This is a genomic window from Pseudomonas fluorescens NCIMB 11764 (genome assembly GCF_000293885.2).
In the GTDB taxonomy this organism is placed as follows: Bacteria; Pseudomonadota; Gammaproteobacteria; order Pseudomonadales; family Pseudomonadaceae; genus Aquipseudomonas; species Aquipseudomonas fluorescens_B.
The window spans coordinates 6,416,715-6,530,559 of the sequence record NZ_CP010945.1; the positions used below are offsets into that span (position 1 = coordinate 6,416,715).

108 protein-coding genes, 4 tRNA genes, 2 pseudogenes and 1 riboswitch (2 of these 115 only partly in view) are annotated in these 113,845 nt (G+C 59.2%); of the genes and pseudogenes, 47 read left to right on the top strand and 67 right to left on the bottom strand.

The features are described from left to right. On the top strand, positions 1–53 hold the final stretch of the coding sequence (locus B723_RS29170) for a SprT family zinc-dependent metalloprotease (RefSeq protein WP_017340185.1). It extends 442 nt beyond the left edge of the window; 53 of the gene's 495 nt are visible here — the last part of the coding sequence; the start codon falls outside the window, past its left edge; it ends in the stop codon at positions 51–53. A 111-nt stretch (positions 54–164) separates the two neighbouring features. On the opposite strand, the gene B723_RS29175 is transcribed toward B723_RS29170, so the two are convergent. Continuing rightward, positions 165–1,346 (bottom strand): CaiB/BaiF CoA transferase family protein, encoded by a 1,182-nt coding sequence (locus B723_RS29175; protein WP_017340186.1) that lies wholly within the window; start codon positions 1,344–1,346, stop codon positions 165–167. A gap of 145 nt (positions 1,347–1,491) precedes the next feature. After that, on the bottom strand, positions 1,492–2,826 hold the full coding sequence (locus B723_RS29180; RefSeq protein WP_017340187.1) for a dicarboxylate/amino acid:cation symporter: 1,335 nt from the start codon (positions 2,824–2,826) through the stop codon (positions 1,492–1,494). Between the two features lie 337 nt (positions 2,827–3,163). On the opposite strand from B723_RS29180, the gene B723_RS29185 reads away from it, so the two are divergent. Beyond that, complete coding sequence (locus B723_RS29185) at positions 3,164–4,162, top strand: AraC family transcriptional regulator (protein WP_017340188.1); 999 nt, start codon at positions 3,164–3,166, stop codon at positions 4,160–4,162. Positions 4,163–4,237: 75 nt separating this feature from the next. Here B723_RS29185 and B723_RS29190 read toward each other — a convergent pair whose 3' ends face one another. The 3 genes from B723_RS29190 to B723_RS29200 all read right to left on the bottom strand — a co-directional run bounded on the left by B723_RS29190 (position 4,238) and on the right by B723_RS29200 (position 6,986). After that, positions 4,238–5,584: an ATP-binding protein gene (locus B723_RS29190; RefSeq protein ID WP_017340189.1), complete on the bottom strand. Its 1,347-nt coding sequence runs from the start codon at positions 5,582–5,584 to the stop codon at positions 4,238–4,240. After that, positions 5,581–6,258, bottom strand: coding sequence for a response regulator (locus B723_RS29195; RefSeq protein ID WP_017340190.1), 678 nt, complete (start codon positions 6,256–6,258; stop codon positions 5,581–5,583). The genes B723_RS29190 and B723_RS29195 overlap by 4 nt, the downstream gene beginning before the upstream one ends. Positions 6,259–6,383: 125 nt before the next feature. Beyond that, a complete protein-coding gene (locus B723_RS29200) occupies positions 6,384–6,986 on the bottom strand; it encodes a membrane protein (protein ID WP_017340191.1) in 603 nt (200 codons plus the stop codon). Positions 6,987–7,131: 145 nt separating this feature from the next. On the opposite strand from B723_RS29200, the gene B723_RS29205 reads away from it, so the two are divergent. Then, positions 7,132–7,923 (top strand): dienelactone hydrolase family protein, encoded by a 792-nt coding sequence (locus tag B723_RS29205; RefSeq protein ID WP_017340192.1) that lies wholly within the window; start codon positions 7,132–7,134, stop codon positions 7,921–7,923. 193 nt (positions 7,924–8,116) lie between these two features. Next, positions 8,117–8,842 (top strand): 4'-phosphopantetheinyl transferase family protein, encoded by a 726-nt coding sequence (locus tag B723_RS29210; RefSeq protein WP_017340193.1) that lies wholly within the window; start codon positions 8,117–8,119, stop codon positions 8,840–8,842. A 21-nt stretch (positions 8,843–8,863) separates the two neighbouring features. Here B723_RS29210 and B723_RS29215 read toward each other — a convergent pair whose 3' ends face one another. Together B723_RS29215 and B723_RS29220 are read right to left on the bottom strand one after the other, a co-directional pair. Next, on the bottom strand, positions 8,864–10,474 hold the full coding sequence (locus B723_RS29215; protein ID WP_017340194.1) for an ATP-binding protein: 1,611 nt from the start codon (positions 10,472–10,474) through the stop codon (positions 8,864–8,866). Then, a complete protein-coding gene (locus B723_RS29220; RefSeq protein WP_017340195.1) occupies positions 10,471–11,193 on the bottom strand; it encodes a response regulator in 723 nt (240 codons plus the stop codon). The genes B723_RS29215 and B723_RS29220 overlap by 4 nt, the downstream gene beginning before the upstream one ends. A 737-nt stretch (positions 11,194–11,930) precedes the next feature. Between B723_RS29220 and B723_RS29225 the strand changes: the two genes are divergently transcribed. Continuing rightward, positions 11,931–14,825 carry a ribonucleoside-diphosphate reductase subunit alpha gene (locus B723_RS29225; RefSeq protein ID WP_017340196.1) on the top strand — a complete coding sequence of 965 codons (2,895 nt, stop codon included), beginning with the start codon at positions 11,931–11,933 and terminating at the stop codon, positions 14,823–14,825. Between the two features lie 234 nt (positions 14,826–15,059). On the opposite strand, the gene flgE is transcribed toward B723_RS29225, so the two are convergent. The 6 genes from flgE to B723_RS29255 all read right to left on the bottom strand — a co-directional run bounded on the left by flgE (position 15,060) and on the right by B723_RS29255 (position 20,195). Then, positions 15,060–16,385: a flagellar hook protein FlgE gene (gene flgE, locus B723_RS29230; protein ID WP_017340197.1), complete on the bottom strand. Its 1,326-nt coding sequence runs from the start codon at positions 16,383–16,385 to the stop codon at positions 15,060–15,062. Between the two features lie 31 nt (positions 16,386–16,416). Further along, complete coding sequence (gene flgD / locus B723_RS29235) at positions 16,417–17,151, bottom strand: flagellar hook assembly protein FlgD (RefSeq protein ID WP_017340198.1); 735 nt, start codon at positions 17,149–17,151, stop codon at positions 16,417–16,419. A gap of 15 nt (positions 17,152–17,166) precedes the next feature. Beyond that, entirely contained in the window at positions 17,167–17,610 is a 444-nt protein-coding gene (flgC, locus tag B723_RS29240; protein ID WP_007937507.1) for a flagellar basal body rod protein FlgC, read from the bottom strand. A 3-nt stretch (positions 17,611–17,613) separates the two neighbouring features. Next, on the bottom strand, positions 17,614–18,021 hold the full coding sequence (gene flgB / locus B723_RS29245; RefSeq protein ID WP_017340199.1) for a flagellar basal body rod protein FlgB: 408 nt from the start codon (positions 18,019–18,021) through the stop codon (positions 17,614–17,616). 367 nt (positions 18,022–18,388) lie between these two features. Continuing rightward, complete coding sequence (cheR, locus tag B723_RS29250) at positions 18,389–19,216, bottom strand: protein-glutamate O-methyltransferase CheR (RefSeq protein WP_017340200.1); 828 nt, start codon at positions 19,214–19,216, stop codon at positions 18,389–18,391. A 46-nt stretch (positions 19,217–19,262) separates the two neighbouring features. After that, a complete protein-coding gene (locus tag B723_RS29255) occupies positions 19,263–20,195 on the bottom strand; it encodes a chemotaxis protein CheV (RefSeq protein ID WP_010457160.1) in 933 nt (310 codons plus the stop codon). Between the two features lie 81 nt (positions 20,196–20,276). Here B723_RS29255 and flgA point away from each other — a divergent pair, with 81 nt between their 5' ends. The 4 genes from flgA to B723_RS29275 all read left to right on the top strand — a co-directional run bounded on the left by flgA (position 20,277) and on the right by B723_RS29275 (position 22,885). Beyond that, positions 20,277–21,038, top strand: coding sequence for a flagellar basal body P-ring formation chaperone FlgA (gene flgA, locus B723_RS29260; protein WP_031319070.1), 762 nt, complete (start codon positions 20,277–20,279; stop codon positions 21,036–21,038). Between the two features lie 165 nt (positions 21,039–21,203). Next, positions 21,204–21,530, top strand: coding sequence for a flagellar biosynthesis anti-sigma factor FlgM (gene flgM / locus B723_RS29265; protein WP_017340202.1), 327 nt, complete (start codon positions 21,204–21,206; stop codon positions 21,528–21,530). A 48-nt stretch (positions 21,531–21,578) separates the two neighbouring features. After that, the gene (locus B723_RS29270; RefSeq protein WP_017340203.1) at positions 21,579–22,046 is read left to right on the top strand and encodes a flagella synthesis protein FlgN; all 468 of its coding nucleotides are present in this window, start codon (positions 21,579–21,581) and stop codon (positions 22,044–22,046) included. 92 nt (positions 22,047–22,138) lie between these two features. Then, positions 22,139–22,885, top strand: a complete 747-nt coding sequence (locus tag B723_RS29275) for a flagellar brake protein (protein ID WP_017340204.1) — start codon at positions 22,139–22,141, stop codon at positions 22,883–22,885. Between the two features lie 65 nt (positions 22,886–22,950). Here B723_RS29275 and B723_RS29280 read toward each other — a convergent pair whose 3' ends face one another. The 4 genes from B723_RS29280 to B723_RS29295 all read right to left on the bottom strand — a co-directional run bounded on the left by B723_RS29280 (position 22,951) and on the right by B723_RS29295 (position 28,144). Then, complete coding sequence (locus B723_RS29280; protein WP_017340205.1) at positions 22,951–24,327, bottom strand: MFS transporter; 1,377 nt, start codon at positions 24,325–24,327, stop codon at positions 22,951–22,953. Between the two features lie 70 nt (positions 24,328–24,397). After that, a complete protein-coding gene (locus tag B723_RS29285; protein WP_193393036.1) occupies positions 24,398–25,639 on the bottom strand; it encodes a glutamine synthetase family protein in 1,242 nt (413 codons plus the stop codon). A 211-nt stretch (positions 25,640–25,850) separates the two neighbouring features. Continuing rightward, positions 25,851–26,543: a sensor histidine kinase gene (locus tag B723_RS29290; RefSeq protein ID WP_017340207.1), complete on the bottom strand. Its 693-nt coding sequence runs from the start codon at positions 26,541–26,543 to the stop codon at positions 25,851–25,853. Further along, positions 26,540–28,144, bottom strand: coding sequence for a tetratricopeptide repeat-containing response regulator (locus B723_RS29295; RefSeq protein ID WP_017340208.1), 1,605 nt, complete (start codon positions 28,142–28,144; stop codon positions 26,540–26,542). The genes B723_RS29290 and B723_RS29295 overlap by 4 nt, the downstream gene beginning before the upstream one ends. Before the next feature lie 241 nt (positions 28,145–28,385). On the opposite strand from B723_RS29295, the gene B723_RS29300 reads away from it, so the two are divergent. Continuing rightward, positions 28,386–32,519, top strand: coding sequence for a CheR family methyltransferase (locus B723_RS29300; protein WP_017340209.1), 4,134 nt, complete (start codon positions 28,386–28,388; stop codon positions 32,517–32,519). 7 nt (positions 32,520–32,526) lie between these two features. Here B723_RS29300 and B723_RS29305 read toward each other — a convergent pair whose 3' ends face one another. Together B723_RS29305 and B723_RS29310 are read right to left on the bottom strand one after the other, a co-directional pair. Then, positions 32,527–33,066 carry a hypothetical protein gene (locus B723_RS29305; RefSeq protein WP_017340210.1) on the bottom strand — a complete coding sequence of 180 codons (540 nt, stop codon included), beginning with the start codon at positions 33,064–33,066 and terminating at the stop codon, positions 32,527–32,529. Positions 33,067–33,214: 148 nt separating this feature from the next. Continuing rightward, a tRNA-Arg gene (locus B723_RS29310) sits at positions 33,215–33,291 on the bottom strand. 293 nt (positions 33,292–33,584) lie between these two features. On the opposite strand from B723_RS29310, the gene B723_RS29315 reads away from it, so the two are divergent. The 3 genes from B723_RS29315 to B723_RS29325 all read left to right on the top strand — a co-directional run bounded on the left by B723_RS29315 (position 33,585) and on the right by B723_RS29325 (position 34,896). Further along, positions 33,585–33,818: a hypothetical protein gene (locus tag B723_RS29315; protein WP_017340211.1), complete on the top strand. Its 234-nt coding sequence runs from the start codon at positions 33,585–33,587 to the stop codon at positions 33,816–33,818. Between the two features lie 23 nt (positions 33,819–33,841). Then, positions 33,842–34,021: a PA3371 family protein gene (locus B723_RS29320; RefSeq protein WP_017340212.1), complete on the top strand. Its 180-nt coding sequence runs from the start codon at positions 33,842–33,844 to the stop codon at positions 34,019–34,021. Between the two features lie 548 nt (positions 34,022–34,569). After that, positions 34,570–34,896 (top strand): Arc family DNA-binding protein, encoded by a 327-nt coding sequence (locus B723_RS29325; RefSeq protein ID WP_003178899.1) that lies wholly within the window; start codon positions 34,570–34,572, stop codon positions 34,894–34,896. A gap of 98 nt (positions 34,897–34,994) precedes the next feature. On the opposite strand, the gene mgtE is transcribed toward B723_RS29325, so the two are convergent. Then, the gene (mgtE, locus tag B723_RS29330) at positions 34,995–36,437 is read right to left on the bottom strand and encodes a magnesium transporter (protein WP_017340213.1); all 1,443 of its coding nucleotides are present in this window, start codon (positions 36,435–36,437) and stop codon (positions 34,995–34,997) included. Positions 36,438–36,757: 320 nt separating this feature from the next. Here mgtE and B723_RS29335 point away from each other — a divergent pair, with 320 nt between their 5' ends. Beyond that, complete coding sequence (locus tag B723_RS29335) at positions 36,758–37,276, top strand: hypothetical protein (protein ID WP_017340214.1); 519 nt, start codon at positions 36,758–36,760, stop codon at positions 37,274–37,276. 19 nt (positions 37,277–37,295) lie between these two features. Here B723_RS29335 and B723_RS29340 read toward each other — a convergent pair. From B723_RS29340 to ltaE, 7 genes are all read right to left on the bottom strand, one after another. Further along, a tRNA-Arg gene (locus tag B723_RS29340) sits at positions 37,296–37,372 on the bottom strand. Between the two features lie 72 nt (positions 37,373–37,444). After that, positions 37,445–37,521, bottom strand: a tRNA-Arg gene (locus tag B723_RS29345). Between the two features lie 107 nt (positions 37,522–37,628). Then, positions 37,629–37,719, bottom strand: a tRNA-Ser gene (locus B723_RS29350). Positions 37,720–37,781: 62 nt separating this feature from the next. Continuing rightward, a complete protein-coding gene (csrA, locus tag B723_RS29355) occupies positions 37,782–37,970 on the bottom strand; it encodes a carbon storage regulator CsrA (protein ID WP_002554426.1) in 189 nt (62 codons plus the stop codon). A gap of 186 nt (positions 37,971–38,156) precedes the next feature. Further along, the gene (locus B723_RS29360) at positions 38,157–39,398 is read right to left on the bottom strand and encodes an aspartate kinase (protein WP_031319071.1); all 1,242 of its coding nucleotides are present in this window, start codon (positions 39,396–39,398) and stop codon (positions 38,157–38,159) included. A 91-nt stretch (positions 39,399–39,489) separates the two neighbouring features. After that, positions 39,490–42,114 (bottom strand): alanine--tRNA ligase, encoded by a 2,625-nt coding sequence (gene alaS, locus B723_RS29365; protein WP_017340216.1) that lies wholly within the window; start codon positions 42,112–42,114, stop codon positions 39,490–39,492. Positions 42,115–42,260: 146 nt separating this feature from the next. Then, complete coding sequence (gene ltaE, locus B723_RS29370; protein ID WP_017340217.1) at positions 42,261–43,265, bottom strand: low-specificity L-threonine aldolase; 1,005 nt, start codon at positions 43,263–43,265, stop codon at positions 42,261–42,263. Positions 43,266–43,462: 197 nt separating this feature from the next. Continuing rightward, positions 43,463–43,633, top strand: a riboswitch (FMN riboswitch). A gap of 102 nt (positions 43,634–43,735) precedes the next feature. Here ltaE and B723_RS29375 point away from each other — a divergent pair. Further along, positions 43,736–44,245, top strand: a complete 510-nt coding sequence (locus B723_RS29375; protein WP_017340218.1) for a 6,7-dimethyl-8-ribityllumazine synthase — start codon at positions 43,736–43,738, stop codon at positions 44,243–44,245. Between the two features lie 121 nt (positions 44,246–44,366). Here the strand turns inward: B723_RS29375 and astE are convergent, their stop codons facing one another. The 7 genes from astE to B723_RS29410 all read right to left on the bottom strand — a co-directional run bounded on the left by astE (position 44,367) and on the right by B723_RS29410 (position 52,226). Continuing rightward, positions 44,367–45,377: a succinylglutamate desuccinylase gene (astE, locus tag B723_RS29380; RefSeq protein WP_017340219.1), complete on the bottom strand. Its 1,011-nt coding sequence runs from the start codon at positions 45,375–45,377 to the stop codon at positions 44,367–44,369. A 12-nt stretch (positions 45,378–45,389) separates the two neighbouring features. Next, entirely contained in the window at positions 45,390–45,677 is a 288-nt protein-coding gene (locus B723_RS29385; RefSeq protein ID WP_010457234.1) for a hypothetical protein, read from the bottom strand. Positions 45,678–45,697: 20 nt separating this feature from the next. After that, on the bottom strand, positions 45,698–47,044 hold the full coding sequence (gene astB / locus B723_RS29390; RefSeq protein WP_017340220.1) for an N-succinylarginine dihydrolase: 1,347 nt from the start codon (positions 47,042–47,044) through the stop codon (positions 45,698–45,700). Between the two features lie 161 nt (positions 47,045–47,205). Beyond that, complete coding sequence (gene astD, locus B723_RS29395; protein WP_193393037.1) at positions 47,206–48,675, bottom strand: succinylglutamate-semialdehyde dehydrogenase; 1,470 nt, start codon at positions 48,673–48,675, stop codon at positions 47,206–47,208. Next, positions 48,672–49,697, bottom strand: a complete 1,026-nt coding sequence (gene astA, locus B723_RS29400) for an arginine N-succinyltransferase (RefSeq protein ID WP_017340222.1) — start codon at positions 49,695–49,697, stop codon at positions 48,672–48,674. Before astA ends, astD begins: the two co-directional genes overlap by 4 nt. 59 nt (positions 49,698–49,756) lie before the next feature. Continuing rightward, positions 49,757–50,776, bottom strand: a complete 1,020-nt coding sequence (gene aruF, locus B723_RS29405; protein WP_017340223.1) for an arginine/ornithine succinyltransferase subunit alpha — start codon at positions 50,774–50,776, stop codon at positions 49,757–49,759. A gap of 229 nt (positions 50,777–51,005) precedes the next feature. Continuing rightward, on the bottom strand, positions 51,006–52,226 hold the full coding sequence (locus B723_RS29410; protein WP_017340224.1) for an aspartate aminotransferase family protein: 1,221 nt from the start codon (positions 52,224–52,226) through the stop codon (positions 51,006–51,008). A gap of 287 nt (positions 52,227–52,513) precedes the next feature. Between B723_RS29410 and B723_RS29415 the strand changes: the two genes are divergently transcribed. Beyond that, complete coding sequence (locus B723_RS29415; RefSeq protein ID WP_017340225.1) at positions 52,514–57,229, top strand: dermonecrotic toxin domain-containing protein; 4,716 nt, start codon at positions 52,514–52,516, stop codon at positions 57,227–57,229. Between the two features lie 8 nt (positions 57,230–57,237). Here B723_RS29415 and argR read toward each other — a convergent pair whose 3' ends face one another. From argR to acs, 7 genes are all read right to left on the bottom strand, one after another. Further along, positions 57,238–58,218 (bottom strand): transcriptional regulator ArgR, encoded by a 981-nt coding sequence (gene argR, locus B723_RS29420; RefSeq protein ID WP_017340226.1) that lies wholly within the window; start codon positions 58,216–58,218, stop codon positions 57,238–57,240. A 245-nt stretch (positions 58,219–58,463) separates the two neighbouring features. Then, the gene (locus B723_RS29425) at positions 58,464–59,228 is read right to left on the bottom strand and encodes an ABC transporter ATP-binding protein (RefSeq protein WP_008154324.1); all 765 of its coding nucleotides are present in this window, start codon (positions 59,226–59,228) and stop codon (positions 58,464–58,466) included. Between the two features lie 27 nt (positions 59,229–59,255). Continuing rightward, the gene (locus B723_RS29430; RefSeq protein WP_017340227.1) at positions 59,256–60,368 is read right to left on the bottom strand and encodes a M14 family metallopeptidase; all 1,113 of its coding nucleotides are present in this window, start codon (positions 60,366–60,368) and stop codon (positions 59,256–59,258) included. Position 60,369: 1 nt separating this feature from the next. Next, on the bottom strand, positions 60,370–61,068 hold the full coding sequence (locus tag B723_RS29435; protein ID WP_017340228.1) for an ABC transporter permease: 699 nt from the start codon (positions 61,066–61,068) through the stop codon (positions 60,370–60,372). After that, positions 61,065–61,754 carry an ABC transporter permease gene (locus tag B723_RS29440; RefSeq protein ID WP_017340229.1) on the bottom strand — a complete coding sequence of 230 codons (690 nt, stop codon included), beginning with the start codon at positions 61,752–61,754 and terminating at the stop codon, positions 61,065–61,067. The genes B723_RS29435 and B723_RS29440 overlap by 4 nt, the downstream gene beginning before the upstream one ends. 91 nt (positions 61,755–61,845) lie before the next feature. Further along, positions 61,846–62,619: an ABC transporter substrate-binding protein gene (locus B723_RS29445; RefSeq protein ID WP_010457256.1), complete on the bottom strand. Its 774-nt coding sequence runs from the start codon at positions 62,617–62,619 to the stop codon at positions 61,846–61,848. A gap of 698 nt (positions 62,620–63,317) precedes the next feature. Beyond that, the gene (acs, locus tag B723_RS29450; protein ID WP_017340230.1) at positions 63,318–65,273 is read right to left on the bottom strand and encodes an acetate--CoA ligase; all 1,956 of its coding nucleotides are present in this window, start codon (positions 65,271–65,273) and stop codon (positions 63,318–63,320) included. A gap of 455 nt (positions 65,274–65,728) precedes the next feature. Between acs and B723_RS29455 the strand changes: the two genes are divergently transcribed. From B723_RS29455 to B723_RS29470, 4 genes are all read left to right on the top strand, one after another. Continuing rightward, complete coding sequence (locus B723_RS29455) at positions 65,729–65,992, top strand: DUF2790 domain-containing protein (RefSeq protein ID WP_017340231.1); 264 nt, start codon at positions 65,729–65,731, stop codon at positions 65,990–65,992. Between the two features lie 187 nt (positions 65,993–66,179). Next, positions 66,180–66,650: a hypothetical protein gene (locus tag B723_RS29460; protein WP_052909719.1), complete on the top strand. Its 471-nt coding sequence runs from the start codon at positions 66,180–66,182 to the stop codon at positions 66,648–66,650. 515 nt (positions 66,651–67,165) lie between these two features. Further along, positions 67,166–68,416: a ribonucleotide-diphosphate reductase subunit beta gene (locus B723_RS29465; protein ID WP_017340233.1), complete on the top strand. Its 1,251-nt coding sequence runs from the start codon at positions 67,166–67,168 to the stop codon at positions 68,414–68,416. 407 nt (positions 68,417–68,823) lie between these two features. Then, a complete protein-coding gene (locus B723_RS29470; protein ID WP_017340234.1) occupies positions 68,824–69,384 on the top strand; it encodes a BRO-N domain-containing protein in 561 nt (186 codons plus the stop codon). On the opposite strand, the gene B723_RS29475 is transcribed toward B723_RS29470, so the two are convergent. Then, entirely contained in the window at positions 69,350–70,162 is an 813-nt protein-coding gene (locus tag B723_RS29475) for an HNH endonuclease (protein ID WP_017340235.1), read from the bottom strand. The two genes, B723_RS29470 and B723_RS29475, sit on opposite strands and share 35 nt — an antisense overlap. A gap of 258 nt (positions 70,163–70,420) precedes the next feature. Between B723_RS29475 and B723_RS29480 the strand changes: the two genes are divergently transcribed. After that, positions 70,421–71,410, top strand: coding sequence for a hypothetical protein (locus tag B723_RS29480; RefSeq protein ID WP_017340236.1), 990 nt, complete (start codon positions 70,421–70,423; stop codon positions 71,408–71,410). A gap of 6 nt (positions 71,411–71,416) precedes the next feature. Here the strand turns inward: B723_RS29480 and B723_RS29485 are convergent, their stop codons facing one another. Further along, positions 71,417–72,232 carry a sulfite exporter TauE/SafE family protein gene (locus tag B723_RS29485; RefSeq protein ID WP_017340237.1) on the bottom strand — a complete coding sequence of 272 codons (816 nt, stop codon included), beginning with the start codon at positions 72,230–72,232 and terminating at the stop codon, positions 71,417–71,419. A gap of 112 nt (positions 72,233–72,344) precedes the next feature. Here B723_RS29485 and B723_RS29490 point away from each other — a divergent pair, with 112 nt between their 5' ends. The 4 genes and pseudogenes from B723_RS29490 (at position 72,345) to B723_RS29500 (ending at position 73,986) form a co-directional block, all read left to right on the top strand. Continuing rightward, on the top strand, positions 72,345–73,112 hold the full coding sequence (locus B723_RS29490) for an AraC family transcriptional regulator (RefSeq protein WP_017340238.1): 768 nt from the start codon (positions 72,345–72,347) through the stop codon (positions 73,110–73,112). A gap of 83 nt (positions 73,113–73,195) precedes the next feature. Continuing rightward, positions 73,196–73,513, top strand: a complete 318-nt coding sequence (locus B723_RS29495; RefSeq protein WP_017340239.1) for a helix-turn-helix domain-containing protein — start codon at positions 73,196–73,198, stop codon at positions 73,511–73,513. A 30-nt stretch (positions 73,514–73,543) separates the two neighbouring features. Further along, on the top strand, positions 73,544–73,672 hold the full coding sequence (locus B723_RS33275; RefSeq protein ID WP_274521494.1) for a type II toxin-antitoxin system RelE/ParE family toxin: 129 nt from the start codon (positions 73,544–73,546) through the stop codon (positions 73,670–73,672). Then, positions 73,665–73,986, top strand: a pseudogene (locus B723_RS29500) (helix-turn-helix domain-containing protein). The gene B723_RS33275 and the pseudogene B723_RS29500 overlap by 8 nt, the downstream one beginning before the upstream one ends. Positions 73,987–74,018: 32 nt before the next feature. Here the strand turns inward: B723_RS29500 and B723_RS29505 are convergent. Further along, a complete protein-coding gene (locus tag B723_RS29505; protein ID WP_050558262.1) occupies positions 74,019–75,497 on the bottom strand; it encodes an amidase family protein in 1,479 nt (492 codons plus the stop codon). Between the two features lie 136 nt (positions 75,498–75,633). Further along, positions 75,634–76,674: an MBL fold metallo-hydrolase gene (locus tag B723_RS29510; protein WP_017340241.1), complete on the bottom strand. Its 1,041-nt coding sequence runs from the start codon at positions 76,672–76,674 to the stop codon at positions 75,634–75,636. A gap of 213 nt (positions 76,675–76,887) precedes the next feature. Here B723_RS29510 and B723_RS29515 point away from each other — a divergent pair, with 213 nt between their 5' ends. The 3 genes from B723_RS29515 to B723_RS29525 all read left to right on the top strand — a co-directional run bounded on the left by B723_RS29515 (position 76,888) and on the right by B723_RS29525 (position 79,317). Next, entirely contained in the window at positions 76,888–77,496 is a 609-nt protein-coding gene (locus tag B723_RS29515; RefSeq protein ID WP_017340242.1) for a TetR/AcrR family transcriptional regulator, read from the top strand. 157 nt (positions 77,497–77,653) lie between these two features. After that, positions 77,654–78,730, top strand: a complete 1,077-nt coding sequence (locus tag B723_RS29520) for a diguanylate cyclase (protein WP_031319072.1) — start codon at positions 77,654–77,656, stop codon at positions 78,728–78,730. Between the two features lie 68 nt (positions 78,731–78,798). Continuing rightward, the gene (locus B723_RS29525) at positions 78,799–79,317 is read left to right on the top strand and encodes a DUF1003 domain-containing protein (protein WP_017340244.1); all 519 of its coding nucleotides are present in this window, start codon (positions 78,799–78,801) and stop codon (positions 79,315–79,317) included. 6 nt (positions 79,318–79,323) lie between these two features. On the opposite strand, the gene B723_RS29530 is transcribed toward B723_RS29525, so the two are convergent. Then, positions 79,324–80,265, bottom strand: a complete 942-nt coding sequence (locus tag B723_RS29530; protein ID WP_080995171.1) for a LysR family transcriptional regulator — start codon at positions 80,263–80,265, stop codon at positions 79,324–79,326. Positions 80,266–80,280: 15 nt separating this feature from the next. Here B723_RS29530 and B723_RS29535 point away from each other — a divergent pair, with 15 nt between their 5' ends. After that, positions 80,281–80,988, top strand: a complete 708-nt coding sequence (locus tag B723_RS29535; RefSeq protein ID WP_017340246.1) for a CTP synthase C-terminal region-related (seleno)protein — start codon at positions 80,281–80,283, stop codon at positions 80,986–80,988. Next, complete coding sequence (locus B723_RS29540; protein ID WP_017340247.1) at positions 80,985–81,308, top strand: antibiotic biosynthesis monooxygenase family protein; 324 nt, start codon at positions 80,985–80,987, stop codon at positions 81,306–81,308. The genes B723_RS29535 and B723_RS29540 overlap by 4 nt, the downstream gene beginning before the upstream one ends. A 60-nt stretch (positions 81,309–81,368) precedes the next feature. Here the strand turns inward: B723_RS29540 and B723_RS29545 are convergent, their stop codons facing one another. Next, on the bottom strand, positions 81,369–81,695 hold the full coding sequence (locus B723_RS29545; protein ID WP_017340248.1) for a DUF2025 family protein: 327 nt from the start codon (positions 81,693–81,695) through the stop codon (positions 81,369–81,371). A 222-nt stretch (positions 81,696–81,917) separates the two neighbouring features. Between B723_RS29545 and B723_RS29550 the strand changes: the two genes are divergently transcribed. Then, positions 81,918–83,045 (top strand): glycerophosphodiester phosphodiesterase, encoded by a 1,128-nt coding sequence (locus B723_RS29550; RefSeq protein WP_017340249.1) that lies wholly within the window; start codon positions 81,918–81,920, stop codon positions 83,043–83,045. 97 nt (positions 83,046–83,142) lie between these two features. On the opposite strand, the gene B723_RS32675 is transcribed toward B723_RS29550, so the two are convergent. After that, positions 83,143–84,093, bottom strand: coding sequence for an IS481 family transposase (locus B723_RS32675; protein WP_080995117.1), 951 nt, complete (start codon positions 84,091–84,093; stop codon positions 83,143–83,145). A 182-nt stretch (positions 84,094–84,275) separates the two neighbouring features. On the opposite strand from B723_RS32675, the gene B723_RS29560 reads away from it, so the two are divergent. Continuing rightward, a complete protein-coding gene (locus tag B723_RS29560; RefSeq protein ID WP_017340383.1) occupies positions 84,276–84,584 on the top strand; it encodes a PepSY domain-containing protein in 309 nt (102 codons plus the stop codon). Between the two features lie 62 nt (positions 84,585–84,646). Here the strand turns inward: B723_RS29560 and B723_RS29565 are convergent, their stop codons facing one another. Further along, positions 84,647–86,272 (bottom strand): methyl-accepting chemotaxis protein, encoded by a 1,626-nt coding sequence (locus B723_RS29565; RefSeq protein WP_017340384.1) that lies wholly within the window; start codon positions 86,270–86,272, stop codon positions 84,647–84,649. A 275-nt stretch (positions 86,273–86,547) separates the two neighbouring features. Here B723_RS29565 and B723_RS29570 point away from each other — a divergent pair, with 275 nt between their 5' ends. Together B723_RS29570 and B723_RS29575 are read left to right on the top strand one after the other, a co-directional pair. Continuing rightward, on the top strand, positions 86,548–87,570 hold the full coding sequence (locus B723_RS29570) for a transporter (RefSeq protein WP_017340385.1): 1,023 nt from the start codon (positions 86,548–86,550) through the stop codon (positions 87,568–87,570). Positions 87,571–87,868: 298 nt separating this feature from the next. Further along, positions 87,869–89,482: an inorganic phosphate transporter gene (locus B723_RS29575; RefSeq protein WP_017340386.1), complete on the top strand. Its 1,614-nt coding sequence runs from the start codon at positions 87,869–87,871 to the stop codon at positions 89,480–89,482. Positions 89,483–89,492: 10 nt separating this feature from the next. Here B723_RS29575 and B723_RS29580 read toward each other — a convergent pair whose 3' ends face one another. After that, complete coding sequence (locus B723_RS29580) at positions 89,493–90,389, bottom strand: LysR family transcriptional regulator (RefSeq protein WP_017340387.1); 897 nt, start codon at positions 90,387–90,389, stop codon at positions 89,493–89,495. Between the two features lie 121 nt (positions 90,390–90,510). Here B723_RS29580 and B723_RS29585 point away from each other — a divergent pair, with 121 nt between their 5' ends. Continuing rightward, entirely contained in the window at positions 90,511–91,269 is a 759-nt protein-coding gene (locus B723_RS29585) for an SDR family NAD(P)-dependent oxidoreductase (protein ID WP_017340388.1), read from the top strand. Positions 91,270–91,359: 90 nt separating this feature from the next. Here B723_RS29585 and B723_RS29590 read toward each other — a convergent pair whose 3' ends face one another. Next, positions 91,360–91,797, bottom strand: a complete 438-nt coding sequence (locus B723_RS29590; RefSeq protein WP_017340389.1) for a multidrug/biocide efflux PACE transporter — start codon at positions 91,795–91,797, stop codon at positions 91,360–91,362. Positions 91,798–91,886: 89 nt separating this feature from the next. On the opposite strand from B723_RS29590, the gene B723_RS29595 reads away from it, so the two are divergent. After that, positions 91,887–92,741 carry a LysR family transcriptional regulator gene (locus B723_RS29595; protein ID WP_017340390.1) on the top strand — a complete coding sequence of 285 codons (855 nt, stop codon included), beginning with the start codon at positions 91,887–91,889 and terminating at the stop codon, positions 92,739–92,741. Between the two features lie 48 nt (positions 92,742–92,789). On the opposite strand, the gene B723_RS29600 is transcribed toward B723_RS29595, so the two are convergent. From B723_RS29600 to B723_RS29610, 3 genes are all read right to left on the bottom strand, one after another. After that, positions 92,790–94,025, bottom strand: a complete 1,236-nt coding sequence (locus tag B723_RS29600) for an RNA polymerase sigma factor (RefSeq protein ID WP_017340391.1) — start codon at positions 94,023–94,025, stop codon at positions 92,790–92,792. 48 nt (positions 94,026–94,073) lie between these two features. Further along, a complete protein-coding gene (locus B723_RS29605; protein ID WP_017340392.1) occupies positions 94,074–94,418 on the bottom strand; it encodes a YciI family protein in 345 nt (114 codons plus the stop codon). A gap of 66 nt (positions 94,419–94,484) precedes the next feature. Then, complete coding sequence (locus B723_RS29610; RefSeq protein WP_017340393.1) at positions 94,485–94,910, bottom strand: YybH family protein; 426 nt, start codon at positions 94,908–94,910, stop codon at positions 94,485–94,487. Positions 94,911–95,051: 141 nt separating this feature from the next. Here B723_RS29610 and B723_RS29615 point away from each other — a divergent pair, with 141 nt between their 5' ends. Continuing rightward, entirely contained in the window at positions 95,052–95,537 is a 486-nt protein-coding gene (locus B723_RS29615; protein WP_017340394.1) for a GNAT family N-acetyltransferase, read from the top strand. Between the two features lie 7 nt (positions 95,538–95,544). Continuing rightward, positions 95,545–96,150 (top strand): pyridoxamine 5'-phosphate oxidase family protein, encoded by a 606-nt coding sequence (locus B723_RS29620; RefSeq protein ID WP_017340395.1) that lies wholly within the window; start codon positions 95,545–95,547, stop codon positions 96,148–96,150. Between the two features lie 42 nt (positions 96,151–96,192). Here B723_RS29620 and B723_RS29625 read toward each other — a convergent pair whose 3' ends face one another. From B723_RS29625 to B723_RS29635, 3 genes are all read right to left on the bottom strand, one after another. Then, on the bottom strand, positions 96,193–96,681 hold the full coding sequence (locus B723_RS29625) for a GNAT family N-acetyltransferase (RefSeq protein WP_017340396.1): 489 nt from the start codon (positions 96,679–96,681) through the stop codon (positions 96,193–96,195). Between the two features lie 97 nt (positions 96,682–96,778). Further along, positions 96,779–97,264, bottom strand: coding sequence for a GyrI-like domain-containing protein (locus B723_RS29630; protein WP_017340397.1), 486 nt, complete (start codon positions 97,262–97,264; stop codon positions 96,779–96,781). Positions 97,265–97,331: 67 nt separating this feature from the next. Then, positions 97,332–97,994 (bottom strand): LysE family translocator, encoded by a 663-nt coding sequence (locus tag B723_RS29635; protein WP_017340398.1) that lies wholly within the window; start codon positions 97,992–97,994, stop codon positions 97,332–97,334. A 139-nt stretch (positions 97,995–98,133) separates the two neighbouring features. Between B723_RS29635 and alaC the strand changes: the two genes are divergently transcribed. Next, on the top strand, positions 98,134–99,345 hold the full coding sequence (alaC, locus tag B723_RS29640) for an alanine transaminase (protein WP_017340399.1): 1,212 nt from the start codon (positions 98,134–98,136) through the stop codon (positions 99,343–99,345). A 126-nt stretch (positions 99,346–99,471) separates the two neighbouring features. Here the strand turns inward: alaC and B723_RS29645 are convergent, their stop codons facing one another. Both B723_RS29645 and B723_RS29650 read right to left on the bottom strand, forming a co-directional pair. Beyond that, a complete protein-coding gene (locus tag B723_RS29645; protein WP_017340400.1) occupies positions 99,472–100,824 on the bottom strand; it encodes a GntP family permease in 1,353 nt (450 codons plus the stop codon). Between the two features lie 81 nt (positions 100,825–100,905). Beyond that, entirely contained in the window at positions 100,906–101,439 is a 534-nt protein-coding gene (locus B723_RS29650) for a gluconokinase (protein WP_017340401.1), read from the bottom strand. Between B723_RS29650 and B723_RS33280 the strand changes: the two genes are divergently transcribed. The 5 genes from B723_RS33280 to B723_RS29670 all read left to right on the top strand — a co-directional run bounded on the left by B723_RS33280 (position 101,431) and on the right by B723_RS29670 (position 104,824). Further along, positions 101,431–101,658: a hypothetical protein gene (locus B723_RS33280; protein WP_139273093.1), complete on the top strand. Its 228-nt coding sequence runs from the start codon at positions 101,431–101,433 to the stop codon at positions 101,656–101,658. The two genes, B723_RS29650 and B723_RS33280, sit on opposite strands and share 9 nt — an antisense overlap. Beyond that, the gene (locus tag B723_RS29655) at positions 101,655–102,686 is read left to right on the top strand and encodes a LacI family DNA-binding transcriptional regulator (protein WP_017340402.1); all 1,032 of its coding nucleotides are present in this window, start codon (positions 101,655–101,657) and stop codon (positions 102,684–102,686) included. Before B723_RS33280 ends, B723_RS29655 begins: the two co-directional genes overlap by 4 nt. Before the next feature lie 120 nt (positions 102,687–102,806). Further along, positions 102,807–103,295: a hypothetical protein gene (locus B723_RS29660; protein WP_017340403.1), complete on the top strand. Its 489-nt coding sequence runs from the start codon at positions 102,807–102,809 to the stop codon at positions 103,293–103,295. A 169-nt stretch (positions 103,296–103,464) separates the two neighbouring features. Continuing rightward, a complete protein-coding gene (locus B723_RS29665; RefSeq protein ID WP_017340404.1) occupies positions 103,465–104,097 on the top strand; it encodes a glutathione S-transferase family protein in 633 nt (210 codons plus the stop codon). Between the two features lie 178 nt (positions 104,098–104,275). After that, positions 104,276–104,824, top strand: coding sequence for a hypothetical protein (locus tag B723_RS29670; RefSeq protein WP_017340405.1), 549 nt, complete (start codon positions 104,276–104,278; stop codon positions 104,822–104,824). Positions 104,825–105,055: 231 nt separating this feature from the next. Here B723_RS29670 and B723_RS34240 read toward each other — a convergent pair whose 3' ends face one another. The 4 genes and pseudogenes from B723_RS34240 to B723_RS29685 all read right to left on the bottom strand — a co-directional run bounded on the left by B723_RS34240 (position 105,056) and on the right by B723_RS29685 (position 108,422). Next, the gene (locus B723_RS34240; RefSeq protein WP_416740790.1) at positions 105,056–105,595 is read right to left on the bottom strand and encodes a methyl-accepting chemotaxis protein; all 540 of its coding nucleotides are present in this window, start codon (positions 105,593–105,595) and stop codon (positions 105,056–105,058) included. Between the two features lie 3 nt (positions 105,596–105,598). Continuing rightward, positions 105,599–106,375 (bottom strand): annotated as a pseudogene (locus B723_RS34245) (PAS domain-containing protein); the annotation flags it as partial. Positions 106,376–106,780: 405 nt separating this feature from the next. Continuing rightward, the gene (locus B723_RS29680; RefSeq protein ID WP_017340407.1) at positions 106,781–107,431 is read right to left on the bottom strand and encodes a peptidase inhibitor family I36 protein; all 651 of its coding nucleotides are present in this window, start codon (positions 107,429–107,431) and stop codon (positions 106,781–106,783) included. A 118-nt stretch (positions 107,432–107,549) separates the two neighbouring features. Then, positions 107,550–108,422 carry a LysR family transcriptional regulator gene (locus B723_RS29685; protein ID WP_017340408.1) on the bottom strand — a complete coding sequence of 291 codons (873 nt, stop codon included), beginning with the start codon at positions 108,420–108,422 and terminating at the stop codon, positions 107,550–107,552. A gap of 99 nt (positions 108,423–108,521) precedes the next feature. Here B723_RS29685 and gstA point away from each other — a divergent pair, with 99 nt between their 5' ends. Together gstA and B723_RS29695 are read left to right on the top strand one after the other, a co-directional pair. Next, a complete protein-coding gene (gene gstA / locus B723_RS29690) occupies positions 108,522–109,124 on the top strand; it encodes a glutathione transferase GstA (protein WP_017340409.1) in 603 nt (200 codons plus the stop codon). Positions 109,125–109,483: 359 nt separating this feature from the next. Continuing rightward, positions 109,484–109,900, top strand: coding sequence for a GNAT family N-acetyltransferase (locus B723_RS29695; RefSeq protein ID WP_017340410.1), 417 nt, complete (start codon positions 109,484–109,486; stop codon positions 109,898–109,900). Between the two features lie 35 nt (positions 109,901–109,935). Here the strand turns inward: B723_RS29695 and def are convergent, their stop codons facing one another. The 3 genes from def to B723_RS29710 form a co-directional block, all read right to left on the bottom strand. Beyond that, on the bottom strand, positions 109,936–110,475 hold the full coding sequence (def, locus tag B723_RS29700) for a peptide deformylase (protein ID WP_017340411.1): 540 nt from the start codon (positions 110,473–110,475) through the stop codon (positions 109,936–109,938). Further along, positions 110,472–111,428: a YihY/virulence factor BrkB family protein gene (locus tag B723_RS29705; RefSeq protein WP_017340412.1), complete on the bottom strand. Its 957-nt coding sequence runs from the start codon at positions 111,426–111,428 to the stop codon at positions 110,472–110,474. Before B723_RS29705 ends, def begins: the two co-directional genes overlap by 4 nt. A gap of 171 nt (positions 111,429–111,599) precedes the next feature. Continuing rightward, complete coding sequence (locus B723_RS29710) at positions 111,600–111,791, bottom strand: CsbD family protein (RefSeq protein WP_017340413.1); 192 nt, start codon at positions 111,789–111,791, stop codon at positions 111,600–111,602. A gap of 200 nt (positions 111,792–111,991) precedes the next feature. Here B723_RS29710 and B723_RS29715 point away from each other — a divergent pair, with 200 nt between their 5' ends. Beyond that, positions 111,992–112,369, top strand: coding sequence for a hypothetical protein (locus B723_RS29715; RefSeq protein ID WP_017340414.1), 378 nt, complete (start codon positions 111,992–111,994; stop codon positions 112,367–112,369). 209 nt (positions 112,370–112,578) lie between these two features. On the opposite strand, the gene fadD1 is transcribed toward B723_RS29715, so the two are convergent. Beyond that, positions 112,579–113,845, bottom strand: partial view of a long-chain-fatty-acid--CoA ligase FadD1 gene (gene fadD1, locus B723_RS29720; protein WP_017340415.1) — the 3' portion only. Its footprint extends 434 nt past the window's final position; the window shows 1,267 of its 1,701 coding nt (coding positions 435–1,701); its start codon lies beyond the right edge, outside the window; the stop codon is at positions 112,579–112,581.

The window sequence follows — 113,845 nt, forward strand, 5'->3', positions numbered from 1 at the left end:
GCCGCCGATGCCGGAACACGTTGGTGTTCAGTGGAGAGATGCGGGTCGAGTAGTTGGATTTGTGGTGTTTGGGCCGACCTCATCGCCAGCAGGCTGGCTCCCACAGGGAATCATTGATGCGCATTGTGGGAGCCAGCCTGCTGGCGATGGCGGCCTTACAGTCACTAAAGAATCACCTTGGCACGCCGCAACTCGGCAATCCGCTCAGCACCCAACCCCAACTCCCCCAACACCTGATCCGTATGCTGCCCCAGCGCCGCACCCATATGCCGAGGCTCGGGCAACCCGTCCGAAAATTTCAACGGACACGCCATCTGCGCCTGGCTTGTCCCGTCCCCCCGCGGCACCTCGGTCACGACGTCCCGAGCGCTCAACTGCGGATGCCGGACCGCTTCACCCAAGGTCAACACCGGCTCGACGCACGCGTCCATTTCGGAAAACAGCGCACACAACTCGGCAAAATCGTGTTTCTCGAATTCGGTCTTCAGCGCGTCCTTGAGCTTCTTTTGCTGGGCAGGTTGAGGCGACAAGCCCAGGGCCGCCAACTCCTCAAGCCCCAACGCCGTGCACAGCTGTTTCATGAAGGCCGGCTCCAGACTGCCCACCGATAACCAGCGGCCATCCCGCGACCGGTAATAATCGTAAAAGCTGCCGCCATTGAGCATCTGATCTTCCCTGCCCGGCTCCTCGCCGCAGGCCAGATAACCTGCACCGGCCATGGCGTTCAGGCTGAACGCGCAGTCGGTCATGCTCACATCCAGATGTTGCCCCAACCCGCTCTGCTGCCGGGCGATCACCGCTGCCAGCAGGCCTATCACGCCGTGCAACGAGCCACCGGCGACATCCGCCACCTGCATGCCCAAGGGTAACGGACCGTTCTCGACGCGGCCGGTGTAGCTCGCCAGCCCCGACAGCGCCAGGTAATTGATGTCGTGGCCGGCGCGGTCCTTGTAGGGGCCGGTTTGCCCGTAACCGGTGATCGACACGTAGATCAGCTTCGGATTGATCGCCTTCAGCGCTTCATAGCCCAGACCCAGGCGTTCCATGACGCCGGGGCGGAACTGTTCCAGGACGATGTCGTAGTCCTTCAACAACTGCTTGATGATCTCCAGCGCCTCGGGCTGCTTGAGGTCCAGCGCGAGGCTGCGTTTGTTGCGATTGAGGTAGGCGTGACTGGCCGACACGCCCTGGTCATGGGGCGGCAGCACACGCAGCAGGTCCATGCGGGTCGGCGATTCGATGCGCAACACCTCGGCGCCCATGTCGGCCAGTAACAGCGAGGCAAACGGCCCCGGCAGCAGTGTCGAGAAATCCAGAACCTTGAGTGATGCCAGTGGGCCGAGCATGAGCGATCTCCGTGAACGATGCTTCCAGCCTAGGCAGGCAACGCGATTGCAGCAATCACCTGATGTGTCAGCAACTGTGACCGTTACGCTCAAATCGCAGGCATGAAAAAACCCGCCGAAGCGGGTTTCTTCATGACAACGCGTGTTACTTGACGTTGCTTGGGGTTGGGCCTTCGGCCACGCCCAGGTCGTCTTCTTCACGAGTGTCGGAGATACCGCGACCACCGGAAGCCAGCTCTACTTGCAGCTTGTCTTCGTCCAGCTCGTTCACCCACTTGGCCACGACCAGGGTCGCAACAGCGTTACCAACCAGGTTGGTCAGTGCACGGGCTTCGGACATGAAGCGGTCGATACCAAGGATCAGCGCCAGGCCGGCAACCGGCAGGTGGCCAACGGCGGACAGGGTGGCGGCCAGCACGATGAAGCCGCTGCCGGTTACGCCCGCAGCACCTTTGGAGGACAGCAACAGCACCAGCAACAGGGTGATCTGGTGGGTGATGTCCATATGGGTGTCGGTCGCCTGAGCGATGAACACAGCGGCCATGGTCAGGTAGATCGAAGTACCGTCGAGGTTGAACGAATAACCCGTAGGAATCACCAGACCCACAACGGATTTCTGTGCACCCAGGCGTTCCATCTTGATCAGCATGCGTGGCAAAGCCGATTCTGAAGACGAAGTACCCAGCACGATCAGCAGTTCTTCACGGATGTAGCGAATCAATTTGATCACGCTGAAGCCGTGTGCGCGGCAGATGCCGCCCAGTACGACGAGCACGAACAGGACGCAGGTGATGTAGAAGCAGATCATCAGTTGACCAAGCTGTACCAGCGAGCCCACACCGTAAGCACCAATGGTGAAGGCCATGGCACCGAAGGCACCGACCGGCGCGAGCTTCATGATCATGTTGATGATGTTGAACATCACGTGAGCGAAGCGATCGATAAAGTCCAGGACCGGCTTGCCGTATGCACCCAGGCGATGCAGGGCGAAACCGAAGATCACCGAGAACATCAGAACTTGCAGGATATCGCCGTTGGCGAAAGCGCCGACGATGGTGTTCGGGATCACATTGAGGATAAAGGCGACGATGCTCTGGTCTTTACCGGCCGAGATGAAGCCAGCGATTTTGCTGGTGTCCAGAGTCGTTACGTCGATGTGCATGCCGGCGCCCGGTTGCACGACGTTGACCACGACCAGACCGATCAGCAAGGCGATAGTGGAAACGATTTCGAAGTACAACAGCGCATAACCGCCGGTCTTGCCGACCGATTTCATGTTCTGCATGCCGGCGATACCGCTGACGACCGTACAGAAGATGATTGGCGCGATGACCATTTTGATCAGTTTGATGAACCCGTCACCCAGCGGCTTGAGGGCCACACCGGTCTGCGGGTAGAAGTGACCAAGCAGGATGCCGATGGCGATGGCAACGATCACCTGGAAATACAGGGATTTGTACAGTGGCTGACGAGTCGTCATTGCAAAGTTCCTCAAGAGTGTCCCGAGACAACATCCATCTGTTGTCAACGAGCCCTCATTTGCGAACCCTCCTGCACTGGAGGGATTTGTTTTGTCGAGCTGCGCAACGGCAGGCTTCTGCTCGTTGTATCGCAAGTGGCGTGCCACCTTGGCCAAAACAACCGCAAGCCTTTGACATCAGGGGTTACAGGTTCAACGCGTTATAGATTCGCTAAACAACAGTGGCGGATTTCCGCCCATCCGCCCAACCTCGTCCTGCAATTTGGCGGATATCCGCCTTGTCCATTGCCGGACCCGACGACTACCATCCGTCGTTCAATAGACGGACCTGCCTTCTATGCGCGAACGCACCATTGCCAGTCATTTCGCCCGTGCCGCCCTCGGTGGCGCGCGTCGGCTGGGTCATGATTGTTCAAACCTGTTGCAACAACTCGGTATCAGCCCCGAGTTGCTGGAAGAACCGCGTGCGCGCATTGCGCCTGAGCAGTTCACCCGTTTGATCCAGGGATTGTGGCTGGCACTCGACGACGAGTACCTCGGCTTCGGGCCGGTCCCGAGTAAAACCGGCAGTTTCGCGATGATGTGCCATGCGCTGATTCACTGCCGCAATCTCGATAGGGCACTGCATCGCGGCTTACTGTTTTACAGCCTATTCCCCGGTGGTCCACGTCTGGCCCTGACCCGCGAAGACGAAATGATCCGCCTGAGCCTCGACGATTCGCAGTTTTGCGACCCGGACCATTTCCTCACCGAGAGCCAGTTGATGGTCTGGCATCGCCTCGGCAGCTGGCTGATCGGCCAGCGCATCCGGCTGGAGCAGGCGACGTTCAGTTACCCGCGACCCGCGCACGGCGCCGAATACGACTTGCTGTTCCCCTGCCCGATGGAATTTTCGGCGGCGCAGAGCAGCCTGGTATTCCACAGTCGCTACCTGCATATGCCGTTGTTGCAGGACGAGCGCACCCTCAAGCATTTCCTCGAACGCTCACCCGCCGACCTGTTGTCGCGCCCCGACGACGGAGACAGCCTGAGCAGTCAGTTGCGCCGCTTGCTCAGCCGCGACAGCGCTCGCTGGCCGGACCTGGAAACGGTGGCCGCCCATCTGCACATCAGCCCGCAGACGCTGCGTCGGCATTTGCGTGAAGAGGGCTCGAGTTTTCAGGAGTTGAAGGATCAGTTGCGCCGGGACATCGCGATTTATCACTTGGGTCGTGCGGACCTGTCGTTGCAGCAGATCGCCGAGCAGTTGGGGTTTTCCGAGCCTTCGGCGTTTCATCGGGCGTTCAAGAAGTGGACCGGGCTGACACCGGGGGCTTATCGCGCCCAGGAGAGCTGATTTTTTGTAGTGAATTTACGGGCCTCACGCGGGCTTGCCCGCGAAGAGGCCCGAAAGAACACTAATGAATTCAGGTCAAACCACCGGAAAATGAATCCGGAACGCTGCGCCGCCCATGGGTGAATCACCCAGGGTCAACTTGGCGTTGTAGCTCTCGATGATGTCCTTGACCACCGCCAACCCGATCCCCTGCCCCGGATGCTGACGGTCCAGCCGCTCGCCGCGCTGCAGAATCCGCGCACGCTGATCCGGCGGCACACCCGGCCCGTCGTCCTCGACGCACAACTCGATTCCGCTCAAGGTTTCGCGCACGCTGATGCGCACTTCGCCGAGGCACAGGCGATAGGCGTTCTCCAGCAAGTTGCCCAGCATTTCCAGCAAGGCACCCTGCTCGATCGGCACATAGCAGTGTTCCGGAAGATCGAAAGCCACCCGCACGCGCTTGTCGCGGTAGACCTTGTCCAGCGTATCGCAGAGGCTTTGCAGCACCGGCCGCAGCCGCACCTGATGACGCACCAGACCGCTTTTGCGCAGGCTGGCGCGCTGCAACTGATAGCTGATCTGTTGGCTCATACGCTCGATCTGGGTTTGCAGCACCCAGGCCTGATCACGATCCTCCGGGCGCTGCGCCATGTCCTCGCTAACCCCCTGCAACACGGTCAACGGGGTTTTCAGGCTGTGGGCCAGGTCGTCGAGGGAATCGCGATAACGGCTGCGTTGTTCACGCTCGCTGTGCAGCAAGCGGTTGAGGGAGCCGGTCAGGCGCAGCAGTTCCCGCGGGTGCTGTTCGCTGAGGCTTTCGCGGGTGCCGCTTTCGATTTCGTCGAGTTCCTGGCTGAGCCGACGCAGCGCCTGCAAACCCCAGGTCAGGCCGATCCACAGCAAGGCGAGCAGCACCAGCAGCGCGGCGCCGAAGCCGAGGTAAAGATTTTCCCGCAGCCCCTCGAGGGTGACTTCGTACTCGCGCACCGGTTGCAGCGCAACGATGCTGAACGCCGCGCTTTTGCCGCCGAGCAGTTTGACTTCGACGTCATAGACGAAGAATTCCTGACCGTCGGCTTCTCTGATCCTCGCGAACTCGTTACCGCGCCCGTCATAACGCGGTTTGTAATTGATGTTCTCTTCCCGAGTACCCTTCGAGCGCCACACCAGGTGGCCTTCGCGGTCATAGATGTAGCCGAGCAAACGGTTGTCGGTGAGGTTGAAGCGCTCATCGGGCAACTGCGCCGGCATCTGCAGGTGATTGCCCTCGACCCGGGCGGCGGAAATCAGCGTGGTGACGTCCGACGCCAGGCGTTGCTCGATGGAATCCTGCAACGCGAGACTGAACGCGCCCTGCATCGCCGGCAACAACGCCAGCATGAACAACACCGCCAACAGGGTGGCGGCAAGCATCAAACGGACACGAAGAGAACGAATCAAGTGCAGCGCTCATTGAACAGGTAGCCGAGGCCTCGCACGGTGTCGATCGGCTTGAATCCGGCCGGCCCCTCGAGTTTGCGGCGCAGACGGCCGACCAGCACTTCGATCACGTTCGGATCGCGCTCGTCGTCGTCCGGGTAGAGCTGTTCCATCAAGCGGTCCTTGGCCACCACTTGCTGGTGGTGACGCATCAGGTACTCGAGAATCCGGTACTCATACGCGGTCAGCGCCAGCGGCTGTTCGTCGAGGGACGCCTGTTTGCGGTTGAGATCGAGCAGCAACGGCCCGGCGACGATGGTCGACTGGGTGAAGCCGCTGGAGCGGCGCAACAACGCATTCAGGCGCGCATCCAGTTCCTCGAACTGGAACGGCTTGACCACGTAATCGTCGGCACCGGCGGCCAGGCCTTCGACTTTGTCCTGCCAGTTGCCGCGCGCGGTGAGGATCAGGATCGGGAAGGCCTTGCCCCGTGAACGCAATTGGCGGATCAAATCGAGCCCACCCATGCCCGGCAAACCGAGGTCGATCACCGCCAGGTCATGGTTGAACTGCTCGGTCTGGTACAGCGCCTCTTCGGCGTTGGCCACGGACTCGACCACGTGGCCACTGTCCGTCAGGCGGGTTTGCAGGTGATGGCGCAACAGCGCTTCATCTTCGACGACCAGCAGTTTCATGACGCTCTCCTACGCAAATCGATATCTCCAACAGCTGGTTTCGTCAGGCAGTTAAGCCGCGGAATATGTGGGAGCGGGCAAGCCCGCCCCCACATGGATTGCGCTTATCTGACTGGCAATGCCTCTCAGAAAGCGTAGTTGGCGGACAGGTATGTCTGGGCGCTGCTGGTCAGGTCCAGCGAGCCCTGTTTGCTGCCACCGCGCTCGCTCATCTCGGTGCTGGCATTGCTGCGCAGGTAACGGTAACCCAGTTCGACCGAGGTGTTTTGCGAAACCTGTTGCAACACACCCAACTGGCCGCCGACGGCGTAACCGATGTTGCTGTCGCGGCTGAAGCCTGGGGAATCCTGGGTCAGTTTGGTCAGACCGGCCGTGGCGCCGCCAAACAGTTGGGTGCTGCCGCCCACCGGATAGAACAGATCGTAGCTGCCCAGCAGGTTTTCCTGACGCAGTTTAATGCCATTGTGCGAGCCCGACACGTTGTCGTAAGTGGCGTAGTAGCGGCCCTGGCTGTTTTGCTGGCCCAGACGCAATCCCCAGGTATTGTCCTTGCCGATCACGCCGTCGGCGTTCGGGTTGTTGAGGTTGGTGTTCAGGGCGTTGGACTTTTTGACCTTGTCGCTGGTCTGTCCAAAAGTAAGGCTGGCAAAGTTATCGTCCGCCGCGTGGGCGGCTACGCTTGCACCCAAGACGGTGAAAGCCAGAAGCAGTTTCTTGAAGGTAGTCATCGGGAAGTTTCCTCATGCGCTTGTGCTTTTCGGGTATGGCGCAAGGTTACTCACCTGGCCCTGAACTCCCCCTGAACGCACTCTGAACCTGAGCTGAACCGAATCGCACCGGCTGTTTTAACCACTTTCTGCAGGAGATCCGACCATGCGCGTATTCCTCGCTTTGCTGTTACTGGCCTTGAGCGGGCTCAGTCAGGCCGCCATCAAGACTCAGGAGATTCCTTATCAGAGCCCCGACGGCACGAAGCTGATCGGTTATTACGCCTACGACGACGCGATCAAAGGCCCACGCCCGGGCGTGGTGGTGGTGCACGAGTGGTGGGGGCTCAACGACTACACCAAGCGTCGCGCCCGTGATCTGGCCGGTTTGGGTTACAGCGCGCTGGCCATCGACATGTACGGCGACGGCAAGAACACCGAACATCCCAAGGACGCCATGGCGTTCATGCAGGCCGCGTTGAAAGACAGCGCTGCGTCCAGCGCCCGCTTTCAGGCCGGGCTCGATCTGTTGAAGAAACAGGCGCAAACCGACCCGGACAAAGTGGCTGCCATTGGTTATTGCTTTGGCGGCGCGGTGGTACTGAATGCGGCACGTCAAGGCTTGCCACTGGCGGGCGTCGTGAGTTTCCACGGCGCGCTGGCGACAAAAGCGCCGGCGACCCCGGGCAGCGTGAAGGCAAAAATCCTGGTCGAGCACGGGGCGCTGGACAGCATGGTCACGGCGGATAACGTGGCGGCGTTCAAGGCCGAGATGGATAAGGCCGGAGCCGATTACCAATTCGTCAGCCTTGAGGGGGCCAAGCACGGGTTCAGCAACCCGGACGCGGATCGCCTGGGCCATGGCGATCATGGCGGTCCGGATATTGGTTACAACAAGGCCGCGGATGAAAAGTCGTGGGCGGACATGCAGGCGTTCTTCAAGAAGATTTTTAGCTGAACAAAAACCTCTGTGGCGAGGGAGCTTGCTCCCGCTGGGCTGCGTAGCAGCCCCAAACCTGCAATCGCATAACGTCAGACAGACTGTATTTGCTGGTTTACGACTGCTTCGCAGCCGAGCGGGAGCAAGCTCCCTCGCCACAAAAACACCCAACTACTACCCAGTACCCAGCCAACCCGGCAAAATGCCCGACATGAATGCCCTCCCCGCCCTGCCCGCTTGCTGCACCCCGCTCAATACCCATTGGCCGCTGCCGTTTGTGCTGCCAGATACGGTGATGCTCAGCACGCAATTCGACACTTCGCAACTGGCCATCGATGATTTCCAGCGCAGTGCCATCGAGCCACCCGCGACTATCCAGCGCTCAGTCGCCAAGCGTCAGGCAGAATTCCTGGCCGGGCGGATTTGCGCGCGAGCCGCACTGCAACAGCTGGAAGGGCTGAATGTCGTGCCGGCCATTGGTGACGATCGGGCGCCGGTCTGGCCTGCGCACATCAGCGGCTCGATCACCCACACCACCGGCCGGGCGGCGGCGATTGTCGCGCGGAAAACCCATTGGCGCGGCTTGGGCATGGACCTGGAAAACCTGCTCACCCCTGAACGGGCGGAACGCCTGGCCGGGGAGATTCTGACGCCAGCGGAAATACGGCGCATGGCCGCCGGGCCTCGGGATCAACTGGCGATGCTGGTGACACTGACGTTTTCAGTGAAGGAAAGTCTGTTCAAGGCGCTCTACCCGATCGTGCAGCAGCGGTTTTATTTTGAGCATGCCGAAGTGCTGGAGTGGAGCGAGGGCGGTGAGGTGCGGTTGCGGTTGCTGACCGACCTGTCCAGTGAGTGGCGCGACGGTACTGAACTGAATGCGCAGTTTGGCATGATGGATAGGCAGTTGTTGAGTCTGGTCAGTATCAAGGCCTGAGGTTTTTCGGTGTTCGGGATCTCAACGCTTTTCCTGATTGCGCGGCCAACTCAGGCTAAAGCAAGCCCCGCCCAGACTCTTGCTCTTGCTGATCAACGCCCGGCCGTCATGCCAATGGATGATCCGCCGTACGATCGACAAGCCCAACCCATGCCCGCCCGACGCGCGGGTTCTGCTGTCATCCAGTCGCAGGAACGGCGTAAAGATTTTCTCCCACGCCGATTCGGGAACGCCTGGCCCATCGTCTTCTATATCCACCCGGCACCGCTGCTGCCCCACCTGATAACTCACGGTCACCCGCGATTGAGCATGGCGCATGGCGTTGCTCACCAGGTTCTGAATCGCCCGGTGCAAATAGCGAGGCTCGGCTTCGACCCAGGCGTCGTCACAATCGGCCGCCGACAGGCACAACCCGCGCTGCACCGTGACGTCGGCGCGCAGTGGCGCCAACTCTTCGATCACCTGATTGACCAGCGCATCCAGATCGATACGTTGGAAATTCAGCGCCGGCGAACCCTGTTCCAGCCGCGCGTAGGTGAGCATCTCGTCCACCAACCGGTCGAGATCCTCGATGTCGTGGTCCATGCCTTCGCAATATTTCTCCAAAGCCTGGGGGGTAGTGGCCGAGCCGATCATCTCCAGGCCAAACCGCAGGCGCGCCACCGGCGTGCGCAACTCGTGTGACACCGCGCGCACCAGTTCCCGCTGAACCGCCAGCAACTGTTGCAGGTGCTCGGCCATGTCATTGAACGCCGACGCCAGGCGCCCGACCGAATCCGCACCACGGGCCGGCACGCGGGTTTCCAGGCTGCCTTTGGCGATGCGCGTGGCGGCCGCTTCGAGGCCACGCAAACGGCGCTCCAGTTGACGCACCAGTAAATAGACGATCAAACCGATCAGGCTCAAGCCGAGGGCCGCAATCAGCACCAGCCATTCCGGCGGGTAAGGATTCATCTGGTACAGCGGACCGATTTCCAGCACCCACGGGGTGCCGACCATGCCGGCAAACACCCGGATCGAATCACCCTCCTTGCCCAGCGCCATCACCGTATCGCCTTCGGCCACGCGGCGGCTCTGGTCTTCATCCATGTCGGCCTCCCCCACCGTGACCAGCCGCAGATCGAAACCGAAGCCTTTCTCTTCCTTTATCTGCGCCAGGCGCCTGGGCTGCTCGGCCACCGGCACCCGCACCAGCTCATCGGCGAGCAAGTAAATCGTCGCCCGGGCCAGTTGCTCGCTGATCTGCTGCACCTCGCCGGTGAGCACCAACTGTTCCTTGTCGCTGACCAGTCGATATACCTTCGCCGCATGGGGGCCGGTCTGTTCCACCAGCGCCTGGCCGCGCAGCACGCGGGTGCGCTGGGTCAGATCGAGGTCAGTCTGGGCGAAGGTTTTCAGCGCCAGGGGAATACCCAGCAGCCGCTCCCACACCAGCAAGGCACGATGACGCTGGGTTTCGTTCATGGGTTGCAGGTTGTCGGCCATCAACGAGAACGTGCCGTGGGCCAGGCGCTCTCGGTATTGCTCGCTGCGCACCTGGTTGAGCAGGTGCAAGGCCAGCACGCCGAGCACCGCCACCAGAATCAGCGCCGCGCACATGCCGCCATAGATGCGCAGGAAGATCGAATTCACAGCGAGGGATCTACGCAGGCTTCAGGCACGAACAGATAACCTTTGCTGCGAATGGTCTTGATCAGCCGGGGATGGTCCGGGTCGTCACCGATCTTCGGCCGGATGCGCGAAATGCGCACATCGATGGAGCGATCCTGGCCGTCGTAGCCGATGCCGCGCAGGGCGGTAAAAATTTCTTCGCGAGACAGGATGCGTCCGGCGTTGGCCACCAGCAGCCACAGCAGATCGAACTCGGCACTGGTCAATTCGATACCGTTGTCATGCAGCCAGGCTTCACGCAGCGCGTTGTCGACCACCAGCGGGCCGAATTGCAGACGTCGTTGTTTTTCCGTGACCGGCTCAGGTGTTTCACTGCGGCGCAGCAACGCCTGGATACGGGCCAGCAGCAAGCGCGGGCGCACCGGTTTGCACACGTAGTCGTCGGCACCCAGGTCGAGACCGAGGATCTGATCGGTGTCATCGGTGCGGGCGGTGAGCATCAGGATCGGGCCGTCGAACTTGTCGCGGACCTTGCGGCAAATGCTCAGGCCGTCTTCGCCCGGCAGCATCAGGTCGAGGATCACCAGGTCCGGTTTCTCCTTGATGATGCGGGCCGCGGCCAAGGCGCCATTGCCCTCGATCGACACGCGCAGGCCGTTGGCTTCCAGGTAATCGCGGGTCAGTTCGGCCAGACGCTGGTCGTCTTCGACAATCAATACCTGCCAGGCTTCTTGCTCCACGGTGACCTCTGCTTGCCAACAACACTTATAAGGAAGGATCCGCCCGTCTTTTTGTAATGATTGGGGAGGATAAGAATGCGTATGTACCGGCCGATTGTATAAACGTCACTCGTCCAGAACACAAGCCGGCAAATGCGTTCGGACACGCCGGTTTTTTGTGATAGGGTTCGCGCCCTTAAAAATCTGATCAGGCGTTTTCGATCATTGAAAACCGGTGAAGAAAGGTCCGATCCCGCAGCGTCGCGGCCTGCACGCCGGTTCCCTGTTTCACACACAATTTACGCACAGGTTTATCCACAGGTAGTACGTTGCAACACCCTCCAAAACGCATTATCTTGTACCCCGGCGCAAAAAAAACCCTACATGTAGGGTTTTACGCCAAAAACCAAACACAAACCGGACACCGATTTCAAGCGCTTTTATTGCCTCTGTCCGGTTGAACCAAACGTATTTTCGAAAGACCAAACCGCGCGTGCGGATGGCTACTGTTTTTGAGCCGAAAACGGCGTTAACGGTACGGGTGTTGCAGTCAATTACTGTCACCCAAAAGGATTCCGGTGTCAGGCTCAAGGCCTGGGACCAAAGACTTCGGCATGGAAGCGGCGCCCCAATAGCCCCCTTCCTGATCTGTCCCGAAGTTGGTATGCCCGGCCCCGCCGGTTGTAGTGCTTCAGGACGGAACGGTGGGCACCGTGATGGTGCCCAAACAAACATAGAGAATGTGGAGACAACCCCCCATGCAAACCGACACAACTCGCGAGAACCCGCAGGGCACCTTGCCGCAGGCCGCTGATTCGACTTCGGATCTGTCCGCCACCGCGCCTGGCCAGCTGCGCGTGATCAAGCGTAACGGCACTGTCGTTCCTTACACCGATGACAAGATCACCGTCGCGATCACCAAAGCGTTTCTCGCAGTTGAGGGCGGCACCGCTGCCGCTTCGTCGCGAATCCATGACACCGTTGCCCGCCTGACCGAACAGGTCACCGCAACCTTCAAGCGTCGCATGCCGTCGGGTGGCACCATCCACATCGAAGAAATCCAGGACCAGGTCGAACTGGCCCTGATGCGTGCCGGCGAGCAGAAAGTGGCCCGCGACTATGTGATCTACCGTGACGGTCGTTCGAAACAACGCGCTGCCCACGCCCCGGCAGAAGAAACGGTCAACGCTCATCCTTCGATCCGCATCACCCGCGCCGATGGCACCTTTGCACCTTTGGACATGGGTCGCCTGAACACCATCGTCACCGAAGCATGCGAAGGCCTGGAAGAAGTCGACGGCGACCTGATCCAGCGCGAAACCCTGAAGAACCTGTACGACGGCGTGGCCCTGACTGACGTCAACACCGCCCTGGTCATGACCGCCCGCACCCTGGTCGAGCGTGAGCCGAACTACTCGTTCGTGACCGCCCGCCTACTGATGGACACCCTGCGTGCCGAAGGCCTGGGCTTCCTGGGCGTCGCCGACAGCGCGACCCACCATGAAATGGTCGACCTGTACGCCAAGGCGCTGCCTGCGTACATCGCCAAGGGTATCGAATTCGAATTGCTGAACCCGGTCCTGGCTACTTTCGACCTGGAAAAACTCGGCAAGGCGATCAACCACGAGCGTGACCAGCAGTTCACTTACCTGGGCCTGCAAACCCTGTACGACCGTTACTTCATCCACAAGGACGGTATCCGCTTCGAACTGCCGCAAATCTTCTTCATGCGCGTGGCCATGGGCCTGGCGATCGAAGAGAAGCAGAAAGAAGACCGTGCGATCGAGTTCTACAACCTGTTGTCGTCCTTCGACTACATGTCCTCGACCCCGACCCTGTTCAACGCCGGCACCCTGCGTCCACAGCTGTCGAGCTGCTACCTGACCACCGTGCCGGATGACCTGTCGGGCATCTACCACGCGATCCACGACAACGCCATGTTGTCGAAATTCGCCGGCGGCCTGGGCAACGACTGGACCCCGGTTCGTGCGCTGGGCTCTTACATCAAGGGCACCAACGGCAAATCCCAGGGCGTCGTGCCGTTCCTGAAAGTAGTGAACGACACCGCCGTTGCCGTCAACCAGGGTGGCAAGCGCAAAGGCGCTGTGTGTGCCTACCTGGAAACCTGGCACATGGACATCGAGGAGTTCATCGAACTCCGCAAGAACACCGGTGATGATCGTCGTCGTACCCACGACATGAACACCGCCAACTGGATCCCTGACCTGTTCATGAAGCGCGTCTTCGATGACGGCAAGTGGACCCTGTTCTCGCCGTCCGAAGTTCCGGACCTGCACGACCTGACCGGCAAGGCTTTCGAAGAGCGTTACGAGTACTACGAAGCCCTGACCGAGTACCCGGGCAAGGTCAAGCTGTTCAAGACCATCCAGGCCAAAGACCTGTGGCGCAAAATGCTCTCCATGCTGTTTGAAACCGGCCACCCATGGCTGACCTTCAAAGACCCGTGCAACCTGCGCAGCCCGCAGCAGCACGTCGGCGTGGTCCACAGCTCGAACCTGTGCACCGAGATCACCTTGAACACCAACAAGGACGAGATCGCCGTTTGCAACCTGGGCTCGATCAACCTGCCGAACCACATCGTCAACGGCAAGCTGGACACCGCCAAGCTGGAACGCACCGTGAACACCGCTGTTCGCATGCTCGATAACGTGATCGACATCAACTACTACTCGGTGCCACAAGCGAAGAATTCCAACTTCAAGCACCGTCCGGTCGGTCTGGGCATCATGGGCTTCCAGGACGCGCTGTACCTGCAGCACATTCCTTACGGTTCCGATGCGGCCGTCGAGTTCGCCGACAAGTCGATGGAAGCGGTCAGCTACTACGCGATCCAGGCGTCCTGCGACCTGGCCGATGAGCGCGGCGCCTACGAGACGTTCCAGGGTTCGCTGTGGTCCAAAGGCATCCTGCCGCTGGATTCGCAACAGATCCTGATCGAGCAGCGTGGCCAGAAGTACATCGATGTTGACCTGAACGAATCCCTGGACTGGGCACCGGTTCGCGCCCGTGTTCAGAAAGGCATTCGTAACTCCAACATCATGGCCATCGCACCGACCGCGACCATCGCCAACATCACCGGCGTATCGCAGTCGATCGAACCGACCTACCAGAACCTCTACGTGAAATCGAACCTGTCGGGCGAATTCACCGTGATCAACCCGTACCTGGTTCGCGACCTGAAGGCTCGCGGTCTGTGGGACGCGGTCATGATCAACGACCTGAAGTACTACGACGGTTCGGTGCAGCAGATCGAGCGCATCCCGCAAGAACTCAAAGAGCTCTACGCGACCGCGTTCGAAGTGGACACCAAGTGGATCGTCGACGCGGCAAGCCGTCGTCAAAAGTGGATCGACCAGGCTCAGTCGTTGAACCTGTACATCGCCGGCGCTTCGGGCAAGAAGCTGGACGTGACCTACCGCATGGCCTGGTACCGTGGTCTGAAAACCACTTACTACCTCCGTGCCCTGGCCGCGACCAGCACCGAGAAGTCGACCATCAACACCGGCAAGCTGAACGCTGTTTCCAGCGGCGGCAACCACGGTGAAGATTCGGTCCTGGCTGCTCCTGCCGGCCCGGCTCCAGTGCCGAAGGCGTGCGCCATCGACGAGCCGGATTGCGAAGCTTGCCAATAAGCCGAGCCGGTAGGCGCTGAAAGGCGCTTACTCAACAACCCCCGATCAGTCCTCTGGATTGGTCGGGGGTTTTCTTTTGCCCATGGAAATGTGGTGGCCGGTCCAACGCCATCGCGGGCAAGCCCGCGAAGAGGCCCGACCTGACAACACAAAATCCTGCACCCGAGACAAACCCCAGCCCAAAAAAAACCCCTCTTGCGAGGGGTTCTTTTTGCAGCAATCAGGCAACCCGCATCAGGTCATCTGAATGATGGTCTGCATGATGGTGCTTTGAGTCGAGATGGTCTTGGCGTTCGCCTGGTAGTTGCTCTGCGCCTTGATCAGGTCGACCAGTTCGCTGGTCAGGTTGACGTTGGACTCTTCCAGAGAGTTGGAGTGGATCTCGCCCAAGGTGCCGGTGTTCGGCGCATCGTAGCCCGGGATACCCGACGCGAAGGTTTCTTTCCAGCTGGTGCCGCCCACTGGCTGCAGACCTTGCTCGTTGGTGAAGCTGGCGAGCGAGATCTGGCCGATCGCCTTGGTCTGGCTGTTGCTGAAGTTGGCCAGCATGATACCGCTGCTGTCGATGGTCAGGTTGGTGATCTGGCCGGTGGCGTAACCGTTCTGCGCAGGAATCGAACGCGCGGTGTCGGCGTTGTACTGTGTGGTTTTGGCCATGGAGACAGTTATACCGGCCGGGTCGGCGGCGGCGCCGTTGGCTGCCCACACGCCGTTGGTCACGGTACCGGGAACCCAGCCAGTGATCTTCAGGTCAGGACTAACGATAGGCAATGGGACGGCAGGGGTAGTCACCGATACCAGGTTGCCCGAGGTGTCGAACACCATGGTCGAAGCGACCGGCAGGTTCAGCGGAACTGCGGTAGGACTAGGGTCTGTACCATTGGGGTTGCGGCCATCGATCAGGGTGTAGGCTTTCCAGGTGTTCGCACCTGTCTTCACCATGAATTGATCCATGATGTGCTCGTTACCCTGAGTATCGTAAACCCGGGTGCTGAATTGCTTGGTGAAGGTCTCTTGCTTGCTCGGGTCGAACGGATTGGCAACCTGGTCGATGTTCGGCTCAGTGGATTTCAGGTTGATCGTCGACGAAACGGTGGTGGTGACTTTCGGTGCCAGGTTTGATGTATCAATGCGCAGGTCAGTCAAAACGCCATTGAGGATCTTGCCATTGGCATCCACGCCATAACCCTGCAAACGCGCAGAACCATCGCTGTTGGTGACGTAACCGTCCTTGTCGACCTTGAACGTACCGGCACGGGTATAGGACAGCGAGCCGTTGTCGCTCAGTACGAAGAAGCCGGAACCGTTGATGCCCATGTCCAGCACGTTGCCGGTGTTGTTGACGTCGCCCTGGGTGAACTGTTGGGAAACGTTGGCCAGGCGCACACCGTTACCGATGACTTTGCTGCCGGAACCCAGCTTGGTGGCCGAGTAAACGTCTTCGAATTCCGCACGGGACGATTTGAAACCGGTGGTCGCGACGTTGGCGATGTTGTTGCCGGTCACGTCCAGTTGTTTGTTGGCTGCATAGAGACCGCTAAGGCCGATATTGAAAGACATATTCCACTCCTTTGTGCCGTGTTAGTCGGCTCTACATACCAATGGTTTGTACTTTGGACAGGGCAACGCTGCCCAGGCCGGCCAGATTGAGCATCAACTCACCGCCGGTCTGGCTGATGGTCACGCTGGTGACAGTGGCCGGCAGGTAAGTGACCAGCGAAGTCGCCTTGCTGTCGTAAGTCGCAGTGGCGGAGAAGGTGTACGTACCCGCCTTGGCCACTTCGCCGGCATCGTTCTTGCCGTCCCAGATGAAGCTGGCGCTGCCCGTTTTCTGACTGCCCAGGTCGATGGTGCGGATCAACTTGCCATCGGCATCGGTGATCTTGACCTTGACCGGATCGGCGGCTGCAGGCACGGCGACTGTGCCGGTGAAGCTCTTGGTGGTGTCGACCACCGCCTTGTCGCCCGGCGCGATGACCGAACGGCCCACCAGCGACGATGCTTGCAACGCCTGGGACGAGCTCAAACTGCCCGCCAGGTTGTTCGCCAGACCACCCACGGTGTCGTTGAGCGTGGTAATGCCTTCCAGGCTGCTGAACTGCGCCAGCTGGGCAACGAACTCGCCGTTGTCCTGCGGCTCCAGCGGGTTCTGGTTCTTCAGCTGTGTCACCAGCAGTTGCAGGAACGCGTCCTTGCCCAAGGCCTTTTTGCCGGTCGCGCTGTTCGTCGCGGACGCCAGGCCATCGGCACTGGTGTTGGTCTTGATCGAAGAGTTGGCCAGGATGTCATTGAGGCTAAGGCCGCTGGTGGTATCGGTAACACTCATCTGAGTCGCCCCTTATCACTGACCGAGGGTCAGGACCTTCTGCATCATGGTTTTGGCGGTGTTCATCATTTCGGCATTGGTCTGGAACGAACGGCTCGCGGAAATCATGTCGGCCATTTCTTCCACCACGTTCACATTCGGGTAATAGACGTAGCCCTTGGCGTCAGCCGCCGGATGGTTCGGTTCGTAGCGGGCTTCCAGGTTGCTCTGGTCTTCGACCACGCCCAGCACTTGCACGCCCTGGCCTGCGGCGTCCTGGTTCTGGAACAGCGAATCGCTGCCGCCGCTCTGTCCGCCCTGGAACATGGTGGCGAACACCGGGTGGCGGGCGCGATAGGTCTGGTCGATGCTCGACGAGACGGTTTCGGCGTTGGCGATGTTCGAGGCCACGGTGTTCAAGCGCGTGGTTTGCGCACTCATGCCGCTACCGGCAATGTTGAAAACACTGGATAGAGACATGACTTACTCTCCGCGCAGGGCTGAGATCAGCCCTTTGAATTTGCTGTTGAGCAGGGTGAAGCTGGCCTGGAAGTTGACCGCGTTTTCCGCGTAGTTCGACTGTTCCAGTTGGGCGTCCACGGTGTTCTGGTCGATCGACGGTTGCATCGGCGTGCGATACAGCAGCGACTCGTCGCCATTGCCCAGGCCTTCGGCTTCGATATGACGGTTGTTGGTCATGTTCAAGGCGAAAGTGCCGTTCTTGGTTTTCTCGCTCTGCTCGGCGAGCACTTTCGAGAAGTCCAGATCCCGAGCCTTGTAGTTCGGGGTGTCGGCGTTGGCGATGTTGTTGGCCAGGACTTCGGCACGCTGGGCGCGGAAGCCCAGGGCTTGTTCATGGATACCGAGCGCTTTATCGAAGCTGATGCTCATGTCGGGAAACCTTCGGGTGACCTGATTTTTCGTACGATGGACATAGCAAGCGGCGTGCCAATTTAAAAAAGCCCGTAAACCGGGGCTTTGCGGGCAGGGGCAAGGCGGCAATGCCAGAAAAGCGGCAACGGGTTTCCGCCGCCTGCCGCTTTTCTGCCGCTTATCACCCTCTAAAGAACACCACTATCCCCTGTGGGAGCGAGCCTGCTCGCGATAACGGTGTAACAGAAACATTTATGTTGGCTGACACTACGCCATCGCGAGCAGGCTCGCTCCCACGGGGGATCGTGGCGATGTCAGGGCAATCATCGGGCAAAAAAAAACGGGAGCCCTCTAAGGACTCCCGTTTTTTGATACTGCCAACCCATCACTTCGCCTGGTAAATGATCCCCGGACTGCACTGGACCATCTGGTAATGATCCGGCAAACCGTTCAGCGCTTCGGATGCGCCGAGGAACAGATAACCGCCCGGCTTCAGCGTGCTGTGGATGCGCAACAGGATGTCCTTCTTCACCTCGGCGGAGAAGTAGATCAACACGTTGCGGCAAAACACGATGTCGAACTTGCCGAGGCTCGCGTAGCTGTCCAGCAGGTTGAACGAGCGAAACTCCACCCGGCTCTTGATCGGTGCCTTGATGGCCCAGCGCCCCGGCCCCTTCGGGTCGAAGTAACGCTGCAGGCGCTCGGGCGACAGACCGCGACCGATGGCCAGGCTGTCGTACTCGCCGGTCTTGCAGTTGGTCAGCATGGTGCTGGACAAATCAGTGGCAACGATCTGCACACCCATCTTCAACTGGCCCATGTTGACCCGCTCGAACTCGTCGATGGACATCGACAGCGAATACGGTTCCTGCCCCGACGAGCACGCCGCCGACCAGATCCGCAGACGCTGGCCGGGAGCTGCCTTGATTGCTTCGGGCAGTACCTTGTTCTTCAAGACTTCAAACGGATAGGTGTCACGAAACCACAGGGTTTCGTTGGTCGTCATGGCATCGACCACCAGCTCGCGCAAACCGCTGCGCGGCTGAGTCTGGATGCGCTGGACCAGCTCACCCAGGGACTTGATGCCTTGCTGTTCCATCAGTTTGTTGAGACGGCTCGAGACCAGGTACTGCTTGTTTTCACCGAGCAAAATGCCACAGGCTTTTTCCAGGAAGACCCGGAACTGTTCGAAATCCAAATTACCCGTAGACAATGATGCCGCCTCTTAAATCGTGTTAACCACCAGGGGCAGAAGGCCCCTAGCTGATATCTGCTGCTTTGATCCGGTCGACTACCCGGGATGCCAGGTCATCAGGACGGAATTTGGCCAGGAAGTCATCGGCACCGACTTTCTTGACCATCGCCTGATTGAACACACCCGACAACGAAGTATGCAGGATGATATGAAGCTTTTGCATGCGAGGGTCGTTGCGGATTTCCGCCGTCAGGGTGTACCCGTCCATTTCCGGCATCTCGATGTCGGAAATCATCATCAGGAACTCTTCTTCCGGCTTCTTGCCCTCGTCGACCAGTTTGCGCAGGTAATCCAGCGCTTGCCGTCCGTCGTTCAACGCCACCACTTCGACACCAACCGTCTGCAGGCAACGCGTGACCTGCTTGCGCGCCACCGACGAATCATCGACCGTCAGCACCCGCAGCGACAGCGCCTTGTGCTGGGTCTCGACATCGACCACACCGACAGAAATCGCTTCCGGTGTCGGCGCCACTTCCGCCAGGACCTTCTCGACGTCGATGATTTCGACTAACTGATTGTCGACCCGAGTCACAGCCGTCAGGTAATGATCGCGCCCGGTACCCTTGGGAGGCGGATGAATCTCCTCCCAGTTCATGTTGACGATACGTTCCACCGAGCGCACCAGGAAACCCTGGGTCTTGGTGTTGTACTCCGTGATGATCACGAAGGGATTGCTTTGATCTTTCAGCGCTCCGGAACCGGTCGCCATTGCCAGATCAAGGATCGGAATGGTCGCCCCCCGGATATTTGCCACACCGCACACGACAGGACTGGACTTGGGCATCAGGGTCAGCTTGGGGCATTGCAGCACCTCGCGAACCTTGAACACGTTGATCCCGTACAGCTGCTGGCCGTCGAGACGGAACAACAACAGCTCCAGGCGATTCTGCCCTACCAGTTGCGTGCGCTGGTTTACCGAATCCATTACACCAGCCATGCCCAGACTCCTACACCAACGCTAAGTGTGTTGCGACGCACATTCATCACTAAACGGCACGGCGCTTGCTTTTTAACTCTTATGAACACAGAACCGACATTTTTCCGACGCCTGACATCACCCTTACGCAGACTGCTCTGTGCAATGTCGGCCGTTTGCCTGTTCAACGCTGGCAGCCCTGCCCTTGCTGACGCGGTTACCTTGCCTGACATGCTTATCGGCGTCACCCAGGGCTTTCTTGAATTCACCGTAGAGGACTATCTGGCAACCAGTCAAACGGAAGGTCGCTACGAAATCCAGGTCAACCAGCTCGATCCGCGACTGCGCATGCCCATGTGCGACAAGGAATTGACAGCCAGTCTCGAGAGCCCGGCCAAGCCGCTGGGCCGGGTCACGGTCAAGGTTCGCTGTGAAGGAACCTCCCCCTGGACGGTGTTCGTACCCGCTCAAGTCCGCCTGTTTCGCGATGTCGTGACCACCACCCGCCCGCTGCGCCGCGCCGACATTGTCGAGCCCGCTGACGTGCTCCTGCGTGAACGCGATATCAGCCTGATCAACCAGGGCTACCTGACGACCCTCGACCAGGCGATCGGCCTGCGACTTACCCGACCAATGGTCGCCGACCAGGTGATTACCCTCGTACACCTCGAACAGGCGGAAGTCATTCGCAAGGGCGATCAAGTGGTGATTACCGCCCGCAGTGGCACGCTCAGCGTGCGAATGCCCGGCGAAGCCTTGTCCAATGGCGGTATGAGCGAGCAGATTCGCGTGAAAAACCTCAACTCCAAGCGGGTCATCAAGGCGCAGGTCACCGCGCCGGGCCAGGTGGAAGTGTCTATGTAGGCACCCTGTTCCTGAAGAAGTGGCGTTGCCCGGGACTGTTCCCTAAACTGTGCCGCATGCAGGAGAAGTGCTGGCGCATGCAGGCTCATTGATAAATGGGTCTAAAGTTTTCGCAGGGAGAGCCGAAAACATGGCAAGCGTCCAAATACTCAGAGGTTTTTTACCATGGTCATCGATTTCAGCCGTTTGAACAGCTCCTCGTCACTTACGGGCAGTACACGTACCAGCGTTGCCAAGGAAACCGCCGAAGCCGGCAAATCCGCGCCGCTGAATACCCCGGCCGAACAGGCCAGTACCGTCAAAAGCGGGGAATCGGTACACCTCAGCAATGAGGCTCAACAGTTGCAACAGGTCACTGACAAGCTGCGCGATCAGCCTGCCGTCGACAAAGCCCGCGTGGCCGAGTTGAAAGCAGCGATTGCCGATGGCAGCTACAAAGTCGACAGCAACCGTGTAGCCAGCAAACTGCTCAACTTCGAAGCCCAGCGCTAGGCTACGGCCCGCGCCAGGCTTTTGGACGCTTAAAACCCAAGGCCAGCCATGCACGACACTAACTTACTGCAACTGATCACCGACGACTTTGCTCCAGCGCAACATTTGCTGGAGTTACTGCAAACCGAGTCCATCGCCTTGCACGGTCGTGACATGCCACTGCTCGAAGATATTCTGGCGCAGAAACAGGCATTGATCATTCTGCTCGAACAGCATGGCCGCAAGCGCAGTGAAATCCTCGCCAGCCTCAATCTTCCGCTGAATCGCAACGGTCTGGAGCAACTGGCCAGCCACTCGAGCATCGGCGAAGAGTTGCTGGCGCAGAGCGATGTGCTGACCGACCTTCTGGCTCAATGCCAGGCGGCGAACGCCAATAATGGCCAGTCGATCCTGGTCCAGCAGGCCGCCACGGCCAACCAGCTGAAAATCCTCACCGGCGGCGAACCGCCAGCCCTTTATGATGCCCGCGGATCAACCGCCAAGCTTGCGAAGCCACGCCCGCTCAGTCAGGCTTGAGCCTTCCGATGACCACGCCCTATCAAGACTCGCAACATGCTGGCAATATACTGGCCAGCCGTAGTCATATTTTGTCTGGAGATTGATGAACCGTGTCCAATGCCTTAACCGCGGAAGATGCCCCGCAGCCACCCAAGGTGCTTACCACGCCATTGGAAATCTCCGGCAACCTGCGCCAACTGCAAGAAAGCCATGATCCGCTGATCATCACGTTCCATGAGCGCACTCAGCGCTTTCAGAGCTATCTGGTGGACGTGGACCGCGAAGGTCGCACCATCGCGCTCGACGAAATGATCCCGCGTGACGGCGAACGCTTCATGCTGGCGGGCGAACCGTTCAAGGTCGAAGGCTTCCACGAAGGCGTGCGCATCGCCTGGGAAAGCAACGGTCAACTGACCATCGATGAATCCGGTGACAGTCGCTGCTATCGCGGCCCGCTGCCGGATGAAGTGGTCTATCACCAGCGCCGCAATGCCTTTCGCGCGGCATTGAAGCTGGCCCAATTGGTCAACGTCGATCTGGACGGTGAAAAGCTCAAGGCACCGATCAGCGGCAAGCTGCTGGATATCTCTGCCACCGGCTGCAAGTTGCGCTTCGACGGCGACATTACCGGCAGCCTGCAACTGGGCCAGGTCTACGACCGTTTCTCCGCCGCCCTGCCCTTTGGCAAGATGACGGCACCGGTCGAACTGCGCTACCTGCACTTCGAAGAAAAAATCTCCACCACCTTCGCCGGCATCCGCTTTCACAACATGAGCGGCCTGGTGCAGCGTCAGGTCGAGCGCTTCGTCTATCAGCTCCAGCGCGAAGCTCGACGCTTCGACAAAGACGACATGTAATTCGAAGCGGCATAAAAAACGGGCAGCCCCTTTGCGGTGACTGCCCGTTTTTTTATGCCCGGGTTTTAAGGCCTGGCCTCGGTGAAGCTTTGCTCACGCCCCGTGTCAGGGTCTTCTGGAGACGGTGTGGTGGGTGTCTCAGTCTCAGTCTCCGGCTCAGGGCTCGGCTCAGGATTGACCGGGCTCTGCATCTGGTCCTGCACCACCTGTTCATCGACACGCGGGTCAAGGCAAGCCACCAGCGGCGAACTCGACATGCTGTCCGGCATGGCAACGTGATGCAGCGGCGCATCGTCGACCTGGTGCAGGTTGGTCACCGCTTTCGGGCGGATGCGCCACACCAGCACCAACGCGAAGAAACTGAAGAAGGCATAGAGCATCTGGCTGCCGAACAGCTTCATCAGCACCCCCGCGACCAGCGGCCCGATACTGGCACCGACACCGTAGGTCACCAGCAACATCGCCGTCAGCGACACCCGGCGATCGCCCTCGACGTGGTCATTGGAGAACGCCACCGCCAACGGGTACAGGCAAAACTTCACCAATGCACAGAGAAAGCCGGCGATAAACAGCACCTCCAGCGGCACCTGCTTCATGATCGCCAGCGGCAAGGCGGCAACGGCCAGGAAAAGCGCAAAACAGCGGATCAACAGCGCCCGGTCATAACGGTCGGACAACCAGCCCAACGGCCACTGCACCAGCAGGCCGGCAAAAATGCAGCTACCCATGAACAGACCGACCTGCTCCGTGGACAGCCCTTGCTGCGAGGCATACAGCGGCGCCAGACCGTAGAACGAACCGATGATCAGTCCCGCCCCCAGCACCGTACTCAACGACTGCGGCACGCGCTTGATGAAGAACCGCGGCTCCATCGGCGCCGGGTGCAGAGGCGCCGGGTGAATCCGTCGCGTCAGGGCCACCGGCACCAGGCACAGGGCAAAGCACAGGGCGACCAGCATCAACAGTTCCAGACCGAGCGCCGGGTGCATGACCAGAATCAATTGCCCCAGCACCAACCCCAGGTAGGACGCAATCATGTAGCCGCTGAACACCGTGCCGCGTTGCGAGGCTTCGGCCTGCTCATTGAGCCAGCTTTCGATGACCATGTACTGGCACATCATGCCGAGGCCGACGATGACCCGCAAAAAGATCCAGGCAGGCAGCCAGTCCACCAGGCCATGGCCCAGCACCGCCGCCCCGACAATCCCGGCACAGGCCGAATAGGCGCGGATATGCCCGACCCGGGCAATCAACCGGTGACCGATCTTGCCCCCCAGCACCAGACCAAAATAGTTGGCCGCCATCAACGCACCGACCCACAGGCTGTCGACATGGTCGGCCGCCAGGCGCAAGCCCAGGTAAGTACTCAGCAGGCCCGAGCCGATCAACATCATCAGCGAGGCAAAATACAGCGCTCGAAAGGGTTTCCAGATTTGGCGCATCGGCGTTCCGAGCGGCTCCTTGCGGTGAGAAACGGGCTATCCGAGAAGATAGCCCGAAGACGAAGGTTCGTCAGGCCTGGGCGGCCAGGACACGGCGCTCCCAGGGCGTAATTTCATCAAAGAAGCTGGTCAACTCCAGGGTCTTCGAAGCGACGTAGCCTCCGATGAACTCCTTGCCAAACAGTTCCTTCGCCAATTGGCTACGTTTCAGACGTTCGAGAGCGGCATGCAAGGTACACGGCAACGAAAGATTATCCGGCACCTCGAACTCGCCCTGGATCGCTGCGCTTGGCTCCAGCTCGTTTTCAATGCCGTACAACCCCGCGGCCAGGCTCGCGGCGATCGCCAGATACGGATTTGCATCCGCCCCCGGCAAGCGGTTTTCGACCCGACGAGCGGCCGCCGAGCTGGCCGGAATACGCAAACCGGCCGCGCGATTGTCGTGGGACCAGCAGGCATTGTTGGGTGATGCGAACGGATGACACAAGCGCTGATAGGAATTGACGTTCGGCGCAAACAACGCGGTGAAATCCGCCATGCCGGCCTGCTGGCCGCCGATGAAGTGACGGAAGGTCGCGGTCGGTTCACCGGCCTCGTCGCTGAACACGTTACGTCCGCTGCCGATCTCGACGATGCTCTGGTGAATGTGCATCGAACTGCCCGGCGTGTGCGCCAGCGGCTTGGCCATGCAGACCACGGTCAGGCCGTGCTTGAGCGCAACTTCCTTGAGCAGATGCTTGAACAGGAAGGTCTGGTCGGCCAGCAGCAGCGGATCGCCGTGCAGCAGATTGATCTCGAACTGGCTGACGCCCATCTCGTGCATGAACGTATCGCGCGGCAAACCGAGCGCAGCCATGCATTCGTAGACTTCACTGAAGAACGGTCGCAAGCCGTTATTGGAACTGACGCTGAACGCCGAACAACCGTCCTCGCGCCGACCGTCCAGGCCCAGCGGTGGCTGGAAGGGTTGCGTCGGGTCGGTATTGGGCGCGAAGACAAAGAATTCCAGTTCGGTCGCGACCACGGGCGCCAGACCACGTGCCGCGTAACGGGCGATCACCGCCTTGAGTTGGCCACGGGTCGACAGGCTCGAGCTTTCGCCCGTCAGTTCGTCGGCGTCGCAAATGGCGAGGGCTCGTGGTTGCTGGCTCCACGGCAAGCGGTGAATCTGCGCAGGATCAGGCACCAGCGCCAGGTCGCCATCATCGCTGCCGTAGAAACGTGCTGGCGGATATCCGCCCATGATGCATTGCAGCAGCACACCCCGCGCCATCTGCAACCGCCGTCCTTCGAAAAACCCCTCGGCTGTCATGACCTTGCCACGGGGCACGCCGTTCAGGTCCGGCGTAACACATTCAATCTCATCAATGCCCGTCAGTCGCTGTGCGAGTGAGCGCTGGCCATCGGTTGTCATGACGCAATCCTTTGTTGTTGTGCAAGCCGCGAACGGCGACCGTACAAAATAGGCTCCGCCTGTTCGGAATATCAAGCACCGTACACAAAAATGCCTGCAGGGCGTGCATTCAGGGGAGATAAAGGCTGAACACGCCGCCGCCCAACGGGCCGCCATTGCTGATTTCGGTGCGCCCGCCGATGCCGTTGCGCTGATGCAACGCGGCAATCCGCCCGGCGAAATACAGACCCAGCCCGGTGCTGCCACTGCTGTGGTTGATGCCCTGCACGTAGTCGGCCTGACGCTCGATCATCTGGGCCGGGTAGCCTTCGCCGTCGTCGTTGATCGTCAGCACCAGTTGCCCGGCCTCATCACTGACGCTGATCAACACCGCATGGCGGGCATAACGGATGGCGTTGGTGATGCAATTGCCCAGCACCGACGCAATCAGTTCCCGGTCGAAGAACCCCAGCGGGCTCAGCGGGTCCACTTCGTAAGTCGCCATGATGCCGCGACTGGCGAAAACGTCCTGGTGGCAGGCCAGTTGCGCTTCGATAAAGTCATCGAGCTCGTGATAGGCCGGTTGCAACGGCATCTGATTGACGCCGAGTTTGTATAGCCCCAGCAACTGCACGAGCATGCCGTTGAGGTGGGCGAACTCGAATTCGATCACGCCCTGTTCCGGGGTGTGCCGCGCCGGGTCGGGCAAGCGCGCCAGCCATTGGCTGTGGGCCTGCATCAACATCGCCAGCGAGTTCTTCATGTCGTGCACGGTGGAAGCGATCACCGTGGAGAAATCCAGTGCAGGGTTGTCTTGGTTCATCCGCTGAACGCCTTGATTTTCAGTTTCTGATAACGCGCATACCGCGCGTCAGTGTCAGGCATCAGGCCGACCGTTTTCAGGCAGGCCCGACATTCTTCAAGCTCCGCCGACGGAACGCTGGTGTCGGTGCCGTGCAGCAGCGACTGCGCCATGTTCAGCGCGATACTGATGTTTTTCGGTTGCATCGCCAGGGCTTTGCGGAACGCCGCCCGCGCCTCCACCAGGTTGCCGGTCTTGTACACCCGCACGCCTTGACGGTTGAGCTCCGCCGCATCGTTGCCGGAGTTGAGGATGGTCGGGTCGTCGGTCAGTTTGGCGATGCTTTTCATCACGGTCGGATCGTCGCCGTAGATTTCCACGCAGTTTTTCAGCATCGAGGCGCCGGCATCGGCCTGCCCGAGCATCTGCAACTGCTTGGCCACCAACAGTGCGGCTTCGGCACTCATGAACTGCTCCATGCCATCGAGGCGCAACATCGCTTGCTCGGTGAGCTTTTCCGCGGTTTCGGCGTCGTTGAGCAAGAGACTGGTGGCCTTCATCAACCGCGCACGAATCTGCAGGCCCGGGTCGGAAGGGTTTTCCTTGGCCACGGCGCTCAGCGTGGTGTTGATCTCCAGCCGCGTGCGGGTATCCAGGCCTTTTTCGCTGCCCTTGCTGATCAAGGCGTGTGCCAGGCCGAGGTTGCTTTCAGCGTCCTTGAAGCGTGACTGCGCACCTTGGCTGACCGCCTGCCGATAAGCCTTGGACGCCGTGTCGAAATCTTCGTTGGTCATTGCCAACTTGCCCAGCAACGCCTGGCGACGCACGGCCAGCGGCGATAAGCGAATCGCCTCCTCCAATACTTGCTGCGCGGCCTTGGTGTCGCCTTCGGCGACCAGCACATCCGCCATACCGTCGTACAGCGCCGGCATCATCGGGAACACTTTCAGGGCTTTTTCGTAGACGCCCTTGGCCTGACTGACCTGACCGCGCTTGAACAGCAACTGGCCCAACCCGGCAAACGCCCACGGCAAAGGCCGATCAGCAATGATGCTGTCGTAGAGACGCTCCAGCGCCTCATTCTGATTCAAGTCACGCAGGGCATCGGCGCGGTAGCGCAGGCACAGCGGCGAATAGCGGATGTCCTGTTTGCACAGCGCGATACAGGCATTGAGCACTTCAACCGGCTTGCCGCGATCCAGCGCCTGCAGGATCGGCTTGAGCAGGGTCTTGCGCTGTTCCAGACGCTCAAGGCGCTGGGCCAGGCCCGAGCGGTTGAACGGTTTGGTCAGGTAGGCATCGGGCTCATGCTCCAGGGCGCTGAGCACCATCGCCTGGCTGGTCTCGGCGGTGACCATGACAAACACGGCTTCATGGCTGATCAGCTTCTCGACCATCAGGTCTTCGAGTACCTGCTGACCATTCTTCTTGCCGTCGCCGAGGTGGAAATCCTGCAGGATGAAATCGTAGGACTTCTGCGAACACATGCGCAGCGCCTGCTCGCCGGTGTCGGCGGTATCCACGTCCTTGACGCCCAGCTCACGCAGCATGGAACGGACCGAACTGCGGAAATCGGAGAAATCATCGACGATCAGAAAACGCTTTTGGTGATACGACAGCATCGAAGATTTCCAGGCAATTTTAAGAAGAAGATTATGACTGTCCGGGTTATCGGCCAGCAGGGCCATTCACTTGAAGAAAAGGGAATGCTATTACGCGCCCGGAGTCCAAATCTCAAAGGCTTATGCAGGCGCGCTAAATAATTGAAGGCGATATCGAGAAACGGGATTATCCTGATTTATTGCATAGCGTCAGCCTCCGCTTCGGATCAGGACGCTCCCGTCGTTGGTACAGGCAGAAGTTATGACCACCACCCCCAATCGCCCGGCATCTCATAAAGAGCAAAAGGCCTCGCGTCCCAGCACCCTGGACTTTCCGGTGGTGGGCATTGGCGCGTCGGCGGGCGGTCTGCAAGCTATCAAGTTGTTCTTTGAAAACATGCCGCAGGACAACGGCATGGCGTTCGTGATCATTCTGCATCTGTCCCCCGATCACCAGAGCATCGCTGACCGGATCATCCAGGAATCGACGCGGATGCCAGTCCTGCAGGTCAGCAAAACGGTGTCCATCGAGAAAAACCACGTATACGTCATTTCACCAGCGCAACGCCTGTCGATGAACGACGGTTTACTGGAGGTCAGTGCCTGCGAGACCCGGGAATCGCGTCATGCCTCGATTGACCTGTTCTTCCGCGACCTGGCGAATGTGCACCGGGAACGGGCTTTCTGCGTGGTGCTGTCGGGCACCGGTTCCGACGGTGCTGTCGGCCTGTCGCGGATCAAGGAACAGGGCGGCGTCACGCTGGCCCAGGCGCCGCAAGACGCCGAGTTCGACGGCATGCCCCGCGCCGCCATCGACACCGGGATGGTGGACTTGGTCTTGCCGGTCGTTGAAATGCCGCAAAAGCTGCTGGAGCTGTGGCGCAACTCCCAGGAAATCAGCTTGCCCACCGCCAACGACCCCGAACTTCAGACCATTGCCGCCGTTTCCGAACGTGAAGCGCTGATAGCCGAACAATTGCTGCACGACGTTCTCATCCAGTTGCGCACCGGCACCGGCCATGATTTCAAGCACTACAAACGCGCCACGGTGTTGCGCCGGATCGAGCGGCGGATGCAGGTCACGGCCCAGCCGGACCTGGCGGCCTACTACCGTTACCTGCAAGACAATCCGGAAGAAACCAAGGCCTTGCTCGGCGACATGCTGATCGGCGTGACCAACTTTTTCCGCGACCGGGAAGCCTTCGAAGCGCTGGAGCGCGATGTCGTGCCGCAACTGGTCAGCGCCGCCGTGTCAGCGCACCCCGAAAAAGAAGAAATTCGAGTCTGGTCCGCCGGCTGTTCCACCGGCGAAGAAGCCTACAGCCTGGCCATGTTGCTCAGTGATCAGCTGCAACTCGATGCCAGCGCGGCGTCGATGCAGCTGTTTGCCACCGACATCGATGAACGCGCCATCAGCGTCGGTCGGGCCGGCCTGTACCCGCAAGCGATCGTGACCGACGTGCCGCCAACGCGACTGCGGCATTACTTCCTCAAGGAAGATGACCACTATCGGATCCGCAAGGAAATCCGCGAAAAAGTCCTGTTCGCCAAACACAGCCTGCTGTCCGATCCGCCGTTCTCGCAGATCGACCTGATCGTGTGCCGCAACCTGTTGATCTACCTGGATCGCGAAGTGCAGCGTGAAATCCTGCAGATGTTCCACTTTGCCCTGCGCCCTGGCGGCTTCCTGTTTCTCGGCTCCTCCGAGAGCGCAGATGCCTGCCACGAACTGTTCGCCCCAGTGGACAAGCGTAACCGGATCTTCCGTGCCAAGACTGGCACGGCCAACAGCCGTCGCACCCCGACCATGCCCCGCGGCGGCTACGTGCGAACCAACATTTCCCAACAGCCTGCGCAAAACAGCGTGCAGCGCAAATTGTCTTTCGCTGATATCCATCAACGCGCCTTAGAGCAGTCTGCGCCACCGAGTGTGATCGTCGATGCCAACGCCGACATTCTGCACATGAGCGAAAGTGCCGGGCGTTTCCTGCGGCATGTCGGTGGCGAGCTGTCGCGCAACCTGCTGACGCTGATCCTGCCGGACCTGCGTCTGGAGCTGCGCACCACGCTGTTCCAGGTCCAGCAAAGCGCGCTGCCGGTCAAATCCCGTGAGGTGCCGATCAAGCGTGATGACCGGCGTCACCTGATCAATCTGGTCGCTCATCCCTACAAGGATGAAGGTTCGGACAGCGAGTACGTGCTGGTGATTTTCGAGGAGGTCGAAGTCGACCCTTCCGAGCTGGCAGCGACCACCGTGCTGCAGAACGAAAACCAGGTGCTGTCCAATCTTGAGCGCGAACTGCAGCGCACCAAGCTGCACCTGCAGGACACCATCGAACAGTCGGAAGTCTCCAGCGAAGAGCTCAAGGCGTCCAACGAGGAAATGCAGGCGATCAACGAAGAACTGCGCTCGGCCACCGAAGAACTGGAAACCAGCAAGGAAGAGCTGCAATCGATCAACGAAGAGTTGCTGACGGTCAATTTCGAGCTGAAAACCAAAGTCGAAGAAACCGACAAGATCAACGACTACCTGACCAACCTGATCGCCTCCACCGACATTGCCACGGTGTTTGTCGACCGCGCCATGCGCATCAAGTGGTTCACCCCGCGCGCCACCGACATCTTCAGCATGTTGCCGGTGGACACCGGGCGCTCCCTGCTCGACATCACCCATCGCCTGGATTACGACAACCTGGCCAGTGACGCGACGCAGGTGTTCGAATCGCTAAAAATGATCGAACGCGAAGTCAGCAGTACCGACAACCGCTGGTACATCGCCCGTCTGTTGCCCTACCGCTCCAGCGAAGACCACATCGACGGCACCGTGCTGACCTTCATCGACATCACCAAACGTCGAGCGGCCGAGGAAGAGTTGCGCCAGGGCGAAGAGCGCATGCGCCTGGTCGCCGAAAGCACCCGCGACTACGCGATTATCACCCTCGATGAACAGGGCGTGATCACCAGCTGGAACAAAGGCGCCGAGTTGATTTTCGGCTACAGCAAGGCCGAGGCCGAGGGCGCTTACTACGACTTCATCTTCTCCCCCGAGGACCGCGCGGCGGGCGTGCCGGAAAACGAATTGCTGGCCGTGCGCACCCATGGCCGCAGCGAAGATGAACGTTGGCATCAACACAAGGATGGCAGCCGCTTCTTTTGTAGCGGCGAAGTGACCCTGCTCAGGGGCGACAATCTTCAGGGCTATGTGAAAATTGCCCGTGACCTGACCGGTCACAAACGCCAGCACGAAGCACAAAGCCAGGAATTGGCGGAAACCCGCAACACCAATTACCTCAAGGATGAGTTCTTCGCGGTCATGTCCCACGAACTCAAGCATCCGCTGAACCTGATCCAGCTCAACGCCGAGCTGCTGCGGCGCCTGCCGGTGACCAAGTCACTGGCTCCGGCGGCCAAGGCGGTGAACACCATTTGCGACGCGGTCACCAGCCAGGCGCGGATCATCGACGATCTGCTGGATGTCGCCCGGGTCCGGACCGGCAAGCTCAAGCTGCAACCGGTCGCCGTCGACCTCGCCAGTGTGCTGCGCGATGTCCATACCGTCGTGCTCAATGACCAGCATGACGTCACTGTTGAACTGCTGGTGCCGTCCGACGCGTTAATGGTCCAGGCCGACCCGACGCGCCTTGAACAAATCATCTGGAACCTGGTGAACAACGCCCTGAAATTCACTCCACCCAAGGGCCGCGTGCAACTGATCGCCAGCCAGTCCGGGGACATGGCGCGGCTCGATATCAAAGACAACGGCGCCGGCATCGCCCCGGAAAACCTCGAGCATGTGTTTGACCTGTTCAGCCAGGCTGAAAAACAACACATCACTCACAACCGCGAAGGGCTGGGAATTGGCCTGTCGCTGGTGCGTCAGCTGACCGAGGCGCAACACGGCTCGGTCGAGGTGAGCTCTGGCGGGAGCGGCACAGGCTGTACGTTCACCGTCTACTTGCCCTTGGCCAGGGCCCATGGCGAAGTACAGCCCGCTGCGTGCGCGGAGGATGTTTCCGGAAGACTCAGCGGCTTGACGATCCTGTTGGTGGACGACTCCGCGGACGTGCTGGAAACCCTGAAAATGCTGCTGGAGATGGAAGATGCGCAGGTGATTGCCTTTGACCGGCCGGTGGCAGCGCTGGACGCGGCGAAAAGCACGCGGTTCGACCTGATCATCTCTGACCTCGGCATGCCGGTCATGAACGGGCACGAGCTGATGAGTGCACTGCGTCAGTTGCCGCTCGCGAAGGATGTACCGGCCATTGCCCTGACCGGCTATGGCGCCAACAGCGACATTCAGAAATCGCGGCAATCAGGCTTTGACCAGCACATCGGCAAACCGGTGTCCTACGATGACCTGATCAGCACCATCGAGACGCTCCGACGCCAGCGCTGAGTCGCGTTCAGTTCAGATAGGCGCGCTGCACACAGGCGCGCCGGTCGATCGCCTGCCTGAGCCGTTCCTTGTGATCGGCCCAGACCCCGGGATCGACCTTGTTGGAGCGCATCAATGCGAGCATGGCCTCCTTGGCGGCCAGGTACTCTGACCAGGCATCATCAGACCTGAGCTTCAAGCGCTCACGCTCGGTCATCTCCATCCGGCGCAACGCGATGACCGACTCATCGGTAATCACCGGACTCAACGTCAGCTGCACACGGTGCGGCGCAACGAACGCCTGAGTGTCCGCCACAACCTCCCTCGCCCGCTGGGTGCCCCACTTCAATGCTGCGCAGTAATGCTCACCGACGCAGCGTTCATGATGTTCCTCGCAGATCGGCCAGCCATCAGCGCCATAGATACCTAGAAAAACCTGGGTAACCCCTTCAACACTGACCCGCGCATGCACCTCGATTTGCACGCCATTGCCCAGCACCTCTTCGTGGGTGTGCAGAGGGAGTCTCGTGTTGGTCCATAACCAGAACTGGGCGCCTCTGCGTCGCATCGATTTCGCTCCTTGAGTGGTCTCTGGAGTAAGGCACAGCAACGCGCGCCTTTCCAATGTCGATCGTCGGGTGATTGCCCATGAAAAAGCCCCGCCGGATGCAAGATCCTGGCGGGGCTTTTTTGACAGCCGAAGGGCTGGAATAGGATGGTGTCCCAGGGCAGGTTCGAACTGCCAACCTTCCCCTTAGGAGGGGGATGCTCTATCCAATTGAGCTACTGAGACACAAGTCGTCCGCGAGAAAACGCGGCGCGATGGACGGCGTGCATGTTAACGGGCAGGTCTGCGTTTGTCATGTCGTCCTTAGCGCTTTTTAAGTGTAGGCAGGCGCCCCTTGAACGCGAGGGATTTGTTTACCGTGCAAATTGCATCACCGCAAAAAGCCATCATTGCAAATTGCAATGAAGGAGTCCCTGGCAGATATCCTAATTTATTGTTTTTAAAGGATTTAATAGACGTTAGACTCTTGGCACGTCGGCTGCTTTAGCTGTTCTCAAAGAACAACGGAGGCCAGCCTCATGAACCGTGCCCTTTTACTCTCGAATGCGATCGCTCTGGCGGTCTTGCTGGGTTTTCACTTTTTCCCCGAGAGCAGCGCCGAGATGGTCGCCCAACGCATGCCCCATTACCTTCAAGTGCAAAGGGCGCCGCAATTGGCGGTGCTGAGTGATCAGCATGGCTTTGTCGGTCAGGAAGTGAGCCAGGAGAATATCCTGCTGCCGGCGCAGTCTTCCGAACGCCTGGTATTTTGAACAACCCCCATCAGGAGCACAGCATGTCCAAATCAGCCGCAGGATTTTTCGTCCTTGCCCTACTGAGTGGCATTCTTCATTTGTCACTGGTCCAGGACTCGGTGGTCACCCTGCCCCTGATCGCCTGCGGCGTTTTCAGCACGCTGTTCCTGCTGGCGCTGGTCGCTGGCCGCAAGATCAAGTTTGACCCGGTCTTGCGCTGACTCTCAGCAGATTCAACACAAAGGCCGGCCAGCGCGAAGCCGTCCTTCTTCATCATCCGCCCCCCCTTCGCAACATTAAGCGTGCAGACGCCTTCGAGCTACCTCAATGAGACTGTCCCGGCCGGACCCGTACGGCCCACCAGGTAAATCAGTTTGCCATCCATCCTGAAATAGCCCTCCATGCAGTGGATGCCACTAGTAAATCGGCCATTTGCCACTATCCTGTACAAGGTAAGGAATCGTGATCGACTCCGCATGACATGTACCTTCAGGTGTCTTCGATATTACCTGTCGGGTAACAGGACGCGGCCAGCGATACGGACGGGGCAGACTTTTCAAACCAGTCCGCATTTCTGATAATTGGTGCTGGCATAACGCCGGCATCCAGTTCAATATTTGTCACAGAATTGACGCCAATGAACTGGCTACTTTGAGGCATGATGCGAGCCTCTATCAATTCAGGTTGAACATTTGGCCAGAGTCCTTGTCCTATCAGACATCTGCGGCCAATCCCGAGAACCGCTCCCCTGAACTAACCGGTTAAATATATGCGCCCATTGAAACAGGCAATTTATTCCAGCCGTACGGCTGACAAGTTCGTCGTACGTCTGCCAGACGGAATGCGTGAACGCATTGCCGAGGTGGCTCGCAATCATCATCGCAGCATGAACTCCGAAATCATTGCGCGCCTTGAGCAGAGTCTTATTCAGGAAGGCGCACTGGGCGAAGAGTTGAGCATGCGCCTGGACAGCCCGGAGCTGTCACTGCACGAACGCGAACTGCTGCAACGCTTCCGCCAACTTTCCCATCGTCAGCAAAACGCACTTGTTTCGCTGATTGCCCATGACGCCGAAATGGCCGCAGACGCCTCCTGATTCATCCGAAAGCTCAAGCCAGCTGATTGCTGGCTTTTTTTTGCCTGAAATTCAGGCAAAAAAAACCCGCCGATGGCGGGTTTTTTTACGTCTGGAAATCAGAGCAGGAAGATGGTCGCCAGCCCCAGGAAGATGAAGAAGCCGCCACTGTCGGTCATGGCGGTGATCATCACGCTGGCGCCCATCGCCGGATCGCGCCCCATCTTCGCCAGGGTCATGGGGATCAACACTCCCATCAACGCCGCCAGCAACAGGTTAAGCGTCATGGCGGCGGTCATCACAACGCCAAGTGACCAGCTGCCATACAGCATGTAGGCGACAACACCGATCACCCCGCCCCACACCAGGCCATTGATCAGGCCGACGGCCAACTCTTTGCGCATCAGGCGTGACGTGTTGCCGGTGCTCACCTGGTCCAGCGCCATGGCGCGAACGATCATGGTGATGGTCTGGTTACCCGAGTTACCACCGATGCCCGCCACGATCGGCATCAAAGCCGCCAGCGCCACCAGCTTCTCGATCGAGCCTTCGAACAAACCGATCACGCGGGAGGCAATGAACGCGGTGATAAGGTTCACCGCCAGCCAGGCCCAGCGGTTACGCAGGGATTTCCAGACCGACGCGAAAATATCTTCTTCTTCGCGCAGACCCGCCATGTTGAGAACTTCGTTTTCGCTCTCTTCACGAATCAGGTCGACCATTTCATCGATGGTCAGACGGCCGATCAGCTTGCCGTTCTTGTCGACAACGGGCGCCGAGATCAAGTCGTAACGTTCGAACGCCTGTGCGGCATCGTAGGCATCTTCGTCCGGGTGAAAACTCACCGGATCACTGGCCATGACTTCCGAAACCTGTTTTTCCGGGTCGTTGACCAACAGACGCTTGATTGGCAACACGCCCTTGAGCACGCCGTCGTAATCGACCACAAACAGTTTGTCAGTGTGGCCTGGCAGCTCTTTGAGGCGGCGCAGGTAGCGCAAGACCACTTCGAGACTGACATCCTCACGGATCGTCACCATCTCGAAGTCCATCAGCGCACCGACCTGCTCCTCGTCATAGGACAACGCGGAGCGAACGCGCTCACGCTGCTGACCATCGAGGGTTTCCATCAGCTCGTGGACGACGTCTCGCGGCAGCTCGGAGGCCAGGTCAGCGAGTTCGTCGGCATCCATGTCCCTGGCGGCAGCCAGGAGTTCGTGATCGTCCATGTCGGCGATCAGGGTTTCACGCACCGAGTCGGAAACTTCGAGCAGGATGTCGCCGTCGCGGTCAGCCTTGACCAATTGCCAGAGCGTCAGACGGTCGTCCAGCGGCAAGGCTTCAAGGATGTAGGCGACGTCGGCGGAGTGCAGGTCATCGAGCTTGCGTTGCAGCTCGACGAGGTTTTGCCGGTGGACCAGGTTCTCGACCCGGTCATGATGCGGGCCTTCCTGGCGATGAGTCAGGTCTTCGACCACCCGCTGACGCTGCAACAGCTCAACGACTTGAGCGAGGCGGTCCTGCAGGCTTTCTTGCGTTTTCTTTACTTCAACTTCGGACATAGGCGAACTCCACTCCCAGCAGCGGGGCACGCCGGAAGGATCAATCAGTCAATTCATGATTGGAAAAACGGTTTACTGAGTTACTACTGGGTAAGTCCATGGAGGTATTCCACAAGCCCCGGCGGGGCTGACGGGCGCAATGATACACCGCCCGACGGTTTTAAACGTTAAAAAATCTCGGCTGAAACAAGCGCTTGCGAGACAAACCTGAGCGCCATCCTGATCCATGAAAATGCGACGACTCATTCCGAAAAGAAAACACACCACCACTGAAAAATGTAGCGGCTACCCTTGAGTCAGACCGTCATGGAGGACGTTTGATGCTATTGAGTACACAGTATTTTTTGCTGACCGCCCTGCTCTGCCTGCCGCTCGAGGCATTTGCTGTAACCGTTCACCGATGTGAAGCAGCCAATGGCCGCATTACCTTCACCACATTGGGCTGTGCGACGGATGACAGCCTTTCGCTCCAGGATGTGCGCACCTTTACTCCTGGCAGCACGGTGGCCCTTATGCCGGAAGCGGACACGCGCGAAACATCAGGTATGAAAATCAAAAGGAGGGAGCCGACGGTCGTCGGCCAGACCGAGGATAAATGCGGGAACGTGATTAACGCACGGGAGCGACGGGAAGCGATCATCAATCAACGGGTGGTTGCCGGCATGAGCCAGCAGGATGTCGAAAGCGCACTCGGCAAACCTGACAAGATCACGGTTCGCAATTCGACCACAAGCTACCGTTACGACACCAAGCGGGGCCGCAGTGCTCAGGTCGAGTTCGATGAGAAAGGATGCACCAAGGGAAAAGCCAAATCCCGGACGGCAAAAAGCCCGCGTTAAACGCGGGCTTTTTGGTGTTTGGTGCACTCGACAGGATTCGAACCTGTGACCGCTCGGTTCGTAGCCGAGTACTCTATCCAGCTGAGCTACGAGTGCAATTTGTGTTTTTAGACCAGATCACAACTGGTTGAAGCAGAGTAGCTCACATTACTGCAAACAACTCTTAAATGGTGCACTCGACAGGATTCGAACCTGTGACCGCTCGGTTCGTAGCCGAGTACTCTATCCAGCTGAGCTACGAGTGCATTTGTTGCCGCGCATTATAGGCCGTTGAATCTTTTTGTAAAGCGCTTTTTCTAGTAATTTCAACAACTTACCGAAGAAGCCAGATTACAACGTACTACGCAAATAATGGCGGAGAACGGGGGATTCGAACCCCCGACACCCTTTTGAGGTGTACTCCCTTAGCAGGGGAGCGCCTTCGGCCACTCGGCCAGCTCTCCGCAACACGGGGCGTATATTAACCAGCTTCTTCCCCGTTTGCAAACATAAAAAACGATAAAAATTAATGGCTTGGTTCTTCGTCCTTCTCTTTCTTTATACGCAGGTAAATTTCCTCACGGTGGACCGCAACCTCTTTCGGGGCGTTGACACCGATACGCACTTGATTTCCTTTAACGCCGAGCACGGTCACGGTGATTTCGCCATCACCAATAATCAGGCTTTCTGCGCACCGACGAGTCAGAATCAGCATACCTTTCTCCTCACGCATTTCATTTCAGGGACAACAGTCTGCAAAAAAAAGGCACTCGACCTACAACCTGAGCGGTCGCAGCCCTACATGCCTGAGTATTGACTAGCGCGGGCAAAAGAACAGTTTCGAGCCGCACCATTCAAAAAACAAAAGGGCGCGGTCAGACCGCGCCCTTCAGCAAACGCATCACTCGCCCTGACGGGCCGGAGCGTCCAGTTCGAAAGCCGTGTGCAGAGCGCGCACAGCCAGTTCCAGGTACTTCTCTTCGATCACCACGGAGACTTTGATTTCCGAGGTCGAGATCATCTGGATGTTGATGCTTTCTTTCGCCAGGGATTCGAACATGCGGCTGGCCACGCCTGCGTGGGAGCGCATGCCGACACCGACGATCGAGACCTTGGCGATCTTGATGTCGCCAACCACTTCACGGGCACCGATCTCGCGAGCAGTGTTTTCCAGCACGGTTTGCGCGGCCTGGAAGTCATTGCGGTGCACGGTGAAGGTGAAGTCGGTGGTGTTATCGTGCGCAACGTTCTGCACGATCATGTCGACTTCGATGTTCGCGGCGCTGATCGGGCCGAGAATCTTGAATGCAACGCCCGGGGTGTCTGGCACGCCACGGATGGTCAGCTTGGCTTCATCGCGGTTGAAAGCGATGCCGGAAATGATCGGCTGTTCCATGGTTTCCTCTTCATCAATAGTAATGAGGGTGCCCGGACCCTCCTTGAAGCTGTGCAGTACGCGCAGCGGAACGTTGTACTTGCCGGCGAACTCGACCGCACGGATCTGCAACACCTTGGAACCGAGACTGGCCATTTCCAGCATCTCTTCGAAGGTGATCTTGTCCAGGCGCTGAGCCACGGACACCACACGCGGGTCGGTGGTGTAGACGCCGTCGACATCGGTGTAGATCTGGCATTCGTCAGCCTTCAAGGCCGCCGCCAGCGCCACGCCGGTGGTGTCGGAACCGCCACGACCGAGGGTGGTGATGTTGCCGTGCTCGTCGACGCCCTGGAAACCGGCGACAACCACCACGCGACCTGCTTTCAGATCACCGCGAATCTTCTGGTCATCAATCTGCAAGATACGCGCTTTATTGTGTGCGCTGTCCGTCAGAATCCGCACCTGGTTGCCGGTGTAGGACACCGCTGGCACACCGCGCTTGATCAGCGCCATGGCCAACAGGGCAATCGTCACCTGCTCACCGGTGGAAACGATCACGTCCAGCTCACGCGGAACCGGCTGGCCGTCGCCACTGATTTGCTTGGCCAGATCGATCAGACGGTTGGTTTCGCCGCTCATTGCAGACAGCACAACCACCAGGTCATCGCCGGCATCGCGGAATTTCTTAACCTTGTCGGCGACCTGCTCGATTCTCTCGACAGTGCCGACCGAGGTGCCTCCAAATTTCTGTACGATCAAAGCCATTTCAAAGCCGCCTCTGCCCATGAAGGGCGCCCAAATAATCACTCAAACAGCGTTCCGGCCCACCACTAGACTGCGGGCCGGAGACACTGCCTTATAGACCCTGCTCAACAAATGGAACGGTCAGGGCCAATGCAGCATCCAGTGCGCCAGCGTCAGTACCACCGCCCTGCGCCATGTCTGGACGACCACCGCCCTTCCCGCCCACTGCCGCAGCGGCTTGCTTCATCAAATCACCGGCTTTGAGTTGGCCAGTCAGGTCTTTGGTTACGCCTGCAACCAGAACGACCTTTTCCTCATGGACACTGCCGAGCAGGATCACTGCGCGGCCGAGTTTGTTTTTCAGTTGATCGACCAGCGCCAGCAGCGCCTTGGCATCCTGACCGTCCAGACGCACGGCCAGCACTTTCACACCCTTGACGTCCAGGGCAGAGGCCGACAGATCGTCGCCCGCCGCGCTGGCAGCCTTGGCCTGCAACTGCTCGAGTTGCTTCTCCAGCAGACGGTTGCGCTCCAGCACAGCCGACAGCTTGTCGATCAGGTTGTCGCGGCTGCCCTTGACCAGGTTGGCCGCTTCCTTGAGTTGTTCTTCGGCAGCGTTCAAGTATGCCAGCGCTGCTGCGCCGGTGACCGCTTCGATACGACGCACGCCAGAAGCCACGCCGCCTTCGCTGATGATTTTCAGCAGGCCGATGTCGCCGGTACGGTTGGCGTGGATGCCGCCACACAGCTCAACGGAGAAATCGCCGCCCATGCTCAGCACGCGCACGTTGTCGCCGTATTTCTCGCCGAACAGCGCCATGGCGCCTTTCTTCTTGGCGGTTTCGATGTCGGTTTCTTCGGTTTCAACGGCGGAGTTCTTGCGAATCTCGGCGTTGACGATGTCTTCCAGAGCCTTCAATTGCTCAGGCTTGATGGCTTCGAAGTGGCTGAAGTCGAAGCGCAGGCGCTGACTGTCGACCAACGAGCCTTTCTGCTGAACGTGATCGCCCAGCACTTTACGCAAAGCGGCGTGCAGCAAGTGCGTTGCCGAGTGGTTCAGCGATGTGGCGTGACGCACGTCGGCTTCAACGTGGGTTTCAACCGGAGCACCAATCAACAGGCTGCCCGAGGCCAGTACGCCGTGGTGCAGGAACGCGCCGCCGGTTTTGGTGGTGTCGCGCACGTCGAAACGGCCGTTGCTCGATTGCAGGTAACCGCAATCGCCGATCTGACCACCGGATTCCGCGTAGAAAGGGGTCTGATCGAGAACGACCACGCCCTCTTCGCCTTCGCTCAGAACGTCGACCGACTGCCCGTCTTTATAGAGAGCAACGACTTTCGCCGAACCGCTGGTGGCTTTGTAACCGGTGAATTCGGTGGCCACGTCAACCTTGACCAGGCTGTTGTAGTCCATGCCGAACGAGCTGGCGGAACGCGCACGGACGCGCTGGGCTTCCATTTCGCGCTCGAAGCCTTCTTCGTCGATGGTCAGGCTGCGCTCGCGAGCGATGTCGCCGGTCAGGTCCATCGGGAAACCGTAGGTGTCGTAGAGTTTGAACACCACGTCGCCCGGCACCACGTCGCCTTTGAGTTCGGCCAGATCCTGCTCGAGGATTTTCAGGCCATGCTCCAGGGTCTTGGAGAACTGCTCTTCTTCGGCTTTCAGCACGCGCTCGATGTGAGCCTGCTGGGATTTCAGCTCAGGGAACGCTTCGCCCATTTCGGCGACCAGGGCCGCAACGATCTGGTAGAAGAAGCTGCCCTTGGCGCCCAGCTTGTTGCCGTGACGGCAGGCGCGACGGATGATCCGGCGCAGCACGTAACCGCGGCCTTCGTTGGACGGCAGCACGCCGTCGGCAATCAGGAAACCACAGGAACGAATGTGGTCGGCCACGACTTTCAGGGAAGCCTGTGCGTCGTTGGTGCAACCGATGGCCTTGGCCGATGCGTTCAACAGGCTCTGGAACAGGTCGATTTCATAGTTCGAGTGAACGTGCTGCAGCACGGCACTGATCCGCTCCAGGCCCATGCCGGTGTCGACCGACGGTGCTGGCAGCGGGTGCAACACGCCATCGGCGGTGCGGTTGAACTGCATGAACACGTTGTTCCAGATTTCGATGTAGCGGTCGCCGTCTTCTTCCGGCGAGCCCGGCGGGCCACCCCAGATGTCGGCGCCGTGATCGTAGAAAATCTCAGTGCAAGGGCCGCACGGGCCGGTATCGCCCATGGTCCAGAAGTTGTCGGACGCGTATGGCGCGCCTTTGTTGTCGCCGATGCGAACCATGCGCTCGGCGGGAACACCGATTTCCTTGGTCCAGATGTCGTAGGCCTCGTCATCGCTGGCGTAGACGGTGACCCAGAGCTTTTCTTTCGGCAGGTTCAGCCACTTGTCGGAGGTCAGGAAGTTCCAGGCGTAGGTGATCGCATCGCGCTTGAAGTAATCACCGAAACTGAAGTTACCCAGCATTTCGAAGAAGGTGTGGTGACGGGCGGTATAACCGACGTTTTCCAGGTCGTTGTGCTTGCCGCCGGCGCGCACGCATTTCTGGCTGGAGACGGCGCGGGTGTACGCGCGCTTTTCCTGGCCCAGGAAGCAGTCCTTGAACTGGTTCATCCCCGCGTTAGTGAACAGCAGGGTTGGGTCGTTGCCCGGAATCAAAGAGCTGGAGGCTACACGGGTGTGGCCTTGCTCTTCGAAGAAGCGAAGGAAGGCTTCACGGATTTCTGCGCTTTTCATTAGGTTCTTCCACGGAGGCTGCGGCCAAAGGCCTGTGCGAAACGTCAACAGACGAAGCGACGGCAAAGGGCCGCATTATATCGGCCCTGCGCGCGGGGTACAGCGTGTTTATACGATAGAAACGGTCAATTGGACGGCTAACGCGGTCAGTTGCGCGAAAACTCGACGAATGTCGCGATGACTTGCTCGATTTGCGCACGGCTGACGTCCATGTGCGTGACCATTCTAAGACGACTGGCGGCGCTGAGCTTGATCCCGCGCTCAGCGGCAAAGGCCTTGATCGCTTCGGCCTTGTCGCCCATTTGCACGTAAACCATGTTGGTCTGCACGGGTTCGACGTTGTAACCGGCGTCACGAAGTCCGTCCGCCAGGAATTGCGCGTTGGCATGGTCGTCGGCCAGACGCTGGACATTGTTATCCAGCGCGTACAAACCCGCCGCGGCCAGAAGCCCCGCCTGACGCATCCCGCCGCCGACCATCTTGCGCAGGCGGCGCGCCTTGCCGATCAACTCGACCGAGCCGCACAACACCGAGCCGATCGGCGCGCCCAGGCCTTTGGACAAGCAGACCGACACTGAATCGAAATGCCGGGTGATCTCGCGGGCATCAACGCCCAGTTTCACCGCTGCGTTGTACAGCCGGGCGCCGTCCAGGTGCAGGGCCAGACCGTGTTCACGGGTGAAGCTACGGGCGCGGGCCAGATACTCCAGCGGCAAGACCTTGCCCTGCATGGTGTTTTCCAGCGCCAGCAAGCGGGTACGAGCGAAATGGAAGTCGTCCGGCTTGATCGCTGCGGCGACCTGTTCCAGATCCAGCGAGCCATCGGCCTGCACTTCCAGCGGCTGAGGCTGGATCGAACCGAGCACTGCAGCACCGCCCCCTTCATACTTATAGGTGTGAGCCTGTTGGCCGACGATGTATTCGTCCCCGCGCTCACAGTGCGCCATCAAGCCCAGCAAGTTGCTCATGGTGCCCGTCGGCACGAACAGCGCCGCGGCAAAACCCAACCGATCGGCAAGCTCGGCTTCCAGTCGATTGACCGTCGGATCTTCGCCGTAGACGTCGTCACCGGTGGCCGCCCTGGCCATCGCGTCGAGCATCCCTGGAGTCGGCTGGGTGACGGTGTCGCTGCGAAGATCGATAACGCTCATGAATCTGGCCTCGGTAAGCAGGGGAAAATCCCGTTCAGGGGGGAATTACTGCGGCCTTGACGACGAATAATCAACCCTTGGGCGAGGAAAAGGCCGCTCAAGCGAGTGAAAAAGTTGATAACAATCATCAGATAGCCGCAATGCACAGGGGCGAAATATGTGTTAAAAACGCTGCGCCGCCAGACAATCTGACGGCAAAACGTTCTCAGGGCGGGGTGCAACTCCCCACCGGCGGTAATTGCGCGCAATGCGCATAGCCCGCGAGCGCTTGGCGACAGCACGGCTTTGGCGGTGACTGGCGACAAGGTCAGCAGACCCGGTGTGATCCCGGGGCCGACGGTCATAGTCCGGATGAAGAGAGAACGGGATTGGCGCCAAAGGGCCGTCCGCCGGCATTCGTGCGAGCGTGCGTACCCTTAAATCCCATTCGATTCATATGCCCTGTTTTTTACATAAACAGGAGTCAGAACATGCAACCCACCGCAATCGACAGCAAAAGCAAAAACCATCAGGGCGAGCGCGTTGCGTTCATTCAGGCCTGCTGGCACAAGGAAATCGTCGACCAGAGCCGTAAGGGCTTCGTCGCCGAAATGATTGCCCAGGGTTATCAGGAGTCGGAGATCGATTTCTTCGAAGTCGGCGGCGCCTTTGAAATTCCTTTGCACGCCAAACTGCTGGCCAAATCTGGTCGCTATGCCGGCATTGTTGCCGCTGGCCTGGTGGTCGATGGCGGGATCTATCGTCACGAATTCGTCGCCCAGTCGGTCATCAGCGGGCTGATGCAGGTTCAGCTGGAAACTGAAGTGCCGGTGTTCTCGGTGGTGTTGACCCCGCATCACTTCCACGCCGGTGAGGAACACCAGAAGTTCTTCTTCGATCACTTTGTGCACAAGGGTCAGGAAGCGGCGAAGACGTGTGCGGATACGCTGCAGAAGATGCGAGCCTTGCGTCGCAGTGAACACCGCGCAGTAGCGGTCTAAACACCGGACACAACTGTGGGAGCCAGCCTGCTGGCGATAGCGGTGTATCAGTCGACAACCAGAGTGACTGACACACTGCAATCGCTAGCAGGTTAGCTCCCACATTGGTTCTGCGGTGAATTCAGGCGAGGTTTTCGTCGGAAGTCGGCACGATCAGGATGCCGGCGCGCAGGCCATTTTTCACCTTGGGGTTCGGGAAGATGATCCGGGCGCCCTCTTCCTCGATGATCCAGCGGGTCTGGGCGATGTCTTCGGCCAGCAGATAGCCCACTTCCAGTTCCGAAAAGTTTTCAATGTCCGCTGGCAGGTTCAAGCGGAAGCTGTCGCTGTGCTTGATGATTTCCCGCGCCACACTGAATAACTGCAACCCATCCAGCGCCGCATCGTTCGGTTCCGGCTCGGAGCCTTCGATGATCTGTTTGAGGCGGGTTTCCAGCAATGAGACGTTGACGCCATCGTTCTGCCCGAACGGCCGCGCCTTGCCCAACTCCAGGGTGAAAGACTCGGCGCCGAGCTTGTCGTAGGTGTAGGAACTGAAAACGATGGACGGCTTGTTTTGCAGCAGCACCGCTTCCATACCGGCGGCGCGCAGGCGTGCCAGCTCCTGACGGGAATGCTGGCGACCTTCTTTCCATGGATACAGGGCGAACTGCTCGATTTTCGAGCCACGAATCGCCGTGTGCAGGTCGTAGTGCAGTCGCTCACGATCCGGCAGGCTGAAGAAACTGGCCGCCAGCCGCTCGAGTTCACAGGCGCGCAAAGCCTCGGAGCCACTGGTTTGTTCGTGACGGCCGTTGAACAGCCGGTTGACGTCCTGCTCGATAAAACGCTCGCCTCTGCGAATCGCGTCCGGGTTGCCGAACAGGAACAGAATGCGTGCACGCGGCTTCAAGTCGCCGCGGGCGATGTCATGCAGCAGGCGATCAAGCAACTCGATCGGCGCTGTTTCGTTGCCATGGATCCCGGCTGACAGCAGCAGGTCCAGGCCGTTGTCCCGAGCTTCAGGTGGCCGGACTTCCAGCGCACCTTCGCTCAACCAGCGCATCCGCACGCCTTCGACAGTCAGTTGAGTCTTCTCCGCCGGTTCGCGGCCGGCGAGGGTCAGTTCAAGCAGTTTGCCGAGGGCGAGCATAGAGCGGTTTCCTTAGTGGTCGTGTGCGCAATCCGGGCCGTGCACGTGGTCTTCGTCACCGACTTCAGCCGGTTCCATTTCCAGTTGCAGACTTACCAGATTAGTCGCCAATGGGCGCAGCAGCAGGTTGGCGTATTCAGCGTCACCTTCTTCGACGTCCACGCCGATCAGCAGTTGGCCGCGGCCATCTTGCTGAATCCACAGCTCTTTGCCTTGCCACAGGACCGCGACGCGGGTGCAGGAAGTTTCCAGTTGCGTGCCGTCGGTGTCTTCAAGGATCAGCTGCAGGGTATCGCTCATGTGTTTTACGCTCTCGGCTTTCAATTGATCTGGAATGGATAAACCGCGCCCAGTTTAAGGATTTGCGTCAGTTCATCCAGTGCCGTCCGGCACTCAAGCAGCAATTGCGGGTCCGCGAGATCGTTTTCGGTCATGCGGTCGCGGTAGTGCTTGTCGACCCATTCGGTCAACGTGCCGTACAACGGTGCCGTCATGATAACCCCTGGGTTGACGGCCGCCAGTTCGGTTTCATTCAATGCGACGCGCAGGCGCAGGCACGCGGGGCCACCGCCGTTCTGCATGCTTTGCTTCAAATCAAAAACTTTGACTTCGCGGATCAGGCCGCCAGAGCTGGTCAGGCCTTGCAGGTACTGCCAGACGCGCTCGTTGCCACGGCACTCTTCCGGCACGATCAACAGCATCGAGCCATCAGGACGCGACAGCAGTTGGCTGTTGAACAGGTAGGAACGCACCGCGTCTTCCACGGTGACCGCAGAACGCGGAACGCAGATCGACTGGAAATTCCCGCCGACCTTGGCCAGTTTGCCTTGCAGCTCGGCCAGCATCTGGTCGGTGTCGAGGAACGCGTCCTCGTGATAGAACAGCACTTCGCCGTTACCCACCGCGATCACGTCGTTGTGGAACACGCCCTGATCGATCACCAAAGGGTTCTGCTGCCCGTAGACCACGCCGTCGTCGCTCAAGCCGTGCAGACGGGCAACCGCTTGCGACGCTTCGAGCGTCTGGCGCGCCGGGTACTTCTGCGGCGCTGGATAGCGGGTATCGAACGCACTGCGACCGAACACAAAGAACTCGACGCCGGCTTCACCGTATTCACGGCAGAAACGGGTGTGGTTGGCCGCGCCTTCATCACCGAACTGCGCCACGGCCGGCAACGCGGCGTGGTGAGCGAAGTGTTTCTGGTCCGCGAACATCGCGCCCAGCACGCGGCTGGTGGTCGGGTGTTCGATGCTGCGGTGGTATTTGCAGTTGAGGTTGGCGGCGGTGAAATGCACGCGGCCGTCAGCGGTATCAGCGCTTGGGCTGACGGTGGCGGCGTTGGCCACCCACATGCTCGAGGCCGAGCAACTGGCGACCAGCAACGGCATTGCGTCTTTGGCAGCTCGCTCGATCACTTGCGCGTCGGTGCCGCTGAAGCCCAGGCGACGCAGGGCGGCCACGTCAGGACGCTCTTGTGGCGCCAGCACGCCTTGCTGAAAGCCCATTTCCATCAGCGCTTTCATTTTCGCCAGGCCTTGCAGCGCGGCTTCCTTCGGGTTCGAAGACTGCTGGCTGTTGCTCTGGGACGCTACGTTGCCGTAGGACAGGCCACCGTAGTTATGGGTCGGCCCCACTAGACCGTCAAAATTGACTTCATAGGATTTCATCAGCGAGGCTCCACGAGAATCTGTTGTTATAGGCTTCAGTAACTAAATTTGAGACCGAGGCGCAGCCATCGCCAGCAGGCTGGCTCCCACAGGTTCGGGGGTGTCCACACATTTGGTGTACGACCCAATCACTGTGGGAGCCAGCCTGCTGGCGATGGGCATCACGCCATCTTCACGCCGGGCGTCAGGGCCGCAGGCAACACCAGGCTCGGCGTTTCGAGCGAAGCCACCGGGTACGCGCAGTAATCTGCCGCGTAATAGGCGCTGGCGCGATGGTTGCCCGAGGCGCCGATGCCGCCGAACGGAGCGCTGCTCGCAGCACCGGTCAGCTGTTTGTTCCAGTTGACGATACCGGCACGGCTTTCCAGCCAGAACTGCTGATAACGCGCTTCGGAATCCGACAGCAGACCGGCGGCCAGACCGTATTCGGTGTCGTTCGCTTCAGCGATCGCCGCTTCAAAATCAGCGTAGCGGATCACTTGCAGCAGCGGGCCGAACAGCTCTTCGTCAGGACGATCGGCCACGGCCGATACATCCAGAATGCCAGGGGTCAACAACGCGGCTTGCGCCTGAGGCTGAGTCATTTCCAGCAGCGCCACGGCGCCATTGGCCAGCAGATGCTCTTGGGCATCCATCAGCGCTTTCGCCGCACCGAGAGAAATCACCGAGCCCATGAACGGCGCCGGTTGCTGATCGAAGGCACCGACCTCAATGGTCGAGCAGACCGCCACCAGGCGCGCCAGCAGTGTGTCGCCCCAGGCACCCTGCGGCACCAGCAAGCGGCGCGCACAGGTGCAACGCTGACCGGCGGAGATGAACGCCGACTGGATGATGGTGTAAACGGCAGCATCGAGATCAGCGACCTCATCGACCACCAGCGGGTTATTACCGCCCATCTCCAATGCCAGAATCTTGTCCGGACGACCGGCGAACTGCTGGTGCAGGTGATTGCCGGTGCGGCTCGAACCGGTGAAGAACAGACCGTCGATGCCCGGGTTCGCCGCCAGGGCGATACCGGTTTCGCGAGCGCCTTGCAGCAGGTTCAACACGCCTGCCGGCAGGCCGGCTTCGATCCAGCACTTGACCGTCAATTCGGCGACTTTCGGGGTCAGTTCACTTGGCTTGAACAGCACACTGTTACCGGCCAGCAGCGCCGGTACGATGTGACCGTTGGGCAAGTGACCGGGGAAGTTGTAAGGACCGAACACCGCGACCACGCCATGCGGCTTGTGGCGCAATACGGCGGTGGCGTCGCCCAGCGGGCCGCTCTTCTCGCCGGTGCGTTCACGGTAGCTCTGCACCGAGATCGCGATCTTGTTGACCATGCTGGTCACTTCAGTCGCCGATTCCCACAGCGGTTTACCGGTTTCTTCACCGATGCAGCGCGCCAGTTCGTCAGCGTTGTTTTTCAGCGCGGCGGCAAAAGCCTCCAGCACGGCGATGCGTTCATCCAGGGTGCGACGGGCCCAACCCGGAAACGCCTGACGCGCGGCTTGCACGGCGGACTCAACCTGAGCAGCGGTAGCGCCCTCGCCGGCCCACAGCACTTGCTGGGTCACCGGGTTCAGCGACTGGAAGGCTTCGCCCTGACCGGCCAGCCATTCACCTGCGATGTATAGCGAATTCATTATTTCGACTCCCGAGCAGCAGACAACGGAACGGCGCGAACCTGATCGCCGGCGTTGAGTTGAAGACGTTTGGCGGTCAGCGGATCGACGACCAGCGTGCCGGCGGCGAAGCGTGCTGGCGCGGCAGTGATCCGGCAGTCCTCGCGCTTGCGGTTGTGAATCAGGAACGGCGTGGCGTCGTCACCCGGTGTGCCAATGGCCAACACCAGCGCCTGACTGTCGCGCACCGCGCGGATCTTGCCGGTTTCGCATTCCACCGCCGGGCCGGCGTCGAAGATGTCGACGTAGCCCTGGTAGCTGAAACCTTCGCTCTTGAGCATCGACAGCGCCGGCTCGGTGTCGGGGTGAACCTGACCGATCACGTTGCGCGCATCCGGCGACAGGAAGCAGGTGTACAGCGGGAACTTCGGCATCAGTTCGGCGATGAACGCCTTGTTGCCCACGCCGGTCAGGTAATCGGCCTGGCTGAATTCCATCTTGAAGAAGTGGCGGCCCAGGCTTTCCCAGAACGGCGAACGCCCGGCTTCGTCGGACACGCCGCGCATCTCGGCGATGATCTTGTTGCCGAACAGCTGCGGGAACTCGGCGATGAAGAGCATCCGCGCCTTGGCCAACATGCGACCGTTGAGGCCCGTGCGGTAGTCGGCGTGCAGGAACAACGAGCACAGTTCGGAGTTGCCGGTCAGGTCGTTGGCCAGGAACAGCGTCGGGATCTCGCGATAGATGTTCAGCTCTTGGGACGCGCTGACCGTCAGGCCCACCCGGAAGTTGTACCAGGGCTCACGCAGACCGACGGCGCCGGCAATCGCGGAAATCCCCACCACACGACCGTTGTCATCTTCGAGCACGAACAGGTAGTCCGCATCGCCGCGCCCGGCTTCGCCGCGGAAGGTCTTCTCGGCCCAGCCGACCCGATGGGCCAGACGCTCTTCGTTGGCCGGCAAGGTGGTCAGGCCAGTGCCGGTGCTGCGGGCCAGGTCGATCAGAGCGGGTAAATCGCTGCTGCGTACGGGACGAACGATCATGCTATCTCCTCAAACGGGCCGCCAACGCCACCCGCGAAACTTCGCTGCTTTCTAGGCAATCAAACCGCTACAAGGCGCACGCTGGCACCTTCACCGACGCCCAGGGCTTCGGCTGCTTCCAGGTCCAGGGTCACCGGCTTGCCCGGCGCGTAATCGAGCTCGAGCAACACGGCGCGGTAATCCTGCAACTGCGCATTGGCCACCAGATATTGACGACCGGCGCCTTTGACCGGCTCACCGATTTTCACCGGGACCACACGGCTCTGGGCGATCGAACGGATCCCCGAGACACGTGCATGCAGGGTCGGGCCGCCGTCGAAAATGTCGATGTAGTGATCGGTCTCGAAGCCTTCGCGCATCAGGATGTCGAAAGTGATCTGCGCCCGGGGATGCACCTGGCCCATCGCTTCTTGCGCGGAGTCCGGCAGCAACGGCACGTAGATCGGGTAATGCGGCATCAGCTCGGCGAGGAAGGTCCGGCTCTTCAGACCGCACAGACGCTCGGCTTCAGCGTAGTTGAGGTCGAAGAAGTTACGGCCGATGGCATCCCAGAACGGTGAGTCGCCGTTTTCGTCGCTGTAACCGACGATCTCGGTCACCACGGAATCGGCAAAGCGCTCCGGATGGCTGGCCACGAACAGCAAGCGACCACGGGAGTTGAGCTCGGCCCACGGCGAACCCACCAACTCGCGCTGCACGTAGAAACTGGTCAGCAAACTGTTGCCGGTCAGGTCGTGGCACTGGGAGAGCACGTGGATCTTGTTATGAATCTTCAGCTCGCGGGAAGCGTGTACGAAGGTTTCATTGCGGAAACTGTAGAACGGCTCCGAATAACCGGCCGACGCCACGATGGCCGAACAGCCCACCAGCTTGCCGGTGACGGAGTCTTCGAGGACGAAGAAATAGCTCTCTTCACCGTTGAAGCTGACTTCGGCGGAGAACGAAGCTTCGCTCGCGGCGATCTTGTCGCTCAGGCGTTCAACGTCATCCGGCAAGGAAGTGACACCAATCGGGCTGTCCGCAGCCAGACGCTGTACCTCGCCCAGATCAGCCATTTGCGCGGGGCGCATCACCAGCATGGTGTCACTCCTTAATCTCAGAACTTACAGAAGAAAAAATCCCGGGCTGCCCCTGAAACAACTCAGAGTCAACTGTGGGAGCTAGCCTGCTGGCGATATCGTCCTGTCAGGCAACAATGATGTTGGCTATCAGGCCCTCATCGCTAGCAGGCTAGCTCCCACACGTTTGATCCAGCCCGAAACAAAAATTTGGTTCGACGCCTGAAGATGTCAGGCGTCGAAGGGTCTATCAGGCTTGCGTCAGTTTCGCCGCAGCGCGCTCGAAACGGTCCAGGCCTTCATCGATGTCAGCATCTTCTACCACCAGGCTTGGCGCGAAACGCACCACGTCCGGGCCGGCTTGCAGGACCATCAGGCCTTCGCGCTCGGCAGCGTTGAAGATGTCCTTGGCCTTGCCTTTCCAGGCATCGCTCAGCACGCAACCGATCAACAGGCCCATGCCGCGGACCTTGGTGAACAGGCCGTATTTCTCGCCGATCTGTTCCAGGCGCGCCTTGAACTTGTTGTGCTTGGCGTTGACGCCGGCCAGCACTTCAGGGGTGTTGATCACGTCAATCACCGCTTCGGCCACTGCGCACGCCAGCGGGTTGCCGCCGTAGGTGGTGCCGTGGGTGCCGACGACCAGATGTTTGGCCAGGTCTTCGGTGGTCAGCATGGCTGCGATCGGGAAACCGCCGCCCAGGCTCTTGGCGCTGGTCAGGATGTCCGGGATCACGCCGTATTGCTGGTAGGCGAACAACTTGCCGGTACGGCCCATGCCGGTCTGCACTTCGTCGAAGATCAGCAGCGCGTTGTGCGCAGTGCAGAGGTCACGGGCGCCTTGCAGGTATTCGAGTTCGGCCGGGATGACACCGCTCTCGCCCTGGATCGGCTCCAGGACCACGGCGCAGGTCTTGTCGGAAATGGCGGCTTTCAGCGCGGCCAGATCGTTGTACGGCACGTGGGTGATGCCGGTGATTTTCGGACCGAAACCGTCGGAGTACTTCGACTGACCACCGACGTTCACGGTGAACAGGGTGCGGCCGTGGAAGCTGTTGAGCGCGGCGATGATTTCGTACTTCTCGCTGCCGAACCGGTCGAAACCGACACGACGGGCCAGCTTGAACGCGGCCTCGTTGGCTTCGGCGCCGGAGTTGCAGAAGAACGCACGCTCGGCAAAGGTCGCGTTGATCAGCTTATGCGCCAGGCGCAGGGCCGGCTCATTGGTGAACACGTTGGACACGTGCCACAGCTTGTTCGCCTGTTCGGTCAAGGCACTGACCAGCGCCGGGTGCGCATGGCCCAATACGTTAACGGCGATCCCGCCAGCGAAGTCGATCAGCTCGCGGCCAGACTGGTCCCACACGCGGGAACCGGCGCCACGCACAGGAATGAAGGCGGCAGGCGCATAGTTGGGAACCATTACCTGGTCGAAATCGGCGCGTTCTACCGCAGCGTGCTCAACGGACATCGGAGTCTCCTGAAAAGGAACACTCGCCTGAAACTGGCGAGCGATGGGGGGATTGTAAGGACAGTTTTCAGCCCGGCCTTGCCGCCAAGCGACAACTTCTTATAGCGCAAACCCCGGTTTTAGCCGGGTTTACGGCAATGCGACATATAGCGTCGCAAAGGCGCAGTTTAAACCGGCGGCACAGGTTATAGGCAGGCTTGTGAAGCGGTGCGGTAATTATGTACCGCACGCCATGCTTCATCGTCTGTTTTGCTGCGCGTCCATCCAAACGCTAAGGGATTAGCGCAATGACCCAGCATCACCCCGAGCTCACGGCTCAGCCAGACACGCATTTTCAGCATGTATTCCACAATCTGCCCGATTGGGTAATAACAGCATCGCCCGCCACCCGGCGCGCGCTCAAGAGCGCACCGCTGGATATTCCTGGCTGGCACACCACAGCAACCCGCCAGCAGCATGAGGCACTGAAAACAGCCAACACGCACTACCTGACCCAGCGCAACCACCTGGAATCCATGCTGGATAAATTGCAGAACGCCCGGGACTTTGCCGAACCGCTTCTGCAAGACGCATTGAGAACCCGGTACGGACTGGAACTGGACGTCAAGACGACCTTCCTGCGCCTGTACATCCCGCAGACCATTCCATGGTTCCCGATCAAGACCGGTGCAGCGCGCACCTGGACGGTATCGCTGCTCGACGCCGTCCTGCACAACTTTCAGGAGTCGGAAACCGAAACCGAGGCCTACGAATCAGCCTCGACGTTCATCACCGAACCCTCGCCCACGGGGCAATTCGAGACATTACCGGCGATCAAGCGCCAACTCTCCATTCAGCATTTCACCCGGTTATGCAGGGAGCTGGATATCGGCGCTCGATACGAGACATACCTCAAGGAAAACCTGGGATTTACCAACCCGGTGGCGGCTGCCGTGTTGAGGTCGAGCGTGATCAAGACACACAAGGCCGCCCTGCTTTCAGCCCTGCAACTGGCCCAGCTCCGGGCCGACCTGCCGCAGGACGCCTGTCAGTCGATTCTCGACATTCTCGAGGGCCGGGAAAACGTGGGGCTGGACAACTGGCGACTGCACTGCCACGACCTGAAAATCATGTCTTCATTGCTGACGGGCATCGTCATTTTCGCACCGAGGCTTGAGCTCACCGCCCAGCGCTCACGGATCATCGCCTACATCCCCGACGATCCGGAACATCCGCTCAAACAGTACCCCGACACCCTGGCGTTCATGACCGAGCTGACCCGCAAACTGCGCGCTCCGGCTTATCAGGCGTTCTTCAGCCGGTTCATCGATCATCAGGAACGAGGACACTTTTTCGCCGACCTCAACAGCCGTCTCAGCGCGGTCACCTGGCATGAACACCAGCGCGGTGATCCGCTGCCGAGCTGGCGCGATACCCCCATCGACACGCCCAACCTGCAGTTCTCGGTCAGTCAGATCAGTCACGACCTGGGGACACACCTCTACCAGCAGCAACTGAACAAGATCCTCAATGACGGGCGCACGCTTGCGGTCTCTACCGCCAGTGCCGACCGAGCGGCACGGTGGGCGGCATGGGACGCCTTCAGCAATATCGCCAAAAAGATCCTTGAAGTGGCGTCGTTCGCTGCCCTGCCTTTTGTTCCGTTTCTGGGCGAGATAATGCTGGGCTACATGGCCTACCAAGTGCTCGACGACGCCTTCGAAGGCATCATTGACTGGGCCGAAGGCCTGAAAACCGAAGCGTTCGGGCACTTGATGACGATCGTTGAGACGGTGGTGGAACTCGGCACGTTCGTGGTGGGCGGCGCCATGGCAGCCAATGCGTTCAACGGCCTCATGTCTCGCGAGGCGGTGACGCTGATTTCCCCGCTCAAACCGGTCGAAACAGCCCCAGGCAAAACCCGATACTGGAAACAGGACCTGACCCCTTACGAACAGTCTGTTGATTTGCCGGACCCTGCCCCACGCGATCATCTCGGTTTATATCAGCACGAGGGCAAAACCCTGGCTCGCGTTGAAGACAAGCTCTACTCGGTCAAGCTGGACAGCAAGACTGGCCGCTTTCAGATTCAACATCCGAACCGGGCCGATGCCTATCAGCCCGCTCTGCGCCACAACCATCATGGCGCCTGGCAGACCCTGCTGGAGCGACCGCTGACATGGGACCGGGAAACCGTACTGCGCCGACTTGGCCAGAGCGTCGAGTCGTTCAACACTGCCGAGCGCGAGCAAATCCTGCAGATCAGCGGTTTTCACGACAACGTGCTGCGCGAGATGCATGTCGAGAATCAGCGCCCGCCTTCGCTTCTGACCGACACGATCAAGCGCCTCAACATCGACCGCGACATTCAGGCACTGGTCGAGCAGACCGGCAGCGAACATCCCGATCGCTATCAGGCGTTGAATCAGCGCTCATCGTTGTTCCAGTCTCGCTACCGCGAACTCGAAAAAACCGACGACCGCCATGTTCAACTGCTGCAAGGCGAGGTGCGCGGACTGCCCACGGATATCGCGCAAGAACTGGTGAGCAACGCAACCGGCACCGAGCTGAAACAAATGCACAGCGGGCGCTTGCCGCAACGGCTCAAGGATGTAGCACTGAAAGCCATGGACGCGGTGCGTGTCGCCAGAGCCTACGAGGGTTTTTATCTGGAGGGCATGGAAACGGCGGATACCCATCGTCTGGCCCTGCACACGCTTGAGTCACTGCCCGGCTGGCCCGCTCGCCTGCGCATCGAGGTCAGGGAGTTTTCCCATGAAGGGACGTTGCGCGACAGCATCGGCGAACCCGACGCGCCCCTCCTCAGGACATTGGTGTACGCCGAGGACGGCACTTACAAGGTCCATGACAACACTGAACTGCCGGGCGACTTTTATCAGGCCATCCTTCAGGCATTGCCTGAAACGGAGCGCAACGCGATGGGCCTTTCTGTCGACGACGGGCCGATACTCAAACAACGCATTGTCCGGCAAGCACAGCACAAACCGGAGTTGCGCGCGCTTCTGGCCAAGCACCCCAACCGAAAACCCTTCTATGACCCGACGACCATGCGCCTGCCCGGAGGAACGGCGGGTTACCAACGCATCGGTCGCCCGACACCGACACTCAATGACAGGGTTCGCGAGGTGTATCCAGGCCTGCGCCAGGATGAACTCAGCGCCATCGTTGCCCGCTTGCAACGCCACCCCGATGGTGCTCGCGTGGAGCTTTCGCGCCTGCGCAATGAAATGGAACGGCTGCACGAGGATCTGGGCCGCTGGATAAACGAAGCGCCCACCGTGCACCCCGAAACCAGGCTTCCACTGAGCGAGCTGGAACAACAGGCCCAGCAGCACAACCGACGGTTGCTGGCCCAGGAAATCCAGCGCAGCTGGCGCAGACTGTCAGACCGGGACCTGGGCGCTGCGGACAGCAGTGACCGATACATACTGCGGTTCGCGGAACCGATTCTGGGTGATCTGCCGGTTCTGACGGCGGACTTCAGCCACGTTTCCCTGCTGGCCCTTGAAGGCAGTCGTGCAGAGCAAGGCATTCACGGGTTTCTGCAACGTTTCAATGACCTTCGTCGCCTCGATTTGCGCCAGTTTTCGATGACCACCCTGCCCGAGGCGATTCCACGGATGGCCAACCTCGATGCGTTGCTGCTCAACGACTGTGCAATCACGTTCGATGCCGCCACCTGGACAAGGCTGACCTCATTGAAAAAACTGGTGATGCTGGACCTGTTCCGGAACCCATTCACCACGACACCCAGCATCGAGTTCATGCCGGAACTGGTGCACCTGGACCTGAGCGAAACAGGTCTGACGGAATTCCCCGCCAGCGCCATCACGCACCCCAAGCTCGACGCGCTCATGCTGATCGACAACCGAATCACCGAGCTGCCTGCCGGGTTGTTCGAGAGCAAGGTCTACGACAAGCGTGGCATCCACCTCGCGGACAATCCGCTCGTCGACAGCGATCGACATCTCATCAAGCTGCATTACCTCGAAACCTCATACGATCTGGGTGTCTATGCCCCCGAGGCAGATATCGTGCGTGTCAGGGCGCTATACCCGAACATGGAGATCGAGCAGGCGAGCGATTTCGTCTACGAATTGCCGGGAACCCTGGAGGATGGCCGGGTAGAACTGACCAGGCTGGAAACAGAGCTCGCTCAATTGAGCAGCGACCTGGCGGCATGGACCACCGACCTGCCGCCGCTTCACCCACGCACGGGCGAACCGTTCAACGAGCGCCAGGTGTCTGCCGAGCACGCCAACCGCAATGAATTCATGCAAACGCTGCAGCAATGCTGGCGGCATCAGAGCGAACTGGACGACTTCAATGAAGCGCTCGAGCCCACGTTTGATCTGATCATCAGTTCCCGGATAACGGGAGAGCTGCCCACCCTCAGCGCCGACTTCAGCCATGTCTCGACGCTGGAACTGCAAAGTGTCGATGGCGTGACCCGGATCGGCCACTTTCTCGACGCCTTCCCCAATCTCAAAAGCCTGAGACTGCGTGAGTGTGACCTCGGCACCCTTCCCGAGGCCGTGTTCAAGATGGGTCGACTGCGGTCACTGTCACTGTCTGACTGCCGCATCACTTTGTCAGCGGAATCGGCAAACGCATTGGCGGGAATGGAGCAGCTGGACTATCTGGACCTGAGCCTCAACCCTTTGGGTCGAGCGCCCGATCTGAGTCAAATGAAGGAGCTCTCGACCGTCCTCCTTGCCGAGACCGGCATCACCGAATTGCCCCGTGGCCTGCTGCAGCTGGAGGAACTGGATTGGGCCGACCTGAGCGATAACGCCATCACCGACATCCCGAGCGACATCATGGAAGTGCCCGTGGAAGTGGCAGAGAACATCAGTCTTCGAGGCAATCCTTTTTCCGAGGAAAGCGTGTTACGGCTGATCGACTACTACCAGAGCACAGGCACGGATTTCGGTGTGGAAGAAGTGATCAATCGAGGTGAGATTCAGGTTTCATCCACGGAGGGGTCCGAAGTCGACGAGTAAGGCCGCCGTCAGCCTCGTTCCGATGGCACCGACGACAACTCGAACGGACTGCTGCTGCGCCGCTGGTTGCGATCTTCCCGCGGCGTGGCGCCGAAGAAGTTGCGGTAGGCACTGGAGAAATGCGGCCCCGAAGAGAAGCCACACGACAGGCCGATCTGAATGATCGACTTGCTGGTTTGCATCAACATCTGCCGGGCCTTGTTCAAACGCAGTTCCAGGTAGTACTGGCTCGGCACCCGGTTGAGGTATTGCTTGAAGATGCGCTCCAGCTGCCGACGGGACACGCACACATGCTGGGCGATTTCGTCGGTGGTCAGCGGTTCTTCGATGTTGGCTTCCATCAGCAACACCGCTTGGGTGAGCTTCGGGTGGCTGGAACCGAGGCGGTTCTGCAGCGGAATGCGTTGGCGCTCGCCGCCTTCGCGAATGCGCTCGACCACCAGCTCCTCGGACACGGCGCCAGCGAGTTCGGCGCCGTGATCACGGGCCAGCACGGCCAGCAACAGATCGAGAACCGACAGACCGCCGCACGCGGTCAGGCGATCGCGATCCCAGTCGAACAGGTGACTGGTGGCGATGACTTTCGGGAAACGCTCGGCGAAATCGTCCTGCCAGCGCCAGTGCACGGCAGCGCGATAACCGTCGAGCAAACCGAGTTGCGCCAATGGGTAGACACCGGCCGACAGACCGCCAATCACGCACCCGGCACGCACCAGTTGTTTCAGCGAACTGCTGAGCGCCGGCGCAAGTGCGGTCGGCGGCTCATCGGCGAGCAGGAACAGTTTCTGGAAATGTTCGAGCTTGCCGGCCCAGGGTTCCCCCGGCAATTGCCAGGCGCCCTCGGTCGGCGGTTCGGCCTGCAAGAACGACAGTTCGTAGACCACGTCCGGATGCACACGCTGGGCAACACGCAAGGCCTCCTCAGCCAGCGCAAGCGTCAGTGCTTTAGTGCTGGGCCAAATCAGGAAACCAATTCGATGGGCAGTCATGGCGGGCAATCCGAAACGAAAACAGTGATGAAGGCATGGGCCAATGCTAGCCCGTAAATGAACGCATATCTCAAAACCAGCACAGATCAAACTGTGGGAGCTGGCCTGCCAGCGATGGCCGCGTGTCGGTGCCAGATATGTAAACTGTCCCACCGCTATCGCTGGCAGGCCAGCTCCCACAGGGATCGGAGCCGGCCTTCAGGTTGCGAAGCATGCACTATCCCGGTGCGCAACGGGAGTTCGGTTTACTTCAGGCTGCCCGAGAGGAATTGTTGCAAGCGTTCGGACTGTGGATTGACCAGCACCTCACGCGGGTTGCCGCTTTCTTCGACGACACCTTTGTGCAGGAACACCAGTTGGTTCGACACTTCACGGGCGAAGCCCATTTCGTGCGTGACCACCACCATGGTCCGGCCTTCCAGCGCCAGGGCCTGCATGACCTTCAGCACGTCGCCGACCAGTTCCGGGTCGAGGGCCGAGGTCGGTTCGTCGAACAGCATCACCTCGGGTTCCATCGCCAGGGCACGGGCAATCGCCACGCGCTGTTGCTCGCCGCCGGACATGTGGCCCGGGTAGGCATCCTTACGATGCGCCACGCCGACCTTGTTCAGGTAGTGCTCGGCTTTCTCGCGGGCTTCGGCCTTGGACATGCCGAGCACGTGGACCGGCGCTTCCATGATGTTTTCCAGCGCGGTCATGTGCGACCACAGGTTGAAATGCTGGAACACCATCGACAGGCGCGAACGCATGCGTTGCAGCTGTTTCGGGTCGGCGGCCTTCAGCGCGCCGTCCTTGTTGGCCACCAGTTTCAGCTCTTCGTTGTTGAGCAGAATTTTGCCCGCGTGCGGCTGCTCCAGCAGGTTGATGCAGCGCAGGAAAGTACTTTTGCCGGAGCCACTGGAGCCGATGATACTGATCACATCACCAGCCGCCGCTTTCAGGGACACGCCCTTGAGCACTTCGTGACTGCCATAGCGTTTATGCAGGTCTTGGACTTCAAGTTTGTACATGCGGTCGGTTCTCACAAAAACAGTCAGTCAGTCGTTGAGCAAGCGCCCGTGACGCAGCGCTTCGCGCCCCGCCACCTTGGCCAGCCAGAAACCGGGTTGGGCATAACGCAGCCGTTCAATGGCAAACAGCACCCCGGACGTACCAGCACACACCGTGCTGACCCGATCCGATAACGGATCGATCACTTCGAAAATCTCGTCGCCGGCTTCGATCCACTCACCGGGTTTACGCAAGAAACTGATCACGCCCGGATGCGGCGCGAACAGCAATTCGGTGCCTTCGAACGGCATGCCTTCGCAAGCTTCTTGCGCCGGTTTCGGCCATTCGCCGCTGATCAAGCCTTGTTCGGCGAGGAACGCCAGAATGCCTTCGGCGTAAGCCTCGGCATCAGCGCGACCGGTGTCGGCCTGACCACCCAGTTCAATGGTGGTCGCCAGGCAGGCCAGCGGAATCTGCGCGTCCGGGAACTGACGCGACAGACGCAGCCACGGCAACGAGCAGGCTTCGTCGAAGGAACTGCCGCCGGAATCTTCCGCCAGCAGGCCCACTTTCACATTCAGGTGCGCGGCAAGCGAACGCCATTGCGGCCAGTGTTGCGGCAAGGCGTACATATGCAGCGCAGCTTCGGCGTCGCAATGCAGATCCAGCACGACGTCGGCGGTGCAGGCGTGGCTGAGCAGCACGCGCTGCATGCCTTGCAACTGGCTGCTCGCCTCAGGCAATGCGGCCAGATGATCGCTCATGGCCTGACGGATCAAGCGGATATTGGCATGTGGATCGTCGCCCAGATGCCCTTCCAGCTCAGCGGCCACCGGCGCGCTCAGCTCGACGAAATCCCGGTTGAAATTCTTGCCGCTGCCCGCTTCGAAACGTCCTTGATGATTGCCTTGCAGCAGCTGACCGAGGCCCAGTGGATTGGCCACCGGCACCAGCTCGATCACGCCGTTGAGCAAGCCCTTGGCTTCGAGTTCGGTCAGGCGTTTTTTCAGCTCCCAGGCGGTGCGCATGCCCGGCAGTTCATCGGCGTGCAGGCTGGCCTGGATGTAAGCCTTGCGCTCGCCGCTGCCGAAGCGGAACACCGAAATCTGGCGTTCGCTTCCGAGGTGGCTCCACGGCAATGGATGATCGATGCGTTCCATATCAGTGCTTCCGCGGGGCCAGATAGCCCAGCCAGCGGCGCTCGGCCAGTTTGAACAGCTTCACCAGAATGAAGGTCAGGCACAGGTAGAACACACCAGCGGTGATGTAAGCCTCGAACGGCAGGTAGAACTGAGCGTTGACCGTGCGCGCGGCACCGGTGATGTCGATCAGGGTCACGATGGAGGCCAGACTGGTGGTCTGCAGCATCATGATCACTTCGTTGCTGTACTGCGGCAGCGCACGGCGCAGGGCCGACGGCAGCAGGATGCGTTTGTACATCTTGAAGCGCGACATGCCCATGGCCTTGGCCGCTTCGATTTCACCGTTCGGCGTAGCGCGCAGGCTGCCGGCGATGATTTCCGCGGTGTAGGCGCTGGTGTTGATCGCGAAGGCCAGGCACGCACAGAACGTCGCGCTGGACAGCCACGGCCACAGGAAGCTTTCGCGTACCGCTTCGAATTGCGCCAGCCCGTAGTAGATCAAAAACAGCTGCACCAGCATCGGCGTGCCGCGGATCACGTAGGTGAAGAGCCAGGCCGTCATGTTGACGGCTGCGTTCTTCGAGACGCGCATCAGGCCCAGCGGCAAGGCCGCCAGCAGACCGAAAAACAGCGACAGCGCGAGCAATTTGAGGGTGGTCACCAGGCCGCCGAAGTACAGCGGCAAGGCCTCCCAAATGACGTTGTAGTCGAAGATCATAGATCAGCCGCCCTTACGCCTACCGAGTAGCGCTTCTCAAGGTGACGCAATGCCAGCAACGAGACACTGGTGATCACCAGGTACATCGCCGCCACTGCGAGGAAGAAGGTGAAAGGCTCGCGGGTGGCATCTGCCGCCTGCTTGGCCTTGAACATCATGTCTTGCAGTCCCACCACCGAAATCAGCGCGGTGGCCTTGGTCAACACCAGCCAGTTGTTGGTGAAGCCCGGAATCGCCAGACGAATCATCTGCGGCACCAACACCCGGAAGAACACCTGAAAACTGCTCATGCCGTACGCCATGCCGGCCTCTGCCTGCCCCTTCGGGATCGCCATGAACGCGCCACGGAAGGTTTCCGACAGGTACGCACCGAAGATGAAGCCCAGGGTGCCGATACCGGCGGCCAACGGGTTCAGGTCGATGTAATCGTCATAGCCCAGCATCGGCGCGACGCGATTGAGCAGGTCCTGACCACCGTAGAAAATCAGCAGGATCAGCACCAGGTCGGGAATCCCGCGGATGACCGTGGAATACAGATCGCCCAGCCAGGCCAGCCAGCGCACCGGGGAAAGACGCAGCGCAACGCCGATCAGCCCCAGAAGGATGGCCAGGGCCATGGACGACAAGGCGAGCTGAAGCGTCAGCCATGCGCCATCGAGGATGACAGCCCCGTAGCCTTTCAACATGATTCAGGTCCTCGAAAGTTGGGATGAAAAAATGGCGCAAACCTCAGAGATCCTGCTGCTTGCGCCATTTCGGACTTGTCGCCTGGACGTGTTACTTGCCGTAGATATCGAAGGCGAAGTATTTGTCCTGGATCTGCTTGTACTTGCCGTTCTCGCGAATGGCGGCGATCGCAGTGTTGATCTTGTCTTTCAGCGCGTCACCCTTGCGAACCGCGATACCTACGCCGTCGCCGAAGTATTTGACGTCGGTGAAGGCCGGGCCAACGAAGGCGAAACCTTTGCCGGCGTCGGTTTTCAGGAAACCGTCATCCAGCAGCGTAGCGTCTGCCACGGTGCCGTCGAGGCGACCGGCAGCCACGTCGAGGTAGATTTCGTTCTGCGAACCGTACGGCTTGATCTCGGCACCCAGCGGGGCCAGGACTTCGCGGGCGAAACGCTCGTGGATCGAACCACGTTGCACGCCGATGTTCTTGCCCTTGAGCTCGGTCAGGCCTTCGCTGACTTGAGTGCCGGCCTTCATGACCAGGCGAGCCGGGGTGTTGTAGTACTTGTTGGTGAAGTCCACGGACTTCTTGCGGTCTTCAGTGATCGACATGGACGACAGGATCGCGTCGATCTTGCGCACTTTGAGTGCCGGGATCAGACCGTCGAACTCTTGCTCGACCCAGGTGCACTTGACCTTCATCTCTTCGCAAAGGGCGTTGCCGATGTCGTAGTCGAAACCAACGATGCTGCCGTCCGGTGCCTTGGAAGCGAACGGAGGGTAAGCCGCTTCGATACCGATTTTCAGAGGCTTTTCATCGGCGAAGGTTGGCAGAGACAGCACGGACAGTGCCAGGGCGCCAAGCAGCACGAGTTTCTTCATCTTGGGACTCCATCGGTAAAGGGCTAAAACGGCAGAGTGAGCGACAGCCCAATATGCGGATGAGTGGAACCGGAAAGCGTTGCTGCGTCCTACAGTGCGTGTGCGAATTTTCAACACAGGCAACGACGAGCGAGTGATCGGCATTCTAACGACAGGCCCGAAGCCGATATTTCTTCAATGCGACAACAAATTACAGAAGCACCGAGAAAGCCGTTTGGGCACGTTGACAGCCTTGCAATTTCATGCAAGAGCAAAAGACAGTGAACCGATCTATATTGCAAATTGCGGGCCTATTATTGGCAAAGCCTTCTAATCCGGCAAGCGTAGCGTGGGTTCTTATTTTTTTGCCGAGCTGAAACGCACCGTTGCAGGCTTATGGCGTTTCTCAATGCCCCGTATCGGCGCGAGCGGTTACACATTCGGTTACTTGAAGGGTGGCGGGTAACAGTGGGAAATGGCCTACGGGTGAAGCCGATAATTATTGGTTGATGTTGATTGGGCGCCTGACAGATCGCCATCGCTAGCAGGCTAGCTCCCACAGAGGAACTGCGCTCGATGCACATTGTGAATCCACCGGAGATCCCTGTGGGAGCTAGCCTGCTAGCGAAGAGGCCCGGTCAGGCAATACAAAATCCGCAGACAAAAAAAACCCCACCAGGCTCAACACCTGGCGGGGCTTCGATGACTCGGAACGTTACTTACGCAACATTCATCGTCTTGTGCGTATCAATCAAATGCTGCACCACACCTGGGTCCGCCAGGGTGGAGATATCCCCCAACCCATCGTATTCGGCCGTCGCAATCTTGCGCAGGATCCGGCGCATGATTTTGCCCGACCGCGTCTTCGGCAGCCCCGGCGCCCACTGAATCACATCCGGCGAAGCAATCGGGCCGATCTCTTTACGCACCCAGTTCTTCAGTTCCAGACGCAATTGCTCGCTCGTCTCTTCGCCAGCGTTCAGCGTCACGTAGACATAAATGCCCTGCCCCTTGATGTCGTGCGGCACGCCGACCACGGCAGCCTCGGCGACTTTCGGGTGAGCGACCATCGCGCTTTCGATTTCGGCGGTGCCCATACGGTGGCCGGACACGTTGAGCACGTCGTCCACGCGACCGGTGATCCAGTAGTAACCGTCTTCGTCACGACGCGCACCGTCACCAGTGAAGTACATGCCACGGAAGGTCTTGAAGTAGGTATCGACGAAGCGGTCATGGTCGCCGTACAGCGTGCGCGCCTGACCCGGCCACGAATCGAGAATCACCAGGTTACCCTCGGCCACGCCTTCGATGATGTTGCCCAGGTTGTCGACCAACGCCGGCACCACACCGAAGAACGGACGCGCCGCAGAACCCGGCTTGAGGGCGTGAGCGCCCGGCAGCGGGCTCATCATGTTGCCGCCGGTTTCGGTCTGCCACCAGGTATCGACGATCGGGCAACGGGACTTGCCCACATTCTTGTAGTACCAGTCCCACGCTTCCGGGTTGATCGGCTCACCCACCGAACCGAGCAGGCGCAAACTGCTGCCATCAGCACCTTCGACAGCGGCCTGACCCGACGCCATCATCGCGCGAATGGCGGTTGGCGCCGTGTAGAGAATGTTGACCTTGTGCTTGTCGACGATCTTCGCCACCCGGGTGATGTCCGGGTAGTTTGGCACGCCTTCGAACAGCAGCGTGGTCGCGCCGTTGGCCAATGGGCCGTAGACGATATAGCTGTGGCCGGTGACCCAGCCGACATCGGCGGTGCACCAGTAGATTTCGCCCGGACGGTAGTCGAACACGCGCTCATGGGTCATGGCCGCGTAAAGCAGGTAGCCGCCGGTGGTGTGCTGCACGCCTTTAGGCTTGCCGGTGGAGCCGGAGGTGTAAAGGATGAACAGCGCTTCTTCGGCGCCCATCTCTTTCGGCGCGCAGACACTGCCCGCCACTTTCATCAGGTCTTCAAACCAGATGTCGCGATGCTGGTTCCACTTGATGTCGCCACCGGTTCGCTTGCACACGATGACTTTCTGGATGCTGCTGGTTTCCGGGTTGGTCAGCGCGTCGTCGACGTTGGACTTGAGCGGGATCTTCTTGCCGGCACGGATGCCTTCGTCAGCGGTGATCACCACTTTGGATTTGCAGTCGATGATGCGACCGGCCAGGGCTTCCGGCGAGAAACCACCGAACACCACCGAGTGAATCGCGCCGATCCGGGTGCAGGCCAGCATGGCGACCACGGCTTCGGGGATCATCGGCATATAGATAGTCACCACGTCGCCGCGGTGCACATCCTGGCCGCGCAAGGCGTTGGCGAACTTGCAGACTTGTTCGTGCAGCTCGCGGTAGGTGATGTTGCGGCTTTCGGCAGGGTCATCCCCTTCCCAAATGATCGCCACTTGATCGCCGCGCTCGGCCAGATGACGGTCGAGGCAGTTGTAGGAAACGTTCAGGGTGCCGTCGGCGAACCATTTGATATCGACATGGTGGTCGTCGAAGGACGTCTGCTTCACCGTGGTGAAAGGCTTGATCCAGTCGAGGCGCTTGGCTTGTTCGCGCCAGAAGCCGTCCGGGTTGACGACGGACTGCTGGTACATCGCCTTGTAGGTCGCCTCGTCAGTCAGCGTATTGGCCAGAACCTCGGGACGAACGGGATACAGGGAAGCCGCACTCATCTTTCTTACCTCGGTGGAATAGTTGTTTTTGTATGACCCCAGTTGTAGCCGGGCCGGGGCTATAGAACCATTCGACGATGGTAGTAACAAGCCCCTACAAATTATCGTGATAAGCCTCTCAAACACACCGCAACCCCTGTGGGGGCGTGGCTTGCCCGCGAAGAACGATCACGCGGTCTACCTGAAAAACCCCGTCGAACGATCACCAATAAGCCGGCCATTACGAATGCTATTCCGCGATTGTTACGAAATCTGTCAAAGGTGTTTATCAAAACCCCACCTATATGAACGCCGCCCCCACGCCTAAAATCAGCCTCGCCAACAAGGCAAACCCTGATTAACCAAGTTGCAGCCCCCACGAAGGCAGTTAATCAAAAAACACCGGTAATCAAGTTCCACACGCAACCCCAAAAAGGTTGCGTGACCCCACTCGACCTCTAAAAGGTAAAACCGAAATGAAAGCTTTATTAGTTCTGGCCCTCTCCAGCCTGTGCGCAACCGCCATGGCAGACGAGGTCCCGACTGATGTCGCACAGCAACAACCGGCCATCGAGGAATACACTTACTCCACTCACCTGGACATCGCCAAAGTTATCTCCATGAGTGAAATCCCCAATGTGTGCGAAGTGGTCCCCATGAAAATGGAATACGACGACTCCAAAGGCCAACGCCACATTCTGCGCTACAGCATCATGGGTAACGGCTGCTCCAACGGCTAATCACCCGCACTCCCCTTTAACGGTTCGACCCACCCGCCCGCTGTACAAGGCAGATGAAGCGCCGAACCGTAAAGATCGATTATATCGATAGCTTCAAGCGTTTATTTGCGCTTTTTAATCAAATTAGTCGGCGTAGTATGAATTCCACACCAAGGCATACAACGCCAACGAACCTGGAGCCACTACCATGAAAGCCAAACTGATCATCGCCCTGACCCTGTCCGTGCTGGCCGCCAACACCTTCGCCGCTGACGGTTACGACCGCACCGGTTCGGCAGCATTCACCACTGCAGCGGCTGTCGCTTCTGACGGTTACGACCACACCGGCTCGGCCAAAGTCGCCGCCGATGGTGCCGATCACGTCGGTGCAGGCAAACTCACTTCCGACGGCGCAGACCACGTCGGTGCAAGCAAACTCGCCGCCGATGGTGCAGACCACGTCGGTGCAAGCAAACTCGCTTCCGATGGTGCAGACCACGTCGGCGCAGGCAAACTCGCTTCCGATGGTGCAGACCACGTCGGCGCAGGCAAACTCGCTTCCGATGGTGCAGACCACGTCGGCGCAGGCAAACTCGCTTCCGATGGTGCAGACCACGTCGGCGCAGGCAAACTCGCTTCCGATGGTGCAGACCACGTCGGTGCCGCTCGCCTGAGCTGATCATCGAGCGTGACTGACAGCCCGACTTCGGTCGGGCTTAGTTGTGTCTGCAGCCACCGAAAACCGACTCAAAACACAAGATGTAGTGAAAAACCCGTTTTTCTGGCTATTTTTTGAACAAAAAAGTAGTGCGTCAAAATTTAAGAAAAAAAATCTTCACCCGCGATATCCAGCCAAAGCCCTGTAAACCCTCGCTCCGACCGAAAAACCCTCCTTCTCGACCGCTCCATGCGCGGATTCGCCCCACCACGGCCGTAAAAATTTCCCTATAATGCCGGCTTAAACGGGCCTGCAATATTCCCTTACAGGGGTCAAAAGCCAGTCTGAAGCCCACGCAGAACTGTTCACGCTATCTGCGCCCATCAGCGGCTTCGGAACACCCGTACAAAATTCTGTTTGATGCCTGCGTATAGCTGTTGCAAAAAACGATATTTCTATAGATCCAACGCGGTCAGACCGACCGTGTGAAAAACCATCACACGGGCATCTGGCCCTCACGCAGGAGACGACACGTCATGCTGAGCTGGGACGAATTCGACAAAGAAGACAGCGGCGAGACCGTGGTAAAAGGCGCCAACGCCGGCCACGCGACTGAAGCCAACATGGACCGACTCGACACCGCTGGTGGTGTCGCCGCTCAAGAAGCTCGCGCCGTAACCGCGAACGACTCTGCCGCTATCGCCCGTGCCAAAGCAGCCCTGGACAACCTCGACATCGCTGAAGGCCTCGCCGAACTCGAAGGCGCCTCTGCCCGTGTCGCCGTTGACGAAAAGCGCATGATCAACTGCCGCGCCGACCTCAACCAACTCGTGCCTTTCAAGTACGACTGGGCCTGGCAGAAGTATCTGGACGGTTGCGCAAACCACTGGATGCCGCAAGAAGTCAACATGACCGCCGACATCGCCCTCTGGAAAGACCCGGAAGGCCTGACCGACGACGAGCGCCGCATCGTGATGCGCAACCTCGGCTTCTTCTCCACCGCCGACTCCCTGGTTGCCAACAACCTGGTCCTGGCCGTGTACCGCCTGATCACCAACCCGGAATGCCGCCAGTACATCCTGCGCCAGGCTTTCGAAGAGGCGATCCACACCCACGCCTACCAGTACTGCATCGAATCGTTGGCCATGGATGAAGGCGAGATCTTCAACATGTACCACGAGATCCCATCGGTCGCGAAAAAAGCCACCTGGGGCCTCAAATACACCCGCTCGATCTCCGATCCGAAGTTCGAAACCGGCACCGTCGAAACCGACAAAGAACTGCTGCGCAACCTGATCGCCTACTACTGCGTTCTGGAAGGCATCTTCTTCTACTGCGGCTTCACCCAGATCCTCTCCATGGGCCGCCGCAACAAAATGACCGGCGTCGCCGAGCAGTTCCAGTACATCCTGCGCGACGAATCCATGCACCTGAACTTCGGCATCGACGTGATCAACCAGATCAAAATCGAAAACCCACACCTGTGGGATGCCGAGATGAAGGAAGAAGCTTCGCAGATGATTCTGCAGGGCACTCAGCTGGAGATCGAATACGCTCGCGACACCATGCCTCGCGGCGTGTTGGGCATGAACGCGGCGATGATGGAGGACTATCTGAAGTTCATCGCTAACCGTCGTTTGAGCCAGATTGGTTTGAAGGAAGAGTATCCAGGGACGACTAACCCGTTCCCTTGGATGAGCGAGATTATGGACTTGAAGAAAGAGAAGAATTTCTTTGAGACGAGAGTTATTGAGTATCAGACTGGTGGGGCGTTGAGCTGGGATTGATTCCCGAGCTCGCCGTGATTTGACGATGTAAATCGACAAATCGAAATACGAAAAGCCCCGATCTGATCGGGGCTTTTTATTGGGTAGGAAAAGACTTACTTATCTGACGCTCGCCGCCAAAACTCCTACAGCAACTCCAGATCTTTCTGCATTGATGAAAAATTAAAGCGCTTCTAAGCTCCATTGCAGGTGCCTAAGAAACGCCCAACGTAGAAGCTACTCAATCACACAATGATCGCGCATGTCTAAAAGGACATACGCACGACTTTGTGTTTGAAGATAATGCTTGTTGGGATGTCCTTAAGTCCTCTACGTCGGGTTTTGGCCCTCTCAACATTCATACGTAGAGGTAATGGATATGCCGACACAAAGCCCCCTCCGCTCCCCCTCCCTCTCGGAGATCGGTCATGCCTGATCCGATCATTCCAACACGCTTTGCACGCCACAACCTCCACCTCCATGCCCTCCTTCTGGAAAACCAGCCATGGTTCTGCGCCCGCGATCTCGGTCGTCTAATGGGTTTCCATCTAAGTGATCGTGTGGTCAGCAAACTGGACGAGGATCAGCGCCATACGTTGTTAATTGAGTACTACGGACAATCTGAGCGGCGACTCATGCTTAGTGAATCCGGTGCCTATGCGTTGCTGGTGTATCACTACGCCCCCGGGAATCGGTTATTGCGTGAGTGGCTGACTCATCAAGTAGTCCCGGCGTTGCGCGATGCGGGGCCTTCGAAGAATGCAGATCGGCCGATGTTGAGTTTGTTGGATTGGCCGGAGATGTCGTTGAGTCTGCTGCATTGGCAGGATGAAGGCTGGATTCGGCTGCGGGATATGCCTTATCTGTTACACGATCAGCCGCAACGACGGGTTAAGGTGGTTGAACCATGGTGGCGGAAGGTCGTGCAGATGTTTCAGTCGTCGAAGCATTCGCTTAGGATTCATCGTCAAAAACCCATCGACCATTGAGAAGACTTTTCAATTGCACAACGCTCAGCAACTGCTGGGGCTTCCTATGAACCATCGCGTGGCAATTTGCACAGAGTGGGATCAAGTCAGTCGCCGGATCGACAACTTGGTCCTCGTCAAATTCGGAAATGGGTTTCACATGGTGTACATGAATAAAGCCTTTTGCATGCGCGCCATACACTTTCTCGAAGTCAAAATCACAGGCTTTGCATCGAAGCCCATGAATAGCGATTGCGTGATGCCTGAGCTTTGGACAGCGCTCATACCTCACCCCGTAATAGGTGATTTTTTTTCCCTCAGTCCCGATAACGCTGGTTTCAAACTCCTGCGCAATATCAATTTGACTGAATTCGTCGACCTGCTCCAGCTTCAGCACCGCATGGGAGTAGATGTCGTCAAATACCATCTGGTCTATTAACCGGACACCATTACGCCAGTAATTACTCTTCAGTTTCACAGGAATCTGCTCAAGGTATTCTCCGTCGAGCTTGATCGGAACTGCAGATTCAAAGGGTCTGAAGCCCTCAATGACAGCGAACAAATCACCTTGCGTACTGTTCTCATCTGCATGAACCTTTCCGATTCGAGCAACACCAAAATAATGAGGGCTTGTACTCAGACGCTGATCCGAAAAAGATTTGTTTGTCATCTTCCCTTTGTAATACAGCACCGCCGTTCCTTCGGTCAGAATTGCTCGGTACTGTTTCGGGAAGTGATATCGGACCCCGGTTTCATCGGCCCACTTCGATTCATCATTTTCAGCAATGACAGCTGGCATCCACTCATCCTCTTATCAGAGGATAAAGATTACCAAAGTTAACGAATTCTCCTACACGATTGTCGGAAAGCTCTCTCGACCAGCTCAAACCAGAATCTCGAGAGCGGAGGCGGCGCATACGTCGCGCCCACAATTCTCATCAGGCTATGGCATCGTCAAGAAATGAAGATGTGCGCCTGACTAAGATGAATTAAAAAGTGCGCGATTACTCGCTTCCCGCTATTAATGCCCTTCCCCACTCAAGGACCCGAGCCCACCATGAAATTCGACCTCGCCTACTGCCTCAGCCTCGACGACAAGTTGTCGATCTATGACGTGCGCGATCTGAATTTCGACGAAACCATGGAGTTCGATTCCACCAAGGAACATTTCCAATGTCCCAATGACGCTTGCCGCTTGGCCTTCGATGCGGCGAATGTGTTGACGACCTTCAACGCCAAGAACGTGAACTACGTTCGCACCCCGCACTTCAAGAACACGCCCAGCACCCGGCATGTGGCGGATTGTCCTTATGTCAGTCTCAAGACGCCGGCGTCGGGTGTGGACGCGGACGGTGCGGAAACGGATGACAGCCGCGAGGAGCATTTTCCGTCGGAGTTGTTGCTGACTCGGCGTCAGTATGTGCGTAAGCCGTCGAACCCGGCGGTCGCGGCAGATGTGATGCGAGCGGACCTGCAACCGCCGACAAAGGCCAGTGACGTCGAGCACCCAAGCCACGAATCAGCACCGGACAAGACCAGCATCTTCGCTCACCCGGTGGAGTGTTTTGTCTCGAACTTCGAGGACAAAGACCTGCTCAAGCGCATGCCGCTGAAAATCGGCGAGCACACGGCGCCTTATGGGTCGTTCTTCAAGAAGATCGAGTACCTGACGGACAACAAGGGGCTGATTTACTGGGGCAAGATCAAGGAGATCAAGGATTACACCCAGAGCTTTCGCATCGATTTCGAGCAGAAGGTCTGGTTCAAGCAGGCGGATGAGGCGAAGAAAAAGCCGTATTCGGTCAACGTTTACCTGAGCAAGAAGTTGATCGAGAACTACCGCAAGCGCAAAGCGTTTCTGGAGGAGATCAAGCACGCCATCGACAGCGAGGCGCAGTTGTATTGCTTCTTTTATGGCGTGACGCCGGAGTTGAAGCAGGTGCCGAGCAAGAAAAACCCCGAGCAGACGTTCGGGGTGTTCAGTGCGAATATCGAGAACCTGGATCACTTCATTATTCGGGAAGCGCCGGGGTTGGAGGCGAAGTAACCGTGATCAGCTCAGGCACATGCTGATCATCACCACTACCAGCAAACCAATGTAAACCCGCGCATGTATCCGATCCGGAATCCGCCCGATCCACGGCGTGGCCAGTCGAATGCCCACCAACGATCCCATCGTCAAAACCGCAAACGCCAGCAGATCAACGTAACCGACAAACCACGCGCCCAGATCAAACTCGGTGAACCCCGCCATCGCCATGTAAGTCAGCGTCCCAGCCAACGCCACGGGCAGGCTTAGTGGATTGGCCATGGACGTTGCCTGAGACATGCTCAACCCGCAACGCCGCAACAACGGCACGGTCATGACGCTGCCGCCCACGCCAAGGAATGTGGCGATGGCGCCGATTCCTACGCCGCCACCGGATACTTCCGCCCTCCCCAATCGCCGTGGGATTGCGTTATCGGTGTGCGTCAGAAATCCACGTCTGAACAGGCAATCCACAATGGTTACGCCAAGGTAGGCAATAAAGGCATACCGAATCACCTCGCCACTGACCCACATCGCTGCCACTGCGCCGACCACAGCGCCCACTCCGATAAACCCACCCAACGGCCACAGGTAATGGCGAATCAGATTACCGGCTCGGTGGTGTTTTCCGGTGGCGACCAGGGCGTTGACGATCATCACGCAGGTCGAAGTAGCCACGGCGATGTGCATTGCCGATTGGCCAATCGGGTCGTCGGCACCGTGGCTGGCCATGAGCATGCGGTACAGCAATGGCACGACGACGAAGCCGCCGCCGAAGCCGAACAGCACGGCGGTGATGCCGGTCATGCAGCCGAAGAGTGTCAGCAAGAGATAGAACATTGCGCGTCGTCCATTGGTTGGGAGCGGTCGACGATAGAGCGATGTGGCTTGGCCTGCTTCAGCAAGTTAGCCAATAATGTTTGCGTTTACGCCAACTGCTGGAAGCCGCTTGATGCGCAATGTTTCGATTAATGGGCTGGATGACACGCCACGGTCGGTGGTGGCGATCGGTACGGATTATTCCTACGGTCAGGTGTTGCCTCTTCATACGCACCGACGGGCGCAATTGTTGTACGGCGCGACCGGGGTGATGCAGGTCAGCACGCATGACGGCAACTGGGTGGTGCCGCCGCAGCGGGCGGTGTGGATTCCGTCGGGGGTGGCGCATGAGGTGTTGATGCTGGGGGTGAGCACGCGGAGTTTGTACATCGAGCCGGGGGCGGTTGATCTGGGGAGTCGTTGTCAGGTGATCAGCGTTTCGCCGTTGATGCGGCATTTGCTGATGGAGGCGGTGGAGGTTCCGCTGGCGTACGACAAGGCCAGGCGCGACGGGGCGCTGATTGATTTGCTGCTGCATGAACTGGCGCGCAGTGCTCACTTGCCGTTGCACATTCCGCTGCCTGTCGATGCGCGGTTGCTTGCGTTGTGCCAGGGCTTTTTGCAGCGGCCCGATGCCCATCAGTCGCCGCAACAATGGGCGGATCAGTTGCACATCAGTTTGCGCACGTTCAATCGCCTGTTTCGCCAGCAGACCGACCTGAGTTTCAGCCAGTGGCGGCAGCGCGCCTGTGTGGTGTTGGCCCTCGCGCGGTTGGCGGTGGGTGAGCCGGTGACGCGGATTGCTTTGGATTTTGGCTATGACAGCCCGGCGGCGTTCTCGACGATGTTTCGCCGGGTGTTGGGGCAGGCGCCGTCCGTCTGGTTGGAGGGTACGAAATAAAAATGAGTTTGATCCGGGCGCAAAACAACTGTACAAAATCACAGTACTTTTTTGAATAAGCACTCTTGAGCCCGGAGAACACCATGGCCTCTTATGCGATGAAAATCACCCTGGAACGTATCGCCCTCTTCCAATTCACCCCTGCTCACTGCGCCCAGGCCCGGGCGATGCTGGGCTGGAGTGTTGATGAGTTGTCGCGGGAGTCTGGCGTTTCGGTCGACGCGATTGAGCGATTTGAGGCCCGCCGTGATGTGCCGGAGGCTGATCGACTGGCGCTGGCTTATCGGTTTGAGTCGGAGGGGTTGGTGTTCTTCCCGGGGTTTGCGCCGGGGCGGGGGATGAATATGAAAGGGTCGGCAGCGGAACCGATGGGGCGCACTGATTTCGCGATGGTCGAGTGAAAGAAATCATCGATTGACGATTATTCTGCCATTTATGTTCTGCACTGCTTTCAGAAGAAGTCGACTTCGGGTATCAGAACCACGCAGTCCGACATCGATTTGATCAAGGAGAGACTTCAGGCGGCGCAAGACCACGCAAAAGGATCAGATCATGATTGAAATCGAAGAAAGCAGCGGCAACGTCTACGAAGACCTCTCGGCGCCCAACGCCAATGAAATGCGCGTCAAATCCCAAACTGGCCGCAAAAATTGGCGAAATCATAAAGGCTCGCCATTTGACTCAGGTTCAAGCGTCTGAAATTTTGGGTCTGTCCCAACCCAAGCTCTCTGAAATGTTGCGCGGGAAGTTTCGCGGCATTAGTGAAGCAAAGATGATGGAATGCTTATCCCTGCTTGGGCGAGACGTGCAGATCGTGGTCAAGTCAGCCCCTCGATCGAGAAAAGAGGGGCGAATTGAGGTGGTTTTCACCTGAAGTAAAAATCCCAGTGTTTGCGTTAGAAGCCTTTACGGCTTGAACGCAGGCGTTGGCCTTGCGTTGGAAGCTTGTTCATACCCATAAGCAATTGCCAGCAGATGGGCCTCGCTCCACTGAGTCCCGAAGAAGAACACCGAGGTCGGCACTCCGTGATCGTCCGCTCCGGAAGGCACCATGATGCCGGGATAACCTGCCAACGCAGTGACATTCAACCCCGGGGAGCCGACGTCCCACACCACGGCATCCAGTTGATGCCCAAGCAGCACGTTGTCGATGGCAGCCGCATTTTCGCTTTGAATTTTTTGCCACAACTCGTTGTACGCGTTCTCGTCAAAATCGACGTTGTTGGCCGCGCTCAACGTGGTTTGCCCATACGCCTCGGCGTCGGGGCAGTGCTCGTTGTATTGCAGGAGTTCCTCCAGGCTCTGGATTGCAAGACCGGTTCGTGTGGCCAGGTATCGCGGCAAATCACGCTTGATACCCATCCAGAATCCGTTTTCCACCTCCTCCGGCGACAGGGATTGAGGATCATCGAACACCACCGGAATCAATGTCGCCCCTGCGGCCTGCATGACTTCCAGCGCACGGGAAAACTGAGGGTCGCTTTGTGCGGCCTCGCCGCTGGTCTCGAACTTGACGGGATACCCGATGCGCCGTCCCACCAAGGCATTCGGGACCAGCAAAGCCGTATAGTCCACGCCGCTGATGGCGTGCGGCTTTTTGACCGGTTCGGCGTCGTCGTTGCCGGACATGGCATTCAACAGCAGTGCCGCCTCCCGAACGGTGCGCGCCATGGGCCCGGGCGTATCGACTTTTTGACTCACCGGGACGATGCCGCTGCGGCTGAGCAAGCCCACGGTAGGCTTGAGGCCGACCACGCCGTTGACGGACGCCGGGGCGATAATCGAGCCGACGGTTTCCGTTCCGAGTGCCAGCGGCGCGAAACCTGCGGCAACCGCCGCGCCGGAACCTGAGCTTGAGCCGTAAGGCGATTCGCTCAACACGTGCGGGTTTTTGGTTTGCCCACCTCGGCTGCTCCACCCATCGGGGATGGCAGGATCGCGGAAATTCGCCCATTCACTGAGGTTGGTTTTCCCGAGTATCACCGCCCCTGCTGTTCTGAGCTGTTGCACGATGAAAGCATCTTGAGCGGCCGGCTGACCGACCATGGCCAATGAACCGGCGCTGGTCTGCATCTGATCGGACGTGTCGATATTGTCTTTGAGCAATACGGGAATGCCATGCAAAGGACCCCGTACGTGCCCTCGTTGTCGCTCTTGATCGAGCACTTCGGCAATGGCCAATGCATCAGGGTTGAGTTCGATGATCGCGTTGATCGCCGGTCCCTGTTTATCCAGCGCCTCGATCCGGTGCAGCAAGTGCTGCACGAGCGCTACAGCACTCAGCTGATTGCGCTCCATTCTTTGGCTGAGTTCATCGACACTTGAATATTCCAGCCCCGACTGGGGTGTCAGCCTTTGCGTAGCGTCGTTTCGCGTTACATCCATGTGATAAAGATCCTCGTGATGACTGATAGCGAGTGAATAAGCTCACTCGCTTTTCAAGCCTACAGACGCCGCTGGAAATGTCCGTCATCTCCTGGCACTGCATCACGTATGAATATTCGCGCCCATCTGTAGCCGCTCAGCCAACACTCTCCTGATACACCTGCTGCTCGACCTCGGACCACCAAACACTCCCCCGCTGCGGATACATCACGTTGAATGCCTCACCCATCTGCGGCGTGGTAATCGACACGCTGCGCTCCCAGGCCAGTGCCAGGATCCGGTCAAACGGTTCGAACCAGGCGTGCATCGACAGATCGAAGGTGCCGTTGTGAATCGGCAGTAACCAGCGGCCTTTGAGATCGATGTGTGCTTGCAGGGTTTGCTCAGGCTGCATATGAACATGCGGCCACTCAACGTTGTACGCACCGGTTTCCATCAGCGTCAGGTCGAACGGGCCGTACTGTTCGCCGATGCGTTTGAAGCCGTCGAAGTAACCGCTGTCGCCGCTGAAGAAGATCCGCGTGTGGGCGTCGATCATCACCCACGAGGCCCACAGTGTGCTGTTGCCATCGAACAGGCCACGGCCGGAAAAATGTTGCGACGGGGTGGCGATAAACTGGATGCCGTCGACTTCGGTGCCCTGCCACCAGTCGAGCTGGCGCACTTTGCTGGCGTCGATGCCCCACTTGATCAGGGTGTCGCCGACGCCCAGCGGCGTAAGGAAGTACTTGGCCTTGTCCGCCAGTTTGAGCACGGCCTCATAATCGAGATGGTCATAGTGATCGTGGGACAGGATCACCGCTTCGATCGGTGGCAATTCTTCGAGGCTGATGGGCGGTTGGTGAAAGCGTTTCGGACCGGCCCATTGCACGGGTGAAGCGCGGTCGGCAAAGACCGGGTCGGTGATCCAGAATTTATCCCGCAGCTTGAGCATGACGGTGGAGTGGCCGAGGCGATAGACGCTGTGATTAGGCGCGGCGATCAACGCATCGTGGGTCAGGCGTTGCACCGGGACGGCCGAGGTTGGGCGGGTGTTGCGCGGTTTGTGGAAGATCATGCTCCACATGATGCGTACCATTTTGCAAAAGCCTTCTCGCTGCACGGGCGCATGGTTTTTGAAGGCCCCGTCGACCTGACGGGAAGCTTCAGGCGCAGAGGCGTTGGTGGAATTGGCCATGACGGAATGACTCCAGGAAACCGCACAGTCGGCAGTTTCTGCGGTGGGACGATAAATGGCCAAGGCACGCACGCATCAGCCGAACACTCTATTTTTGGCTGTGCAGGATTAACCAAACATTACACTGCACAGTGTAGTTTCTAGGTTGCATCAAAGCCGATCACAAGTAAACTGCTGAGTGTAATTCCTGAATTCTTCTGCCGAAGCGTACTTATGACAGCTCCACAGCGCCTGACCGACCGAAAACGCGAAGCGATCATCCAAGCGGCGATTGCCGAATTCCGTGCCAACGGTTTCGACATCACCAGCATGGACAAGATTGCCGCCACCGCTGGCGTGTCGAAGCGCACGGTGTACAACCACTTCCCCAGCAAGGAAGAGTTGTTCGCCGAAATCCTCAATCAGTTATGGGCGCGGGTGACGGCCGAACAAGAAACGTCCTACCGCCCTGACCTGCCGCTGCGCGATCAGATGCGCCTGATCCTGATGGCGAAATTGCAGATGATGGGCGATGACAATTTTCTCGACCTGGCGCGGGTCGCGATCGCAGCCACCATCCATTCCCCGGAGCGGGCGCAGAACATGGTCGCGCGAATGGGCGAGCGCGAAGAAGGCCTGACCGTGTGGATTCGTGCCGCTCAGGCCGATGGACGCTTGAAGCCGGTCGACCCGGGGTTTGCCGGCCAACAGATTCAGGGAATGCTTAAATCCTTTGCCTTCTGGCCGCAGATTTCCATGGGGCTGCCCGGCCTTTCGCCCGAGATGCAGACCACCGTCGTGGACTCTGCGCTGGACATGTTCCTCGCCTGCTATCAGCTCTGAATCAAGCGTTCACTGCGCCCTGGCCCCTATTAAATGGCTTGGAAGGACACTGATTATTCCCGCTGGAATAAATGACAATGTCCGCGATTGACCGATGAACGGTAGCTCTGAATAAAACACGGCAATGTGTTTCAGAATGAATCTGGCGCAGGACACTATGGAAAACCAACGCGGCAAGGGCTTGTCATTTGCCAGACGCATTTACCTGCCCCGAACCATTGGCCTTGGCGTCGGTTGCATCAGCGTGGCCGCTGCGTTGTCTCCATTGAACATGCCGTTTTGGGTGTGGGCGTGGATGCTGGTGAACGCCTTTGTCTGGCCCCACGTTGCCTATCAACTGTCGATCCGCGCGAACTTTCCCTACAAGACCGAACGCCGCAACCTGCTTTTCGATTCGCTGTGTGGCGGTTTCTGGGCGGCGACGGTTCAGTTCAACCCGCTCACGACAGTGACCATCCTGGCGATGATGGCGATGAACAACGTCGCCACGGGCGGCCTGCGGTTGTTCATGCTCGGCACCTTGACCCAAGCGACGGGCGTCATGATTGCCTGGCTGTTGTTCGGCGCGATGTTCAACCCAACGACCACCAATGTACAGATTTGGGCGTGCCTGCCGATCCTCACGCTCTACCCGTGGGCGGTGGGTATGGTCTGCTATCGGTTGGCGATCAAACTGTCCGAACACAAACGCGCCTTGAGTGCCTTGAGCCGCACTGACAGTCTGACCGGCCTGCTCAACCACGGCGCCTGGAAAGACCTGCTGCAACTGCAATTCCACCACTGTCGCGAACACCAACAACCCGCCGCGATTGCCTTGATCGACATCGATCACTTCAAACCCATCAACGACACTTACGGGCACATCGTCGGTGACTCGGTGCTGCGCCAGCTGAGCGCCGAGCTCAAGCGCAACCTGCGCGAATGCGATCTGGCCGGGCGCTATGGCGGTGACGAATTCTGCGTGATCCTGCCCGGCATGCCGTTGCATCAGGCGCGGGATGTCATGGAACGCCTACGCGAGGTGCTGCATGACTACCGGCATCAGGAGATTCCCGGACTGCGGGTCAGCCTGAGCATCGGCCTGGCCGCTTTTCACCCGTCCTTCACCGATGCCATCGCCTGGCTCGATGACGCGGACAAAGCCCTCTATACCGCCAAAAACACCGGCCGCAATAAAATCTGTGTAGCCACCCGCGATACCGAGCGCAACACGGCTGTCACGCTGGCGATTTAGCCAAAGCTGCGCGGCTTGCCGGGCAGTGGCGCTATAGTGGACCTCAGTCCAGCGCTGCAGAGAGCATCATGACCACCGAAACCAAAACCACCGCGACCGTCGATCACTTGCGTTTCCAGCGTCCTCACGCTCACCTGGCGCCGACCTTCGGCACTGACAAGTTTGCCCTGCGCGCCGAGGCCTTTGCGCGGTTCTTCGGCACGCCGATGTTTCTCGGGGCGCAGACGCTGATCGTCGCAATATGGATTTTTCTCAACGTGGCGGGCATCACCCACTTCGATGCCTACCCCTTCATCCTGCTCAACCTGGCGTTCAGCCTGCAAGCGGCGTACGCCGCACCGTTGATTCTGCTGGCCCAGACCCGCCAGGCAGCACGGGACAAAGCCCAGTCCGAGGCCGATGCGCGGCACCGCGAAGACCTGGCCGTCGCCAACAGCGAACGTCAGGCCCAGGCGGCGCAGAACACCGCGCAATTGCTCGAGTTGCTCGAGCAAAACACCCGCCTCACCGAGATGACCAAAACCCTCACGGAACGCATCGAAGTCCTGACGTCGGAAATGCACCAGCATTTCGTGCGCAAGGCCTGACACTGTTCAAGGCAGTTTCAACGCCAGCCCCAACTCATCAAACAACGTCACCACCGAACGCAAGGCGCGACAATCCGGACGGGTCAGCAACCACAACGCGGTGTCGTAACCGTGCAGCGGCTCGCTCAACGGCTGCAGCCCGTCACCGATCAGAAAGTCCGGCAATGCCGCAACGCCCAACCCGGCCCGCACCAGTTCGGTGACCGACAACATGCTGTTGCAGCGATAACCCGGTGTGACGCCAGGCAAGTGTTGGCGCCGCCAGGCGACCGTGGGGTGATCGGGGAGGAAGTCGTCCGGGGCGATCCACGTGAGCGAGGCCAGGTCTTGGGCATCGACCGATTTCAGATACGCCGGACTCGCACACACACGGTACGACACCTGCGCCAGGCGTCGTCCTACCAAATGCTCGGGTGGCGCCTGGGTCAGGCGCAAGGCGATGTCCGCATCCCGGCGGCTGAGGTTGGCGAAGTCATTGGAGGTGCTCAGCTCGAGCGTCAGCGCCGGGTAACCGGGCATGAATTGCGCCAGCGCCGGCAACAGCAAACCTTGCAGGACCGAATCGGTACAGGTCAGGCGCACGGTGCCGCTGATGACTTCACCGCCCTGCTCCACGCCGATGCGCGCGGCCTCCAGCGCCTGTTCGGCGCGCTCGGCCTGTTCGGCCAAGGTCTGCGCCAGGCTGGTGGGCAAGTAGCCGGCGCGGCTCTTTTCGAACAATTGCTGACCCAATGCCGCTTCCAGTCGGCGCACGGCGCGGAACACGGTCGAGACGTCGACTTTCAACAACGCCGAAGCCCGGGCCAACGAGCCGCCACGCACCAGGGCGAGGATCAGAGACAGGTCGGGGTACTCCAGTCGATAGTGCGTGGCTGCATTGATCACTTGGGATAACGCCAATATTGATTGCGTGAACGCCAATCTATAGTGGGTTCCAGGAATCAACAAGCGTCGAGAGCACTCATGGAAAACACCGTCATCCGCATCGCCCTGATCGGCGATTACGACCCGCAAGTCACCGCCCACCAGGCAATTCCTGTCGCCCTCGGCATGGCAGCCGAACACGCAGGCCTGGACGTACAGTTCCAGTGGTTGGCCACCGATCGCATCGACAACGACACACCGCTGGAAGACTTCGATGGCTTCTGGTGCGTGCCAGCCAGTCCCTACCGTAATGAGGGCGGTGCGTTGCGAGCGATCCGCTTTGCCCGCGAACAACAGCGACCTTTCCTCGGCACGTGTGGCGGTTTTCAGCACGCCGTACTCGAATACGCCCGCAACGTTCTGGGGTGGAAAGATGCCGAGCACGGCGAGACAGCACCCGATGCGACGCGAGCGCTGCTCACGCCACTGACCTGTTCGTTGGTGGAAGCCGTCGACTGCATTCAGCTGGTTGAAGGTTCGTTGATCGCCAAGGCGTATGAACATTCCGAGATTCGCGAAGGCTATCGCTGCCGTTACGGTGTGAATCCTGAATTCGAGCGGGCGTTACTGAGCGAACGGTTGTGCGCCACAGGACATGATTCGACGGGGGAGTTGCGGGCAGTGGAATTGCGTGGGCATCCGTTTTTTGTGGCCACGTTGTTTCAACCGGAACGTGCCGCGCTCAAAGGTCTGTTACCGCCGCTGGTCAGTGCGTTGATCGAAGCGTGCGTGAGGCAGACATCATGATGGCCCGGACGCCGGAACCGCCTTACTACGCGGTCATTTTTACTTCGCTGCGAACCGACGGTGACCAGGGTTACGCCGAAGCCGCCGAGCGCATGGTAGAACTGGCACGCGAGCAGCCGGGCTTTCTCGGCGTGGAATCAGCGCGGGGTGAAGACGGGCTCGGGATTACGGTGTCCTATTGGGCCAGTGAGGCAGCGATTCTGGCGTGGAAACTTCATCCCGAGCACCGTGCGATTCGTGAGCGTGGGCGCTCGACCTGGTATTCGGCGTGCAATACGCGGGTGTGCAGGGTTGAGCGGGCTTATGGGTTTAAGCAGTAGATGAAGCGGTGTTCTTTAGGCTGCCATCGCGCGATGGGGCCCGCACAAACACTGCCAATCTCAGCTCTGCACCAAACTCCGCACCGCCGAAATCTCCGGCACTTCCCGCCGATTCATGTACACCCGCAACGGCTCGCTGATGTTGATCCGGTCATCGATGTTCTGATCCAGCAACAACTGGATCAGCTCGCGCTTCAGCGTCATGGCCTGCTCCGGCCCCGGCGCCCAGACGAATTCACTCGCAGGAATGATGCCGTCATCCGCCACGTCCATGCCGAAGGAATCTTCGCTGAAACGCACGATGTACTGGCCGGTCTTGCGGTTGAGGCCGACGAAGCCTTTGAGTTGTTCGGCGGCCTGGCAGATGAGCTGGGAAGTGATGCGCATGATAAACCTCACACAAGTGATCGATGGTTTACACGCAGGGCAATTGAACGGCTTTTCCCTCTGCCGGGGAAACTGCCGGGGCCAAGAGTACTGCAAAGAGCCGCACAAATGTGCCGAAAAAATGGCCTTTAAACACGTTTATGTCGGTCTCGCGATAGCGCTGGCGGCGCTCAGTTGTTAAAAGAGACGTCTTTGAAAACTCTCTGCGAAAGGATCTCGACCATGCCCGTTACTTTCACCAAGAGCGCCCTGCTGCTGAGCGTGCTGCTGGGCCTCGGCCAGGCACAGGCCGCCAGCGAACCAAGCCCGACCTCACTCGCAGCCCGTTCGGGCATTCCGCATCCGGCGGTCATCGCTCACCGCGGCGCGTCTTTCGATGCACCGGAATCCACCGCCGCCGCTTATAAACTGGCGCGCGACCTGGGCGCGGACTACCTCGAACTGGACCTGCAACGCAGCAAGGACGGCGTGCTGTTTGCCCTGCACGACAACAATCTGCAACGCACCACCGACGTCGCCAGCAAATTCCCTGAGCGCAAGGACAGCCCGGCCAACGCGTTCACCATCGCCGAACTGAAAACCCTCGATGCCGGCAGCTGGTTCAACAGCGCTTACCCGGATCGTGCCCGCCCCTCTTACGCGGGCCTGAAAATCCTGACCCTCGACGAGATCATCGACATTGCCCAAGGCAATCCGCTGCACAAGCCCGGCTTGTACATCGAAACCAAAGAACCCAAGCAATTCCCCGGCATCGAAAGCGACCTCAAGGATAAATTGCAGGATCGCGGCTGGCTGAGTCCGGCGGGTTCCAAACTGGCGAAAAGCAATCTGGCGGTTGGCCAGGGCAAAGGCAAGGTGGTGCTGCAAACCTTCGAGAAGAGCAGCCTCGAACTGCTGGAAAAGGAAATGCCGCAGGTGCCGAAGATTCTGTTGCTGTGGGTGGGTGAAGGCAGCATCGAGCCCAAGTCCAAGGTGACGTTCGCCGAGTCCGGCGACAAGGATAAAGCGACTTACTACGCCAAGCAGGAGCCGAAGGACAAAGCCGAATTCCAGCAATGGGTCGAATACGCCAAGGCCCAGGGCGCGATCGGCACCGGACCTTCCGCTGCACTGACCAAGGGTGGCGATCAGAGCTATTCGGACCTGGTGAAACCGTGGATGAACCAGTACACCCATGATCAGGGTTTGTTGGTGCACGTCTACACCGTTGATGATGCGGTGGATTACCAGAAAGTCATGGACGCCGGGGTCGACGGTATTTTCACCAACCGCGCCAGCGAGCTGTTGAAGTTCTATAAACGTCCGGCGGCGGCGAGTGTTGCGCAGTTGCTGACAAACAACGGGTATTGATCCGGGACCGAGGCACCCGTATCGCTAGCAGGCTAGCTCCCACAAGGGATCGTTGGCGTACACAAAATGTTTGGCCAACCGAGATCAACTGTGGGAGCTAGCTGTGTAAACCCACCACGTTGTTCACGGATGCTATTCGGCTAATTGGTGGCAAATAACTCAGGCTGGCATGCGGGCGATGCCAGTTGTACTCGTGCAACCACGACGTCAGGTAGGTCGCACGTTGGTCTGAGCTTTCGTAACTTCTGGCGTAGGCCCATTCGCGCAGAGCGGTTTGGATAAATCGCTCTGCCTTGCCATTAGTTCGTGGTGTGTAAGGTTTGGTATAGATGTGTTTAAGCCCCAGCCGTCGACATAGACGCTTGAAGCGTCCGGACTTGTAGCAAGGGCCGTTATCGGTCATTACCCGCTCGAAGCAAACGCCAAGGCTTGCGTAGTAGCGCAGGGCCCGGATCAGCGCGAGGCAGGCGCTACGCCCACTTTGGTCTGCGTACAAACCGCTGTGTGCCACTCGACTGTTATCGTCGATGGCAACATGGGCGTATTCCCAACCGACATGGTAAGAGCGGCCTTTTAGGCGGTCTCGCGTCACTCGATGACCTGGTTTGTTAAAACGCCCCAGCTTCTTGATGTCCAGGTGAAGCAGACCTCCGGGCTGAGAATATTCGTAGCGAATCACTGGCGGTGGCGGTTCCAGGTATGCCAAACGGTTGAGGCCGTTACGGCTCAATAACCTGCCCACAGTGCTGTGTCCCACCTTCAAGTCCTGGCTGATTTGGCGATAGGTTTTTCGCTGGCGACGTAGCTCAAGCACTTGTTCCTGGCGCATCTCAGGAAGCGCGTGCGGACAGAACTTGGGCCGGGACGAACGATCCTGCAGTCCTTCCTCGCCTTCAGCTCGATAGCGATTAAGCCACTTGTAGGCAGTGCGAACACTGACTCCTTGAGACTGAGCTACCTCAACAGGTCTCAGGCCTTCCTTAAGGATTCGTTGAACAAGAAGGGCTCGACCGGAAACGGTTAATCGGGCATTTTTATGAGCGTTCACTCGGGGCCTCCGGGTGCTTGGTTTGGTTCGCACCTCCAATTTCCCGGAAAAGCCCCGAGTGAACAACCTACAGAGAGATCACAGCTAGCCTGCTAGCGAACGTGACCAAGGAATTAAGCCTGAATTAAGTTGCCACAGTTAATCTGGACTCACTTAAACGGCTCACCCAAGGAAAGAACCTCATGAAGACTTTGACTGCCCTGTTCACCGCTGCTGCCCTGACCCTCACCGCTGGCCTGGCGCAAGCTGCTGACGTTCTCGTTGATCAGATCCCTCAACTGGTCAAGGACGGCAAGATCAAGCCGCAGGAAGAGCTGAACCAGATCGTTCTGAAGTTGCATCCGGGTGCCACGATTACCGACAGCGACCTGGACAAGCATTCCAAAATCTACGAGTACGAAGTCGAACTGCGTGACGCCAAGAATGTTGAATGGGACGTGGACTTGAACGCCGCCACCGGCGAAGTCCTGAAGAACAAACAAGACGACTGATCCCCCCCAAAAAAGCCGCACGATTTTCGGATCGTGCGGCTTTTTTGCGTTTCGCTGGAACCTTACGCGCTTAAACGTGCCGTCACTTCATTCAGCTGTCCCGACAACCCATGCAGGTTGTGGCTGGCCGCTTCGGTGCGTTGCACGTTGTCCAAGTTGGTGCTGGCAATGCTGGTGATCTCGGTGAGGTTGCGCGAGATGTCTTCGGCGACCGAGGTCTGCTCTTCGGCAGCGGTGGCGATCTGGCGGTTCATGTCGCGGATGGCTTCCACGGCGTGGGTGATGCGCTCGAGCATGGCACCGGCCTGCGTCACTTGCTCGACGCTTTCTTCACTGCGCGACTGACCGCTTTCTATCGCCTGGGCCGCGTCTACCGCACCGGTTTGCACCGTCTGGATAATCTGGTTGATCTCAATGATCGACGCCGCCGTGCGCTGGGCCAGGCTGCGCACTTCATCGGCCACCACCGCAAAACCGCGCCCGGCTTCACCGGCTCGGGCGGCTTCGATGGCCGCGTTGAGCGCCAGCAAGTTGGTCTGTTCGGCGATGCCGCGAATCACTTCCAGCACCTTGCCGATGCGGCCGCTGTCGGTTTCCAGTTGTCGAATGACCGTCGCGGTGTTGGCGATTTCACCGCGCATGCGGGTGATGGTGTGGATGGTGCCCTGCATCACTTTTCCGCCTTGTTGGGCGGACTGGTCGGCGTCATCCGCCGCACGCGCGGCATCGGCGGCATGCCGTGCGACTTCTTGCGCCGTGGCGGACATTTCGTTCATCGCCGTGGCCACCTGATCGGTGCGGTTGAACTGTTCGTTGGTGCCGCTGGCCATGAGGCCGGCGATCGCTTTCAACTCATTGCTGGCGCCGTCCAGATCCTTGGTACTGGCCTGCAAACGACTGAAGGTTTCGGCGAGAAAATCGCGCAACGTGTTGGCCGCCATCGCCAATTTGCCCAGCTCATCCTGACGGGTGCTGGCCACGCGTTCGGCAAACTTGCCCTGGCTGAGTTGCGCCACGTAATCGATCAGCTTGCGGATCGGCTCGACCAGGTTGCGGTTGACCAGCCACAGGCTCAACAGGCCGATCAACAGACCCGAAGCGAGCATCACGATGATCCCCAGCAACACGGTGCGATCGGCACTGGCGCTGATCCGCTTCGACTGTTCAGTGCCCTGCTTGCGCAGCTCGCTGACCAGTTCGCTCATCTGATCACTGGTCGCCCGGTCCACGCCCTTCACCGCGGTGTCGCCCGCCGTTGGATCGGCACCGGCCGCCACGTAGGCATCGCGGCCCTTCTGGTACGCCGCACCTAACACGCGGTGTTCGTCACGCAGGCGTTCGATGCGGGTCTTGAGTTGCGGCTCGATACCCTTCTGCCCTGCCAGCTCGCCGAGGATGCCCTGCACATCGCGCTGACGGTCTTCGAATTGCTTCCAGTACTTGTTCAGATCCGCCGGTTGCTTGCCGCGCAGCAGAACGTTTTTCCATTCCTGGACCTGCACCTTGAACTGCAGGTTGGCTTCATCGATCAATTGTGAGGTGTGCAGCGGGCCGTCGATCAAGTTCGCATAGCTTTGAACGCCGCTGGACAGAAAGTGAAAGCAGGCCAGCGCGATCAACAGCATCGCAAACAGGCTACCACTCAGCAGGGCGAGAATTTGCGCTCTCAAGGACTTTTGCAGAAACATCGGAAGGTACTCATGACAGGAATGAGGCACGCCCTGGGTGAGGCGTGAAAGTAGATCGGACATCCCTGTCTGCCGCGTCGGCGGGTGGCCGACGGCGCGCAACTTAACCTAAGCGTGATCGGCGTGCCAGAGCGCTTCTTTAAGCGAATCCGACCATCGGCAGCGCAATCGTTTGCGTTATTTATCCGTCACAAAAACGTCATCACGGCTTGCGATGATGCGGCTCAAGTGAACCTGTGAAACCCGCGACAGGCGCCTCCTCACAACGAGACCTCATGAACCACAGCATCGACCAAAGCCATCGCGACCCGGACCTGTTCGGTCTGCTGTACGGTTTCAGCTTTCGCCCCGGCGAACGCGGCCGGGAGATCGATTCGGCCATGGCGTTGCGGTGTCTGCAGCAACCGGGCGACAGCGATGAGTTTCTCTGGCTGCACCTGAACCTCGCCCATGCCGCGTGCGAGCGCTGGATGAAAAGTCATCTGGAGTTGCCCGACGAATTTTTCGAAGCCTTGCATGAAGGCTCGCGTTCGACGCGCATCGAGCATGTCGATTCGGCACTGCTGGCGGTGGTCAACGACGTGGTGTTCAACCTCAGCAGCATGGTCTCCTCGGATGTGTCGACGTTGTGGGTATGCGCCCGCAGCCGGCTGATCATCAGCGCGCGCCTGCAACCGCTGCACTCGGTGGACAAGTTGCGTTCGTCGGTGAAGGCCGGTGAATGCTTTCGTTCGCCACTGGAATTGCTGGTGCATTTGCTGCGCGACCAGGGCGAGGTGCTGACGCAGATCGTGCGCAAGACCAGCCTCAGTGTCGATCAGATCGAAGATGAATTGCTGTCCTCGCGGCTGTCGACCAACCGCGCGGAACTGGGTGCCAATCGCCGGGTGCTGGTACGCCTGCAACGGCTGCTGGCGCTGGAGCCGGGCTCATTGCTGCGCCTGCTCAATCGTCCGCCGCAATGGTTGCAGAAGGAAGACGTGAAAGAGCTGCGCAAGTCCACCGAGGAGTTTGCGCTGATCATCAACGACCTGACGGCGTTGGGTGAGCGGATCAAGCTGTTGCAGGAAGAGATTGCCGCCAACCTGAATGAACAGAGCAACCGTACGCTGTTCACCCTGACCGTGGTGACGGTGCTGGCCTTGCCGATCAACATCATTGCCGGTTTCTTTGGCATGAACGTGGGGGGCGTGCCGCTCTCCCAGGATCCGGAGGGGTTCTGGATTCTGGTGGCATTGGTCGCGACGTTTACCGTGATCGCGGGGCGATGGGCGTTTCGCAAGCGGCAGGATTACTAATCCCGAAGCGCATCGAGCCCCTGTGGCGATGGAGCTTGCTCCCGCTGGGTCGCGAAGCGGACCCACATCCTGCCAAACAGTTTTTCTGACACACCGCGAGTACCGGGTTTACGGTTGCTTCGCAGCCGAGCGGGAGCAAGCTCCCTCGCCACAGGGGATTGCGTAGCCCTTGGATGTTGGTGCGGGGTTCTGATCAACGGATCAGCAAAAGCGCCAAACACTGACCCAGCGCAGCGTCTCTGTAACATTTGGCAATGATCATGACTGGCATTCCTTTCTCTCCTCAGGATTGTCCGCGATGGCTACTCCTTCCTACACCGCCGCCCAGGCGCCCGCCCGCAGCGCGAAGCCGCAGTTCGATAAAAAACCCGGCCTGCTGACCATCGTGATTTTCTTCGCTGTGCTGGCGATCGGGCTGTTGTTTACCGCGTACAGCCTGATGCACGACATGAACGAACTCGGCACGGTGGTCACCACCTGGACGCCGTTTCTGCTGCTGGGCGTGGCGTTGCTGATCGCGCTGGGGTTCGAGTTCGTCAACGGTTTCCACGACACCGCCAACGCGGTGGCCACGGTGATTTACACCAACTCCTTGCCGCCGAACGTTGCGGTGGTCTGGTCCGGGTTGTTCAACTTCCTCGGCGTGCTGCTGTCGAGCGGCGCGGTGGCGTTCGGCATCATCGCGTTGCTGCCGGTGGAGTTGATTCTGCAAGTCGGGTCGTCCGCCGGTTTCGCGATGATTTTCGCCCTGTTGATCGCGGCGATTCTGTGGAACCTCGGCACCTGGTGGCTGGGCTTGCCGGCGTCGTCGTCGCACACGCTGATCGGTTCGATCATCGGTGTCGGCGTCGCCAATGCCCTGATGCACGGGCGCGACGGCACCAGCGGCGTGGATTGGGCGCAAGCGACCAAAGTCGGTTATGCGTTGCTGCTCTCGCCCCTGGTCGGCTTCGCCGCCGCCGCGTTGCTGCTGCTGGCCCTGCGCGCCTTCGTCAAGAATCGCGCGCTGTACAAGGAGCCCAAAGGCAATACCCCGCCACCGTGGTGGATTCGCGGCCTGTTGATCCTGACCTGCACCGGCGTGTCCTTCGCCCACGGTTCCAACGACGGCCAGAAAGGCATGGGCCTGATCATGCTGATCCTGGTGGGCACCCTGCCGATGGCGTATGCGCTGAACCGCACCATGCCGGCGGATCAGGCGCTGCAATTCGCCGCCGTGGCCGAGGTTACCCAGCAAGCCCTGATGAAGCACACCTCGCTGCCCGCACCCGCCGATCCGCGTCCGGTGCTCTCCGATTACATGCGCACCAAGGACGCTACGCCGCAACTGATCCCCGCCCTCGCGACGCTGGCCGGCAACATCGGCAACGAAGTGAAGGGTTACGGTTCGCTGTCGAAAGTCCCGGCCGAGGCCATGGGCAACGTGCGTAACGACATGTACCTGACCAGCGAAACCATTCGCCTGATGGAAAAAAACAAGGTCGGTAACTTCGACGCCGACACCACCGACAAGCTGCAGCTGTTCAAGCAGCAGATCGACAATGCCACACGGTTCATTCCGCTGTGGGTGAAGATCGCGGTGGCGATCGCGCTGGGCCTGGGCACCATGGTCGGCTGGAAGCGCATCGTGGTGACGGTCGGCGAGAAGATCGGCAAGAGCCACCTGACTTACGCCCAAGGTGCCTCGGCGGAAACCGTGGCCATGCTGACCATCGGCGCGGCGGACATGTTCGGGCTGCCGGTGTCGACCACCCACGTGTTGTCCTCGGGGGTGGCCGGGACCATGGTCGCCAACGGCGGTGGCTTGCAGATGAAGACCATTCGCAACCTGCTGATGGCCTGGGTGTTGACCTTGCCGGCGGCGATTCTGTTGTCGGGCAGTTTGTATTGGTTGTTCACCCGAATCTTCTGACCACCACAGGTTATGCGTTGGACTGGATAATCTGCGCCAACCAATCCATGAACGCTCTGACCCGCAACGGCAAACGCCGTTGCGGGGCATAGAGGAGCGACACCTCCATCGACGGCGCGTTCAACTGCGGTAACACCGCCACCAGTTCACCGCTGAGCAAGCGCGACTGCATGCCCTTCAGCGGTGCCTGAATCAACCCGAATCCCCCCACGCACGCCGCTTCATAAGCGTCGGTGCTGTTCACCGTGACGCTGCCCGCCATCGGTAATCGATGCAGCTTGCCATCGACCTCATACAGAAACCCCTCCGAACGCGAACCCAGTACGCCGACGTAATGGACCAGCCGATGCTGCGCCAGGTCTTCGAGTGTTTCGGGAATGCCATAACGCTGCAGATAAGCGGGACTGGCGCAATTGACCATCGCAAAATCACACACGTGACGCGCGACCACCGATTGATCCGGTTGTACGCCAACCCGCACGACGCAGTCAAAACCCTCCCTTTGCACATCAACCCGGCGATCGGTGGTGCTGATTTCCAGTTCCAGATTGGGGTGCAGCGCGATGAATTCCGGCAACCGCGGCAACACCACCTGGCGCGCCAGGAAGTTGGGCATGTCGAAGCGAATCCGCCCGGTGAGCGACGCCGCATCCTGGCGAAACAGCCCTTCGATTTCGTCCATGTACGACAGCAAATCCTTGCTGCGTTCGTACAACACCAGGCCGTCCTGTGTCGCCTGAACCCTGCGCGTGGTTCGTTGCAGCAACCGCGTTCCCAGCAGCGCTTCGAGCGCCTGAACATGTTCCGACACGGTGGAACGGGGCAAGCCCAGGCTTTCGCCGGCCAGGGTAAAACTCGACACCTCGCTGACGCGAACGAAGGTGCGCAGCAGTTCCAGTTTGTTCATGGTTCGACCTTCGATTGTCCGGATTAACCGATCAGTGATTCCAGTTTCAGCCTGTTTATCACCCTATGGCGGATAAATAAACTTCCTTCACACCGTTACTCACCACCCTTGAGGAAGCCCCATGAATCGCAAAATCGCACTGATCACCGGCGCCAGCCGCGGCCTTGGCAAAAACGCAGCACTGCATCTGGCCGCCCAGGGTGTCGACGTCATCGGCACCTATAACAGCAAAGCCGATGAGGCGCAGGCACTGGTCGCGGAAATCGAAAGCCTCGGTGGTCGCGCCGCCATGTTGCAACTGGACGTGGGCCAGAGCGAGCGCTTCGCAGATTTCGCCACGCAGGTCGCCGAGGTATTGCGCAGCCGTTTCGATCGCCAGCACTTCGACTTTTTGCTCAACAACGCCGGCATCGGGGTGTATGCGAACTTAGTCGACACCACCGTCGAGCAGTTCGACTTGCTGATGAACATCCATTTGAAAGGGCCATTTTTCCTGACTCAGAAGTTGCTGCCGTTGATGACGGATGGTGGCCGCATCCTCAACGTGTCCAGCGGACTGACCCGCTTCAGCCTGCCGGGTTACGGCACTTACGCGGCGATGAAAGGCGCGATGGAAGTACTGACGCGTTATCAAGCGAAGGAGCTCGGTGCACGGGGCATCTCGGTAAATACCTTGGCGCCTGGCGCGATCGAAACCGATTTCGGCGGCGGTACCGTGCGCGACAATGCGCAGGTGAACCAGATGATCGCCGACAATACCGCGCTGGGTCGTGTCGGTCTGCCGGACGATATCGGCGCCGCGATTGCGCTGCTGCTGGCACCGGGCAGCCAGTGGATCAACGGCCAGCGCGTCGAGGCGTCGGGCGGGATGTTTTTGTAAGATAAGGAACAAAAGATCGCAGCCTTCGGCAGCTTCTACAGGGAATTGAATTCCATTGCAGGAGCGGCCGGAGGCTGCGATCTTTTGCTTTTATCCCTCGCAAGCACTGCGCATGAGGACCCGCTCGCGCACCACGTCATACGCCCAGTGGTAAACGTAGGTGTACGGCAGGAAAAACAGCAACACACCGATATCCAGCAGGAACGCCTGCCACAGGCTGACATTGAGCCACCAGGCAATCAGCGGCACGCCAACCGCCACCAGCCCCCCTTCAAACAACAGCGCATGGACGACTCGCGTCCATGCGCTGTGCACGATGTCGAAACGCTGCAGCACACGATCAAATACCCCGTTGAACACCACGTTCCACGCCAGTGCCAGCGCCGCGATCACGACGGTGACGACGCCCATGTCGAGCATCGGTTTGTCCATGATCCACGCCAGCAACGGGGTGCAGATCACGATGGCCAACAGCTCGAAGCCGATGGCCTGGAAAATACGTTCGGTGATGGATTTTTGCATGTTCATGAGCAGAGCCCCTGAGTGACTGTAGTTGTCATGATCCACTCCCGCACCGATACTTCATAACCAATAACCATCGATCAAGGCGATAGTTCATGGCGTCCCAGGAAGTGTTGCAGGCGTTTGTGCAAGCGGCGACCCAAGGCTCGTTTTCCGCCGCGGCGCGCAAGCTCGGGCGCAGTCAGTCGACCATCAGCGCCGCAGTGGCGAGCCTGGAGATTGATCTGGATCTGATCCTGTTCGACCGCAGTAGCCGCAAGCCGACCCTGACACCGGCCGGGCATGTGATGTTGCAGCGGGCCGAGGAGATTCTGGCGGCCACCAGCCGTCTGGAAATGACCGCCAGCCAGTTGGCTCAAGGGGTTGAGCCGAAGCTGACCGTGGCGATTTCCGACACCTATCAGTCCGACCGTTTCGAAGCGGCGCTCAGTGCGTTCGAACAGCGATACCCGGACCTTGAGCTCGAATGCCTGATCGCCGAATGCGATGACCTGGTGGCGCTGGTACAAAGCGGACGGGCGCATGTGGCGTTCGCCGAGCAACAGGAAAGTTACCCACCGGATCTGGTCAGCTCGACGGTGGCAGAGCGCACCGAAATCGCCCTGTTCGTGTCCCGCGAGCATCCGTTGGCAACGCTGGCTGTCATCGATCAGGACATCTTGCAACAGCACCGGGAGTTGCGTCTGGCGACGATCGTCAATCCGTATGAAAGCCGCGCCAAGGGGCGCGTCTGGTCGGCACCGAGTTATTTGATGCTGCTGGAAATGGCCCAGGGCGGATTCGGTTGGGCGCCGTTGCCGCGGTGGCTGGTGGGACGGTTTGGCGCCGGGACGTTGCAGGAGTTGAACGTGCGCGGGTGGCCGAAACCGCTGTTCGTCGATGCGCTGTGGTCGCGGCTGCATCCGCCGGGGCCGGCGGGGAGCTGGTTGTTGGGCAAGATGCTGGAATGACGGTCCTGCGGACCTTATCGCGGGCTTGCCCGCGACGGGGCGGGCACTTTATTTCAAAGCCTTGATCCGGGCCTCGATAAACCGCCGCTCCGGCACCTGCTGCGTCAATTCCAGCGCCCGCTCATACGCCGCCCGTGCCTCCTCCACCCGTCCCAACTGCCGACAAAACTCGGCCCGCGCCGAATGTGCCAAGTGGTAATCCAGCAAATCCCCGCGCCCCAGAATCCCTTCAATCAGCGTCAACCCCGCCAACGGTCCATCCCTTCTGGAGATGGCGGCCGCACGGTTCAATTCGATCACCGGCGAAGGCACGGCCGCCAACAGCACGTCATACAACCCCACAATTTGCAGCCAATCGGTCTCCCCCGCCGTCGGCGCTTCGGCATGCACCGCCGCGATGGCCGCTTGCAAACAGTAAGGACCGAATCGCCGGGTACTCAGCGCACGCTCGATCAGCGCGCAGCCTTCGGCAATCAACCCGGCGTCCCACAGCGAACGGTCCTGCTCATCCAGCAGGATCAGCTCGCCACTCGACGACGTCCGCGCCGGACGCCGTGATTCATGCAACAGCATCAGCGCCAGCAGGCCCATCACCTCGGGTTCGGGCAGCAGTTCCATCAGCAAACGCCCGAGGCGGATCGCCTCGCGGGTCAGGTCTTCACGGATGAGCTCGGTGCCGACGGACGCCGAGTAGCCTTCGTTGAACACCAGGTAAATCACCCGCAGCACGCTGTCGAGTCGCTCGGGCAATTCCGCCAGGGTCGGCACTTGGTAGGGAATTTTCGCGTCGCGGATTTTCGCTTTGGCCCGCACGATGCGCTGGGCAATGGTGGCCGGTGCGGAAAGAAACGCCCGGGCGATTTCTTCGGTGGTCAGGTCGCAGACTTCGCGCAATGTCAGCGGCACTTGAGCATCCGCCGCGAGTGCCGGGTGACAGCAGGTGAAGATCAGGCGCAAGCGATCGTCTTCCACGTCGTCGTCACTCCAGTCAGCCTGCTCCAGCGCCTCCAGTTGAGCGATCAGCATTGGCCGGGACGCGGCAAACCGCGCGCGGCGACGCAACACATCGATGGCCTTGAAACGCCCGGTGGAAACCAGCCACGCCCGTGGATTGTCCGGCACACCGTCACGCTGCCAGCGCTCGACCGCGATAAAGAACGCCTCGTGCAAGGCTTCTTCGGCGAGATCGAAATCGCCAAGCAGACGGATCAGGGTCGCCAGGATCCGCCGCGACTCTTCGCGGTAAACCTGCTCGACCCGAGCCTTGACCGACACCCCGGGCATCAGTCCTGCATGCCTTGCGTCACCATGGAATCTCCTTGCCTGTGACCGTTAAGGATTCAACTCTCGAACCGGCCGTACCTCGACACACCCGACCCGCGCCGCCGGAATGTTGCCGGCAACCTGAAGGGCTTCATTGAGGTCTTTGGCGTCGATCAGGTAGAAGCCGGCCAATTGCTCCTTGGTTTCGGCGAACGGGCCGTCGGTGATCGACATTTTGCCGTTGCGCATGCGCACGGTAGTGGCGGTCTGCACCGACTCCAGCGCCTCGGCGGCGAGCATGCGGCCGCTGCCCTGGATCGATTCGGCATAGGCCATGCACTCGGCGTCCTTGGGGCTTTCGGGCAGTGAGTGCAACTCCTGTTCGTTGCTGTAGACCAGGCATAAGTACTTCATGGGGCTCTCCGATCGAACTGATCAACTATGGCTGCAGTTTGATGTTTTGGCGCTGATTCCCGACGATCAGGGTTCAAGGTTGAACAGCGCAGTGCCGCTCGTCATGTCGAACGGGGCCGACCAGTGTTCGTGGACGATGCGCCATTGGCCGGCCTCGCGACGATAGCAGGCGGTCACGCGCATCCAGCAGGCCTGGGTTTCGCCCTTGTCGTTGGTGCCGCCGCAATGGGCCAGCCAATGAGCGAAGGCGATGTGCTCGTCCGCCACGACGTTCATCTGATCGAAGTCGAACTTATGCGCGCCCTGGCACATTTCCATGCATTCCAGCCAATGCTTGCGGTAGGCAGTCTTGCCGCGAAACTGCAGGGCCTTGACCGCGTCGTAGGAGACGATGTCATCGCCATACAACGCCATGATTTTCTCGACATCCTTGGCGATGACCGCCTGGCGATAGGTGTCGATCAGAGTCTCGATTTCGTGAGTTGCGTTCATGGTGGTTCTCCGTGTTTTTTGTTGTGAAGACACCCTTAGTCGTTCGGCGAAATGCCGAATCGACAGTCGAAATAAAAATAATCCATGGGCGCAAACTCGCTAGAATCCGAGGCTCATTTCTGATGGAAAAAGGACACTCCAGTGACAACCCGACTCGTGCCTTACGAAACCCTGAACGCGCGCCAGCGCCAGCAGGTCGAGGCCATCGAAGTTCGCAAAGAACAAATCAGATTCTCCGGCGACATTCATGGTGCGCTGCACACCTTGTTGTCCAAACCCGGCCCCGGCGTCAAAGGATTTGCCCTGTTGGCCGATGACATTCCGGTTGCCTTCCTGCTGCTCAAACGTCCGCCGGTGCTGCCTGCCTGGGCCGATGAACACAGCGCCACGCTGCATGCACTGCAAGTCGGCCAGCGTCATCAAGGCAAAGGGTATGGCAAGGCCTGCCTGCAAGCCCTGCCCGACGTGGCGCGCCAGGCATTTCCTGAAATCAGGGCGCTGGAATTGTCGGTGGATGCGGACAACGAGGCCGCCATCGCGCTGTACGCCAGTTTCGGCTGGGTCGACAGCGGCGAAGCCTACAAGGGCCGGATCGGTTACGAACGGCGCATGGGACTGATTTTCTGAGGTGGTTATGCTCGACAGTATCGAAGCACTGGAAGCGATCTACGGCCAACCCCACGACCGCGCCATGCGCAAGCGAATCGCCTTTCTGAACGAGGACTATCAAGCGATGGTCCGCGCCTCGCCACTGGTGATCATCAGCTCGGTCGGCCCCGACGGCCTGGACGGCTCGCCGCGCGGTGACACGCCGGGTTTCGTGCGAATCATCGATGAGCGCACCCTGGCGATACCGGACCGCCCGGGCAACAACCGCATCGACACACTGCGCAATGTGGTGCTCGATTCACGGGTGTCGCTGCTGTTCATCATCCCGGGGATCGGCGAGACGTTGCGGGTCAACGGCTCGGCGCAGATCAGCAATGAACCGGGGTTGCTGGAAAGCTTCGCGGTCAACGGCAAACCGGCGCGCACGGTGATGCTGGTGACGGTGGAGGCGGCGTTTTTTCACTGCTCGAAAGCGATCGTGCGGTCGGATTTGTGGAACCCCGAGAAGCACCTGGATCGCTCGGCGCTGCCGACGGCGGGGGCGTTTCACAAGCGCTTGAATGATGGGGCGTTTGATGCCGAGACGTATGACCGGGAAGCGCCGGCGCGGGTGCGGAATAGCCTCTACTGATATTGCTCCCACACTCGATCTTCGGTGTTCGATGGAATCTGGTTACAACGTCAGCACCATCTCATGCCAAGCCATCCCGCCATGATCCGACGCGGAAGGCTTGATATAGGCGAAGCCAAACCCGGCATACAGCGGAATATGCCGCTCCTTGCACATCAGGTTGATGCTGGCCTTGCCCAACGCACGCATCCGCTCGATGAACTCGCCCATCAAGCGTTTCGCCAGACCCTGCCCCTGATAATCCGGGTGCACCACCACCGACATGATCACCACGTGCGGGCCGGCCGGGTCGTGGCCGATCAGTTCCTTGAACGCTTCGTCCGACATCTCGACCTGAAACGCCGCCCCGGAGTTGATGAAACCGGCGACCACGCCGTCCACTTCGGCGACGATAAACCCCTCGGGCCAGGTGGCGATGCGGGTGGCGATTTTCTCCCGGGTGGCGGCTTCGTCGCCTTCGTAGGCAACGGTTTCGATGGCGTAGCAGCGGTCCAGGTCAGCGGGGGTGACGTGGCGGATGACGGTGTTCATGGCAGCTCGGAATCAGCGGGGGAAAGGCTGGGGATCATAAATCAGCGTCGGCACGACATCGAGAGGCGAATCGCGGATCCGCCTCTCGATACCGACGTTACGCCTTGAGCGGCAGCCAGATTTCCAGCTTGCCGGTTTTGAGCTTCGGGTTGAAGTCTTCGCTGTAGCGTTCGAATTCCGGGGCGTCCGCGGCCTCTTTACCGGACTGCGGCAACCAGGTTTTCCAGATGTACTGAAACGTCTCGGGCAACTGGTCCAGCGAGCCTTTGTGCTCGAACACCGCGTAATGCTGGGGTTGAACCTCGACCCAGCGGTACTTTTCGGGCAGGTCGTCGAGTTTTTCGATCTCGACGCCCGCGATGTATTCGAAGCCGCCCTTGCCATCCGGATTGCAGCAGATGCCGTAGGTCACTTCGCTTTTTTGACCGGGAATCTTGCCAATCTCGGGAACGAATTTCTCCCAGAGTTCGGGAATGCCTTGCGTGGTCTGTTGGGTAAATCGTCCACCAAGCCCCGCAATGAGCAGAAAGTGCCCGTGTTCAAAACGTGGCTCGGCCGGTTTTACGTCTGATTGCTCATCCATGACTCGACTCCTGGATCAAAAAAGTGGGTTCGGCTGGGAGTATAGAAGCCAAACCCGATTAGCCCAGTCAGAGGCTGTGCAACGCCTCGACAGCACCCGCGCCTACAAACTCGTTGTAGCCCGATAGAATCACGTACACGGCGAAATAGCAGAAGATCGCCGCCGATGCCATGTAGGAGTAACGCAGCAGCTTGTCGCCGAGCAACTTGCCGCCATGGCTCGCGGCGAAACACAGGCCGGCGGACCACAGCAATCCCGCGCAGAGAAAACCGCCGAGAAAGAGTGCCGAGCTGAGTGCCCCGCCACCGCCGGACCGCGCAATCAGCGTGCCGCCCACCGCGGCGAACCAGAGAATGGCGCTGGGTGACGACATGGCGAGGAAAATTCCACGAAAAAACTCTTTACGGTGTGAGTTGTGACCGACTTCAGCGGTCTGTGCCAATACGGCTTCGTGGTGAATTGCCGAATAGATCATCTTCGCCGCGAAGTACACCAGCAACACCGAACCGCCGATCCACAGCACCCAGCGCACGGTTTCGTATTGCAGCAAAACAGTCATGCCAGCCAGTGCCAGCACCGCGTAAATCAGGTCGCCGACGCAGGTCCCCAATCCCAGCGCAAAGCCTTGAAAATAGCCGCGCTGCATGGCCAGGGTGATCATCGCGATATTGGCCACGCCGATGTCCAGGCACAAAGAAAGGCTCAGCAAGAAGCCGCTGCTAAATTCCATCAACCGTTATCCTTCGGAAAAATTTGTTTACACACTGGCTGGACAGTGTGCCATGCCACCCCTTATCTTCCGCAACAGGTCACCGCAGTGACCAGCGTCGCTCGGACGGTTCCGGGCGCTCACGTTATCCGAGGCAACAATGGCTAACCCAGGTTCGCCGCGCCGCTTTGCGCGCATAGATCGACTCCCCCCTTACGTTTTCAACATCACTGCCGAGCTGAAGATGGCCGCCCGTCGTCGTGGCGAAGACATCATCGATTTCAGCATGGGCAACCCCGACGGTCCGACGCCGCCGCACATTGTCGAAAAACTCGTCACCGTCGCCCAACGCGAAGACACCCACGGTTACTCGACGTCCAAGGGCATTCCGCGTCTGCGCCGGGCGATTTCCAACTGGTACAAGGATCGCTACGAGGTCGACATCGACCCGGAAACCGAAGCCATCGTGACCATCGGCTCCAAGGAAGGCCTGGCGCATTTGATGCTGGCCACCCTCGATCAGGGCGACACGGTGCTGGTGCCGAACCCGAGCTACCCGATTCACATCTACGGCGCGGTGATTGCCGGCGCCCAGGTGCGTTCGGTGCCATTGATTCCGGGCGTGGACTTCTTCGCCGAACTGGAGCGGGCGATTCGCGGCTCGATTCCGAAACCGAAAATGATGATCCTCGGCTTCCCGTCCAACCCGACCGCACAGTGCGTTGAGCTGGACTTCTTCGAGCGTGTGATCGCCCTCGCCAAACAGTACGACGTGCTGGTGGTGCATGACCTGGCCTATGCCGACATCGTCTACGACGGCTGGAAAGCTCCGTCGATCATGCAAGTGCCGGGCGCCAAGGACATCGCGGTGGAGTTTTTCACCCTGTCCAAGAGCTACAACATGGCGGGCTGGCGCATCGGCTTCATGGTCGGCAACCCGGAACTGGTCAACGCCCTGGCGCGGATCAAGAGTTACCACGACTACGGCACGTTCACTCCGCTGCAAGTCGCGGCCATTGCGGCGCTGGAAGGCGATCAGCAGTGCGTCAAGGACATCGCCGAGCAGTACCGGCAGCGCCGCAACGTGTTGGTCAAAGGCCTGCACGAGCTGGGCTGGATGGTCGAGAATCCGAAGGCATCGATGTATGTCTGGGCGAAGATTCCCGAAGCCTACGCGCACCTTGGCTCTTTGGAGTTCGCCAAGAAAATGCTCGCCGAGGCCAAGGTCTGCGTCTCGCCGGGTGTCGGGTTTGGTGAGTATGGGGATGATCATGTGCGCTTCGCGCTGATCGAAAACCAGGACCGGATTCGCCAGGCCGTGCGCGGGATTCGCGCAATGTTCAGGGCGGATGGGCTGGTCAGCAAATCCTGAGGCCTGGACACATAACACTGTGGGAGCGAGCCTGCTCGCGATAGCGGACTTACATTCAACATCTTCGCTGAATGTTAAGCCCTCATCGCGAGCAGGCTCGCTCCCACATTTGGTTTTGCGGTGTGCTTAAACGAACAACGACAGCAGCAGGATAAAGCCCAGGGCCACCACAGACAGGATGGTTTCCATCGCCGTCCAGGTCTTGAAGGTCTCCGCCACGGTCATGTTGAAGTATTGCTTCACCAGCCAGAAACCGGCGTCGTTGACGTGAGACAGGATCAACGAACCGGCACCGGTGGCCAGCACCAGCAACTCACGGTTCACACCCGGAATCATCCCCACCACCGGCACCACGATGCCGGCGCCAGTAATGGTCGCCACGGTCGCCGAACCGGTCGCGATACGGATCACCGCCGCCACCAGCCATGCCAGAAGGATCGGCGAGATTTCCGCAGCCACCGCCATGTTGCCGATGACATTACCCACGCCGCTGGTCACCAGCATCTGCTTGAAGCCACCACCGGCACCGATGATCAGGATGATTGCGGCGGTTGGCGCGAGGCTCGCGTCCAGCCATTTGAGCATCTGGTTGGAACCAATGCCCTGCTTGTAGCCGAAGGTGTACAGCGACAGCAGCAACGCCAGCAGCAGTGCCGAGATCGGGTGACCGATCAGGTCCATGAAGGTGCGGAAAAAGTTGCCGTCCGGCAGCACCACATCGGCAAAGGTCTTGAGCAGCATCAGGAACACCGGCGACAGCACGGTGATCAAGGTGATGGAGAAGCTCGGCAGATCGGCAGAATCGTTCTCGCGCGCCAGTTGATCCACCAGTTCCTGATTGGGATGACCGGGAATGTACTTGGCAATGAAGGTGCCGTAGATCGGGCCGGCGATGATGGCCGTCGGCAGCGCAACGATCAGGCCGTAGAGAATGGTTTTACCGATGTCGGCACCGAACACGCCGATGGCCAGCAACGGACCCGGGTGCGGGGGCACCAGACCGTGCACGGCGGACAGGCCGGCCAGCAGCGGGATACCGATCTTGATGATCGACACGCCGGTACGCCGGGCCACGATGAACACCAGCGGGATCAGCAGCACGAAGCCGATCTCGAAGAACAGCGGAATGCCGACCAGGAACGCGGCGAACATCATCGCCCACTGCACCTTGTCCTTGCCGAACGCGCGAATCAGCGTCTGGGCAATCTGATCCGCCCCGCCCGACTCGGCCATCATTTTGCCAAGCATGGTGCCCAGCGCAAGGATGATCCCGACGAAACCGAGCACCCCACCGAAGCCGTCCTGGAACGCTTTGATGATGGTGCCGATCGGCATGCCGGAGGTCAGCCCGAGAAAGGCTGCGGCAATGATCAGGGCAATGAACGGGTGAAACTTGAACTTGGTGATCAGGACGATAAGCCCGATCACCGTGACCACTGCATCGAGCAGCAGGAACGTCTCGTGGGACATGCCAAACATTAGGGGTGTCTCCTGGTTGTTGTTGTTATTGAAGCGGGTAATTCGAAAGCCATAAGGACAGCGCTATCTCTTCGAGCAAAATCAACCGGCGCGTTTCAAGCCGTGTTCCAGCCACCAGGCATGCGCCTGTTTCGCCAATTGGTCGACGCTGTGGGTCGACGCATCGAGGGCCAGGGTCAGCGGTTCGCCAACGGGGGACTCAAGGGTGGCGAACTGGCTGTCGATCAACGTCGACGGCATGAAGTGCCCTGGCCGATGGGAGACACGATCGGCCGCCACTTCAGGCGTGAGTTCAAGGAACACGAAGCCCAGGCCCGGCAAGGCGCTGCGCAGACGTTCGCGGTAAATGTGTTTGAGGGCCGAGCAGGTCAGCACCGGGCGAGCGCCCGTGGCGTCTACGCGGCGCAGTTCGTCGCACAGGCTGTCGAGCCAGCCGGCACGGTCGTCGTCGTTCAGGGGAATGCCTGCGCTCATCTTTTCGATATTGGCGGCAGGGTGAAAAGTGTCGCCTTCAATGGCAGTCGCGCCGCTGAGCTCGCACAAGGCTTCGCTGACGCAGGTCTTGCCGCAACCGGCAACGCCCATGATGACCAGGGCGGTGATGGGATGATTCATGTAACACCTCAGCGCGCAGACAGCGCTACCTTTGAAAGCTATGACACTCGTTCAAAAGCAGAAGTTGCCGACGCCTTCTTGTCATTTTTGTGGGTTGCAGCGTGTTCGTTCCCGACGCCGAAAAGCGAGGTTCAGGCAAAACTCGCTTACGCATTTGCAGCTGCTTCGGGACAGCGCTACCTTAGTGCCTTGAATTTTGTTTGGCAAGCCGCCCGATGACCTCCCCTAAAAACGATAAAAATACGCGAACCACTGGCCGTCCTACTCTGAATGAAGTCGCCCGACTGGCCGGCGTCAGCCCAATTACCGCGTCCCGCGCCTTGCGTGGCGTGAGCACGGTGGCCACCGACCTGGTGGAAAAAGTCCAGAAAGCGGCGCTTGAGCTCAACTACGTGGTCAACCCCGCCGCCCGCGCGTTAGCCTCGGCCCAGAGCCATTCCGTCGTGGTGCTGGTGCCGTCGCTGTCCAACTTGCTGTTCATCGACACGCTGGAAGCCATTCATCAGGTTTTGCGACCGAAGGGCTTCGAAGTGCTGATCGGCAACTTCCATTACTCGCGCGATGAAGAAGAAAACCTGCTGCGCAATTACATGGCGTATCAGCCGCGTGGTTTGCTGCTGACCGGGTTTGATCGCACCGAAAGTTCGCGGAGGATGATTGAGGCGAGCAACATTCCCTGCGTGTACATGATGGAACTGGACAGTGCGGCGGGCCTGAATTGCGTAGGTTTCTCGCAGCTCGCCGCCGGCGAAACGGCGGCCGAGCATTTGCTGTCACGCGGTCGCAAACGCCTGGCCTACATCGGCGCGCAACTGGATCAGCGCACATTGCTGCGCGGCGAAGGGTTCCGCAAAGCCCTGCAGAAGGCCGGTCGGTATGACCCGGACCTGGAAGTGCTGACCCCCCGCGCCTCCTCCGTAGGTCTGGGTGGCGAACTGTTCCTGCAACTGATCGCCAGTCATCCGGATGTCGATGCAATCTTCTTCGGCAACGATGACCTGGCGCAGGGCGCGCTGCTGGAAGCGATGCGCTGCGGGATCAAAATCCCTGAACAAGTGGCAATCCTCGGTTTCAACGACCTGCCGGCCTCGGCGCACATGGTCCCGCGCCTGAGCAGCATCAACACCCCGCGCGAGGCCATCGGCCGACGTGCCGCCGAACAGATGCTGACCTTGATGGCGGGCAACACGGTGGCGAAACCGGTGCAGGACATGGGGTTTGAGTTGAAAGTGCGCGAAAGTACGTAGTTCAGGACTGATCGTTGCCACGCTCTGCGGGCTGAACGGGAACGATCAGTTACACCTTTACCCTCCACCCCATGAGGGCCTCGTGCAAAATCCGCCCTCTCCATCCCGGCGGACACGTATATGCGCAAGATAATCATCATGGCCCTCCTGCTCGCCGTCTCGCTTGGACAGGCGCTACAGGTGCAGGCCTCTGAGCCAGATGACTGGACTCGTTTCCTGAACGACCCACGTTTCATGCCGGCGATCAAACGCTGTCTCGCCGCCCACCCGCAAGGTCAGGGGCCTGCCGTCGTGATGGGTGTTGGGCATGCCAGTCTTGAAGAGGCTTACGTCATGACCACCGACCTCACCGGGCGTAAAAATGTGTGTTTTTCCAGTAAGGATACGGGACTGGAAGTGCGCTCCCAGACCGTTTTCGATCTGCCAGGTCCGCTGTTTGTTTCAGTGGATCAAGTCAAGGTGGCCCCCAAGGGCGAGTGCATCGAGCCCACCCCTGTATTCATCGATCAACAGCTTCAAGGCTGGATCCTCAGGCAACCCATCCTCAATCAGCACATGCCCAGTGCCTGCTCGACTCCGGTCTGGACTGATCTGATACCGCTCGATTAGGTCTCACGACCCTTTTTTCAACGGTCGGTATCTGCACCATCAAGCCGCGCATCATCCATGCCGCAGGTTTTCAACTAATCTTGTGGGTGCTCCCTGTCCCGATTACCGCCTGCCAGGGCGGGCATACTGTTAGAGTCCCGAAGCGTCGAATCGCTAACGGAGTAGCTCCATGGAACATGCACTGAAGATCCTCGGTAAAGCGTCGTCCATCAACGTCAGAAAAGTCCTGTGGACCTGCGACGAGCTGGACCTTTCCTACGAGCGAGAAGACTGGGGCAGCGGCTATGCGTCGACCCACAGTCCCGAGTTTGTCCGACTCAACCCGAATGCACAGGTACCGGTGATCATCGACGATGCTGGCGTGCTGTGGGAGTCCAACACCATCTGCCGTTACCTGGCCGGCAAACATTCACACGCTGATTTGCTGCCGCACGAACCCGCGGCGCGCGCCCGGGTGGAGCAATGGATGGATTGGCAGGCCACTGATCTCAACTCGTCCTGGAGCTACGCGTTTACAGCGCTGGTACGCAAAGACCCGGAGTTCCAGGACGCGCACCGGATTGCCACTGGCTTACGCGGCTGGAACCAGAAGATGAGCATCCTCGAACATCAGCTCGCGGCCACCAAAGCTTATGTTGCCGGCCCCCGGTTCTCACTGGCCGACATTGTCATCGGGCTGTCGGTCAACCGCTGGCTGATGACCCCGATGGACCGTCCAGATTTTCCTGCCATCGACGAGTATTTCCAACGGTTGGCGCAGCGCCCCGGATTCCTGAAACATGGATGCAACGGCCTGCCTTGAAACCATGCCGGCTTCTCGGCGGTCGACGACTGCCGCCGGGCGGCAAAGGTTAACCGCGAGATTCGCGCCATTCGTCGGCCAAATAGAACCTAACCGACTGAAAAATATGTAATTTTTAATGCAGGCATAGTATTTGCTGAAGGCACTGCACCACAAACACCTACAAGGTCTACTCATCATGTTGGTCAGTGCAAACAAACAGTCGCTAATGACGCCAATCCTCAAGAAGCCCGGCGAAGATCCGACCGCCGAAGCCGCTGCCGGTCTTCAGAGTGTGATGCTGCAACGACAAGGCAACGTTCAGCCGCTCTCCGCGCAGGTGCAGAATTCCGCCACCCAAAACGCCACCCGGCAAGTCAGTGAGGCGAGCAAAATCAGCGACAACGTTGATGAAGCGTTCGCGAAAACACGCGTGGGACTGCAATTGACTAACGCGCCGCTTCCGACCGATGCGCAAGGCAAATTCAGTGGCGGTACGGCCACAGACGCGTTCAAGGAATACATGAGCAAAACCCCGGAAGAGCGCATGCAAGACGCCATTCTGGAAGAGATGGGCCTGACAAAAGAAGAAGTGTCACAAATGTCGCCGGAACAACAACAGGCGGTCGCTAAAGAAATGGCCGAACGCATGCAGGACAAGGTAAAACTGGCGCAGGCCGAGAAAGAAAACGGTGGGAGCGAGAAAGGCAGCCCGCAAGTGGTGGACAAGTTTCTCGCGTCGCTTTAACAACACCGGGTAATGCTGTTCACTTGAGCGCGCTCTTGGGTCATGCATACCTTTGTGGCGAGGGAACTCGCTCCCGCTTGAGTGCGTAGCACTCACAAAATCGGTAATGGTTGTCAGATTTTTGGGGCCGCTACGCAGCCCAGCGGGAGCAAGCTCCCTCGCCACAGATTTCTTGCTTGCCTGAAGACTTTCTTGAGTGCCCTCTACCGGCCCCTTGTCAGTTTGCCGCCATCAACTTATCTGCAAGGTCGAGTTGAACTGGCTGATCGCATCCACGACATGCCGCGACCCCTGTTGAATCTCCAGAATCACCTCCCCCGCCTCGTTCGCCAATTCCACCCCAAGACCGGTCCGGCTCAGACTCGACTGCATGCTCGACACCGCGCTCAATGACAAGTCGTGGTTCTTGCGCACCACGTCGACGATCTCCAGCGTCGCCTGACTGGTGCGTGCGGCGAGGCTGCGAACCTCATCGGCGACGACGGCGAACCCACGCCCGTGCTCCCCGGCCCGGGCCGCTTCAATCGCCGCGTTAAGCGCCAGCAGGTTGGTCTGATCGGCAATGCCGCGAATGGTCTGGACGATGGTGCCGATGATGTCGGACTGCTTGCTGACCGCGTCGATGCTCAACGCCGCCTCGTTCAAGTTTTTGGAAATGTCCTGGATGATCTGCACCGTTTGCTGCACCACCTGCGACCCTTTCTGCGCGCAGGCGTCGTTCTGGACCGAGGTGCTGTGGGCCGATTCGGCAGCGGTTTGCAGGGTGGTCACCTGATTCGTGATGTCGCTGGCAAACTTGACCACTTTGTACAGCCGGCCCTTGGTGTCGAACAACGGGTTGTAGGACGCTTCAAGGAAAATGGTATGGCCGTGTTTATCTTTGCGTTCAAAACGGTGCGAGTGATATTCGCCGCGATTCAATGAGGCCCAGAACGCTTTGTAGGCCTGGGATTCGGCTTCGGCGCGGTGGCAGAACAGGCTGTGATGCTGACCGACGACTTCGTTGAGCGAGTAATGGGTGGTCTTCAGGAAGTTCTCATTGGCGGTAATCACATGGCCTTCGGGAGTGAATTCAATCACCGCCATGGAACGACCGATCGCCGCGAGCCTGCTTTCGTTTTCGTGTTCTTTGGAAATCCTGGCGGAGACGTCCGTCGCCACTTTGATCACACTTTTTACCTGGCGGTCGGGACCGAAAACCGGCATGTAACTGGCTTCCAGCCAGATCTCCTTTCCCTTCTTGTTCAAGCGCAGGAAAGTGCCGCTGACCGGTTCGCCACGGGCCAGGTCACGCCACAATCTGGCGTAGTCTTCGCTTCGGTAAAACGCTTCTTCGCAAAAGATCCGGTGATGTTTGCCACGCACTTCCTCGACGCTGTAACCCATGGCGGCGCAAAAGTTTTCGTTGGCATCAAGGACGATGCCTTCAGGGGTGAACTCAATCATCGCCATCGAACGGCTGACGGCGGCCAGCCTGGCGTTGGCCTCGCTCAGTGCACAGCTGTAGCGCTCGATTTCCTGCAGGTCAGCTTTGTGATGTCGGTTAAACATGGTCGTATCACCCTAAGTGCGGTCCTTTGATTGATGAAAGTTCTTCAGTCTTTCAACGTATCCACCACAACGTTCCATGGCACAGGCGCACACATTCCTCCACAGGAGGAACGGTCAGGTGATCGATGATGTTGAATCGGAGAGTCCATGCGGCAACGCTCTTATCAAGACATCCGTCTCTTGATAGCCCGGGACCGGGCCAGCCCTGATGTTTTCAAAAGTAATTCCCTTTGTCGAAAGCTCCCTGTTGCTCGCGTCGGTGCCTTGGGTTGCGCACTCTTGAGGAGTGCATGACGGCCTTCATATCGCGACCTTCATGGTTTGGAATGAGCATAGTCAGGCGCAATCGGCTTGCAAGGCCACTAGTCGGCCAGTATTGAGGACAAAATCGGTTCAGCTTCGAGTCTATTTGCTAAACATCGGGCGAAAAACCACACTGATCATCGTGTCGTTTTTCGGGATAAGGCGGGACTCGGAATAAATCTCTATCCACCCACCGACAGGTTCTGTTTTTTCGGGAATGCCCAACGGACAGCACTCATTCTCATAATGGAAATCCTTGAGGGTACATGTCATGACCTTCCCCTGCCCGCCAGGTCCTTCCACACCGTAAACGATCACTGAGTACCGCTGATTGTTGTACTTCCAGGAAGATACTTGCCGGCTCATGTTGTAGTCGGAAAGGTTTACCGGACTATTCGAAGGCGTACTCTGCAGTGCTAATTTGGTGCCGCCAAAGTCCCAAGCCGTCCAGACGCAAAAATAACCATAGGCGCAGTTGGTATCTTTTTGTTCAGCGCCTGAAACCGGAAACGTCATCACAACGGCTCCTTTTTCGTAAGCCACCTGAGTGGAGCTGACTTGTTGTCCTCCCGTTTTTCTCCTGAGCTGTTGATCAATCTGCTGTTGAACATCTGCCTTCTGTTCGGCCGTCATCTCGGGATTGAACAATGCATATTTGCCAAGCTCCTCAGCATCCGGTTTCGCATAGAAAAAAAATGCCAAACCGACACAGGCACACAGTGCTGCGCAAACTCCCAGCCACTTGATGTTCATATTGAACCCCACACGTTAAGCGCCGAGAAAACCCCGGCGACCTGAAGCGCAGAATCCAAACATTACACGCGGCCGTCTACTGTCATAACTGACAGTCAAGACAATCGGTGCGGATGAATTATTGCTCGGAGAGCATCCCCATTAGCGCCTGCACCGCTGCCGAGGGTGGCTTGTTCGCCGCGATCACCAAGGCGAACTCGCGATCGATTCGCGGTTTCAGCGGCACCACACGCAGGCCCTGGAGCTGGCTCGGCAGGGTCATTTCCGGCACCAGGGTCACACCGATGTTCTCCCGCACCAGGGTAAACGCACTGCTCCACTCGCGAACCTCGACCCGGACGTCATGCAACTGCAAACCGGCCTCGATGGCCAGGCTGCGGGCATTGGTCGAACAGCCGCCCGTGGCCAGCACAAAGGGTTGCTCCGCCAACTCGGCGAGGGCGACACCCTCTTCAACCGAGCGCCGCGCCAAAGGATGGCCGCCCGGCAGAACCGCCACCCAGGCATCGCGCCCCAAACGGCCGGCATTGCGCTCCGGTGCCGGGTTCAACACCACCCCCACGTCCACCAGACCGGCGCCGAGCAGTGTTTCCACTTCATCGTCGCTGACTTCCAGGGCAGTCACCTGAATACCGGGATACAGCCGATTGAACTGGCGCAGCAGCGGCGGCAGGAACGTCGCCAGCACCATGGGGAAACTCGCCAGGCGAATCGTCCCGCGCTCGATGCCTTTCGCGGCATCGACGGTACTGCGGATGGTTTCCAGGGCGCCGAGCATGGTGCGCGCCTGCTCGATGACCGGCAGACCAATGGCGGTTGGCAGGGTCTGGCGGTTTTCCCGGCTGAACAGTTGAACGCCGAGGGTTTCCTCGATCAACGCCAGCGCCTGGCTGGCGCCGGACTGGGTCATGCCGACGCGCTCGGCTGCGCGGGTGATGTTGCCTGTGTCTGCCACGGCCACCACCATTCGCCAGTGCATCAGATTCATCATGGCAGTAGCTTTCCTTATGGCAGTTTTCTGAAGAATTAATTTTACCGAAGGCGCCGCGCACTATGACACTGGCGAAAACCCCGAACCAGAGGCCTGCCGATGCAGTTGTATTACGCCCCACACGCTTGCTCGCTCGCACCACACATTGTACTGCGCGAGCTGGACCTGCCCTTCGCATTGATTCGCGTCGATAACCGCACCAAACAGACCGCGAGCGGAGCGGACTTTCTCGTCATCAACCCGAAGGGTTACGTCGCGGCGCTGCAACTGGACAACGGTGAAGTGCTGACCGAAGGCCCGGCGATCCTGCAGTACCTGGCGGACCTGTGCCCCGAGGCGAATCTGGCGCCAGCCCATGGGACGTTCGAGCGGGTGCGGTTGCAGGAGTGGTTGAACTTTGTTTCGACGGAGATTCATGGCGCGCTGGGTTGGTTGTTCAATGCGCAGTTCCCGGAGCAGGTGAAGGCGCAGATCAAGGAGAAGTTGTACAAGCGGTTTGCGGTGGTGAGCCAGACGCTGGAGCGTCAGGATTATTTGCTGGCGGGTGGGTTCAGCATTGCCGATGCGTATTTGTTTACGGTGTTGCGGTGGGCGCCGTTGTTTGCGATTGATTTGGATGAATGGCCGGCGTTGGCGGCGTTTCAAGCCAGAATTGATCAGCGGTCGGCGGTGAAAGCGGCGTTGGCCGCAGAATCCGCGTAAGCCTTGAGGCCATCGCGGGCTTGCCCGCTTCCATAAATGCGTGTGGCGAGGACGCTTGCTCCCGTTGGGTCACGAAGTGGCCCCAAAAAAGGGACTGCTGCGCAGTCCAGCGGGAGCAAGCGCCCTCGCCACAGGTTCACAAGAATCAATGACCGAACACATCCACCTTCTTGGCCTTTTTGTCTGCGCGCTTTTCATCGGCGGTTTTCGCCGGTTTCTTCTTTGCCGCTTTTTTTGAATCCATGCCTTTGGCCATGATACGTACTCCACTCATACGGGATGTGAGATCAGGTATACACCTATCGCCGGGCGCGCGTTCTTTTATAATCGCCCGCTTTGCGCACCGACAGATCACCTCCATGCCCGACACCCAGTACACCTTGCTCGCCGAGCCGTTATGGCCGCTGATGAACAAGTTTTATCGTGCCCACCAATCGTCGATGAAAGCAGTGCGCGACGCTCGATTGTGGGTCGCCAGGCGCGACGAGATCATTGGCGCGCTGTGTTTGCGTCCGGTCTCGGGCGGGCATTGGCTGACCGGTTTGTTCGTCGATCCGGCCTGCCGCGAACAAGGAATTGCGGCGGCGCTGATCGCCGAAGCGGTGAAAGGTCTCGAACAACCGGTGTGGCTGTTCTGCCATCCGGATTTGCGCGGATTTTATGAACGACGCGGTTTTACCTTCGATCCGGCCATGCCTTACGCCATGGTCGAACGCTTGAGCCGCTATGCGCGCAGCAAGCCGATGATTGCGATGGGGCTGGAACCGGTCGGGTAGAGGCATGGAGATCTAATGTGGGAGCGGCGGTGAAATCAATCGTCGGCGTTGGGATCGAGATCCGGGAACATGACTTCGGTGAACCCGAACTTGCTGAAGTCGGTAATCCGCGACGGATATAACCGGCCGATCAGGTGATCGCATTCGTGCTGCACCACACGGGCATGAAAGCCCTCAGCAATGCGCACGACCGGCTCGCCCTTCGGGTCGAAACCTTCGTAGCGAATCTGCTGATAACGATTTACCGCGCCACGCAGGCCAGGCACCGACAGGCAGCCTTCGAAGCCCTCTTCCATCACCGGGCTCAACGGCGTGATCAGCGGATTGATCAGAATGGTCTGCGGCACCGCTTCGGCATCCGGGTAGCGTTCGCTGTGCTCGAAACCGAAGATCACCAGCTGCAGGTCGACCCCGATCTGCGGCGCCGCCAGGCCAACGCCACCGACGCTTTCCATGGTCTGGAACATGTCGTCGATCAGTTGCCACAGCTCCGGGCTGTCGAACATTTCGGCGGGGACCGGCGGAGCGACACGCAGCAGGCGCTCGTCGCCCATTTTCAGGATTTCACGGATCATTTGATGACTTCGTCAGTGTTCGGCTTGATCGAGTGATCCCGACCCAGTCCCGAAACGTGGTGTTTATGTGCAGGGTCGAGCTCGCCGGGGACCTTTTCGCCAGGGCCCTTGCCTTCGTTCGACATGTGTTCGATCACCGCATTCATCTCCGCACCGAGCAACAGCACCGCCGCGGAAATATAGAAGTACAGCAACAGCACGATGATCGCGCCGATACTGCCATACATGGCGTTGTAGTCGGCGAAAGTCTTGACGTAGAACGCGAACCCCAGGGAAGCGACGATCCACACCGCCACCGCCAGCACCGAGCCGGGGGTGATGAAACGAAACTCTTGCTTGACGTCGGGCATGACGTAATAGATCAACGCCACCGCAATCATCATCAGGACAACGATGACTGGCCAGCGAGCAATCGTCCAGACCGTGACAATGAACTCTTCCAGCCCGACCTGCGCAGCAATCCAGCCCATCACCTGCGGCCCGAGCACCATTAACGCGGCGGCGACCAGCAACATGCCCGCAATGCCGATGGTGTAGATAATCGACAGCGGAAAACGCTTCCACGCAGGACGGCCCTCCACCACATCGTAGGCGGCGTTCATCGCGCTCATCATCAGGCGCACGCCGGCCGAAGCCGTATACAGCGCGATGACGATACCGACCGACAGCAGGCCACCCTTGGATTGCTGGAGCTGGTCGATCACCGGGTTCACCTGTTCCAGCGCCTGGGGCGGCAGGACCAGTTCCGATTGCAGACGCAGCCAGGAGAAGAAGTCCGGCAGGTGCAGGAAACCGATCAGGGCGATCAGGAACAGGATGAAGGGAAACAGCGAAAACAGCATTTGATAGGCCAGTGCCGAGGCATAGGTCGACATCTCGTCGTCGACGAACTCGGTCACCGTGCGCACCATGACACGGTGCAGGCGCAGGCCTTTCATGTGTGGGAAAAACATTAGCGTCTCCTTTCGCCGCAGATTGGGTTGAAGTCGTGGCGACTCAGGGGCCGTTTTCTACATCAAAGTAGCCTACTTGGCGACTTTGAAACAATTTCAGTGTGCAAGTTCAGGCTGACACAAAAACGGCCATCCGTGGATGGCCGCCTCTGATATTCATCCAAGGCCGAATCAAGCCTTGTCGATGCCTTTTTTGATCGCGTCCTTGGCTTTGCCCACTGCTTGCTGAGCTTCGCCTTTCCTTTCCTGCACCACGCCTTCGGCGCGCATTTTGTCGTTACCGGTGGCCTTGCCGACGCCTTGCTTGACGTTGCCGGCGGCTTCGTTGGCCATGCCTTTTACTTTATCGCCAGTGCTGCTCATGGTGTTTCTCCTGTGAACAATTGAACGAGAAAAGTCGTTACACAAGAATTGACCGGAGCCGTTTGCGCGGAGTTTCATTTATTTTCCCGGCGACATTTCATCGTTCCGTGCAGGTTGGGCTTTATGTTTGCCGAGCAACCCCCGAGAATGCGCAACGTATTCAGGCCGTGGCGCTGAAGATCCAATCCCGTAGGAATGTTATGAAACTCGATAAAAAGCAGGCCATTGCCCGCAGAAACCAGGAACTCGGCGGTGCTGTGCTTGGCGTCAACAACTGCCATTTCACCGAATTGAACCGTAACCGCAACATCTGGTGGTTCGACATCCCGGTGGCACGCCTGGCCGTTGGTCAGTACGAATGGATCCACCTGCTGATGCACACACCGGACACCGATGAACTGCTGCACCTGAAAGTGCCGACGGTGTTCCTGCGCGAGAAGCTCGAAGGGCTGGTCGTGCGTAACCAGGGCAAGCGCAAGGCTGCGTTAAGCCTGGAACTGAGTGCGGACAAGGATTCGTACTTGCAGGACATGCGCCCGGCGGGCACCCACGTCAATTTCGCGCCGTTCCGCCTGTAACACCGATCGCAGACAAACTGTGGCGAGGGAGCTTGCTCCCGCTGGGCTGCGAAGCGGCCCCAAATCAGGCGCCGCGATACTCCTGATGTATCTCCATCGCAGTGATCGCGGCTGCTGCGCAGCCGAGCGGGAGCAAGCTCCCTCGCCACAGAAGCCCGCCCCTATCGCTATAAACAAAAAGCCCCGCATCTGCGGGGCTTTTTGCTGGATTACGCGGTGGCTTTCTTCGCGTTGATCTTCTTCAGCTCTTCATCACGCAATTCCCGCCGCAGGATCTTGCCAACGTTGGTGGTCGGCAACGCATCGCGGAACTCCACCGCTTTCGGCACCTTGTAGCCGGTGACGTTGGCGCGCATATGCTCCATCACCTGCTCCTTGGTCAGCGTCACGCCCGGTTTGGCGACGATGAAAATCTTGATCGCTTCGCCCGACTTCTCGTCCGGCACGCCGATGGCTGCGCATTGCAGTACGCCCGGCAGGGTCGCGAGCACGTCTTCGAGCTCATTCGGGTACACGTTGAAACCGGACACCAGAATCATGTCTTTCTTGCGATCGACGATGCGCATGTAGCCATCCGGCTGGATCAGCGCGATGTCACCAGTCTTCAACCAGCCTTCGCTGTCGAGGATTTCATCGGTGGCTTCCTGGCGCTGCCAGTAGCCTTTCATCACCTGCGGACCTTTCACACACAACTCGCCGATTTCGCCCATCGGCTGTTCAACGCCGGCATCGTCAATGATTTTGCACAGGGTCGACGGAACCGGAATACCGATGGTGCCGATCTGGATGTTCTGGATCGGGTTCACCGTCGCCACCGGGCTGGTTTCGGTCATGCCGTAACCTTCGCAGATGGCGCAGCCGGTGACCGCTTTCCAGCGCTCGGCCGCCGCCAGTTGCAGGGCCATGCCGCCGGACAGGGTGACTTTCAGCGCAGAGAAATCCAGTTTGCGGAAACCTTCGTTGTTGCACAGGGCAACGAACAGCGTGTTCAGGCCGACGAAACCGCTGAACTTCCACTTCGACAGTTCCTTGACCATCGCCGGCAGGTCGCGCGGGTTGCTGATCAGGATGTTGTGGTTGCCGATCAGCATCATCGCCATGCAATGAAAGGTGAACGCGTAGATGTGGTACAGCGGCAGCGGCGTGATCAGGATCTCGCAGCCTTCGTTGAGGTTGGAACCCATCAGCGCCTTGCACTGCAGCATGTTGGCGACGAGGTTGCGATGGGTCAGCATGGCGCCCTTCGCCACGCCAGTGGTGCCGCCGGTGTATTGCAGCACCGCCACGTCACTGCTGGCCGGGTTGGCTTCAGCCACTGGCTGGCCATGGCCCTTGCTCAACACGTCGTTGAACTTGACGGCCTTGGGCAAGTGATACCCCGGGACCATCTTCTTCACGTACTTGATGACGCTATTGATCAGCAGGCGCTTGAGCGGCGGCAACAGGTCCGCCACTTCAGTGACGATGACATGCTTG

What these genes read in the sequence shown, in the direction of transcription:
- B723_RS29175 (WP_017340186.1), bottom strand. Translation starts at nt 1,346, where the DNA reads ATGCTCGGCCCACTGGCATCACTCAAGGTTCTGGATTTCTCGACACTG.
- B723_RS29180 (WP_017340187.1), bottom strand. Translation starts at nt 2,826, where the DNA reads ATGACGACTCGTCAGCCACTGTACAAATCCCTGTATTTCCAGGTGATC.
- B723_RS29185 (WP_017340188.1), top strand. Translation starts at nt 3,164, where the DNA reads ATGCGCGAACGCACCATTGCCAGTCATTTCGCCCGTGCCGCCCTCGGT.
- B723_RS29195 (WP_017340190.1), bottom strand. Translation starts at nt 6,258, where the DNA reads ATGAAACTGCTGGTCGTCGAAGATGAAGCGCTGTTGCGCCATCACCTG.
- B723_RS29200 (WP_017340191.1), bottom strand. Translation starts at nt 6,986, where the DNA reads ATGACTACCTTCAAGAAACTGCTTCTGGCTTTCACCGTCTTGGGTGCA.
- B723_RS29205 (WP_017340192.1), top strand. Translation starts at nt 7,132, where the DNA reads ATGCGCGTATTCCTCGCTTTGCTGTTACTGGCCTTGAGCGGGCTCAGT.
- B723_RS29210 (WP_017340193.1), top strand. Translation starts at nt 8,117, where the DNA reads ATGAATGCCCTCCCCGCCCTGCCCGCTTGCTGCACCCCGCTCAATACC.
- B723_RS29225 (WP_017340196.1), top strand. Translation starts at nt 11,931, where the DNA reads ATGCAAACCGACACAACTCGCGAGAACCCGCAGGGCACCTTGCCGCAG.
- flgE (WP_017340197.1), bottom strand. Translation starts at nt 16,385, where the DNA reads ATGTCTTTCAATATCGGCCTTAGCGGTCTCTATGCAGCCAACAAACAA.
- flgD (WP_017340198.1), bottom strand. Translation starts at nt 17,151, where the DNA reads ATGAGTGTTACCGATACCACCAGCGGCCTTAGCCTCAATGACATCCTG.
- flgC (WP_007937507.1), bottom strand. Translation starts at nt 17,610, where the DNA reads ATGTCTCTATCCAGTGTTTTCAACATTGCCGGTAGCGGCATGAGTGCG.
- flgB (WP_017340199.1), bottom strand. Translation starts at nt 18,021, where the DNA reads ATGAGCATCAGCTTCGATAAAGCGCTCGGTATCCATGAACAAGCCCTG.
- B723_RS29255 (WP_010457160.1), bottom strand. Translation starts at nt 20,195, where the DNA reads ATGGCTGGTGTAATGGATTCGGTAAACCAGCGCACGCAACTGGTAGGG.
- flgA (WP_031319070.1), top strand. Translation starts at nt 20,277, where the DNA reads ATGAACACAGAACCGACATTTTTCCGACGCCTGACATCACCCTTACGC.
- flgM (WP_017340202.1), top strand. Translation starts at nt 21,204, where the DNA reads ATGGTCATCGATTTCAGCCGTTTGAACAGCTCCTCGTCACTTACGGGC.
- B723_RS29270 (WP_017340203.1), top strand. Translation starts at nt 21,579, where the DNA reads ATGCACGACACTAACTTACTGCAACTGATCACCGACGACTTTGCTCCA.
- B723_RS29280 (WP_017340205.1), bottom strand. Translation starts at nt 24,327, where the DNA reads ATGCGCCAAATCTGGAAACCCTTTCGAGCGCTGTATTTTGCCTCGCTG.
- B723_RS29285 (WP_193393036.1), bottom strand. Translation starts at nt 25,639, where the DNA reads ATGACAGCCGAGGGGTTTTTCGAAGGACGGCGGTTGCAGATGGCGCGG.
- B723_RS29290 (WP_017340207.1), bottom strand. Translation starts at nt 26,543, where the DNA reads ATGAACCAAGACAACCCTGCACTGGATTTCTCCACGGTGATCGCTTCC.
- B723_RS29295 (WP_017340208.1), bottom strand. Translation starts at nt 28,144, where the DNA reads ATGCTGTCGTATCACCAAAAGCGTTTTCTGATCGTCGATGATTTCTCC.
- B723_RS29300 (WP_017340209.1), top strand. Translation starts at nt 28,386, where the DNA reads ATGACCACCACCCCCAATCGCCCGGCATCTCATAAAGAGCAAAAGGCC.
- B723_RS29305 (WP_017340210.1), bottom strand. Translation starts at nt 33,066, where the DNA reads ATGCGACGCAGAGGCGCCCAGTTCTGGTTATGGACCAACACGAGACTC.
- B723_RS29315 (WP_017340211.1), top strand. Translation starts at nt 33,585, where the DNA reads ATGAACCGTGCCCTTTTACTCTCGAATGCGATCGCTCTGGCGGTCTTG.
- B723_RS29320 (WP_017340212.1), top strand. Translation starts at nt 33,842, where the DNA reads ATGTCCAAATCAGCCGCAGGATTTTTCGTCCTTGCCCTACTGAGTGGC.
- B723_RS29325 (WP_003178899.1), top strand. Translation starts at nt 34,570, where the DNA reads ATGCGCCCATTGAAACAGGCAATTTATTCCAGCCGTACGGCTGACAAG.
- mgtE (WP_017340213.1), bottom strand. Translation starts at nt 36,437, where the DNA reads ATGTCCGAAGTTGAAGTAAAGAAAACGCAAGAAAGCCTGCAGGACCGC.
- B723_RS29335 (WP_017340214.1), top strand. Translation starts at nt 36,758, where the DNA reads ATGCTATTGAGTACACAGTATTTTTTGCTGACCGCCCTGCTCTGCCTG.
- csrA (WP_002554426.1), bottom strand. Translation starts at nt 37,970, where the DNA reads ATGCTGATTCTGACTCGTCGGTGCGCAGAAAGCCTGATTATTGGTGAT.
- B723_RS29360 (WP_031319071.1), bottom strand. Translation starts at nt 39,398, where the DNA reads ATGGCTTTGATCGTACAGAAATTTGGAGGCACCTCGGTCGGCACTGTC.
- alaS (WP_017340216.1), bottom strand. Translation starts at nt 42,114, where the DNA reads ATGAAAAGCGCAGAAATCCGTGAAGCCTTCCTTCGCTTCTTCGAAGAG.
- ltaE (WP_017340217.1), bottom strand. Translation starts at nt 43,265, where the DNA reads ATGAGCGTTATCGATCTTCGCAGCGACACCGTCACCCAGCCGACTCCA.
- B723_RS29375 (WP_017340218.1), top strand. Translation starts at nt 43,736, where the DNA reads ATGCAACCCACCGCAATCGACAGCAAAAGCAAAAACCATCAGGGCGAG.
- astE (WP_017340219.1), bottom strand. Translation starts at nt 45,377, where the DNA reads ATGCTCGCCCTCGGCAAACTGCTTGAACTGACCCTCGCCGGCCGCGAA.
- B723_RS29385 (WP_010457234.1), bottom strand. Translation starts at nt 45,677, where the DNA reads ATGAGCGATACCCTGCAGCTGATCCTTGAAGACACCGACGGCACGCAA.
- astB (WP_017340220.1), bottom strand. Translation starts at nt 47,044, where the DNA reads ATGAAATCCTATGAAGTCAATTTTGACGGTCTAGTGGGGCCGACCCAT.
- astA (WP_017340222.1), bottom strand. Translation starts at nt 49,697, where the DNA reads ATGATCGTTCGTCCCGTACGCAGCAGCGATTTACCCGCTCTGATCGAC.
- aruF (WP_017340223.1), bottom strand. Translation starts at nt 50,776, where the DNA reads ATGCTGGTGATGCGCCCCGCGCAAATGGCTGATCTGGGCGAGGTACAG.
- B723_RS29410 (WP_017340224.1), bottom strand. Translation starts at nt 52,226, where the DNA reads ATGTCCGTTGAGCACGCTGCGGTAGAACGCGCCGATTTCGACCAGGTA.
- B723_RS29415 (WP_017340225.1), top strand. Translation starts at nt 52,514, where the DNA reads ATGACCCAGCATCACCCCGAGCTCACGGCTCAGCCAGACACGCATTTT.
- argR (WP_017340226.1), bottom strand. Translation starts at nt 58,218, where the DNA reads ATGACTGCCCATCGAATTGGTTTCCTGATTTGGCCCAGCACTAAAGCA.
- B723_RS29425 (WP_008154324.1), bottom strand. Translation starts at nt 59,228, where the DNA reads ATGTACAAACTTGAAGTCCAAGACCTGCATAAACGCTATGGCAGTCAC.
- B723_RS29430 (WP_017340227.1), bottom strand. Translation starts at nt 60,368, where the DNA reads ATGGAACGCATCGATCATCCATTGCCGTGGAGCCACCTCGGAAGCGAA.
- B723_RS29435 (WP_017340228.1), bottom strand. Translation starts at nt 61,068, where the DNA reads ATGATCTTCGACTACAACGTCATTTGGGAGGCCTTGCCGCTGTACTTC.
- B723_RS29440 (WP_017340229.1), bottom strand. Translation starts at nt 61,754, where the DNA reads ATGTTGAAAGGCTACGGGGCTGTCATCCTCGATGGCGCATGGCTGACG.
- B723_RS29445 (WP_010457256.1), bottom strand. Translation starts at nt 62,619, where the DNA reads ATGAAGAAACTCGTGCTGCTTGGCGCCCTGGCACTGTCCGTGCTGTCT.
- acs (WP_017340230.1), bottom strand. Translation starts at nt 65,273, where the DNA reads ATGAGTGCGGCTTCCCTGTATCCCGTTCGTCCCGAGGTTCTGGCCAAT.
- B723_RS29455 (WP_017340231.1), top strand. Translation starts at nt 65,729, where the DNA reads ATGAAAGCTTTATTAGTTCTGGCCCTCTCCAGCCTGTGCGCAACCGCC.
- B723_RS29460 (WP_052909719.1), top strand. Translation starts at nt 66,180, where the DNA reads ATGAAAGCCAAACTGATCATCGCCCTGACCCTGTCCGTGCTGGCCGCC.
- B723_RS29465 (WP_017340233.1), top strand. Translation starts at nt 67,166, where the DNA reads ATGCTGAGCTGGGACGAATTCGACAAAGAAGACAGCGGCGAGACCGTG.
- B723_RS29470 (WP_017340234.1), top strand. Translation starts at nt 68,824, where the DNA reads ATGCCTGATCCGATCATTCCAACACGCTTTGCACGCCACAACCTCCAC.
- B723_RS29475 (WP_017340235.1), bottom strand. Translation starts at nt 70,162, where the DNA reads ATGCCAGCTGTCATTGCTGAAAATGATGAATCGAAGTGGGCCGATGAA.
- B723_RS29480 (WP_017340236.1), top strand. Translation starts at nt 70,421, where the DNA reads ATGAAATTCGACCTCGCCTACTGCCTCAGCCTCGACGACAAGTTGTCG.
- B723_RS29485 (WP_017340237.1), bottom strand. Translation starts at nt 72,232, where the DNA reads ATGTTCTATCTCTTGCTGACACTCTTCGGCTGCATGACCGGCATCACC.
- B723_RS29490 (WP_017340238.1), top strand. Translation starts at nt 72,345, where the DNA reads ATGCGCAATGTTTCGATTAATGGGCTGGATGACACGCCACGGTCGGTG.
- B723_RS29495 (WP_017340239.1), top strand. Translation starts at nt 73,196, where the DNA reads ATGGCCTCTTATGCGATGAAAATCACCCTGGAACGTATCGCCCTCTTC.
- B723_RS29505 (WP_050558262.1), bottom strand. Translation starts at nt 75,497, where the DNA reads ATGGATGTAACGCGAAACGACGCTACGCAAAGGCTGACACCCCAGTCG.
- B723_RS29510 (WP_017340241.1), bottom strand. Translation starts at nt 76,674, where the DNA reads ATGGCCAATTCCACCAACGCCTCTGCGCCTGAAGCTTCCCGTCAGGTC.
- B723_RS29515 (WP_017340242.1), top strand. Translation starts at nt 76,888, where the DNA reads ATGACAGCTCCACAGCGCCTGACCGACCGAAAACGCGAAGCGATCATC.
- B723_RS29520 (WP_031319072.1), top strand. Translation starts at nt 77,654, where the DNA reads ATGGAAAACCAACGCGGCAAGGGCTTGTCATTTGCCAGACGCATTTAC.
- B723_RS29525 (WP_017340244.1), top strand. Translation starts at nt 78,799, where the DNA reads ATGACCACCGAAACCAAAACCACCGCGACCGTCGATCACTTGCGTTTC.
- B723_RS29535 (WP_017340246.1), top strand. Translation starts at nt 80,281, where the DNA reads ATGGAAAACACCGTCATCCGCATCGCCCTGATCGGCGATTACGACCCG.
- B723_RS29540 (WP_017340247.1), top strand. Translation starts at nt 80,985, where the DNA reads ATGATGGCCCGGACGCCGGAACCGCCTTACTACGCGGTCATTTTTACT.
- B723_RS29545 (WP_017340248.1), bottom strand. Translation starts at nt 81,695, where the DNA reads ATGCGCATCACTTCCCAGCTCATCTGCCAGGCCGCCGAACAACTCAAA.
- B723_RS29550 (WP_017340249.1), top strand. Translation starts at nt 81,918, where the DNA reads ATGCCCGTTACTTTCACCAAGAGCGCCCTGCTGCTGAGCGTGCTGCTG.
- B723_RS29560 (WP_017340383.1), top strand. Translation starts at nt 84,276, where the DNA reads ATGAAGACTTTGACTGCCCTGTTCACCGCTGCTGCCCTGACCCTCACC.
- B723_RS29565 (WP_017340384.1), bottom strand. Translation starts at nt 86,272, where the DNA reads ATGTTTCTGCAAAAGTCCTTGAGAGCGCAAATTCTCGCCCTGCTGAGT.
- B723_RS29570 (WP_017340385.1), top strand. Translation starts at nt 86,548, where the DNA reads ATGAACCACAGCATCGACCAAAGCCATCGCGACCCGGACCTGTTCGGT.
- B723_RS29575 (WP_017340386.1), top strand. Translation starts at nt 87,869, where the DNA reads ATGGCTACTCCTTCCTACACCGCCGCCCAGGCGCCCGCCCGCAGCGCG.
- B723_RS29580 (WP_017340387.1), bottom strand. Translation starts at nt 90,389, where the DNA reads ATGAACAAACTGGAACTGCTGCGCACCTTCGTTCGCGTCAGCGAGGTG.
- B723_RS29585 (WP_017340388.1), top strand. Translation starts at nt 90,511, where the DNA reads ATGAATCGCAAAATCGCACTGATCACCGGCGCCAGCCGCGGCCTTGGC.
- B723_RS29590 (WP_017340389.1), bottom strand. Translation starts at nt 91,797, where the DNA reads ATGAACATGCAAAAATCCATCACCGAACGTATTTTCCAGGCCATCGGC.
- B723_RS29595 (WP_017340390.1), top strand. Translation starts at nt 91,887, where the DNA reads ATGGCGTCCCAGGAAGTGTTGCAGGCGTTTGTGCAAGCGGCGACCCAA.
- B723_RS29600 (WP_017340391.1), bottom strand. Translation starts at nt 94,025, where the DNA reads ATGCCCGGGGTGTCGGTCAAGGCTCGGGTCGAGCAGGTTTACCGCGAA.
- B723_RS29605 (WP_017340392.1), bottom strand. Translation starts at nt 94,418, where the DNA reads ATGAAGTACTTATGCCTGGTCTACAGCAACGAACAGGAGTTGCACTCA.
- B723_RS29610 (WP_017340393.1), bottom strand. Translation starts at nt 94,910, where the DNA reads ATGAACGCAACTCACGAAATCGAGACTCTGATCGACACCTATCGCCAG.
- B723_RS29620 (WP_017340395.1), top strand. Translation starts at nt 95,545, where the DNA reads ATGCTCGACAGTATCGAAGCACTGGAAGCGATCTACGGCCAACCCCAC.
- B723_RS29625 (WP_017340396.1), bottom strand. Translation starts at nt 96,681, where the DNA reads ATGAACACCGTCATCCGCCACGTCACCCCCGCTGACCTGGACCGCTGC.
- B723_RS29630 (WP_017340397.1), bottom strand. Translation starts at nt 97,264, where the DNA reads ATGGATGAGCAATCAGACGTAAAACCGGCCGAGCCACGTTTTGAACAC.
- B723_RS29635 (WP_017340398.1), bottom strand. Translation starts at nt 97,994, where the DNA reads ATGGAATTTAGCAGCGGCTTCTTGCTGAGCCTTTCTTTGTGCCTGGAC.
- alaC (WP_017340399.1), top strand. Translation starts at nt 98,134, where the DNA reads ATGGCTAACCCAGGTTCGCCGCGCCGCTTTGCGCGCATAGATCGACTC.
- B723_RS29645 (WP_017340400.1), bottom strand. Translation starts at nt 100,824, where the DNA reads ATGTTTGGCATGTCCCACGAGACGTTCCTGCTGCTCGATGCAGTGGTC.
- B723_RS33280 (WP_139273093.1), top strand. Translation starts at nt 101,431, where the DNA reads ATGATTCATGTAACACCTCAGCGCGCAGACAGCGCTACCTTTGAAAGC.
- B723_RS29650 (WP_017340401.1), bottom strand. Translation starts at nt 101,439, where the DNA reads ATGAATCATCCCATCACCGCCCTGGTCATCATGGGCGTTGCCGGTTGC.
- B723_RS29655 (WP_017340402.1), top strand. Translation starts at nt 101,655, where the DNA reads ATGACCTCCCCTAAAAACGATAAAAATACGCGAACCACTGGCCGTCCT.
- B723_RS29660 (WP_017340403.1), top strand. Translation starts at nt 102,807, where the DNA reads ATGCGCAAGATAATCATCATGGCCCTCCTGCTCGCCGTCTCGCTTGGA.
- B723_RS29665 (WP_017340404.1), top strand. Translation starts at nt 103,465, where the DNA reads ATGGAACATGCACTGAAGATCCTCGGTAAAGCGTCGTCCATCAACGTC.
- B723_RS29670 (WP_017340405.1), top strand. Translation starts at nt 104,276, where the DNA reads ATGTTGGTCAGTGCAAACAAACAGTCGCTAATGACGCCAATCCTCAAG.
- B723_RS29680 (WP_017340407.1), bottom strand. Translation starts at nt 107,431, where the DNA reads ATGAACATCAAGTGGCTGGGAGTTTGCGCAGCACTGTGTGCCTGTGTC.
- B723_RS29685 (WP_017340408.1), bottom strand. Translation starts at nt 108,422, where the DNA reads ATGATGAATCTGATGCACTGGCGAATGGTGGTGGCCGTGGCAGACACA.
- gstA (WP_017340409.1), top strand. Translation starts at nt 108,522, where the DNA reads ATGCAGTTGTATTACGCCCCACACGCTTGCTCGCTCGCACCACACATT.
- B723_RS29695 (WP_017340410.1), top strand. Translation starts at nt 109,484, where the DNA reads ATGCCCGACACCCAGTACACCTTGCTCGCCGAGCCGTTATGGCCGCTG.
- def (WP_017340411.1), bottom strand. Translation starts at nt 110,475, where the DNA reads ATGATCCGTGAAATCCTGAAAATGGGCGACGAGCGCCTGCTGCGTGTC.
- B723_RS29705 (WP_017340412.1), bottom strand. Translation starts at nt 111,428, where the DNA reads ATGTTTTTCCCACACATGAAAGGCCTGCGCCTGCACCGTGTCATGGTG.
- B723_RS29710 (WP_017340413.1), bottom strand. Translation starts at nt 111,791, where the DNA reads ATGAGCAGCACTGGCGATAAAGTAAAAGGCATGGCCAACGAAGCCGCC.
- B723_RS29715 (WP_017340414.1), top strand. Translation starts at nt 111,992, where the DNA reads ATGAAACTCGATAAAAAGCAGGCCATTGCCCGCAGAAACCAGGAACTC.